The 112,122-nt window shown below is 69.7% G+C and carries 101 protein-coding genes, 1 tRNA gene and 1 pseudogene (2 of these 103 cut by a window edge); 66 read left to right on the forward strand and 37 right to left on the reverse strand.

What is annotated here, in order from left to right; translation table 11 throughout:
* Positions 1 to 1,145 carry the 3' portion of a sensor histidine kinase gene (locus BHS09_RS00920; protein WP_174259160.1) on the forward strand. The gene continues 580 nt to the left of window position 1, outside the view, so only the last 1,145 of its 1,725 coding nucleotides appear in the window; its start codon lies beyond the left edge, outside the window; the stop codon is at positions 1,143 to 1,145.
* Between the two features lie 4 nt (positions 1,146 to 1,149).
* On the opposite strand, the gene BHS09_RS00925 is transcribed toward BHS09_RS00920, so the two are convergent.
* A complete protein-coding gene (locus tag BHS09_RS00925; protein ID WP_174260476.1) occupies positions 1,150 to 3,666 on the reverse strand; it encodes an ATP-binding protein in 2,517 nt (838 codons plus the stop codon).
* Positions 3,667 to 3,736: 70 nt separating this feature from the next.
* Entirely contained in the window at positions 3,737 to 4,252 is a 516-nt protein-coding gene (locus tag BHS09_RS00930) for a GreA/GreB family elongation factor (protein ID WP_090490981.1), read from the reverse strand.
* Between the two features lie 87 nt (positions 4,253 to 4,339).
* Here BHS09_RS00930 and BHS09_RS00935 point away from each other — a divergent pair, with 87 nt between their 5' ends.
* The gene (locus BHS09_RS00935) at positions 4,340 to 4,621 is read left to right on the forward strand and encodes a rhodanese-like domain-containing protein (RefSeq protein ID WP_090490980.1); all 282 of its coding nucleotides are present in this window, start codon (positions 4,340 to 4,342) and stop codon (positions 4,619 to 4,621) included.
* Positions 4,622 to 4,677: 56 nt separating this feature from the next.
* Positions 4,678 to 5,592, forward strand: a complete 915-nt coding sequence (locus BHS09_RS00940; RefSeq protein ID WP_237080118.1) for a DMT family transporter — start codon at positions 4,678 to 4,680, stop codon at positions 5,590 to 5,592.
* Positions 5,593 to 5,617: 25 nt separating this feature from the next.
* Here BHS09_RS00940 and BHS09_RS00945 read toward each other — a convergent pair whose 3' ends face one another.
* Positions 5,618 to 6,562, reverse strand: coding sequence for an alpha/beta fold hydrolase (locus BHS09_RS00945; RefSeq protein WP_140786659.1), 945 nt, complete (start codon positions 6,560 to 6,562; stop codon positions 5,618 to 5,620).
* A gap of 295 nt (positions 6,563 to 6,857) precedes the next feature.
* Between BHS09_RS00945 and BHS09_RS00950 the strand changes: the two genes are divergently transcribed.
* Together BHS09_RS00950 and BHS09_RS00955 are read left to right on the forward strand one after the other, a co-directional pair.
* Complete coding sequence (locus BHS09_RS00950; protein ID WP_140796929.1) at positions 6,858 to 8,153, forward strand: phytoene desaturase family protein; 1,296 nt, start codon at positions 6,858 to 6,860, stop codon at positions 8,151 to 8,153.
* Positions 8,154 to 8,156: 3 nt separating this feature from the next.
* Complete coding sequence (locus tag BHS09_RS00955) at positions 8,157 to 9,122, forward strand: sigma-70 family RNA polymerase sigma factor (protein WP_140796930.1); 966 nt, start codon at positions 8,157 to 8,159, stop codon at positions 9,120 to 9,122.
* 16 nt (positions 9,123 to 9,138) lie between these two features.
* On the opposite strand, the gene BHS09_RS00960 is transcribed toward BHS09_RS00955, so the two are convergent.
* The gene (locus BHS09_RS00960) at positions 9,139 to 9,717 is read right to left on the reverse strand and encodes a class I SAM-dependent methyltransferase (protein WP_140796931.1); all 579 of its coding nucleotides are present in this window, start codon (positions 9,715 to 9,717) and stop codon (positions 9,139 to 9,141) included.
* Positions 9,718 to 9,831: 114 nt separating this feature from the next.
* A complete protein-coding gene (locus BHS09_RS00965; protein WP_174258591.1) occupies positions 9,832 to 10,641 on the reverse strand; it encodes a prolipoprotein diacylglyceryl transferase in 810 nt (269 codons plus the stop codon).
* 644 nt (positions 10,642 to 11,285) lie between these two features.
* Between BHS09_RS00965 and popC the strand changes: the two genes are divergently transcribed.
* The 3 genes from popC (at position 11,286) to BHS09_RS00980 (ending at position 15,153) form a co-directional block, all read left to right on the forward strand.
* Positions 11,286 to 12,713 carry a subtilisin-like protease PopC gene (popC, locus tag BHS09_RS00970; protein WP_140786664.1) on the forward strand — a complete coding sequence of 476 codons (1,428 nt, stop codon included), beginning with the start codon at positions 11,286 to 11,288 and terminating at the stop codon, positions 12,711 to 12,713.
* A gap of 63 nt (positions 12,714 to 12,776) precedes the next feature.
* The gene (popD, locus tag BHS09_RS00975) at positions 12,777 to 13,193 is read left to right on the forward strand and encodes a PopC secretion inhibitor PopD (RefSeq protein ID WP_237077921.1); all 417 of its coding nucleotides are present in this window, start codon (positions 12,777 to 12,779) and stop codon (positions 13,191 to 13,193) included.
* A gap of 967 nt (positions 13,194 to 14,160) precedes the next feature.
* On the forward strand, positions 14,161 to 15,153 hold the full coding sequence (locus BHS09_RS00980; RefSeq protein ID WP_174260477.1) for a M91 family zinc metallopeptidase: 993 nt from the start codon (positions 14,161 to 14,163) through the stop codon (positions 15,151 to 15,153).
* An 81-nt stretch (positions 15,154 to 15,234) separates the two neighbouring features.
* Here the strand turns inward: BHS09_RS00980 and BHS09_RS38475 are convergent, their stop codons facing one another.
* Positions 15,235 to 15,630, reverse strand: a complete 396-nt coding sequence (locus BHS09_RS38475; RefSeq protein ID WP_161604841.1) for a hypothetical protein — start codon at positions 15,628 to 15,630, stop codon at positions 15,235 to 15,237.
* 354 nt (positions 15,631 to 15,984) lie between these two features.
* Between BHS09_RS38475 and BHS09_RS00990 the strand changes: the two genes are divergently transcribed.
* Positions 15,985 to 18,381, forward strand: coding sequence for a lytic transglycosylase domain-containing protein (locus BHS09_RS00990; protein WP_140796932.1), 2,397 nt, complete (start codon positions 15,985 to 15,987; stop codon positions 18,379 to 18,381).
* 61 nt (positions 18,382 to 18,442) lie between these two features.
* Here the strand turns inward: BHS09_RS00990 and BHS09_RS00995 are convergent, their stop codons facing one another.
* The 3 genes from BHS09_RS00995 to BHS09_RS01005 form a co-directional block, all read right to left on the reverse strand.
* Entirely contained in the window at positions 18,443 to 19,189 is a 747-nt protein-coding gene (locus BHS09_RS00995) for an SDR family oxidoreductase (RefSeq protein WP_140786667.1), read from the reverse strand.
* A gap of 169 nt (positions 19,190 to 19,358) precedes the next feature.
* A complete protein-coding gene (locus BHS09_RS01000; RefSeq protein ID WP_140786668.1) occupies positions 19,359 to 20,579 on the reverse strand; it encodes an aminotransferase-like domain-containing protein in 1,221 nt (406 codons plus the stop codon).
* Between the two features lie 3 nt (positions 20,580 to 20,582).
* Positions 20,583 to 21,059, reverse strand: coding sequence for an Lrp/AsnC family transcriptional regulator (locus BHS09_RS01005; RefSeq protein ID WP_140786669.1), 477 nt, complete (start codon positions 21,057 to 21,059; stop codon positions 20,583 to 20,585).
* A gap of 468 nt (positions 21,060 to 21,527) precedes the next feature.
* Here BHS09_RS01005 and BHS09_RS01010 point away from each other — a divergent pair, with 468 nt between their 5' ends.
* The 13 genes from BHS09_RS01010 (at position 21,528) to BHS09_RS01070 (ending at position 34,789) form a co-directional block, all read left to right on the forward strand.
* Positions 21,528 to 21,986, forward strand: coding sequence for a DUF4150 domain-containing protein (locus tag BHS09_RS01010; RefSeq protein WP_140786670.1), 459 nt, complete (start codon positions 21,528 to 21,530; stop codon positions 21,984 to 21,986).
* 28 nt (positions 21,987 to 22,014) lie between these two features.
* Positions 22,015 to 22,533 (forward strand): DUF6484 domain-containing protein, encoded by a 519-nt coding sequence (locus tag BHS09_RS01015; RefSeq protein ID WP_140796933.1) that lies wholly within the window; start codon positions 22,015 to 22,017, stop codon positions 22,531 to 22,533.
* 53 nt (positions 22,534 to 22,586) lie between these two features.
* Complete coding sequence (locus BHS09_RS01020) at positions 22,587 to 23,453, forward strand: AHH domain-containing protein (protein WP_140796934.1); 867 nt, start codon at positions 22,587 to 22,589, stop codon at positions 23,451 to 23,453.
* The gene (locus BHS09_RS01025) at positions 23,453 to 24,073 is read left to right on the forward strand and encodes a hypothetical protein (RefSeq protein WP_140796935.1); all 621 of its coding nucleotides are present in this window, start codon (positions 23,453 to 23,455) and stop codon (positions 24,071 to 24,073) included. Before BHS09_RS01020 ends, BHS09_RS01025 begins: the two co-directional genes overlap by 1 nt.
* An 83-nt stretch (positions 24,074 to 24,156) precedes the next feature.
* Positions 24,157 to 25,455, forward strand: coding sequence for a TIGR02270 family protein (locus BHS09_RS01030; protein WP_161605111.1), 1,299 nt, complete (start codon positions 24,157 to 24,159; stop codon positions 25,453 to 25,455).
* Positions 25,456 to 25,537: 82 nt separating this feature from the next.
* Positions 25,538 to 26,572, forward strand: coding sequence for a hypothetical protein (locus tag BHS09_RS01035; protein ID WP_140796937.1), 1,035 nt, complete (start codon positions 25,538 to 25,540; stop codon positions 26,570 to 26,572).
* Positions 26,569 to 27,345, forward strand: coding sequence for an Imm49 family immunity protein (locus BHS09_RS01040; protein WP_140800577.1), 777 nt, complete (start codon positions 26,569 to 26,571; stop codon positions 27,343 to 27,345). Before BHS09_RS01035 ends, BHS09_RS01040 begins: the two co-directional genes overlap by 4 nt.
* A gap of 325 nt (positions 27,346 to 27,670) precedes the next feature.
* A complete protein-coding gene (locus BHS09_RS01045) occupies positions 27,671 to 28,408 on the forward strand; it encodes a TetR/AcrR family transcriptional regulator (protein WP_140796938.1) in 738 nt (245 codons plus the stop codon).
* Positions 28,409 to 28,417: 9 nt separating this feature from the next.
* Positions 28,418 to 29,413: a 3-oxoacyl-ACP synthase III family protein gene (locus BHS09_RS01050; RefSeq protein WP_140796939.1), complete on the forward strand. Its 996-nt coding sequence runs from the start codon at positions 28,418 to 28,420 to the stop codon at positions 29,411 to 29,413.
* An 8-nt stretch (positions 29,414 to 29,421) separates the two neighbouring features.
* Entirely contained in the window at positions 29,422 to 30,999 is a 1,578-nt protein-coding gene (locus tag BHS09_RS01055; RefSeq protein WP_140796940.1) for an acyl-CoA synthetase, read from the forward strand.
* Positions 31,000 to 31,035: 36 nt separating this feature from the next.
* Positions 31,036 to 31,725: a hypothetical protein gene (locus BHS09_RS01060; RefSeq protein ID WP_140796941.1), complete on the forward strand. Its 690-nt coding sequence runs from the start codon at positions 31,036 to 31,038 to the stop codon at positions 31,723 to 31,725.
* A 209-nt stretch (positions 31,726 to 31,934) separates the two neighbouring features.
* Positions 31,935 to 33,596: a hypothetical protein gene (locus BHS09_RS01065; RefSeq protein ID WP_237080120.1), complete on the forward strand. Its 1,662-nt coding sequence runs from the start codon at positions 31,935 to 31,937 to the stop codon at positions 33,594 to 33,596.
* Positions 33,597 to 33,598: 2 nt separating this feature from the next.
* Entirely contained in the window at positions 33,599 to 34,789 is a 1,191-nt protein-coding gene (locus tag BHS09_RS01070) for an alpha/beta fold hydrolase (protein ID WP_140796943.1), read from the forward strand.
* A gap of 63 nt (positions 34,790 to 34,852) precedes the next feature.
* On the opposite strand, the gene BHS09_RS01075 is transcribed toward BHS09_RS01070, so the two are convergent.
* On the reverse strand, positions 34,853 to 35,854 hold the full coding sequence (locus BHS09_RS01075; RefSeq protein ID WP_174259162.1) for a lipase family protein: 1,002 nt from the start codon (positions 35,852 to 35,854) through the stop codon (positions 34,853 to 34,855).
* 155 nt (positions 35,855 to 36,009) lie between these two features.
* Between BHS09_RS01075 and BHS09_RS01080 the strand changes: the two genes are divergently transcribed.
* A complete protein-coding gene (locus BHS09_RS01080) occupies positions 36,010 to 37,047 on the forward strand; it encodes a synaptic vesicle VAT-1 family membrane protein (RefSeq protein ID WP_140796945.1) in 1,038 nt (345 codons plus the stop codon).
* Between the two features lie 9 nt (positions 37,048 to 37,056).
* On the opposite strand, the gene BHS09_RS01085 is transcribed toward BHS09_RS01080, so the two are convergent.
* Both BHS09_RS01085 and BHS09_RS01090 read right to left on the reverse strand, forming a co-directional pair.
* Positions 37,057 to 37,662, reverse strand: coding sequence for a hypothetical protein (locus BHS09_RS01085; RefSeq protein WP_237080121.1), 606 nt, complete (start codon positions 37,660 to 37,662; stop codon positions 37,057 to 37,059).
* 111 nt (positions 37,663 to 37,773) lie between these two features.
* On the reverse strand, positions 37,774 to 39,057 hold the full coding sequence (locus BHS09_RS01090; protein ID WP_237080122.1) for a serine hydrolase: 1,284 nt from the start codon (positions 39,055 to 39,057) through the stop codon (positions 37,774 to 37,776).
* Between the two features lie 258 nt (positions 39,058 to 39,315).
* Here BHS09_RS01090 and BHS09_RS01095 point away from each other — a divergent pair, with 258 nt between their 5' ends.
* Positions 39,316 to 40,833 carry an acyl-CoA synthetase gene (locus tag BHS09_RS01095; protein ID WP_140796947.1) on the forward strand — a complete coding sequence of 506 codons (1,518 nt, stop codon included), beginning with the start codon at positions 39,316 to 39,318 and terminating at the stop codon, positions 40,831 to 40,833.
* Positions 40,834 to 40,859: 26 nt separating this feature from the next.
* Positions 40,860 to 41,198: an ATP-binding protein gene (locus BHS09_RS39105; RefSeq protein WP_237080123.1), complete on the forward strand. Its 339-nt coding sequence runs from the start codon at positions 40,860 to 40,862 to the stop codon at positions 41,196 to 41,198.
* Positions 41,199 to 41,213: 15 nt separating this feature from the next.
* Here the strand turns inward: BHS09_RS39105 and BHS09_RS01105 are convergent, their stop codons facing one another.
* Positions 41,214 to 42,845, reverse strand: coding sequence for a methyl-accepting chemotaxis protein (locus BHS09_RS01105; RefSeq protein ID WP_140786686.1), 1,632 nt, complete (start codon positions 42,843 to 42,845; stop codon positions 41,214 to 41,216).
* Positions 42,846 to 43,329: 484 nt separating this feature from the next.
* Here BHS09_RS01105 and BHS09_RS01110 point away from each other — a divergent pair, with 484 nt between their 5' ends.
* Positions 43,330 to 43,698 (forward strand): helix-turn-helix transcriptional regulator, encoded by a 369-nt coding sequence (locus BHS09_RS01110; protein WP_140786687.1) that lies wholly within the window; start codon positions 43,330 to 43,332, stop codon positions 43,696 to 43,698.
* A 19-nt stretch (positions 43,699 to 43,717) separates the two neighbouring features.
* Here BHS09_RS01110 and BHS09_RS01115 read toward each other — a convergent pair whose 3' ends face one another.
* The 4 genes from BHS09_RS01115 to BHS09_RS01130 are packed head-to-tail and all read right to left on the reverse strand — an operon-like array spanning position 43,718 to position 48,659.
* The gene (locus BHS09_RS01115) at positions 43,718 to 45,244 is read right to left on the reverse strand and encodes a response regulator (RefSeq protein WP_140786688.1); all 1,527 of its coding nucleotides are present in this window, start codon (positions 45,242 to 45,244) and stop codon (positions 43,718 to 43,720) included.
* Positions 45,237 to 47,288 carry a hybrid sensor histidine kinase/response regulator gene (locus tag BHS09_RS01120; protein ID WP_140796948.1) on the reverse strand — a complete coding sequence of 684 codons (2,052 nt, stop codon included), beginning with the start codon at positions 47,286 to 47,288 and terminating at the stop codon, positions 45,237 to 45,239. Before BHS09_RS01120 ends, BHS09_RS01115 begins: the two co-directional genes overlap by 8 nt.
* On the reverse strand, positions 47,285 to 47,989 hold the full coding sequence (locus BHS09_RS01125; protein WP_140786690.1) for a hypothetical protein: 705 nt from the start codon (positions 47,987 to 47,989) through the stop codon (positions 47,285 to 47,287). The genes BHS09_RS01120 and BHS09_RS01125 overlap by 4 nt, the downstream gene beginning before the upstream one ends.
* A 7-nt stretch (positions 47,990 to 47,996) precedes the next feature.
* Positions 47,997 to 48,659 carry a cobalamin B12-binding domain-containing protein gene (locus tag BHS09_RS01130; protein WP_140800579.1) on the reverse strand — a complete coding sequence of 221 codons (663 nt, stop codon included), beginning with the start codon at positions 48,657 to 48,659 and terminating at the stop codon, positions 47,997 to 47,999.
* Between the two features lie 297 nt (positions 48,660 to 48,956).
* Here BHS09_RS01130 and BHS09_RS01135 point away from each other — a divergent pair, with 297 nt between their 5' ends.
* The 3 genes from BHS09_RS01135 to BHS09_RS01145 are packed head-to-tail and all read left to right on the forward strand — an operon-like array spanning position 48,957 to position 50,838.
* A complete protein-coding gene (locus BHS09_RS01135) occupies positions 48,957 to 49,442 on the forward strand; it encodes an RNA polymerase sigma factor (protein WP_026113921.1) in 486 nt (161 codons plus the stop codon).
* Positions 49,439 to 50,230 (forward strand): ActD-like protein, encoded by a 792-nt coding sequence (locus BHS09_RS01140; protein WP_140796949.1) that lies wholly within the window; start codon positions 49,439 to 49,441, stop codon positions 50,228 to 50,230. The genes BHS09_RS01135 and BHS09_RS01140 overlap by 4 nt, the downstream gene beginning before the upstream one ends.
* Complete coding sequence (locus BHS09_RS01145) at positions 50,230 to 50,838, forward strand: peptidase (RefSeq protein WP_140796295.1); 609 nt, start codon at positions 50,230 to 50,232, stop codon at positions 50,836 to 50,838. The genes BHS09_RS01140 and BHS09_RS01145 overlap by 1 nt, the downstream gene beginning before the upstream one ends.
* Before the next feature lie 21 nt (positions 50,839 to 50,859).
* Here BHS09_RS01145 and BHS09_RS01150 read toward each other — a convergent pair whose 3' ends face one another.
* Positions 50,860 to 51,321 (reverse strand): DUF6748 domain-containing protein, encoded by a 462-nt coding sequence (locus tag BHS09_RS01150; protein WP_140786692.1) that lies wholly within the window; start codon positions 51,319 to 51,321, stop codon positions 50,860 to 50,862.
* 210 nt (positions 51,322 to 51,531) lie between these two features.
* Here BHS09_RS01150 and dnaN point away from each other — a divergent pair, with 210 nt between their 5' ends.
* Together dnaN and BHS09_RS01160 are read left to right on the forward strand one after the other, a co-directional pair.
* On the forward strand, positions 51,532 to 52,638 hold the full coding sequence (gene dnaN, locus BHS09_RS01155) for a DNA polymerase III subunit beta (RefSeq protein ID WP_140786693.1): 1,107 nt from the start codon (positions 51,532 to 51,534) through the stop codon (positions 52,636 to 52,638).
* 100 nt (positions 52,639 to 52,738) lie between these two features.
* Complete coding sequence (locus BHS09_RS01160; RefSeq protein WP_174260478.1) at positions 52,739 to 54,091, forward strand: hypothetical protein; 1,353 nt, start codon at positions 52,739 to 52,741, stop codon at positions 54,089 to 54,091.
* A 123-nt stretch (positions 54,092 to 54,214) separates the two neighbouring features.
* Here the strand turns inward: BHS09_RS01160 and BHS09_RS01165 are convergent, their stop codons facing one another.
* The gene (locus tag BHS09_RS01165) at positions 54,215 to 55,489 is read right to left on the reverse strand and encodes a DUF1990 family protein (RefSeq protein WP_140796951.1); all 1,275 of its coding nucleotides are present in this window, start codon (positions 55,487 to 55,489) and stop codon (positions 54,215 to 54,217) included.
* Positions 55,486 to 56,136, reverse strand: coding sequence for a DUF1990 family protein (locus tag BHS09_RS01170; protein WP_237080124.1), 651 nt, complete (start codon positions 56,134 to 56,136; stop codon positions 55,486 to 55,488). The genes BHS09_RS01165 and BHS09_RS01170 overlap by 4 nt, the downstream gene beginning before the upstream one ends.
* Before the next feature lie 65 nt (positions 56,137 to 56,201).
* Between BHS09_RS01170 and BHS09_RS01175 the strand changes: the two genes are divergently transcribed.
* From BHS09_RS01175 to sitI6, 3 genes and pseudogenes are all read left to right on the forward strand, one after another.
* Positions 56,202 to 56,531, forward strand: coding sequence for a hypothetical protein (locus tag BHS09_RS01175; protein ID WP_140796952.1), 330 nt, complete (start codon positions 56,202 to 56,204; stop codon positions 56,529 to 56,531).
* A 145-nt stretch (positions 56,532 to 56,676) separates the two neighbouring features.
* A pseudogene (gene sitA6 / locus BHS09_RS01180) lies at positions 56,677 to 57,349 on the forward strand (SitA6 family polymorphic toxin lipoprotein).
* Between the two features lie 6 nt (positions 57,350 to 57,355).
* Positions 57,356 to 58,078: a SitI6 family double-CXXCG motif immunity protein gene (gene sitI6, locus BHS09_RS01185; protein WP_140796953.1), complete on the forward strand. Its 723-nt coding sequence runs from the start codon at positions 57,356 to 57,358 to the stop codon at positions 58,076 to 58,078.
* On the opposite strand, the gene BHS09_RS01190 is transcribed toward sitI6, so the two are convergent.
* Complete coding sequence (locus BHS09_RS01190) at positions 58,068 to 59,177, reverse strand: DNA alkylation repair protein (protein ID WP_140796954.1); 1,110 nt, start codon at positions 59,175 to 59,177, stop codon at positions 58,068 to 58,070. The two genes, sitI6 and BHS09_RS01190, sit on opposite strands and share 11 nt — an antisense overlap.
* Positions 59,178 to 59,219: 42 nt before the next feature.
* Here BHS09_RS01190 and BHS09_RS01195 point away from each other — a divergent pair, with 42 nt between their 5' ends.
* On the forward strand, positions 59,220 to 61,289 hold the full coding sequence (locus tag BHS09_RS01195) for a sensor histidine kinase (RefSeq protein WP_140800580.1): 2,070 nt from the start codon (positions 59,220 to 59,222) through the stop codon (positions 61,287 to 61,289).
* Positions 61,290 to 61,329: 40 nt separating this feature from the next.
* Entirely contained in the window at positions 61,330 to 62,472 is a 1,143-nt protein-coding gene (gene recF / locus BHS09_RS01200; RefSeq protein ID WP_140796955.1) for a DNA replication/repair protein RecF, read from the forward strand.
* A 2-nt stretch (positions 62,473 to 62,474) separates the two neighbouring features.
* Here the strand turns inward: recF and BHS09_RS01205 are convergent, their stop codons facing one another.
* Positions 62,475 to 62,864 carry a hypothetical protein gene (locus BHS09_RS01205; protein WP_140786700.1) on the reverse strand — a complete coding sequence of 130 codons (390 nt, stop codon included), beginning with the start codon at positions 62,862 to 62,864 and terminating at the stop codon, positions 62,475 to 62,477.
* A gap of 316 nt (positions 62,865 to 63,180) precedes the next feature.
* Between BHS09_RS01205 and BHS09_RS01210 the strand changes: the two genes are divergently transcribed.
* The 5 genes from BHS09_RS01210 (at position 63,181) to BHS09_RS01230 (ending at position 68,011) form a co-directional block, all read left to right on the forward strand.
* Positions 63,181 to 63,684, forward strand: coding sequence for a hypothetical protein (locus BHS09_RS01210; protein WP_174259164.1), 504 nt, complete (start codon positions 63,181 to 63,183; stop codon positions 63,682 to 63,684).
* Positions 63,681 to 64,490 (forward strand): MlaE family ABC transporter permease, encoded by an 810-nt coding sequence (locus BHS09_RS01215; protein WP_140796956.1) that lies wholly within the window; start codon positions 63,681 to 63,683, stop codon positions 64,488 to 64,490. Before BHS09_RS01210 ends, BHS09_RS01215 begins: the two co-directional genes overlap by 4 nt.
* Before the next feature lie 6 nt (positions 64,491 to 64,496).
* Positions 64,497 to 65,315: an ABC transporter ATP-binding protein gene (locus BHS09_RS01220; RefSeq protein WP_140786703.1), complete on the forward strand. Its 819-nt coding sequence runs from the start codon at positions 64,497 to 64,499 to the stop codon at positions 65,313 to 65,315.
* Entirely contained in the window at positions 65,312 to 66,520 is a 1,209-nt protein-coding gene (locus BHS09_RS01225) for an MlaD family protein (RefSeq protein WP_140796957.1), read from the forward strand. The genes BHS09_RS01220 and BHS09_RS01225 overlap by 4 nt, the downstream gene beginning before the upstream one ends.
* Before the next feature lie 114 nt (positions 66,521 to 66,634).
* Positions 66,635 to 68,011: a hypothetical protein gene (locus tag BHS09_RS01230; RefSeq protein ID WP_140796958.1), complete on the forward strand. Its 1,377-nt coding sequence runs from the start codon at positions 66,635 to 66,637 to the stop codon at positions 68,009 to 68,011.
* Position 68,012: 1 nt separating this feature from the next.
* On the opposite strand, the gene BHS09_RS01235 is transcribed toward BHS09_RS01230, so the two are convergent.
* Both BHS09_RS01235 and BHS09_RS38480 read right to left on the reverse strand, forming a co-directional pair.
* Entirely contained in the window at positions 68,013 to 68,960 is a 948-nt protein-coding gene (locus BHS09_RS01235) for an ATP-grasp domain-containing protein (RefSeq protein WP_140796959.1), read from the reverse strand.
* Between the two features lie 2 nt (positions 68,961 to 68,962).
* Positions 68,963 to 69,115, reverse strand: a complete 153-nt coding sequence (locus tag BHS09_RS38480) for a hypothetical protein (protein WP_161605112.1) — start codon at positions 69,113 to 69,115, stop codon at positions 68,963 to 68,965.
* A 186-nt stretch (positions 69,116 to 69,301) separates the two neighbouring features.
* Here BHS09_RS38480 and BHS09_RS01240 point away from each other — a divergent pair, with 186 nt between their 5' ends.
* The 10 genes from BHS09_RS01240 to BHS09_RS01285 all read left to right on the forward strand — a co-directional run bounded on the left by BHS09_RS01240 (position 69,302) and on the right by BHS09_RS01285 (position 77,973).
* A complete protein-coding gene (locus BHS09_RS01240) occupies positions 69,302 to 70,597 on the forward strand; it encodes a M20/M25/M40 family metallo-hydrolase (RefSeq protein ID WP_140796960.1) in 1,296 nt (431 codons plus the stop codon).
* A 176-nt stretch (positions 70,598 to 70,773) separates the two neighbouring features.
* Positions 70,774 to 71,934, forward strand: a complete 1,161-nt coding sequence (locus tag BHS09_RS01245; RefSeq protein ID WP_140786709.1) for a pyridoxal-phosphate-dependent aminotransferase family protein — start codon at positions 70,774 to 70,776, stop codon at positions 71,932 to 71,934.
* A gap of 213 nt (positions 71,935 to 72,147) precedes the next feature.
* Positions 72,148 to 72,759 (forward strand): DUF2378 family protein, encoded by a 612-nt coding sequence (locus BHS09_RS01250; protein ID WP_174258596.1) that lies wholly within the window; start codon positions 72,148 to 72,150, stop codon positions 72,757 to 72,759.
* Positions 72,760 to 72,826: 67 nt separating this feature from the next.
* On the forward strand, positions 72,827 to 73,267 hold the full coding sequence (locus tag BHS09_RS01255; RefSeq protein ID WP_140786711.1) for a sensor histidine kinase: 441 nt from the start codon (positions 72,827 to 72,829) through the stop codon (positions 73,265 to 73,267).
* 202 nt (positions 73,268 to 73,469) lie between these two features.
* Positions 73,470 to 73,670, forward strand: a complete 201-nt coding sequence (locus tag BHS09_RS01260) for an ATP-binding protein (RefSeq protein WP_140786712.1) — start codon at positions 73,470 to 73,472, stop codon at positions 73,668 to 73,670.
* On the forward strand, positions 73,667 to 73,888 hold the full coding sequence (locus BHS09_RS39110; protein ID WP_237077928.1) for a response regulator: 222 nt from the start codon (positions 73,667 to 73,669) through the stop codon (positions 73,886 to 73,888). The genes BHS09_RS01260 and BHS09_RS39110 overlap by 4 nt, the downstream gene beginning before the upstream one ends.
* Complete coding sequence (locus tag BHS09_RS39115) at positions 73,866 to 74,123, forward strand: response regulator (RefSeq protein ID WP_237080126.1); 258 nt, start codon at positions 73,866 to 73,868, stop codon at positions 74,121 to 74,123. The genes BHS09_RS39110 and BHS09_RS39115 overlap by 23 nt, the downstream gene beginning before the upstream one ends.
* Before the next feature lie 414 nt (positions 74,124 to 74,537).
* A complete protein-coding gene (locus BHS09_RS01275) occupies positions 74,538 to 74,906 on the forward strand; it encodes a response regulator (protein WP_140786713.1) in 369 nt (122 codons plus the stop codon).
* A gap of 101 nt (positions 74,907 to 75,007) precedes the next feature.
* Complete coding sequence (locus BHS09_RS01280; protein ID WP_140796961.1) at positions 75,008 to 77,155, forward strand: cation:proton antiporter domain-containing protein; 2,148 nt, start codon at positions 75,008 to 75,010, stop codon at positions 77,153 to 77,155.
* A complete protein-coding gene (locus BHS09_RS01285) occupies positions 77,155 to 77,973 on the forward strand; it encodes a helix-turn-helix domain-containing protein (RefSeq protein WP_140786715.1) in 819 nt (272 codons plus the stop codon). The genes BHS09_RS01280 and BHS09_RS01285 overlap by 1 nt, the downstream gene beginning before the upstream one ends.
* A gap of 1 nt (position 77,974) precedes the next feature.
* Here the strand turns inward: BHS09_RS01285 and BHS09_RS01290 are convergent, their stop codons facing one another.
* The gene (locus BHS09_RS01290) at positions 77,975 to 78,730 is read right to left on the reverse strand and encodes a GNAT family N-acetyltransferase (RefSeq protein WP_237077930.1); all 756 of its coding nucleotides are present in this window, start codon (positions 78,728 to 78,730) and stop codon (positions 77,975 to 77,977) included.
* A gap of 101 nt (positions 78,731 to 78,831) precedes the next feature.
* Between BHS09_RS01290 and BHS09_RS01295 the strand changes: the two genes are divergently transcribed.
* Both BHS09_RS01295 and gyrB read left to right on the forward strand, forming a co-directional pair.
* Complete coding sequence (locus BHS09_RS01295) at positions 78,832 to 79,290, forward strand: hypothetical protein (RefSeq protein ID WP_140796962.1); 459 nt, start codon at positions 78,832 to 78,834, stop codon at positions 79,288 to 79,290.
* Positions 79,291 to 79,447: 157 nt separating this feature from the next.
* Entirely contained in the window at positions 79,448 to 81,895 is a 2,448-nt protein-coding gene (gene gyrB, locus BHS09_RS01300) for a DNA topoisomerase (ATP-hydrolyzing) subunit B (protein ID WP_140786718.1), read from the forward strand.
* A 275-nt stretch (positions 81,896 to 82,170) separates the two neighbouring features.
* Here the strand turns inward: gyrB and BHS09_RS01305 are convergent, their stop codons facing one another.
* A complete protein-coding gene (locus BHS09_RS01305; protein WP_140796963.1) occupies positions 82,171 to 84,960 on the reverse strand; it encodes a serine/threonine-protein kinase in 2,790 nt (929 codons plus the stop codon).
* Between the two features lie 211 nt (positions 84,961 to 85,171).
* Between BHS09_RS01305 and BHS09_RS01310 the strand changes: the two genes are divergently transcribed.
* The 3 genes from BHS09_RS01310 (at position 85,172) to BHS09_RS01320 (ending at position 88,089) form a co-directional block, all read left to right on the forward strand.
* Positions 85,172 to 86,356: a hypothetical protein gene (locus BHS09_RS01310; protein WP_140860008.1), complete on the forward strand. Its 1,185-nt coding sequence runs from the start codon at positions 85,172 to 85,174 to the stop codon at positions 86,354 to 86,356.
* On the forward strand, positions 86,356 to 87,468 hold the full coding sequence (locus BHS09_RS01315; protein WP_140800581.1) for a metallophosphoesterase family protein: 1,113 nt from the start codon (positions 86,356 to 86,358) through the stop codon (positions 87,466 to 87,468). The genes BHS09_RS01310 and BHS09_RS01315 overlap by 1 nt, the downstream gene beginning before the upstream one ends.
* Before the next feature lie 96 nt (positions 87,469 to 87,564).
* Positions 87,565 to 88,089: a hypothetical protein gene (locus tag BHS09_RS01320; protein WP_140786721.1), complete on the forward strand. Its 525-nt coding sequence runs from the start codon at positions 87,565 to 87,567 to the stop codon at positions 88,087 to 88,089.
* A 69-nt stretch (positions 88,090 to 88,158) separates the two neighbouring features.
* Here BHS09_RS01320 and BHS09_RS01325 read toward each other — a convergent pair whose 3' ends face one another.
* From BHS09_RS01325 to BHS09_RS01370, 10 genes are all read right to left on the reverse strand, one after another.
* Positions 88,159 to 89,331 (reverse strand): zinc-dependent alcohol dehydrogenase, encoded by a 1,173-nt coding sequence (locus BHS09_RS01325; RefSeq protein WP_140796965.1) that lies wholly within the window; start codon positions 89,329 to 89,331, stop codon positions 88,159 to 88,161.
* Positions 89,332 to 89,342: 11 nt separating this feature from the next.
* Complete coding sequence (locus BHS09_RS01330; RefSeq protein ID WP_140786723.1) at positions 89,343 to 90,161, reverse strand: SRPBCC family protein; 819 nt, start codon at positions 90,159 to 90,161, stop codon at positions 89,343 to 89,345.
* A 266-nt stretch (positions 90,162 to 90,427) separates the two neighbouring features.
* On the reverse strand, positions 90,428 to 91,804 hold the full coding sequence (locus tag BHS09_RS01335) for a hypothetical protein (protein WP_140786724.1): 1,377 nt from the start codon (positions 91,802 to 91,804) through the stop codon (positions 90,428 to 90,430).
* 21 nt (positions 91,805 to 91,825) lie between these two features.
* A complete protein-coding gene (locus tag BHS09_RS01340; protein WP_140796966.1) occupies positions 91,826 to 95,026 on the reverse strand; it encodes a TonB-dependent receptor in 3,201 nt (1,066 codons plus the stop codon).
* 77 nt (positions 95,027 to 95,103) lie between these two features.
* Positions 95,104 to 95,529, reverse strand: coding sequence for an ExbD/TolR family protein (locus tag BHS09_RS01345; RefSeq protein WP_140786726.1), 426 nt, complete (start codon positions 95,527 to 95,529; stop codon positions 95,104 to 95,106).
* Between the two features lie 11 nt (positions 95,530 to 95,540).
* Entirely contained in the window at positions 95,541 to 95,948 is a 408-nt protein-coding gene (locus BHS09_RS01350) for an ExbD/TolR family protein (protein ID WP_140796967.1), read from the reverse strand.
* Positions 95,932 to 96,684: a MotA/TolQ/ExbB proton channel family protein gene (locus BHS09_RS01355; protein ID WP_140786728.1), complete on the reverse strand. Its 753-nt coding sequence runs from the start codon at positions 96,682 to 96,684 to the stop codon at positions 95,932 to 95,934. The genes BHS09_RS01350 and BHS09_RS01355 overlap by 17 nt, the downstream gene beginning before the upstream one ends.
* A gap of 45 nt (positions 96,685 to 96,729) precedes the next feature.
* Positions 96,730 to 97,512: an energy transducer TonB gene (locus BHS09_RS01360; RefSeq protein ID WP_237080127.1), complete on the reverse strand. Its 783-nt coding sequence runs from the start codon at positions 97,510 to 97,512 to the stop codon at positions 96,730 to 96,732.
* 83 nt (positions 97,513 to 97,595) lie between these two features.
* A complete protein-coding gene (locus BHS09_RS01365) occupies positions 97,596 to 98,915 on the reverse strand; it encodes a glycosyltransferase family 87 protein (protein ID WP_140786730.1) in 1,320 nt (439 codons plus the stop codon).
* 29 nt (positions 98,916 to 98,944) lie between these two features.
* Positions 98,945 to 100,336: a dihydrolipoyl dehydrogenase family protein gene (locus tag BHS09_RS01370; protein WP_140796969.1), complete on the reverse strand. Its 1,392-nt coding sequence runs from the start codon at positions 100,334 to 100,336 to the stop codon at positions 98,945 to 98,947.
* Between the two features lie 501 nt (positions 100,337 to 100,837).
* On the opposite strand from BHS09_RS01370, the gene BHS09_RS01375 reads away from it, so the two are divergent.
* The 6 genes from BHS09_RS01375 to BHS09_RS01400 all read left to right on the forward strand — a co-directional run bounded on the left by BHS09_RS01375 (position 100,838) and on the right by BHS09_RS01400 (position 104,971).
* Positions 100,838 to 101,200 carry a ribosome-binding factor A gene (locus BHS09_RS01375; RefSeq protein ID WP_090490908.1) on the forward strand — a complete coding sequence of 121 codons (363 nt, stop codon included), beginning with the start codon at positions 100,838 to 100,840 and terminating at the stop codon, positions 101,198 to 101,200.
* Positions 101,197 to 102,354: an RtcB family protein gene (locus tag BHS09_RS01380; protein ID WP_140796970.1), complete on the forward strand. Its 1,158-nt coding sequence runs from the start codon at positions 101,197 to 101,199 to the stop codon at positions 102,352 to 102,354. The genes BHS09_RS01375 and BHS09_RS01380 overlap by 4 nt, the downstream gene beginning before the upstream one ends.
* Before the next feature lie 205 nt (positions 102,355 to 102,559).
* Positions 102,560 to 102,633 (forward strand) — tRNA-Gln (locus BHS09_RS01385).
* 61 nt (positions 102,634 to 102,694) lie between these two features.
* Entirely contained in the window at positions 102,695 to 103,222 is a 528-nt protein-coding gene (locus BHS09_RS01390) for a non-proteolytic archaemetzincin-like protein (protein WP_140786734.1), read from the forward strand.
* A gap of 90 nt (positions 103,223 to 103,312) precedes the next feature.
* Positions 103,313 to 104,278: a TolB-like translocation protein gene (locus tag BHS09_RS01395; protein WP_140786735.1), complete on the forward strand. Its 966-nt coding sequence runs from the start codon at positions 103,313 to 103,315 to the stop codon at positions 104,276 to 104,278.
* A gap of 222 nt (positions 104,279 to 104,500) precedes the next feature.
* Complete coding sequence (locus tag BHS09_RS01400) at positions 104,501 to 104,971, forward strand: ankyrin repeat domain-containing protein (RefSeq protein WP_171410342.1); 471 nt, start codon at positions 104,501 to 104,503, stop codon at positions 104,969 to 104,971.
* Between the two features lie 96 nt (positions 104,972 to 105,067).
* On the opposite strand, the gene BHS09_RS01405 is transcribed toward BHS09_RS01400, so the two are convergent.
* Entirely contained in the window at positions 105,068 to 107,275 is a 2,208-nt protein-coding gene (locus BHS09_RS01405; RefSeq protein WP_140796971.1) for a (Fe-S)-binding protein, read from the reverse strand.
* A gap of 544 nt (positions 107,276 to 107,819) precedes the next feature.
* On the opposite strand from BHS09_RS01405, the gene BHS09_RS38780 reads away from it, so the two are divergent.
* The 4 genes from BHS09_RS38780 to BHS09_RS01420 all read left to right on the forward strand — a co-directional run.
* Positions 107,820 to 107,981, forward strand: coding sequence for a hypothetical protein (locus BHS09_RS38780; protein ID WP_174259165.1), 162 nt, complete (start codon positions 107,820 to 107,822; stop codon positions 107,979 to 107,981).
* 242 nt (positions 107,982 to 108,223) lie between these two features.
* A complete protein-coding gene (locus BHS09_RS01410) occupies positions 108,224 to 108,406 on the forward strand; it encodes a hypothetical protein (protein WP_140786738.1) in 183 nt (60 codons plus the stop codon).
* Between the two features lie 205 nt (positions 108,407 to 108,611).
* Entirely contained in the window at positions 108,612 to 109,859 is a 1,248-nt protein-coding gene (locus BHS09_RS01415) for a vWA domain-containing protein (protein ID WP_174258598.1), read from the forward strand.
* Between the two features lie 200 nt (positions 109,860 to 110,059).
* Positions 110,060 to 112,122: the 5' portion of a protein-disulfide reductase DsbD family protein gene (locus tag BHS09_RS01420; RefSeq protein WP_140796973.1), read on the forward strand. 262 nt of this gene lie beyond the right edge of the window; only the first 2,063 of its 2,325 coding nucleotides appear in the window; the start codon lies at positions 110,060 to 110,062; its stop codon lies beyond the right edge, outside the window.

Consider the following 112,122-nt stretch of genomic DNA (forward strand, 5'->3'; position numbering starts at 1 on the left):
CCGGCGGGCCGCCGCGCCCGGTGACGGCGCTGCACGCCGAGCCGGAGCGCCATGGCCTGCTGGAGGAGGCGCTGCGCCGCTACCCGCTGCCGCCCGAGCGCGTGCTGCCGTTGTTCGGCACCGGCCAGTCGGAGCGGTTGCGGGTGACGGAGGCCCACGTGGAGGCCGCCGCGCGGGACGCGGAGCACGCGCGGCTGCTGCGGGGGCTGGGCCTGCGCTGCTACCTGGGCGTGCCGCTGGTGGCGCGCGAGCGCGTCATCGGCACGCTGGCCCTCTTCCGCGCGGATGAAGCCCGCGACTTCAGCGCGGAGGAACTGCGGCTGGCGGAGGAAGTGGCCCGCCGCACCGCGCTCTCCGTGGACAACGCGCAGCTCCTCCAGGAGGCGCGCGAAGCGGTGCGCCTGCGCGACGAGTTCCTGGGAATCGCCAGCCATGAGCTGAAGACGCCGCTGACGCCGCTGCACCTCAAGGTGCAATTGCTGCAGAAGCAGGTGGATGGGATGGCGGCCCACAACCAGCCGGTGTCCGCCGAGCGCGTGTCGGAGACGCTGGAGGTGGTGCAGCGGCAGGTGCGCAAGCTGACGAGCCTGGTGGACAACCTGCTCGACGTGTCGCGAATCACCGCGGGCCGCCTGCGGCTGGAAGTGGAGGAGATGGACCTGGCCAGCGTGGCGGCGGAAATCCTCTACCGCTTCGCGCCGTCCGCCTCGCAGCTGCAGTGTGAGCTGGAGTTGCACGCACCGGTGCCCGTCATGGGCCGGTGGGACCGGCTGCGGCTGGAGCAGGTGGTGACCAATCTGCTGTCCAACGCGCTGAAGTACGGCGCGGGCCACCCCGTGCGCGTGGCGGTGGAGGCGGAGGGGCTCACCGCTCGCCTGACGGTGCGCGACGGCGGCATCGGCATCTCCGCGGAAGATTTGCCGCGCATCTTCGAGCGCTTCGAGCGCGCGGTGAGTGACAGGCACTACGGCGGCCTGGGCCTGGGGCTCTACATCACCCGGCAGATTGTGGAGGCCTTCGGCGGCACGGTGCGCGCCACCAGTGAGCCGGGGCAGGGCTCCCTCTTCGTGCTGGAGCTGCCGCGCGGTGACATCCCCGAGGAGTGGCTGACGGCGCACGGCGCGCCGGAGCCGTCGTCCTCCTGACGCGCTAGGCCGCGCTCGCGGATGCCGCGGGCTCGGCGCGGCGGGGCAGCCGCACGTGGAAGCTGCTGCCGCGCTGGGGCCCCGGGCTCTCCGCCCAGATGGCGCCGCCGTGGCGCTCCACGATTTCGCGGCAGATGAAGAGCCCCAGCCCCAGTCCGCCGAAGTGGCGCGCCTGGGCGTTGGACGCGCGCGCGAAGGGCCGGAACAGGTCCGCCACGTTCTCCGGAGGGATGCCGATGCCCTCGTCGCGCACGCTCAGCAGCACGTGCGTCTCCGCGGCCTCCAATGACATGCGCACCGCGCCGCCGTGGGGTGAATAGCGCACGGCGTTGCTGACCAGATTGGTGAGCACCTGCTCCAGCCGCAGCGCGTCCCAGTCGCCCTCCACCGGGTGGGCGGGGACGTCCAGCTCGAAGGTGACGCCGGACTCGGTGCGCAGCTCGAAGCGCTCCAGCACCTCGCCCAGCAGGGGGACCAGGTCCAGACGCTTGCGCTCCAGCTCCAGCCTCCCGCCCTGGATGCGCGCGGTGTCCAGCAGGTCATCCACCAGCCGCGTCAGCCGCTCCGTCTGCCGGGCCATGGAGCGCAGCGCCTTGAGCAGCCGCTCGCGCTCCGGGAAGTCTCCGCTCTTCTCCAACCGCTGGAGGGTGAGCGCGGCGAAGCCCTTGAGCGGGGTGAGCGGCGTGCGCAGCTCGTGGCTGGCCACGCTGAGGAACTCCTCTCGCGCGCGCACCGCCTCCTTCAACTCCGTCTGCGTGGCGCCCGTGCGGGCCGCCATCTCGTTGAAGCCGCGGGCCAGCTCGCCCAGCTCGTCGTCCTCCTCCACGTCCACGCGCTGCGACCAGTCGCCCGCGGTCAGCGCGGCGGTGGCGGTGCGCAGATGGTCCAGGCGGCGGATGACGTCGCGGGCAACCAGCTGCGACAGCAGCAGGGCCATGAGGACGCCCAGCAGCACCAGCCCCACCACCGCGGCGCTCATGCGCGTAATCGCCGCATAGGCCACCACCAGCTCCTGCGTCACCAGCACGCTCCACTCCGTGCCTTCCACGGGGGCCTCGGCGGCGAGCATGCGGCGGTCCGCCGCGTCGAAGGCCTCCAGCACGCCGATGCCGGGACGCAGCAGCTCCAGGCTGAGCGCGTCCGGCAGGTGTGCTTCGCCCAGCAGCGGCGCGCCGGGCGCGGTGTCGCGCAGCACCTTGAGGCCGCGCCGGTCCAACACCTGCACACGGAAGCGCCGCGACGCGGGCGTGGTGGCCTGGCTCAGGCGCTCCAGGGACAGCAGGCCCACCAGCATGCCCCGCACCTCGCCGTCCTCGCGGAAGGGCTGCGTCACCGCGACCAGGGGCTGGCCGGGCGGACGGATGAAGGGCGGAGACACCTCGGCGCCCCGGGTGAAGGCCGGGGGCAGGAAGTCGCGCGGCTCCAGGTTCCACCCCTCCACGCTGGGAGACGCGGCCAGGATGTGGCCCTGGGTGTCCACCGCGAGCGCCGCGTCGAAGGCGCGCTCCTGGGCCGCCAGGTTGACCAGGTAGGGCTCCAGCCGCTCCGGCGCGGCCGTGGCGAAGGCGGCGCGGAAGCCCGGGGACTCCAGCATCAGCGCCAGGGACTCGCCCGCGTCGTCCAGGTAGCGCCGCAGGAAGTCGGCCTCGCCCGCGGCGGCGCGCTGCGTGTCGTCGCGCACCTGCTGTTCAATCGCGTTCTGCGCCAGGTACGCCGCCAGCCCGCCCAGCGCCAGCAGCGGCACCAGCCCCGCGAAGGCCAGCCCGCGCAGCAGCTTCCACCCCACCGTGCGAGGCGCGCGCGGCCGCCAGTCCAGGGCCTGCGCGACACAGGCCAGGGTGAGCACCGCGTACACGCTGGCTCCCAGCCATGAAGCACCCCGGCCCAGCGCGTACGCGAGCAGGGCGAAGGGCACCGCCAGCCCGCCCATGAACAGGGCTGGCAGTTGGCGGTGGAGCCGGTGGGAAGGCAGCAGCAGGCCCACACCGCACACGGCGAAGAGCAGGCCCACCAGGGGCCGCAGGGGTGCGAGGTGGGCGTAGACGGAGAGCGGGAAGCGCTCGGGCACCACCAGCATGGCCACGCCGAACGCCGCGCCGGTGAGCGCCGCGAAGGTGCGCAGCACGGGCCGCTGGCGCATGGCGGGCCAGGCCTCCAGCACCACGCCGCCGAAGAGCACCGGGTAGAGGATGATGCCCGTGAAGCTGCCCGGCAGGACGTTGAGCACCCACCAGTACAGCGCCATGGCCGCGCCCAGCAGCAGGCGTCCCGTGACGTCCAGCCAGCGCGGCGCGCGCGGGTACAGCAGCGCGCCCATGAGCATGATGCTGCCCGTCAGGTACGTGAGGCCCAGCACGCGCACGTACGGGTAGAGCGGCCGGAAGGAGGCCACCCGGAACTCGTATGGGACGTACGTCATCAGCACGCCGAACATCAGGCCCACGACGGCGGCGGGCCAGGTGAGCGGCAGGAGTGCCGGTGGGGACGGCGCCTGGATTTGCGGTGAAGGCGAAGAAGACATCTTTGCGGATTCACGCGCGACGGGCGCCATGGGTGCTAGTGCCCCCCGGGCTTTCGTCGAAGGCTCGACATCACGCGACCTCGAGCACCGTCCACTCGCGGACCTCGCCCGCGAGCATCACTTCCACCGTATCTCCCGCCTTTCGGCCCATGAGGGCGCGCCCCACGGGGGAGGCGGGGGTGATGACGGACAGGAAGCCGTCACCGCCCGGCCCCGTCAGCTCGGTGCCGGCGCCCGCGGGCAGGACGAAGAAGGTCCGCTCGGAGAAGCCCTCCTCGTCCTCGGTGCTGACGTCCACGATGGCGCCCAGCGCCACCGGCCCCTGCCGGGGGAAGCGGGGGAACTCCGCCTGACCGAACTTCGTCAGCGCCTGGAGTTCTTCCTGGACCCGGCGGGCCCGCTGGGCCTGTCCGGTGGCGAGGCTGCCGAACTCCAGGGCGGCGCGGCCGTCCTCTTTCTTCTCGGACTCCGTGGCCAGACTGCGGGCGGCCTCGCGGGCCTCCGCCTCGGCGCGGTGGGCCAGCCGGTCGCTCTGCTGGAGGCGGTCCGCGAGCTGGCCCAGGAGTGCATGCTTGTCGAGTCGCATGGGTGGTACAGAACTGTAGCGTCCATGGCGGACACCTCCAGTTTTCGGCCAGTCGCCCCCCGCCCGTCCGGGCTTAGAGTGGGGGGCATGACACCCCAGGAACTCTCGGAGAAGGCCCGGCAGCTCGTCGCCGAAGGCGCGGTGCTGCTGGATGTGCGCACGCCGCAGGAATTCCAGGAAGGGCACCCCGAGCCCGCCCGGAACATCCCCGTGCAGGAGCTGCCCCGCCGGCTGGCCGAGGTGGGCCCGCCCGGCACGCGCGTGGTGGTGTACTGCGCCGCCGGTGGCCGCAGCGCCCAGGCCGTGCAACTGCTTCACGCCAACGGCTTCCCGGACGTCTTCGATCTCAAGTCCGTGAAGAACTGGTAGCCAACCGGGGGCAGGTGACACGGGCGCCCGGTTGGAGCAGGGTTCGCCCTCCGGTCATGAGCCGCACGGCTGGCTTCCTCATCGTGGCGTTGTCGGGCGTGTGTTTCGGCGCGCTGGGCCTCTTTGGCCGCCTGGCCTATGCGGCGGGCGCGGACGTGGCCACGCTGCTCTTCCTTCGCTTCTCCCTCGCCGGGGCGGTGCTCGCCGGTGTCATGGTGCTGCGCCGCCAGCGGTGGCCCCGGGGTGGGGTGCTGGTGGCCCTGGTGCTGCTGGGCGCCGCCGGGTACTTCAGCCAGTCCGGGGCCTACTTCTTCGCCCTGCAGCACGCGCCCGCGGGGCTGGTGGCCCTGCTGCTGTACTCCTTCCCCGCGCTGGTGGCGCTGGTGCAGCGTGTCGTCTTCAAGGAGCACCTGGGCCGGGTGAAGTGGCTGGCGGTGGTCCTGTCGGTGGGCGGCACGGTGCTGACAGCCGACCTGTCCCAGGGCGGCGCCACGCTGCCGGGCGTGCTGCTGGGCCTGCTGTCCGCGCTGTTCTACACCGTCTATGTCGTCGCCAGCGGCCGGGTGTCCGGTCGGGCGGGGCCGCTGGCCTCCAGCACCGTCATCCTCTGCTCGGCGGGTTTATCCTTCGGCGTGGCCATGCTGGTGCGTGGCCCTGCCTTCCCCGGCTCCGTCACGGGCTGGGCCGCGGTGGTGGGGCTGGCGCTGGTGGCCACGGTGGCCGCGGTGCTCCTCTTCTTCGTGGGCATCCAGCGCATTGGCCCGGTGAACACGTCGCTGGTGTCCAACCTGGAGCCCCTGACGGCGGTGGTGCTGGGGGTGCTCTTCCTGGACGAGCGGCTCACCCTGCGTCAGGTCCTGGGAGGCGTTCTCATCCTCGGGGCCGCGGTGATGCTGGCCCGCGCCGATGTGCCCCGCGTCTCCCCGGAGCCGCCCGCGGGAGGCGGTGCTCCGGGGACGGTGCCCGGTTAGTCCCGGGCACGCGACTCCATCCGTCCTACCAGCGCGTCACTTCGCGCAGGAAGCGGTGCACGTCCTGGTTGAAGCGCTGCGGCAGCTCCGCATGGGGCGCGTGGCCGGTGTTCGGGTACAGCTTGAACTCGGCGTCCGGCAGGGCGTTCACCAGGGCCTGCTGGTCAGCGACGGGGAAGAAGCCGTCCTGGTCACCGCCAATGACGAGCACCGGCACGCGGATGCGGTTCAGCCGCGCCGAGTGGTCCTCCGCGAGCATGCCGTCCAGCGCGTCCTGCCACACGCGCGCGGGCACCTTGCTGCTCTCCGACACCATCGTGTTGATGTACGACGCCGGGACAGGGCGCACGAAGGTGCTCTCCTGGAACGCGCGGATGAACTCCGGGTCCACCGTGCCCTCGAACGTGTCCACGATGGACTTCAGCTCCAGCGCCACCGGGTTGCCGGCGACGGTGGGCGCCGAGCCGACGAGCACCAGTCCCTTCACGCGTCGCGGGAAGTCCAACGCCACCTGCTGCGCGATGAAGCTGCCCATGGAGTGGCCGACGAGGATGGCGCTGCGCTCGCCCACCGCCTCCAGGAAGGCATCCACGTCCGCGGCGAAGGACTGCTGCGTGTAGCAGCACACCGGGCGCGTCGAATCCCCGTGGCCGCGCTGGTCCAGCACGTAGACGTGGTGGTTGCGCGGGAAGGTGCGCAGGTTCAGGTCCCACGTGTGGTTGGAATCCGAAAAGCCGTGGAGGAACACCACCGCGGGGCCCAGCGGCAGGCCCTGCTCCACGTAGCGCAGCGTCACGCCGGTGCGCAGGCGGACGGAGCGCTCACGGGGCGCGCCGAACAGCTCCTGCTCGGTGGAGGCCACCTCGGCGCCCTCGGGCGCCAGCTGCGTGTCATTCGAGTCGGACTCCGGCGCGGGGCCACAGGCGGCGAGGACGGGAAGAGCGAGCAGGGCGGCGAGGAGCTTTCTCATGCGTGATTGCCTCGGGGCTCTCCGGCGGGAAAGTCCGCCGGTGCATCGAGAAGTCTACGGCTACCTCTGACATTGCCTCGCTGGAAGTGACTCGCGGGGTTGGCGCACACCCGTTTTCAGAGGAGAGCGTCAGTGGGAACCTGCTCGAAAACGCACCGTGGGCGGAAGGTTCTCGCGCAGGCGGCGCGTCTGTCACGGCCGTGCAACACAGGCCCGCGTAACCTTTCGGCCGCCGCCTTCGTGGTGTCGCTGGATGCCCGGAGTTTCACCGGGCTTTTTCGGTGGAGGACGGCACATGAAGGCACCTCGAGTGGCGGTCATCGGCGGAGGGCTGGGTGGCCTGTCGGCGGCGGCGCTGTTGGCGCGGGGCGGTTGCGCGGTGACGCTCTTCGAGTGCGCGAAGCACCTGGGCGGCCGGGGACAGACGTCGGACGTGGAGGGCTTCCGCTTCAACCTCGGCGCCCACGCGCTGTACCAGGGGGGCGCGGGGATGCGCGTGCTTGGCGGGTTGGGCGTGAAGCCCGCGGGCGGCATGCCCGGTGCGGGTTCGTACCTGCTGAGCGGCGGACGCCTGCACACGATGCCGCGCGGCCTGGTCTCCATGTTGACCACGGACGCGCTGGGGCTGCCGGGGAAGCTGGAGCTCGCGAAGCTGCTCGCGGGGCTGGGACGCGTGGACCTGGCGCCGCTGGCGAACATCACCACGCGCGACTGGGTGGAGCAGCACCTGTCGAACGAGGACGCCCGCGCCTTCATCCTGGCGCTGGTGCGGGTGATGACCTACTGCGCGGACGTGGACGCGATGAGCGCCCAGTCCGCCGTCGCCCAGCTCCAGGCGAAGCCGGCTGTGCTCTACGTGGACGGCGGGTGGAGCACGCTTGTCTCCGAACTGGAGACCCGCGCGCGCGATGCGGGCACCCGGCTGGAGCTCTCCGCGCGGGTGAGCGCCGTCCTGCTGGAGGATGCGGGCTCGCGCGTTCGGGGCGTGCGGCTCGCGGATGGGACGGAGCACGCGGCGGACGCGGTGGTGGTGGCGGGCGGGCCGGGTGACATCGCGGCGCTGCTGCCCGCTGACGCGCTCCTGGCGCACGACGCGGCCCGCGCCGTGCCCGTGAAGGCGGCCACGCTGGAGCTGGGGCTGTCCCGGTTGCCCCGTCCGGACGCGCTGTTCGCGCTCGGTACCGATGGCCCCTGGTACGCGTCGGTGCACTCCGCGGTGGCGAAGCTGGCGCCGCAAGGCGGCGCGATGGTGCATGTGATGCAATACCTGGGCGGCAGAGGCCCGGAGGCGAGCGAGGCCCGCTTGGAGGAAGTGATGGATGCGCTGCAACCCGGCTGGCGGACGTCCGTGGTGGCGCGCCGTTACCGGCCCTCCCTGCTGGTGTCGCACTGGCTGCCGACGGCGGAGACGGGTGGCCTGTGCGGACGCCCCTCGGTGGAGGTGTCGCACGTGCCTGGGTTGTACCGCGTGGGAGATTGGGTGGGGCCGGAGGGCTTGCTCGCGGAGGCGTCCTTCGCCAGCGCGGAGTCGGTGGCGCGCGCGCTCGTCCCGGGCCAGCAGGTGGCGTCACGCCGGGTAGTGGGGCGCTGACGCATGGACCGCACCGCGCGCGAAGGACTGGCGCAGGCCGTGCGCGAGCACGAGCGCTTCCTGTGGGGGCTCTGCTACCGCATGACGGGCGTGTCGGCGGACGCGGAGGACCTGGTGCAGGAGACCTTCACGCGCGCCCTGGCCTCGCCGCCCGTGCGAACGGAGGCGCTGCGCCCCTGGCTGACGCGGGTGGCGGTGAACCTGGCCCGGGACACGTTGCGGCGGCGCAAGCGCGAGGGCTACGTGGGACCCTGGCTGCCCTCGCCGCTGGACACGGGAGAGGAGGAGCTGCCGCCCCCTGGCGTGGAGGCGCGGCTGCCGGGAGGCGGCTCCACGGAGGGACGCTACGCGTTGCTGGAGAGTGTCTCCTTCGCCTTCCTGCTCGCGCTGGAGGCGCTGTCTCCCAAGCAGCGGGCGGTGCTGCTGCTGCGCGACGTGTTCGACTACTCGGTGCGCGAGGTGGCCGAGGCGCTGAACATGAGCGAGCCCAACGTGAAGGTGGTGCACCACCGCGCGCGGGCGGCGATGGCGGCGTACGACCGGGCCCGCTGCCTGCCGACGCGGGAGTTCCAGGCGCGCTCCCGCGCCGCGCTGGAGGGCTTCCTGGGCGCGCTGCTGACGGGGGACGTGGCGGCGGCGGAGGCGCTGCTCGCCAGCGACGTGTGCGCGCTGTCGGACGGCGGTGGCCAGTACCGCGCCGCGCGCGTGCCAGTGCTTGGACTGTCGCGCGTGCTGCTGCTCTACCGGCGGCTGATGGAGATGCGGGGGCCGCCCTCCGCCGTGGAGCCGCGGATGCTCAACGGCCTGCCGGCGGTGGTGGCTGTGTTTCCTCCGCCCCAGCGCGACCCGCAGGTGGGCACCCAGATGGTGGTCCGCGTGGAGCTGGGGGCGGACGGGCGAATCACCCAGCTCCACTCCATCCTCACGGACCGCAAGCTCGCCGGGCTGCGCATGCCCGTGCCCGCCTGAGCACTCCGGTGGCGCTTCAGCTCGCCGGGCGCCGGGCGATGATGAGCTCGCTCACGCCCTGGAGCCGCTGCACGCGCCGCTCGACGTCGAAGCCCGCGCGCCGCACCAGGTCGAACGTGTCCCGGTTCAGCCGGCACCCGCCGCTCACCCGAATCCAGGCGGGGGTGAGCAAGTCCTGCACGGTGGCCAGCGCTGGCGAGGGCGCGCGCACGTGCTCCAGCATGCGCAGCGCGCCGCCCGGGCGCAGGACCCGGAAAATCTCCGCCAGCGCCCGCGCCGGGGCCTCCACGCTGCAGAAGACGAGGCTGGACACCACGGCGTCGAAGGAGGCGGCGGGGAAGGGCAGTGACTCCACGCTGGCGTACAGCAGCCGCGCGTTGGGCCGCCGTCGCTGGGCGCGCGCGAGCGCCGCTTCGTCCACGTCGATGGCGGTGACGGCGGTGACGGTGTCCGGGTAGCCGGGCAGCGCCAGACCGGTGCCGGTGCCCACCTCCAGCACGTGGCCGGACAGGCCGCGCACCAGCTTGCGCCGGGCGGCGGTGAGGCCCAGCCAGCCCAGGGGCGTCATGACTGCGTCGTACGCGAGTGCCTTCATGCAGCAGCCTCCTCGTCAGAAACGCGCGGGCCCGGAAGCCCGCCGCGGATGCGCCGGAACTCCGGGCCCATGAGACGCCAGGCTGCCGCGAGAAGGGCAGCGGACGTTGCGACCCTACCGCGCGCCCACCGTTCCCGGGCTCTTCGGCGACGACGGCGGCGGCGAGGAGGCCGTGCCCGGCTCCCGGCGCCGCAGGACGCCCCAGAGGCCGTAGAGCACCAGCGCGATGCAGCCGTACTGCGCGGGCGTCAGACCGAAATAGCGGGCGTCCACGTAGGCCATGTCCGTGGCGCGCAGGTAGTCGAAGAAGAAGCGGCACGTCGCGTACAGCACCGCCAGCAGCGGCAGCAGGCGCCCCTTCAGCTTCCCCGCGTTGCGCAGCGCGTACAGCACGCCGCTGATGGCGAAGAGCGCCATGGCGTCGTACATGCCCAGGTCGTGCCGAGGGCCGCCGGGGAAGGCTACCGCCAGGAAGAAGTCCGTGGGCACGCCCGGGTGGTCATGCACGGCGAAGCAGCCCAGCCGCGCCACCGCCCAGCCTGGCGCCACGCCCAGGGCGAACGAGTCCGCGTAGTCCGAGAAGCGCAGCTTGCGGACCTTGAAGAACACGACGGCGGCGAGGATGCCGCCCAGGAGGCCACCGAACGAGGACAGGCCATCCCAGACCTTCAAAATCTGGAACGGGCTCTTGGACAGCTCCTCCGGGTGGTAGAAGAACAGGTGCACCCAGTGGCCCACGACGACGCCGACACCCACGCCCCAGGGCGCGAAGTCGGCGAGCGGCTCCGGGTTCAGGCCTTCGCGCTCGGCGTTGCGGCCAAGCAGGCGAGCGGCCAGCAGGATGCCCACCGCGACCAAGATGCCGAAGGGCTCGATTTTGAGGGGCCCCAGCTCAATCGAGGGGGCGTGCCAATAGGGAATCACGTCAGGCGGCTCCAGGGGATGCGAACGTCCCACCCTTAATCCGGGCGGAGGGATGTGGGCGAACAATCGTCGGAACGGAGTCTTTCCCGGCCTCGTCTTCTCCGAGGTCGGGTGGAGGACACCGCTCCTGTGTGCCTCCGGGCACCTCGCTCGTACCCGGGAGGGAATCACTCCCACTTCCGGACGTTCGCGCAAGGCCAGTTAGAACCGAATTAATCCATTCGTGCGTGTACTACGGGAAATCCGTGGTTTTTTGTCAGGCCCTTCCTGTCCAATCGAACGGGAACGCAGGGCCTCTCTGGAGGAAGGGGGACAGGCATGACGCCGCGAGCAGACTGTCACGTCGGGCCGGGCGCGCGACTGCGCGCGCTGCGGACGTGCGCGCGCTCCTGGCCGCGCCACCCCTCGCCCGGGCGACCCCTTCCACCCGCCGGGCCGGAGGTCCCGGGGGGACGTCGCCATCGGCACGCGGCGCGGATGACGCGCTGGCGGGCCACCGCTGTCGGAGGCGCGCGGCCACGAGCGCGGCCCCATTGCCCCTGTCGCACGCGCGAGGCTCCGCACGCGACGGGTGCTGACCTGATGCCGGACGACCTCGCCTCATGCGTCCGGCGTAGCACGGTGGTTCAAGGAGCACACAACCCATGAAGTCCTACCTGTTGGTTCCAAAGGAGTCCATCGAGACGCAGGCTCGCGTGGGGCCTCGCGGCACGGAGCAGGGCGAGCGCGTGCTGTCGCGCACGACGGCGCTGCGCTTCGCGGTGGCGAACAAGGCGCCCGACGCGTTGTTCGCGCTCGGACTGCGGTCGGCCACGTTGCCCGGCCCGCGCCCGCCCGTCAGTGGACAGGAAGAGCGTCGTCGGAAGGGCAAGGGCGCGAAGTCGGCGCGCATGGGCACGCGCGGCGCGGACGCCTCCACGCCGCCCATGCCGGGCGCGACGGTGGCCGAGCAGACCGGCTCGGAGCCGGGCAGCTACCGGTACATGCCGCTCATCGGTGCCACCATGGCTCACTTCTACGAAGAGCATACGGAGAAGGAAGCCCGCGGCGAGCTGGAGCGCGACTTCGAGTTCATCCCCGACGTCGTCCCGTTGTCCTTCCCTGGCCCGGTGTCGGCGGGACAACCTGGACCGCGCAACCGGGGCATGTCCTCGCTGGCCGAGCGCGAGTGGCCCGACGAGTCCGGCGTTCCCCTGGCCCACGCCCAGGGCATCCGCGGCGCCGGCGTCATGCTGGGCATCCTCGACACCGGTGTGGACGCGGACCATCCCGAGCACGCGGCGCGCGTCATCCAGTTCCGCTACGTGTCGCTGTTCCCCAACTCGCCGCACAATCCGGCGCGTGACATCCGCGGCTTCGACCCGGACGGCCACGGTACGCACGTGTGCGGCATCGCCGCGGGTGTGCACCACGGCGTCGCCCCGGAGGTGGACCTCTACGTCGCCTCCGTCATCGAATCGGAGACCATCCGCACCAGCCTGGGCCGCGTGGCCGCGGGCATGGAGTGGCTGCTGCACCAGTTCAGCCGCCCGGAGAACTCGACGCGGCCCGCGGTGGTCAACCTGTCGCTCGGCTTCCCGCTGATGCCGCCGCCCGGCATTTCGGAGGCTGACTACAACCTCAACCTGCGCGCGCTGCAGACGATGATTCGTCGCCTGCTCGACAGCAATGTCCTGCCGGTTGTGGCGGCAGGTAACAGTGGACCCGACACGGTTGGTTATCCAGCCGCCTTTCCAGAATCACTGGCTGTCGGCGCGGTCGACTTCGAGCGTAACGTGGCCACATTCTCCGCGAGTGGCACCGTGGGTAGGCGCGTCGTGCCGGACATCATGGGGTATGGCGTGAATGTCTATTCCAGCACGGAGCGTCGTTGTAACAACCAGGCGTTCTACGAGCGAATGAGTGGCACGAGCATGGCAGCGCCTTATGTAGCGGGTATCGCGGCGCTGTACCGTTGCCGTGCCCCTGACTTGACGGCGCTCGAGGTGAGGGATTTGATCCTGTCGAATGCGGTGAAGCTCCCTCGGTCGGGAACGCACAAGACAGGCAAGGGCCTGGCCGTATTCAGGTGACGGTGGTGGTTGAAGCCGGGGTCGGCGCCATTCGAGCGCCGGACCCGGGAGAGGATGAGGGCCATGGGCAGGAAGAATGGCGAGTGGGGGGACGTCCGGGTCGGCGGCGTCCCGGGTCTGTCCGCGCGCGTGCGCCCATTGCCGGGCGCCGCGGGTGCGGACACGCAGCCCGACTGGATTGACGTGACGGTGATGCCCCGCGAGGAGCCGGCGGCGGCGTCGCGTGGACGCACGTCTCCACGTCCGCCCGTCCGCTCCCGCGCGGAAGTTCACCAGGCTGGCCTGGCCGAGAGCGCGCGCTTCCACCAGAGCCTCATGCGCTGGCTGGAGGCACACCATCTCCTGGGCGCGGTGCGCTCGGTGAGCGAGCCGGGCTCCATGCCCATGCTCCACCTGCGCTGCGCGCCGCGGGTGCTGGACCAGCTGCGCCGTGCCCCGGAGTTCGAAGCGGGCACGATGATGCCCCTCGACCTCATCTAGCGGTGGGTGCCCCTCGCCTCGCACCCCTGGTCTGGGACTCCCTCCCTGTCTGAAGAGGGCTGCCCGGGTGGCTCTGCCGCCACCAGGAAAAGCGTGTGTTCCCGCCTTTCCTGAAGATGTGGCCGAGCTTTCGTTTCCGCTACTAAGAACCGACGGCTCCGCCGCTTCTTCCTGAATAGCTTGGAATCTCGTGATTAGCCCGTCATCCTGCCAGTCGCCCGCGAGTCGAAGGGTGACGTCGGCTGGCGGACGGGGTGAAGCGCACCGCGTGTGAGGCTGTGCGTGCGGCGACGCGGTGAGCAGTGATTGTCTCCCATTGTCGCCGTGTCTCTCTGTCACCCGCGTCGCGCGGTGTGACGTCCATTGCACACGCGCACAGTCAGTTCGTCCCCATCTCGTCCCGGTGCCGCCAGGAAAACCAGGGACCTGCGTCTGTTCGTTGAAAGGCACGAAGGTTGCCTTTCGCGGTTATTGGACGCGAGCCCCGGAGTCCATCCATGCAACTGGCGATGAAGCCCTCACGAGGTGCGTGCAGCCCTTCTCACCTGGAGGTGGCGCGATGACGGCCTGGAAACCAGGAAGCTCGTGCCGCCGCTGCCGACGCAGGCGCTCCCCCCGGGTGTCCCGCCCGCCCGCCACCTCCAGCGCTCCGAAGGCCAGCCCCCACGCCAGCGTCGCGGCGCGGTGCGTGGCCGGCAGGCGGTGTGGGTGCCTGGCGTCGGGCCACCGCAGCGTCCGGCGCCGCGTGGAGCGGATCCGCCGCCAGACGCGGCAGTGGTGGTGACTGGTGACGCCAGTCACCAGTCGGTGAGCGGCGTCACCGGGCCGCCTGTCCCACCAGGCCTCAGAGACAGGCGTAACCCATTGAAATCACGTCCCTTTTGAAGCAAGCTCTGACGCGCTGCGATAGGCACGGGAGATGCTCTGGTGTCGGGGAGTCGCCTACCTCCCGCACCCGAGGCTCCCCATGAAGATCCGCTCCAAGCCGTCCTTCTCCAAGCCGTCCACGTCCTCCTCCTCTTCCTCGCGTTCCCGCTCCAGCAGCGCGCCCCCGAAGGTGGACACCAGCAAGACGCAGAAGACGGAAACCTCGGCCAGGCCCAACGCCCCGCGCCCGACACCTGGCGAACTGCAGACGGGCAAGGACAACCTCAAGCGCACGGACTACGGCGTGGTGCACCCGGACCTGCAGGGCATCCGCACGCGCCGTGACAGCGGTCAGTCCGGCGCGGACTTCGCGGACTTCAATTCGGACGTGCGCAACTCCACGCACCAGCTGATGAATCAGCCCAATGGCCGCCGGATGATGACGGAGCTCGACGGCCGCACGCAGGCGGTGAACCCTGGCGCGACGGGCACCCTGCGCAACCCGGTGACGGTGATGGACGTCTACTCGGGCCGCAATGCCCCGCTGCCCAATGCGCAGGCGCCTCGGAACGACGGCACGTTCGAGTCGACGCGTCCGGCGTACCGCACCGGCGGCCAGCCTGGCGCGGGCCGGCCCAGCGACATCAAGTACAACGAGCAGGGCTCCGGCTCGCGCGTCGCCAGCCTGGGCCACGAGTCGGTTCACGCCTGGCGCGGGGCCAACGGGCTCCAGGTCAGCCCGCTGCAGGCCAGCAAGCACGCCAACGCGCCCGTTTTCAACCAGCAGCCGGCCTACACGCACGCCATGAAGGAGACGGTCGACGACCGCCTTCGCCTCACGGAGGAGTTCGAGACGGTGGGCCTGCGTCCCACGCCGCACACGCCCAAGGGCTGGGCGCCCAGCGACAACATGATTCGCGCCGAGCACGGGCTGCCGCTGCGCCAGGACTACTCGGGTATGCGCCCGGGCAACAACAGCAACGACACCAACCTGAGCATGTTCGACCAGGGCTCGGACAACCGGAGCTTCTTCCAGCGGATGAGCGGCCAGCCGACGCCCATCGGCAAGATTCTCAACGACCAGGAGGGCTGAGCAGCGCCTTCATGAAAACGGGCCCTCGTCATTCCGCACGAGGGCCCGTCACTGCCTCATGAGCTCGAGCTCAGGGGCGCCTCACGGCGCGGGAGCCAGGACGCACGTGCCGTTCTGCTCCACGTAGCCCGCGTCGCAGTGGCAATGGTCGCCATGGGCATGGCCGTGCTCGCCGCAGTCGAGCGCGGGCTCCTCGGCGACGACGCAGGTGCCGTCCTGCTCGGTGTAACCCTCGTCGCAGTGGCAGTGGTCACCATGCAGATGTCCGTGGCCACCACATTCCTCGACGGGCTCCTCGGCGACGACGCAGGTGAGGCCGTCCGCGACAAAGCCGTCGTCGCAGTGGCAATGGTCGCCATGGAGGTGCCCATACCCTCCACACTCGATTTCGTCGGAGTCGGAATCAGAAGCGCCGCAGGCGGCGAAGAGAATCGCCATCGCGGCCAGGAGGGCCAGTCGAAGAGGTCGAGGATGCATCACGGTTCCCGGCACATGGGTGAAATGGCGCGAAGCGTTCAGGCTGCTTCGGCGCGTCTGGCCGTATCTCACGTGCAACATTAATTCGCAACTGTGTTGCAGTAGATTCCTGGGTGCTTGATTCGTGGCTGCCGGAGCGCGCGCGGGGCCGGGTGGTGCCACCCGCTACCTGTCCGCAGGGCGTCCTACGTGCGTGCGCGCGCCGCCGTTGGGTATCGAGCATCCGGTGTCGCACTGCGGGGCGCGCTGTATCCGCTGGATGACGGGCGCGCGGAAAGTCGTGTGAGGTACCCGTCCCAATCGCACGCCGAGTGACGATGCATTGCCGCCCCTGGATTCAAAATGAGGGCAGTCATGGACGGACTTCGAGCAGGTGCCGTGGTGTTCCTTGCGTGCGCGGGCATGCTGGGAGCAGGTCCTTCCTGGGCGCAGGCGCCCCTGGAGGAAGAGCCCGACGAGGTGCTCTCCGAGGACCAGCTGGAAGCGCTGCTCGACTCACCCGTGGCGCAGCCGTCCGACGGAGAGCTGTCCACCGCGGCCTTCGGGCCGGAGCAACTGGCGCCGTACTTCGCGGAAGGCACCCTGGCGAAGGCCCACGCGGAGTTCCGGCGTGGGCGCTACGCGCGGGCGCGGAGCCTGCTGGCCCAGGAGGAGGCCACGCCGCAGGTCCGCTTCCTCATGGCTCAGAGCGCGCTGCTGGCGCGCAACCACGCGGTGGCGGCCGAGGAGTTCGCCGCGTTGGCGGACGGCTACGGCGCGCTGCGCGACCACAGCCTGCTGCGGGCCGCCCAGGCCAACGAGCGGCTGCGCAAGCTGGACACGGCCGCCGGGCAGTACCGCGGCGTGAGCCCGGGCTCGCCGCTGTACCCGGAGGCGCGCTTCAGCCTGTCGCGGGTGCTCCAGCGGCGGGGGGACATTCCGGGCGCGTTGACGGCGCTCCAGGAGCTCATCGACAGCCGCCAGTCGCGAGGGCCCGACGCGCTCCGGATGAAGGCGCTGCTGGCCATCTGCGACCTGGCGCGCGCACAAGGGCAGTACAACGCCGAGCACCGCGCGCTGCTGGAGGTGTGGGCCACCAGCCCGCTGTCGAACGAGGCGAGGCGCGCCGAGAAGCGGCTGAAGGGCCTGCCGCTGCCTCTCAAGTGGCGGGTGCGCCGCGCCGAGGCGCTGGTGGAGCTGCACCGCAACCATGCCGGCATGGCGCTGCTGGACAAGGTGGTGCCGCACCTGGAGATGCCGGACGAGCTGGCCTGTCGCGCGCACCTCACCTACGGCCGGGCGCTGCGCAAGGAGCGCAAGCACCGCCGGGCCATCGACGTGCTGGAGCCGATGGTGGCGGGCTGCACCGCGTCCGAGCAGCGGCCGCAGGCGCTCTACATCCTGGGCTACTCCCAGTCGGTGGTGGAGCCGAAGGCGGCCGTCACCACCTACGCCACGCTCGCCCGGGACTACCCGGAGCATGGCTACGCGGATGACGCGCTCTTCTTCGAGGCGTGGTTGCTCCAGCGCACGGGCGACGTGGATACGGCCCTGGCGCGCTACGAAGAGGCCGCGCGGCGCTACCCGGCGGGGAACTTCGCGTCGGAGTCGCTCTTCCGTGCCTTCTGGCTGCACTCCCGCAAGGCCAACGCCTCGGCGGCCCTGGCCGCGCTGACGGCGGTGGAGAACCTGCCCGAGGCGGCGCGCACGGACGAGGCGCTGTGGCGCTCGCGGTACTGGCGTGCGCGCATGCAGGAGTCCGGCGCCTCCGCGCAGGCGGCGCTCGATGCCTACGCGCACATCGCCGCCGAGCGCCCCGCGGCCTGGTACGGGATGCTGGCCCGCTCACGGCTCGCGCTGCTCTCTCCGGAGCGCGTGGCGCAGCTGTACCCCAAGCCCGTGCCTCCCGAGGCCATGGAGGGCACCGGCGGCTCCGGCCGCGATGACGCCCCGGCGGACGAAGCGGTGGGGGAGGTGGGCGAGTCCGAGGAGATCTGGCCGCTTCCGCCCGGCGCGCTGGCGAAGGACGCGCGCTTCAACGCGGGCGTGGAGTTGATGCGCCTGGGGTTGCCCGGCGCGGTGGAGGAGTTCCTCGCCGTGGATGCGCGCGCGCTGCCCGAGGCCCCGGCGCGGCTGCTGTATCAGACGCTGAAGCGCACCGGCCGCAATCGGGCCGCGCGGCAGGTGGCGCGCACCTCGCTGAAGCAGGAGGTGCACGGTCCGCTGAGCGCCGCGTCCCGTCCCATCTGGGAGGCCACCTGGCCGCTGGCGTACCGCTCGTCCATTGCCCGTTACGCACGGGCCCACCGCGTGGACCCCGACTTGCTCCAGGGCCTCATCCGCGAGGAGAGCCGCTTCAATGCCCGCGCGCGTTCAGCCACGGGCGCGCTGGGCCTGGCGCAGTTGATGCCGGCCACGGCGCGACAGGTGGCGGACTCACTGGACATGCCGATGCCGGGCGAGTCCGCGTTGCTCCAGCCCCACACCAACATCCGCCTGGGCGCGGCGTACCTGGGACAGTTGGTGAAGCAGTTCGGCGGCAACGTGGCCTACGCGGTGGCGGCCTACAACGCGGGGCCTCGCGCGGTGGAGCGCTGGCGGCATGCGCTGCCCGAAGCGGAGCTCGACGAGTGGGTGGAGCACATCGGCTTCGAGGAGACGCGCGAGTACGTGAAGAAGGTGCTGGGCAGCTATAGCGCCTACAAGCTGCTCTACGCGGACGAGCCCGCGCTGCTGCGGGACTTGCGCCTCAGTGACGCCAGCCGGCGGTGAAGCGCGGCGCCGCAGCGGAACCTCCAGGCGGCACGCTGCCGTGCCGCCCGGAGGAGGGGACTCAGAAGTTGAGGCCGCCGTCCACGTCGATGGTGCGGCCGTTGAAGTAGTCGCACTCCAGGATGAACTTCACGGCGAGCCAGATGTCCTCGGGCAGGCCGATGCGGCCCACGGGGATGTTGGAGACCAGCGCGTCGCGGGCCTTCTGGTTCATGCCCTGCGTCATCGGCGTCTCAATCATGCCCGGGGCCACCGCGCCCACGCGCACGCCGAAGGGGCTGAACTCGCGCGACCAGGTGACGGTGTTGGCCGCCAGCGCCGCCTTCGCGGACACGTAGTTGGACTGGCCGCGGTTGCCGTGGCGGGCAATGGACGACATGTTGACGACGACGCCGCCCTTCTGGCCGGACTCAGCGACCTTCGCCACCACCTCGCGCACCATCAGCGTGGCGCCCGTGAGGTTGACGCCGATGACGGCGTTCCAGTCGGCGGTGGACAGCTTCTTCACCTCGCCGGTGGTCCGGTCCTTCTTCACCAGCAGCGCGTCACGGAGGATGCCCGCGTTGTTGATGAGGCCGTTGAGGCCGCCCATGGCGCCCTGTGCCCAGTTCACGAAGGAGACGATGTCCTCCTCGGAGGACACGTCCAGCTTGCGGCGGTGGATGCCGGCGGGCAGCGCGGCGAGGCGCTCCTCGGCCACGTCACCCACGGCCACCTGGGCGCCCGCCTCGTGCAGGCGCTGCGCGAAGTGAGCGCCCATGCCCTGGGCGCCGCCCGTGACGATGATCTTCAGGTCCTTGAGCTGCATGTGTCTCTCCGGCAGGTGGGGTGGTACGAAATGCCGCGCAGGGTACGAAACCCCGACCGCGCTGGCCAGCGGCGAGCGATTTGAAACCTGAATCAATCTTCAACTTCACCGAAACGAAAAGCGCCGCGCCGTTTCCGACGCGGCGCGGCAAAGGCTCTCCGTCAGCGGCTCAACCCAGCTCGGCGGCAATCACGGCGCCCAGGCGGCGCATGCCTTCGGTAATCAGCTCCGGCGGGCGGTTGGAGTAGTTGAGGCGCATGAACTCCGGGCGCGGGGTGTTGGCGAAGAAGGGCGCGCCCGGCACGAAGGCCACCTTCTGCTCCACCGCCTTGGGCAGCAGCGCCTGGGCGTCCAGCCCGCCGGGCAGCTCCACCCACAGGAACATGCCGCCTTCAGGGTGCGTCCACCGGGTGCCGGCGGGCATGTGCGCCTGGAGGGCGTCCAGCATCGCCTGGGCACGCTCGCCGTAGACGGGGCGCAGCGACTCCAGGTGGGCCGCGTAGTCGAAGCGCGCCAGCAGCTTCACCACCGCGCGCTGGGCCAGCGTGGCGGTGTGCAGGTCGGTGGACTGCTTGGCGATGGCCAGGCTGCGCACGAAGTCGCGCGGGCCCACCACCCAGCCCAGGCGCATGCCCGGGGCCAGCGTCTTGGAGAAGGTGCCCAGCGACACGACGACGCCCTCGTCGTCGAAGGCGGCCAGGGACGGCAGGTGCTCGCCGCGGAAGCGCAGCTCGCCGTACGGGTCGTCCTCCAGGATGAGGAAGCGGTGCTCCTGGGCCAGGCGGACCAGCTCGCGCCGGCGCTCCAGGGACAGGGTGGTGCCCTTGGGGTTCTGGAAGTTGGCGACCACGTACACCAGCTTGGGCTTGTGCGTGGCCAGCAGGCGCTCCAGGTCGTCGGTGCGCATGCCCTGGTCGTCGCTGCCCACGGTGGCGAAGCGCGCCTCATAGGCGCCGAACGTCTGCAGCGCCGCCAGGTAGCTGGGGTTCTCCACGATGACGAGGTCACCGGGGTCCAGCAACACCTTGGCCACCAGGTCGATGCCCTGCTGCGAGCCGTTGGTGATGAGCACCTGGTCCGCGTTGGACTGGCGGCCACGTTTCTGGAGGTGGCCGCAAATCCACTCACGCAGCGGGCCGAAGCCCTCGGTGGTGCTGTACTGGAGCGCGGCGCGGCCTTCGGTGGCCAGGGCCTCGGCGTGAGCCTCGGCGATGGCCTCTAGCGGGAAGAGCTCCGGGGCCGGCAGGCCTCCCGCGAAGGAGAGGATGTCGGGCCGCTCGGCGACCTTCAGGATTTCGCGCACCGCGGACGTCTTGATGCGGGACATCCGCTGGGCCAACCGCCATACGGGCGGCGGGGGAAGGGGGGCGCTCATCGCGTCGGCGCTCATACGTCACGCTCCTTTTGGGGTGTCTGGAGGCACGCGGACATGCGTGTCCTCCTTCATGGACGTCAGGACGATGGTGGTCTGCGTGCGGGTGACTCCCGCGATGGTGCGCAGCGTTCCCACCAGAAGGGTGTCGAGCGAACGGGTGTTCGCCGTCTTCACCTTGAGAAGGTACGAGTCCTGGCCCGCCACGCGGTGGCACTCCAGGACATCCGGCAGCGACAACACCTTCGTCAGGAACTCGTCGAAGTACTTCGGGTGCTCGATGCTCACGCCGATGAAGGCCGTGATGTCCTTGCCGAGCTTCGCCGCGTCCACGCGGGCCGAGTAGCCCGTGATGACGCCGCGCTCCTCCAATTTGCGGATCCGCTCCGCCACCGCCGGCTGGGACAGCTTCACCGCACGCGACAGCTCCAGCTGCGTGGCGCGGCCATCGCGCTGCAACATGTCGATGATGCGGTGGTCTAGTTCGTCCAGGAACATGGGGGCGTTTGCCTTGAATTTATAGGCACTTTTGCGGGACGGCAGATAATTTATATTTGATGCTCCAAGGGTGCAACCCCGAACGTGACGTCCGGTCGCGTCGTGAACTGTGTTGGTGCTGGCGGTGGAAAGGTGTGCCGGTCCGCCGGGTGAGGCCTCGGTTGGACGGTGGCTGGAAGCTGGGGCGATCCATGGACGGAGGCATCTGCCTGGGGACCCGTTGACGCCGCGCGTTGTGTGCGGATGAACGGAGGGTTGGCTCCTGACTGTTCACGGCGCCGCGCGCCCCCAGCGCGCACGAGCGCCTTCCGCATCCCCATCACATCCGCCGCTACCGTGAAGTTGGCGACGTTCGGCGGCAGCGCCGCATGGACATCGGTGCTGGGGTGTGCCGAGCGGGGGCCGTGTTCGGTCGTGAATTGAAATTCATTGATTGAAGCGGTTACTCTTCAATCTCTGGGGGCGGACATGGCGAATACTGTTGGCGTGAACAAGATGTCGGTTGTCACCAAAGACAGTAACGGTGTCACCGTCGCTTTCCCTGACGTGTGCAAGACGCCAAGTCCGGCCGGGCCTGTCCCCATTCCCTATCCCAACATCGCGAAGTCCTCGGATACGTCGAAGGGGACCAAGAAGGTGTCTGTGGAAGGCAACCCGGTTTGCGTGAAGGACTCGAACTTCAGCACCAGTACTGGTGACGAGGCCGGTAGCGCTGGAGGTGTGGTCTCCGGCAAGACGAAGGGCAAGGCCGAGTTCGTCAACTACTCCTTCGACGTGCTGTTCGAGGGGAAGAACGTGGCGCGCGCCATGGACCTGATGCTCCACAACGACAAGAACACCCCGCCCTTTCCCGTCATGCAGCCCCCGGTGATTGCCTTGGGAGGCGCCTCTGAGCACGTGTGCGACGAGTGTGGCAAGCCGCGATAGCCCCCGGCCAGTACTCAAAGGACCACGCATGGACGCCTCAGACCCTGGTCGCAAGCGCGGTGCCCCGCCCGAATCGCTGACGGAACGTATTCTGGGTACCCAGGTGGGATGGGTGACAGGTGCCACCAGTGCTGGAGGGGCGCTCGTTGACTATGCCGGCAATTCGCACGGGCCACTTCCCGCCCGCAGCGCGATACCACTGGACCGCGAAGCCTTGACCCGTGCGGCCAGGGAGCGGCAGGGAGCCATCCTGCTCTTCGAGAATGGCGATCCATGCCTGCCCCTCTTGATGGGGCTCATCCATGCCCCCAGCAAGACGCCTTTGCTGGATGCCGTGCTTGAACCTCCCCTTGATGAGGCACCCATGGACGCCCAGGTCGACGGGCAGCGGGTGGTCATCGAGGGGCGCGACGAGGTCGTGCTGCGCTGTGGCAAGGCCAGCCTCACACTGCGCCGCAACGGACAGGTGCTCCTGCGCGGCATCAACATCCGGACCGAGGCGGACGAAGTGCACAAAATCAAGGGTGGCAAGGTTCAGATCAACTGACGGCACGGGGCCGCCACGCAGTGGGGCCATTGCACCAGACCCAGGAGTTCATCATGTCGAAAGAACAGCACAACTGGGACGACAAGAACCTCACCGTCAAGCACAAGGCGGTAAAGAACTCGACCGAGGGTGGTGCGTGTCTCAACCGGCACGACGGAAGCCGAGAGCAGAATGGCAAGGGCGTGGTGAAGGCAGTCTCCTGCAACCACCGCTGGCAAGGCTTCAAGAAGGCGCTGGAGAAGAAGGCGACCTACAACTGGCCCGCCTACGAAGCCTTGAGCAAGCAGAAGTCGTTCGCGATGGTGGTGCGCGCCCGCAGCGGCACTCGGCGGGTCCAGGCTCCCAACGGGGAGAACAAGGCCTGGGACGTCACGGCAGGGGGGAACAACTTCCGAACCAGTTGCAACGTGCCCTTCTGGCACGAGGCGCACCACATCGTGCCCAACAACGTGCTCAAGTCCTGCATCGTCAAGGTGGGCGAGGGAAAGCCCTTGCAGGTGGTGTATGTGAAGAAGATTCGCAGCGGGTTGCTCAAGGAGAAGTACAATCTCAATCACAAGATCAACATGATCTTGCTGCCGATGGATAGGAGAGTCGCGCGGACCTTGCAGTTGCCCAGGCACCGGCTCACATCGGAGCACCGTTCGCACAGGGCCTACAGCAACCACGTGCGCGACAAGTTGAAGAAATACCTGAAGCTGGTTCAGAAGGCCGTCCAGAAGCACGAGGGGCCGCCCGCCGACTACAAGGCCTGCAAGTCGAAGATCGAGGCACTCTCCGAGACGCTGTATGCCAAGATCATCTCTGCGGGCAAGTTGATGGCATCTGGGCTGATGGAGGGCGATGCGCTGGATGAAATCCCGGCCAGGCACTTCGACAAAGTTCCCCCCAAATCGAATTTGAAGGGTCTCTTCAAATAATGAGCAAACGTGCTGCGACGGCAGGAAAGCTCCGGTTCTTCATTCTGGACAACATGGGCGACCAGGACGACCCGGACCTCTGCATGCTGGGCAACTTCATCAAGGGCATCGAGATGGACTCGTGGCGCGTGGCCGAAGGCGCACCCGTGGGGGCCATCCTGCCCAAGGATGCCCGCCTCTACATGGACAAGGAGAACCTCGGCATCCAGTTGTCCTCGCTGCTCGGTAATACGCAGCAGATGCTCATCGTCCACAAGGACGTGAAGGACATCATCCAGAAGCACTGTGGTGACGAGAAGGTGGAGTACCTGTCCTTCACGCTGTACGACCACCGAAAGCGTGTCTACAGCCGGGACTACTTCATCATCAACCCGCTGGGAGCCTTTGATTGCCTGGACATGGGCGCGAGCGATGTCCAGCGGGAGACGGAAAACCCGGAACGTATCGTCGAGGTGCTCGAGCCCGTGCTCGACCGGAAGAAGATGAAGAATGCTCCGCCGCTCTTTCGCATCGACGAGGACCCGGCGACCTATGTTCTGAGCTTCGAGCTGGCGAAGGAAATCAGCGAAGGTGACTTCAGCAATCTCCTCGTATCGGAGTTGAAGTTCAGCGACGCGTGACGAAGGCCATGCACATTCCGCCCGGCCCCCCACGCGAAGGGTTCACTCGAAGTCGGCGCCCTGGACGCATCCTCTGGGATGTCATGCAGGAGCACCTGGACGAGGCTGCGTTCCACTGGCGCCAGCGGGAGCGCGCGCTCGCCTCCTGGGAGGAGTCGCTCGAGGAGATCGCCGAGGGCGATGAGGCACGCCTGCTCGCGCACGTGGAAGGGCTCGTCATTGGAGGCGCACCCGTCGCCAGGAGGTTGCTCCTGCCCGCCCTGGAAGGCGAGGACCTGTGGCAGGTCGGTCCGGCGGCGCTCGCGCTCCTCGGAAGTGAAGGGGACGCGTCCCTGGCGCTTCTGCTGCGGGAGTTGACCGAGGGGCCGGAGGAGTCGCGCCCCGAAATCCGACGCGCGCTCGAGTTCGCCGGCCGGAGCCGGTCCGAGGCCCTGCATCTCCCTCAGGTAGCGCGAGTGGGCCCGGAGGCCCAGGCGATGTTGCTGGAGGTGCTGGCCGCATGGCAGGCGGACCCGGGCTCAGCGCTTCCTCGGACCCTCGGCGCCGACGATGCGCCGGCCCTGTGGGTGGCCGCACTGCGTTCGGCGCGCTTCACCGCGCGACCGGTCGCGGAGGGGTTTGTGCGGCAGGGGCTGGCGCATGCCGAGGACTCCGTACGATGCGCGGCCCTGGAGACGGGCCTCATCCTGGGGCTGCGCGAGCCGTGGCAGGCGTGTCGGTGGCTGGTGGGGGCGCCGGATGAGGCTGGCCGCCTGGCGAGGCTGGCGCTCGCGCTAGGCGGGGAGCCTGCGGACGTGAAGCTGCTCCTGACGGCGGCAGAAGAGTGGCGGCTCCGCGAGGACGCGCTTTGGGCCCTGGGGTTCAGCGGGCGAAGGGCCGCGGCCGAGGTGCTGGTGAACGTCATGCAGCGGGAAGAAGCGGGCTCCCGGCTGGCGGCCGAATCACTCGCAATCATCACCGGACTCGACCTCACGGAGCACCTGCTCAGGGACGAGCCGGACGACGAAGCCCCTTCATCCGCGGAGGAGGGCACTGGCGACACGGGAGCGGCAACGGGCGCATGGCGGGTTCCGCCGCCGCCCGGCCGTGTGCGGTCTGCCTCTGTGTGTGCCTGGTGGCAGAAGGCGCAGACACGCTTCGACGAGCGGGGGCGTTTCGTCCGGGGCGCACCCTGGAGCCCCGCAGCCGTGTTCGCGGAGTTGACCCGTGGGCCCGCGTGCCTGCGCCCGGTCTGGGCGCTGGAGCTGGCTGTCCGCACCCGGGGCGGCCTTCAGGTCGCGACCTCGGCGCGAGCAGCCTTCCAACTGCGGCAGCTCCAGGGCTCGGCGGCGCTGCGTCTGGATTCGACTCCCCGCGGTTTCGACAGCCTGATGACCGCCTGAGGGCGGGAGCGTTCTTTCTTGGTGAGGTCCCTTGAGTCTGGTGCTGATAGCGACCGGTGCGGTAACGAGCGTCGGACATTCCGTGGATGCCGCCTGCGCTGCGATTCGCGCCGGTGTCTCGCGGCCCCGGAAGCTTCGGGAGTTCCGGGTGGTGGAAGAGGAATCCCAGGAGGACATCCCCGTGTCGGGCCACCCCATCCGGGGCTACACGGATGGCTTCCAGCTCATCGGCCGGTGGCTGCGGCTGGCGCAAGGTGCCGTGGAGGACATGCTGTCTCATCCCGGCGTGTCGGGCATGCCTGCTGCCTTCTGGCAGAAGACGGGGCTCGTTGTCGTGACACCCCCCGCGGACGACGAGGTCTTCCTGTCGGAGCCGGGAGGGGCGCTGGAACAGATTCGCGAGAGCTACCTCCATCCGCTTCATCGCTCGCTCGGGCTGGCCATCGCCGAGCCGAACGTGGAGCTCATCCCCATCGGGCACGCGGGCACCGCTGCGGGCCTCGTGCACGGCCAGCAATGGATGGCCTCGAGAGGCCTGGAGCGCGTGCTGACAATCTCGGTGGACTCGTACATGGACGAGTTGCTTCTCCATCAACTCGCCAGTCATCGCCGGCTGAAGACCGAGGACCATCCGGTCGGGTTGATGCCGGGGGAGGCCGGCGTGTGCCTGCTGGTGGAGACGGACGTGAGCGCGCGTCGCCGGGGAGTGGAGTCCGCCATCCTTATCGACACGATTGCGACCGGCAGGGAGCCCGACCACTTTGGTTCAGGGCGGCAGAACATGGGCCGCGGGCTCGCCGCGTGCATCCAGGAAGTCCTGTCGCGTCTGCCGTCTCCCTTTGACGGAGACATCTACGCCGACCTCAATGGCGAGCAGTGGCGGTCCCATGAGTGGGGTTGTGTGCGCGTCCACCTCGGGCCGCGGCTCGGAGCGGCTCGGCTGCACCTGCCCGGCACCTACGTGGGAGACGTGGGGGCGGCTAGTGGCGCGCTAGGAGTCTGCCTGGCCGCGCACGACCTCTCGCGGGGCCATGGCCGACAGTCTACTTCGCTCGTGATCTCCAGCTCCGAGCACGGTGAGGTGGGCTGCTTGTCACTTCGGAGGAGCAACGCATGAGCGCCGTGTATCTGCCCGTCTACGTCCAGAATGCGCTCGAGGACAACCTGGAGCTCCTTCCGCGCATCCGTGCTGGTGCACCTCAGCGCAAGGTGCTCGCGTTCTGTCAGAACTTCCGCATCGCGGGCATCGGGAAGCTCTTCCTGGATGGCTCGCCCGACGCGTTCCGCTTTCACCTGCACCAGAGTGGCCGCGCCTTCGCCTTCTTCAGCGCGCACGCATCGGAGGAGGGACGATTCGGGAGCAAGGCCCTGCCGTTCTTCGACGCCTTGGCTGCCGGCGACCTTCAAGGTGCGGAGGAGATTGCACGTCACTCCCGGCGTACGTGGGTCCAGGGAAAGGAGTATGAGGAGGATTTCCTCTTCGTGGAGTTTTGTATGCAGCACGCCTGCCTGGGGGCGTCGCGAGCCACGCTGGAGGCGCTGCTCGAGCGCTATGAGAAGGCGCTCGAGGGTTCGGAGGACTTCCGGCTGGACGTCTGCAGGGCGCTCATGGAAGCCCGCGAAGATGATTTCAACGCGGCGCTGGAGCAGTACCTGGAGGCGCGGAGCGACGAGTGGGCGGAGCTCGAGGACAATGGAAGCGTGGCTTCCGAAGTCCTCGTCACGGAGGGGCGCTTTTGCGTCGAGGGGCTCAGCCTGGTCTACATGGCTGAGCGCCAGGGGTTGATGACCGAGCCGGACTACCTGCACATCCCCTCGCTCGCGAGGAAGGGACGTCCCCCGGCGTTTGATGCCCGCTCCTGGGAGCGCATCGAAGTGGAGACGGACTGAAGAGTATTGGTAACCGTTCACCGGTTCGTGCCTGCTTGAAGGGACTTCCGGGCAGCGAATGGTAGGCGGGAGAGGCCGTGTCACCGGCAGTCACTCAGGCCGAGGATGATGTGGCATGTCGTGCCCGCGCCGCCTCCCGCGCGGCAAGTCCCGACGCGCAACGGCTCCCGCTGCGAGACCGCGTGTACTGAACATTCAGAGTAGGCTTCGCACACGTCAGCGCCGCACGAGTGCTGACGCCGTGCGTCGAACGTGCGGTTTGACGCGCGGAGCCATCGACCGTGCTTTGACACCCTCCCTGCCGGGTGCTACCGCTAGGTGAAACATGAATCGGGCTTCAGCTTCTCAAGACCGCTCCGGACCCGTCACGCCGCGAGGCCAGAAGACGCGTGCGAAGCTGTTGAAGGCCGCGGAGTCGGTCTTCGGTGAGAAGGGCTACGAGCGCGCCTCCATCGCGGACATCACGCGCAAGGGTGGCGTGGCGCTCGGGACGTTCTACGTCTACTTCCCCGACAAGCAGTCCATCTTCGTCGAAGTGGTGGATGAGCTGGGCACGCGCCTGCGCCGGCTCATCGCCGAATCCGTGGCCGATTGCGAGGACCGCGTCGACGTGGAGCGCCAGGGCCTGCGCACCTTCTTCCAGTTCGTGCGGCAGCACCCCAATCTCTACCGCGTGGTGCGCCAGGCGGAGTTCGTGGATGAGGCCTGCTACCGCCGCTACTACGACCGCTTCGCTCGCGGCTACGTGAGCGGGCTCACCCGCGCCATGGAGGCGGGCGAGGTGCGGCGCATGGACCCGGAGGCGCTGGCCTACTGCCTCATGGGCATCAGTGATTTCCTCGGCATGCGCTGGGTCCTCTGGGAGGAGGACCCGGGGCTCGAGCGCGTCCTCGACACCGCGATGACGCTCATCTCCCACGGCCTGGACCCGCGTGCATCCACGGGCCGAAACACCGTGAAGTCCTCCGCTGCTTCGAAGCCGAAGTCGAAGCCCAAACCGAAGACCCTCAAGAAGAACACCCTGCGTTCCGCCCGCCGACCGGCGCGCGGCGCCCGGAGCTGACGAACACTCATGCGATACGCCCAGATTCTCTCCACTGGCCGCTACGTCCCCGAGAAGGTCCTCACCAACGCTGACGTCGAGAAGATTCTCGGTGAGAAGGTGGATGAGTGGCTCCAGCAGAACGTGGGCATTCGCGAACGCCACATGATGGCGGATGACCAGGCCACCTCCGACCTCTGCGTGGGCGCCGCCCGCCAGGCGCTGGAGCGCGCGGGCACGAAGCCGGAGGAACTGGACCTCATCATCATCGCCACCGACACCCCGGACTACCTCAGCCCCGCCACCGCCTCCGTGGTGCAGGCGAAGCTGGGCGCGGTGAACGCCGGCACCTACGACCTCAACTGCGCGTGCGCGGGCTGGGTGACGGCGCTGGACGTGGGCTCGAAGACCATCACCGCGGATGACAGCTACCAGCGCATCCTCGTCGTGGGCGCCTACGGCATGTCGCGCTACATCAACTGGAAGGACAAGAAGACCGCCACCCTGTTCGCGGACGGCGCGGGCGCGGTGGTGCTGGGCGCGGGTGACACGCCCGGCTTCATGGGCGCGAAGCTGCTGGCCAACGGCGAGTACCACGACGCGCTGGGAGTCTACACCGGCGGTACGAACCGCCCGGCCACCGCGGAGTCGCTGGAGCTCACGGGCGGAAAGCCCGCGGTGCAGTTCGTCCGCAAGTTCCCGGCGACGTTCAACACCGAGCGCTGGCCCATGCTGCTGGACCAGCTCCTCAAGCGGCAGAGCCTGCAGCTGGACGACGTGAAGCAGTTCGTCTTCACGCAGCTGAACCTGCGCACCATCGAAGCCACCATGAAGATCCTGGGCCAGCCGATGGAGAAGGCCCACTACACCATGGACAAGTGGGGCTACACCGGTTCGGCCTGCATCCCGATGACGCTGGATGACGCGGTGGTGCAGGGCAAGGTGAAGCGCGGCGACCTGGTGGCCCTGTGTGCCAGCGGCGGCGGGCTCGCCATGGCCTCCGCCCTCTACCGCTGGACGGCCTGAGTCACGCCATGACGGAGGGCGCTCACATGTTCATCGGGGACTGGATGGGCCGTGGCGCCCTCTACTGGCCCGACAGTGTCGCGGTGGTGGACCCGTCCCGGGGTGACGCGGGCCGCTTCACCTACCGCGCGATGAACACGCGCGCCACCGCGCTGGGCGGCTGGCTGCGTGACGTGGCCGGCGTGAAGAAGGGCGACAGGGTGGGCATCGTGGCCCACAACGGCGTGGAGTACCTGGACGCGCTGTTCGCCTGCGCGAAGATTGGCGCCGTCTTCGTCCCCTTCAACTGGCGCCTGCACGCCGCCGAGCTGGCGGACCTGGTGCGCTCCATCCGTCCCGGCGTGCTCCTCTTCGGCGACGACTTCCGCGACACCATCGCGGACGTCCGCGAGCGCCTGGGCGGCGGCCCCCGGCTGGTGTCCCTGGAGTCGCAAGGCCTGCCGGGCGCGGACGCCTACGCTGCGACGCTGGCCCACGTGCCGGGCTCGCCGGTGACTCAGGACGCGGTGTCCGAGGAGGACATCCTCTGTCTCATCTTCACCGGCGGAACGACGGGGCGCTCGAAGGGCGCGCGCGTCAGTTACCGCATGGTGGCGTGGAACACCCTCAACACGTTGGTCCACGAGGTGCGGCCCGGCGACGTCACGGTGACGCACACGCCCATGTTCCACACGGGCGGATTGCTCGTGTACACGCTGCCGCTGCTCACCGTGGGCGGCACCGTCGTCCTCATGCGCCGGTGGGAGCCGGAGGTGCTGCTGGACCTCGTCCCCCGGGAAAAGGTGACGCTCTTCTTCGCGGTGCCCACGCAGTACCAGCAGCTCCTGGAGTCGCCGCGCTTCAAGACGACGGACTTCTCCTCCGTGCGCTTCATGACCAGCGGAGGCGCGGCGCTGCCGGTGCCGCTCATCCAGGCGTGGCAGGCGGTGCACCCGGTGCCCTTCAAGCAGGGCTTCGGGATGACGGAGTTCGGCCCGGGCCTCTTCAGCATGGGGCCGGAGTACGCGGTGTCGAAGGCGGGCTCCATTGGGCGGCCCAACTACTTCATCGCCGCGAAGCTGGTGGATGACGACGGCCGGGAGGTCCCCATGGGCGAGGTGGGTGAGCTGCTCCTCAAGGGCCCCTCCATGTGTTCCGGCTACTTCGAGGACGAGGCAGCCACGCGCGAGACCATCGACCCGGAAGGGTGGCTGCACACCGGCGACCTGGCGCGCGTGGACGCGGATGGCTTCTTCACCATCGCCGGGCGCAAGAAGGACATGTTCATCTCCGGCGGAGAGAACATCTACCCGCTGGAGCTGGAGTCCGCGCTGTACGAGCACCCCGCGGTGGCGCAATGCGCCGTGGTGGGCATGCCCGACGAGAAGTGGGGCGAGGTTGGCCGCGCCTTCGTGGTGTTGAAGCCGGATGGGAAGGTTTCGGCGGAGGCGCTGTTGGAGCACCTGCGGGGACGCGTGGCGCGTTTCAAGGTGCCCAAGCGCGTGGAGCTGATGGAGCGCCTGCCCATCTCCGCGGCCGGAAAGATTCTCAAGCGTGAGCTTCGCGACGCGGCCGTGGCCGCGGACCGGGACAGCTCGCGTCATTGAGCGTGAACGCACCTTGAAGGACGGGCCACGCCAACGGTGGCTCGCTGCCTGTCGACTGTCGCGTCAGCCCGGCGATGCCCGCCGGAGGAAGAGGAGCAACCCATGAAGAAGAAGCTGCTGCTGTCCGCGGTGATGACGTCTGCGCTGTCCCTGGTGGGCTGTGGTGAGAGCGACCCGGTGGACAACACGCCCAACCTGAGCACGCCGCAGGGCATCCTGGCGTTCGTGGAAGGCAAGACGCTGACGATGACTGGGGCCAACATTCCCAGCCATCCGAACGGCTTCAGTGAAGACATCAACTTCGGTGCCAGCTCGCAGTGTTATCAGCGCGTCACCATGACGGTGCAGGGCGGCAACTTCCGGGTCGACAGCATCCCGGGCACCATCGAGGGCGCGCCGAACGCGGGCATGTCCGGCACCTGCAACCCCGAGCTCCCGCAGAACGCGCTGTCCTTCACCTCGACCGTCGTGAGCATCGAGAACGTGCAGGGCGACGGCGAGTGCTTCGACGTCGCGTTCACCTACCCGGGCTTCCGGCAGGTGGGCCGCGGCGCGTTCTCCGCGGACCGGCGGACGCTGGACCTGGAGCTCTTCTTCGAGGGCGGCGCCACGGGCGCCAACTGCGCGGCGGGTGGTGTGGGCTCGGCCACGGTGAACCAGGTCATCGGGGGCGAGAGCCGGCCGTTCGATGGCAAGGCGGTGCAGCGCTACACCATCGGCGGCTAGCGTGAGTCCCGCTGGAAGGGAGGCGTGCTCCTCCTCCCTTCCTTGTGGGGCCCGTGCCCGGCGGGTGCCGTGTGGCGCGGGCGCGGCAGGGGTGGAGCACGGCCTCGCGAGGCGGGCAGTCCGCGGGCCACGGAAAAAGTCGAGCACGCAGACGTTCGCAGTCCGGCCGGAAGGCTGGGAGCGCCCCCGCGCATGGGGCCGAGGTGTTTATGGCACGGTGGTGGTTGTCCGAGGCACGCAGGGCGGCGCGGCGGTCCGCGGGAGCCCTGGCGTTGGCGCTGGCGGGTGTGTCGCTTCCGGCGGCGGCGCAGAGCACGCCGGTTCCCGGCCTTTACTACGGTGAGTGGAACGACGAGGCGAACCGCGACGAGGACGCGAAGCCGAGTCAGTTCAGCCTCATCAACTACTTCTTCACGCGCGTGTCGGTGCAGAACCAGGTGGGTGACCCGGCCGGCCTTCGCGGCGTGTCGCTGGGCCCCATTGGCATGCCCGCGGGAAGCGCGGTGCGCGCCGAGCCCGGCCTGTCCGCGTACTTCATCGAGCAGCGATGGATTCCCGTCATGGAGTACAGCCCCCACTTCGTGGACGGGCTGGCCTCCTTCCGGGCCCAGTTCGAAATCGACTACATGTGGGGCCGGTCGGCCAACGCGCTTCAGCAGAACGAGGGCGGCGGCTTCAACGCCGACCAGGTCAACATCCAGACGAAGAACGTCAACGTCGCGCTGTATCCCACGCGCAAGCCGCGTGAGCTGACGTTGCTGGTGGGCACGCAGCCCGTCTACGACAACGTCTACGACCCCACGCGCACGCCGCTGTCGGACATCACCCGCACTGGCTACAAGATGAGCTTCCTGGGCAGCGATGCCACGGGCATCTCCCTCTTCAGTGGCTACAAGGGACTGGCCAAGCTGAGCCTGATGCCGTTGGGCACCGCGCAGGCGGACAAGGGCACGCGCAACGACCCGCGCCTGAAGTACATCTGGCTCATCACCGGTGACTACGTCTACCCGGTGCGGCCCAACACCAACGTGGGCCTGTCGCTGTGGTTCCTCAACGACCAGACGAAGGGTGACGCCTACGCCTTCGAGGGCCTGGTGAAGAGCGGCCCGTCCTCCACGGGCCTCAACACCTTCACGGGCACGGCGCGCTTCGATATCGCGCGGCCCACGGGCAACGTCTTCTGGGCGGGCGCCAACTTCAACCACAACATCGACTTCCGCACGGGCCGGTTCGGCGCGTCCGGCTTCGTCATGTACAACGGCGGCAAGTACGTCAGCGACGACCCGGAGCGCTCCGCCCTGGCCGAGCTCAACATCTCCGGCGTCTCCGCCAACCTGGAGCTGATGTACCAGTGGGGCCGCGGGCCCGCGGACATGCTCACGCTGGAGGGCATGTACACCACCGGCGACGACGACCTCTCCGACAGCCGTTACACCGGTGCCTTCACGCTCAACCAGTACGGCCTGCCGGGCGCGGTGTGGTTCAACCACAAGATGCTCATCCTGTTCCCGTTCACCAGCACGGTGAACAACTACACGGGCGCGGTGACGGACATCTCCAATCAGGGCTACGGCATGCGCGCCGCCATCGCCACCGCGGCGTGGGACATGGTGCCCAACAAGCTGAACCTCAAGCTGGGCGTGGGCACCGCCACCTCTGACGCGGCCCCCGTGCGGTGGACGCCCGAGGTCGAGCGCGGCCGGTACATCGGCACCGAGGTCAACGCGGAGCTGCGCTACCACATCCGCTACCTCATGACGGCCGGCCTGCACGCGGGCTACCTGTTCCGGGGCAGCTTCTACGACGGTTCGCCCACCATCCGGACCAATCCCTTCTCCGTCTTCACCACCTTCACCTGGTACGCGTTCTGACCATGAGCACCTCCCGCGCATTCACGGCCCTGCTCCTCGCGGCGGGGCTCTCCTCCGCCGGTTGCGTGCGCTCGTACGCGCACCAGCCCGCGCTCTCCTTCCAGGATTTGGACTACACCTCCGAGGGCTCGAAGCAGCCCTGGCCGGTGAAGCGGATTCCGCTTCCGCGCACCGCGAATCAGTACGGCATGGCCGTGGTGCCCCAGATGGCCTACGTCGACCTGCCCGGCAGCGGCCCGGACGCGAAGGCCGTCGTCTTCATCCACGGCCTGGGTTCGTACCTGAAGTTCTGGCGGGCGCAGTTGGACGCCTTCCAGCAGCAGGGCTACCGCGTCATCGCGGTGGACCTGCCCGGCTACGGCAAGTCCGACAAGCCCGGCACCTTCCCGTACACCATGGAGGCCATGGCGGACGCGGTGCTGGAGCTGGTGGACGGCCTGGGTCTGGACAAGCCCGTGCTCGCCGGTCATTCCATGGGCGGGCAGACGTCGCTCTCCTTCGCCATCCGCTACCCGGAGTCGCTGAGCGGGCTGGTGCTGGCGTCGCCCGCCGGCTTCGAGAAGTTCAGCTGGCGGGAGAAGGAGTGGTTCGCGCGGGCGATGAGCTCCGAGTTCATCAAGTCCGCGCCGGAGGCCAGCATCTGGGGCAGCGTGCGCCAGGCCAACTTCATGCACTGGCGGCCGGAGCTGGAGTGGCTGATTGAGGAGCGCGTGCGGCTGGCGAAGTCGCCCGAGTTCGACGCCTACGCCTACGCCAATGTGCGCACGGTGCGGGGCCTGTCCCACAACGACTTCGTGCGCGACAACCTGCACCGCGTCACCGTGCCCACCGTCATCATCTACGGCACGGATGACCGGCTCATCCCCAGCCCCTTCCTCCACGGCGGCGAGGCGCGCGGCATCATGGAGTACGGCGCGTCCCACATCCCCGGCGCGAAGCTGGTGGCGCTGGAAGGGTGCGGTCACACCGTGCAGCTCGACTGCACGGAGCGCTTCAACGAGGCGGCCTTCGCCTTCGTCCGCGACGCGGCGGCGGGGCGCATCGAGGTGCCGTCCGCTCCCGCGAAGGAGGAGGCGCCGCGGCCGGAGTCTCCTCCCGGGCCGGCGTCCGAGCCGCTCACGCCGGAGAGTCTGCCTCCGCCCACGCCGGGCCAGGAAGGCGAGCCGACGCCGGGCGTGCTGCCCCAGCCGTAGTGGGGTGTTGAGTCGGTCCACCTCCACCCTTTCGCGAGGGTGGAGGCGCCCGTGTGGAGACGGTTACGGGATGGTGTGGTTGACCACCATGCCGTACTGAACCTCCGCCGTCAGGTCCTTCGAGTTGAAGTGGCCATAGGGGTAGCCGGTGTAGCGCTTCTCACCCGTCTGCCCGGGGATGCGCGACGTGTACTCACCATAGACGATGCCGTCGTAGCCGATGATTTCGTCCGCCGTGGAGTAGATGGTGTAGCGGAAGGCGCCCTCGTAACCGCTCGTCGAGCGCAAGTCATTGAGGTACGTCGAGCGGCCGGTGACGCTGCCCCAGAAGAGGTAGCCCGGGTACAGGCCGTTGGTGGAGCCACAGGTGGGCGTCGACGGGCCGGACATGTAACAAGACGTCAGGCCCAGGTTGGCGCCGGCGATGCCGACGAAGGTGTCCACCGAGGACGTGAGCGGCGCGCCCACGTTGTATGTGCCGCCGTCCGCCGCGTCATGGGCCGTGCCGCCGAGGATGGCCTTGCGCGCCAGCGTCACGCCCATGGAGTGGGCGATGATGTCCACCTTCGAGGCCCCGGTGTACGCCTTCACCGCCTCGATGAACTTGCGCACCTTCATCACGTTCTGCTTGGAGTGGTACTGGTTCGCCGACTGGAGCGCGTTGGCCGGGCCCCACGTCGTCGCGTACAGCTCGCTCGTCTTGTAGCCCTGCGAGTGGAAGTACTCGATGGAGTTGGTCCAGCCCGTCTGGCCGAAGACGCCCGAGCCCACCGCTTTGTCCGAGTTGCCGTGGATGAAGATGACGGGTTGTTTCGTCACGCTGTCGGACGCGCTGGCCTTGCCGCCGTAGCTTCCGCCCGTGATGTCCGCGCGAACGAAGTCGTAGCTGTTGTAGCCGTTGGACGACAGCCAGTTCCGGAAGTGCGTGGTGGCGCCGGAAGTGGAGACCGCCGCGGCTTCCACCGCGCCGAGCTCCTCTTCGTGCGGCGCGAAGTCCTCGCCGCAGCCGGTGGTGATGCCAAGCAGCAGCGTGCTCGCGAGATACAGCGAAGGCCTCAGTCGCATGGGCATACTCCTCTGTTTGTTTTTGGAAGACGCGTCCGGAACAGGAACTGTCCTCGAGCGCGATACACAGTCTAGAGACATCTCGCGCGCGCGTCTTCCGCTGACTGGACGTGCGCGGACGTTGTCGCGTTGCGTCGCGTGGTAAGCAACGGGCCATGCGCGCACGCAAGGTCGTCATTCGGAAAGCAGGTGGGTATGAGCAGCTCCACCTTGAAGAGGTGAATCAGGATTCACCTGGATTCGGTGAGGTCCGGGTGGCCACCGAAGCCATTGGGGTGAACTATGCGGACTGCGTCATCCGCATGGGGCTGTACGCCTCCGCGAAGGAGTATGTGGGGTGGCCCATCACCCCGGGCTTCGAGTTCGCGGGCCACGTGGATGCCGTGGGACCCGGCGTGGAAGACCTGGCACCCGGAGCGCGGGTGTTCGGCGTGACGCGCTTCGGTGGTTACGCCACCCACGTCACGGTGCCCCGTCACCAGGTGTTCACATTGCCCGCGCGGCTGAGCATGGAGCAGGCCGCGGGGTTCCCCACGGTGTTCCTCACCGCGTACTACGCCCTGTTCGAACTGGCGCACCCGCGGCCGGGCGCCAACGTGTTGGTGCACTCGGCGGCGGGCGGCGTGGGTGGGGCGCTGCTCCAGTTGGGCCGCATCGCCGGGTGCCGGATGGTGGGCGTGGTGGGTGGGACGCACAAGGTGGAGACGGCTCGCGCGCAGGGGGCGGAGGTCGTCATCGACAAGAGCCGGGAGGCCTTGTGGGCCGCGGCGGAGCGGGCGGCACCTCGGGGGTATGACGTGGTGCTCGATGCGAACGGGCCGTCCACGTTGCGCGACAGCTACAAGCACCTGGCCTCGCCGGGGAAGCTCGTCATCTACGGCTTTCACTCCATGCTGCCGCGCACGGGCGGCCGGCCGAACTACGCGAAGCTGGCCTGGGACTGGCTGCGCACGCCGCGGTTTGATCCGCTGACGCTCACCAACGACAACACCAGCGTGCTGGCGTTCAACCTGTCGTACCTGTTCGAACAGCGCGCCGTGCTGGAGGAGTCCATGGCGCGGCTCCTGGGCTGGTTGGAGGAGGGGAAGCTGGTGCCGCCACCGGTGAAGTCGTTTCCGTTGGACGCGGTGGCGGATGCGCACCGGGCACTGGAGTCCGGCGGCACGGTGGGGAAGCTGGTGTTGGTGCCGTGAGGGCGTGCTTCAGAGGGGGAGCTGCGCGCCCTGCAGGGTGAGGAGGCTCTGCGGGACGACCCATGCCGCCTCCGGGTCGGAGAGCACGCCGAGGTACGCGCCCGGCACCACATGGGGGCCGTGCGCCACTGGGACTCTCAACCGGAGGGGAACCTGTCGCGGCGCTGGGTGGGACGGGTGCCACGGGGTGACGTGGAGGTCGAGCAGGTAGTGAGTGATGCGGCCGTCGTTGTTAGGCACCTGCTCCACGATGGCCGAATCCGTGATGCGCGCCCACGTCAGGATGGCGCGGCGCACGTGTTCGACGTGCTCGGCCTGGTTGTTCTGGCGGGTCTTGCGCTCCTGGTTGAACCGGAGCGCGGCGAAGCTCCACGCCAACAGTCCTCCGATGAAGCCCACCATGGCCACGGCGCGCTCGTTTTCGTAGAGGGCGTAGGCGCCCAGTAACGGAAGGCCGATGCCGATGATGATGGCGTTCGTGGTCCCTTGATAATGCGCGGGCGGCTTCGGCTGAACGCGCAGCGGTGGAGGCGGCCACGGTGGCGTGGCGCCCTCGGCGAGGGTCGACGGCGCAGGGCTCAATGCAACGAGCTGGGTGTTGTGGTGCGCGAGCATGTTCGTGACGACTTTCTGTGTGCCTGGGATGACGCACATTCAGGCCGTGCTGCGTGTGTCCCGGCACATGCTATCAAGCACGCGACGGCACGGTCGAAAGCCCCATTCTTTCTATCGAGCGGGCCGAGGCGCCTGTTGGGGAACCGCGTCCTTCGCGGGAGGACTCCGGGGACGTGCGCGTTGGCGCTCCTGCATCATCGCGTCGATTCGGCGGCCCAACGCGGGGATTCGCTGCGTGTAGCTGATGGACGTGCTGACGTAAGGGAAGCCGTCTTCGCCCTTCGCGAAGTCAGCCGCGTCGGCCACTTTCTCGTCGTAGTAGCGGTAGCCCAGGTTGGACATGAACACGACAATGTATCGGCGCCAGGGTTTGCCGGGCAGGGAGCGGACGATGCCGCCGTCGCTGCCGTAGTTCTCCGTCAGCCCTGTCTTGTGGAGGAATGTGACCTCCGCCGCCGCGTTGCAAGGGCGCGTGTCCCGGCCGAAGGCGGTCTCCGCCGCCGTCACCGTTCCGTCCTCGGAGTTCACCCATCGCGTTGGGACTGACGCGGGGATGCCTGGCTTCGCGCGGGCGTCCCCGCACAGCAGCGTGGATGACAGCGCTTCGTGCAGTGCCTGTTCGGCGAGCAGGGATTGGAGGTGGGCTCTGGACGGGCCAGAGAGTTCCTTCGCCGTCACCTCGCGGCCCGAGGCGGTGCGCCAGAGGACGCCAGGGCCTCCTTCGATGAGCAGCAACAGCCGCGCGGTATCCAACGCCGTCATGTGAATCTGGCCGGGGTTCCAGCTCCGGCCAGTCACCGGGGAGGTGCCGTGGATTTGCAGTGTGTCCAGGCCCAGCGCCGCCAGCTCCGCGTTGAGGCCCGCCATTGCGCCTTGCTCGTGGAGCAGCTTCACCAGTGCCTCGGTGGCGGTGTTGTCCGATTCGGTCACCATCGGCTCCAGCCAGTCACGTATCGGGCGCGTGCCCTTGTCCTCGGTGTCTCGGAGGAAGCGCCAGGGCTGGTCCAACGTGAGCTGACCCTGGTCCACCCACCGGAGGACGCGAAAGGCGATGAGCAGCTTGAAGAGCGAGGCGGGGTAGGGCGCCATGAAGCGGAGCGGCGCTTTGTCTCGTCCGGGGACCAGGGCCTCCGTGGGGAGGGCCTCATGGGCGCCGCTGTCCCAGCGGTCCAGATTCCACGCTGTGTAACGCACTGCCGTGGTGCCCAGCGTTTCGACGTCGATGGGGACGATGGCGCCAGCTGGGTAGTCGCGCGACAGCAGCACGTTGGCGGCGGCCGTGGGACGGCTCCGGGCATCCAGTTCGATGACGGCGACGTCGACGTAGGGCGCGTGGGCGATGCGCGCACCGCCGCGCTTGAAGTCGAGCACCTGGTCAAAGCCTGTGTCCCGCACGGCCGCGAGGAGTGACTGCTCCAGAGTGGCGGAGGCTTTGGCGCGGCGTGTGCGTTCGGCGCGCGGCAGCCGTGTGGATGCGGCTCCTGCTTCCGCACACAGCAGGAGGAACATTGCGACGAGCAGTGATGGGCGGGATGGGGGCTGCATGTCGTGTGGCCCTCCGAATGGGGGGAGGTGACGGTGAGGTGGGTTGCTTGCCCGCTTCCCGCTCATGTGCCGGGCGCGATGCCGCCGGGTTCAGCTAGCGTGGATACCATGCCCATCGTCCATGACTGGCTGGCCCGGCGTGCCGCGCTGGCTCCTGAGCGTACCGCCCTCATCGACGCCGACCATGGCGAGCGACGCATCTCCTTTCGTGAATGGAACGATGCGGCTTCGCGTACCGCCGCCTTCCTCCACTGGGGGCTGGGCGTGGGGCGAGGGGACCGTGTCGCCGTGCTCGCCTACAACTGCGTCGAGTTCCTCGACCTCTTCTTCGCGTGCGCGAAGCTGGGCGCCATCCTTCAGCCTCTCAATTGGCGGCTGAGTGCCGCGGAGCTGGGTGGGCTGCTCGCGGATGCAGAGCCCGCCGTGTTCGTCTTCGGGCCGGAGTTCCGTGCCCAGGTGGAGGCCGTGCGGCCTGGCGCGTCCTTCGTGCGCCACTGGCTCTGCCTCGAGGCTCCAGGACCGGGTGAGCGGGCCTTCTCCGAGCGCGACACGCAGACGGACGTGTCCCTTCCTCCGCTGGAGCTGGAGGAGGATGCCCCATGGGTGCTCTGCTACACGGGCGGAAGCACCGGTCTGCCGAAGGCCGCGGTGCTCACGCACCGCTCCATCACCGCCAACGCGGTGAACACGGTGATGGGCTGGGGCCTGACCGCCGATGACGTGGCAATCCTCAACGCACCGTTGTTCCATGCCGGAGGACTCAGCGTCTTCACCGCGCCGCTGGCCTACGTCGGCGGCGCATCGGTGGTGTGCCGGAGCTTCGATGTGGAGGGCGTGTTCGACCTCGTGCAGCGGGGCGTGGTGAGTCTCTTCTTCGGCGTTCCCACCATGTTCATCGAGATGCAGCGCCACCCGCGCTTCGATGCCGTGGACCTGTCACGCCTCAAGCTGGTCATCAGCGGCGGCGCGCCCTGCCCAGCCCCCGTCTTCGAGCGCTTCTTCGCTCGGGGCATGGACTTCAAGACGGGGTATGGCCTCACCGAGGCGGGCCCCAACAACTTCTGGCTTCCGCCGGAAGACGTGCGCCGCAAGCCGGGGGCGGTGGGCGTGCCCCTGTTCCACGTCGAGGCCCGCATCGACGGTGAGACGCAGCCGGGCGACGTGGGCGAGCTGCTCTTGCGAGGCCCCCACCTGTGCGCGGGCTACTGGCGCCGTCCGGAGGACACCGCCCGCACCTTCGCGGACGGCTGGCTACACACCGGCGACCTGGCGACGCGGGACGCGGAGGGATGCTTCCGCATCGTGGGCCGCAGCAAGGACCTCATCATCTCCGGCGGTGAGAACATCTACCCGTCGGAAGTGGAGAGCGTCCTCGCGGGGCATCCCGACGTGGCCGAGGTCGCCGTCATCGGCGTGGCGGACTCCAAGTGGGGGGAGACGCCGCGCGCGCTCGTCGTCGCGCGGCCGGGCACTTCGCCTTCGGCGGAGGCACTGTTGCGCTTCTGCGACGGACGGCTCGCTCGCTACAAGACGCCGAAGTCGATTCGTTTCGTGGAAGCCCTGCCGAGGACCTCCGCCGGCAAGGTCGACCGGCGCACGCTCGGTGCCGCGCACGGCACGCCCTGAGTTGCCCACAAGTCCTCCCCAGGCCCGTGTCCCTGTCGGCTGCGCATCCGTTCGTTCCGGGCCGCCCGGTGCCGCTGGGCTTCCTCACGGGCCTGGGTGTCGTTGGCCTCCAGTTCCTGGAAGACGGTCCGTGCCTGTTCCATGACGGTGCGCATGGCCTCGGCATCGACGCGGCGGACATGTCGCGTATCGGCACGCCGTTCTTCCGCACGGACCTCAGCCGCGCGCTCAGGACCGGGGGCGTGGGTTTGTGGCTCGCGCTGGCCCGGCGCATCGTGGACGCGCACGGCGGTGCCCTGGTGCTGGAGCGCCAGTCTGGCGTGGGGACCACCGTGCGAATCACACTGCCGACGGCTCACGGGTAGCGTGCCGCGCGCGGCTCACCCCCGCGCCGTGAAGCGCCCGGCCAACTCCTTCAGCTTGGACGCCCGTGCCCGCAGGTCTTCCACGGAGCGGGCGATCTGCTGCACGCCAGCCACCGACTCCGTCGAGCGCACCGAGAGCGCCTGGATGCTCCCGGCGATGCTCTCCCCAGACGCGGACTGGCGCGTGTTTTCGTCCGCCATCCGCTCCACCTTGCCACCAATCTCATTCACACCAGCGAGCAGCCGCGACAGCGCGTCGCCCGCCGCCGAGGACAGGCCCAGCCCTTCCTGCACCGCCGTGGTGCCCTGGCGCATCAGGTCCGCGGCCGCCCGCGTGTCCGCCTCGCTCCGGCTCAGCAGCGTCTGCACCTGCCCCGCGGCATCCCGCGTCCGGTTCGCCAGTTTGCGCACCTCGCCGGCCACCACCGCGAAGCCCTTGCCGTGCTGGCCCGCGCGCGCCGCTTCAATCGCGGTGTTCACCGCCAAGAGCTGCGTCTCCTCCGCCACCTGCTGGATGAGCCGCAACATCTCCGCCGTCACCCGGCCAGAGGCCTGCAACCGCTCCACCGTCCGCGCCGAGCCCTCCACCACCTCCACGATTTCCGCCATCTTCCGCAGCGCCTGGCCCACCGCCGCGCCACCCTCGCGCGCCACCTGTCCGTTGTCCGCCGCCGTCTTCGCCGCCGTGCGCGCCGCCTCCGCTCCCTGCGACACCCGCGCGCTCATGCCCTGCACCGTCTGCGCCGCGCGCTGGAGCGAGTCCGACTGCTCCCGCGTCGTCACCGACAACGCATCCGCGGAGGCTCGAATGCGCTCCGCGTCTGTCGCCGTGGCGCCCGCCGCATCCACCAGCGCCGCCACCACCTCGCGCAGTCCCGCCACCATGGTGTTGAAGGCCGCCGCCAACTGGCCCACCTCGTCCGCGGAGCGCACCTCCACCCGGGTCTCCAAATCACCGCGCGCCACCCGGTGCGCCGCCTGCGCCAGCTCCCGCACCGGCCGCACCACCCGGCGCGACAGATATGCGCCGGCCAGCAGCGCGAGCGCCAGCGCGCCGCCCACCGCCAGGAGGATGCGCTGGCGCACCGCCGCCACCGCGCGCTCGATGTCCTCCACGTACACGCCCGTGCCCAGCACCCACCCCCAGGGTGCGAAGAGCTTCACGTAGCTCTCCTTCGGAATGGCCTCCGGCGAGCCCGGCCGCGTGGCTTCGTAGGACACCGCGCCCTGACCCTGGGCTCGCGCCAGCGTGACGATGTCCACGAACACCGGCTTGCCGCGCACGTCGCGGTAGCCCTTCAGGTCCTTGCCCAGCATGTCCGGCAGGTGCGGATGCATGACGAGCCGCGTGTCCAGGTCGTTGACCCAGAAGTACTCCACCTGCGAGTAGCGCAGCTGCTCCAGCAGCGCAGCGGCCTGCGCCTGGGCCTCCTGTCGCGTCAGCGCGCCCGACCGCTCACGGGCCTCGTAGACCTCCAACACGCCGTAGGCCGTCTCCACCGCCTGCCTCAGTCCCAGGATGCGGTCCTCGCGAAGCTGCTCCCGCAGCTGCGGCAAGACGAACCCCAGGATGACGACGAGCAGCGGCAGCGCCACCACGCCCATCGCCACGCACAGCTTCACCAGCAAATTCCGGCCGACCGCCATCAGCCCTCAGCGTATCCGCCGCATCGTCACCGCGCTCGTTCACCTGAGTCTGGAAATACCCCCGGTATCAGTCCTGCCGAGGGTTCGCACACCCGGTGAGGTCTCCTGGGATTCACCAAGTCCTGTATTTCCAGATAGATATGAAGCGTGGTGAACCGCTTCTGCACACGTTGAAAACATGAACCAACCCTAGAGGGCGGGACAGCGTGCAGGACTCGACGGAACCGTAGGAAAGTCGCCGCACAACGTATCAGGTCCTCCTGCGACCCAGGTGACTGCATGGGTCCGGAAGGCATGCGGAGGCTTCTCACTCGACGTTTTCCGTCGAGAAAAGGCATCGGCCGCGCGTCGTGGATGGACTCGCGAAGTCCACCGCGTGCACAGCAACCCTATGGGTGAACAATTGGAGACTGACCCGGCAAGTTCTGTCTGTCTGCCCCCATACGTCCTATGCCAGCGGCCAAACGTTCCGGGTCGGTAAGGCATGGACAAGAAACTCGCAACCACAATCGGAGCTGCCGCGCGCGTTGCTCGCACCCGCCTGGAGCTCACCCAGGCGGACGTGGCTGAGCGTATCGATGTGGCCACCGAGGTCTACGGGCGCCTCGAGCGCGGCGGGATGCTGCCCAGCGTGCAGACGCTGCTGAAGCTGTGCCACGAGCTGCACGTCTCCGCGGATGAGCTCCTGGGACTGTCGGCGAACGCCCTCAACGGTGTCGCGCGCCCCGGCGAGGCGCCCACCTCTCCGCAGGAGCGCCCCGAGGTGCGGCGCCTGCTGCGCACCGTGCGTCCGCTGGAGCCCGCGAAGGTGAAGCTCTTGGGGCTGGTGGCCAACGCGTTGAACCGCCGCTGACCTCTGTCGCTTCAATCCCTCACAGCTCGGAGAGGATTCGGTCCAGCTCGTCAGGCTTCACGGGCTTGACCAGATGCCGGTCGAACCCGGCGCGCAGTGCCTGGTCCCGTCCCTCGGGGCCGCCATAGCCCGTCATGGCCACCAGCCGGATGCCGTTGCCCACCTGGGCACGCAGCGTCTGCGCCACCCGGTAGCCGTCCAACCCTGGCAGGCCGATGTCCACCAGCGCCAGCTCGGGCGGCTGCGCCACCGCGAGCGCCACGCCCTGGAGGCCGTCCGGCGCCACCGCCACCTGGTGGCCCCACAGCTCCAGCAGGTCGTGCATGGCCTGACGCGCGTCCGAGTTGTCCTCCACCACCAGGACGCGCCGACCGCGGCGGAGGTCCACCGCGTTGCGCGCGGGCGCGGGCTCGACCATCGTGGGGTCCAGGGGCAGCTTCACCACGAACTCGCTGCCGTGGCCGGGGCCGTTGCTTCGCGCCGTCACCTCGCCGCCGTGGAGCTGGACCAGCTTGCGCACCAGCGTCAGGCCAATGCCCAGGCCGCCGCGCGAGCGCTCCAGCGAGGTGTCCGCCTGCGCGAACAGCTCGAAGATGCGCGGCAGCACCTCCGGCGGGATGCCGATACCAGAGTCCTTCACCCGCACCACCGCTTGGGCCGAGCCGTCCACGCCTTCCTGTTCCACGTGCAGGTGGACGCAACCCGTGTCGGTGTACTTGATGGCGTTGTCGAGCAGGTTGGTGAAGACCTGCTCCAACCGCGTGGCATCCGCCTGCAGCCAGAGCGGACCGGAAGGCAGCGAGACGTCCAGGCCCAACCCACGCGAATCCGCCATGGGCTGCACGAGTTGGAGCACCTGCCGCAGCACGGGCACCAGGTCCACGGGGCCAGGGCGCAGCTCCACCTTGTCGCGGGTGATGCGGCTGACGTCGAGCAGGTCATCCACCAGCCGCGCCAGGTGGGTCGTCTGGCGCTGGATGATGCCGCGCATCCGCGCTTCCTTGTCATCGCTGGCGGGCCTGCGCTCCAGGATGCCAATGGCTGTCATGATGGCGGCCAGCGGGTTACGCAACTCGTGCCCCAGCATGGCCAGGAACTCGTCCTTGCGGCGGTCCATCTCCGCCAGCTCGTTGGCGCGGTTGCGCGCCACCTGCTCCGCGTGGCGCAGGCGCAACAGCGACTTCACCGTGGCGATGAGCTCCGCGCCCTCGAAGGGCTGCGTGAGGTAGGCGTCCGCGCCGCCGTCCAGGCCGCGCACCTTCTTGTCGGAGGTGACGAAGGTGGCGGAGGTGTGCAGCACCGCCATGGCCGCGGTCTGGGGATTGGCGCGCAGCCGCTCGCAGACCTCGTAGCCGCTGATGTCCGGCAGCTTCACGTCGAGGATGACGACGTCCGGGCGGTGTTGCTGCGCCATCAGCAACGCGCCCATGCCGGTGGCCGCCTCCAGCACGTTGTAGCCCGCCAGCGAGAGCAGCCGGTTGATGAGGTAGCGGTTGGCGTCGTCGTCGTTGACGTTGAGGACGGTGGCCAGACGGGGCTCAACCACGGCGGCTTGTCTCCTGCATCAACGCTTGGGAGCCCAGGCCGGCCTTGGACAGGGCGTCCCGGATGCGGGTGATGGCCACCTCGCGGCTCAGCGTGTGCTTGGCGAGGATGGCGGCCGTCTCCTTCGCCAGCCGCGAGCGCTCGGCCTCTTTCAGCTCGTGCGAGGTGTGGAGGATGACGGGAACGTCACGCGTGCGCGGGTCCGCCTTCAGCTCGTCCAGCACGTCGAAGGCGGTGATGTCCGGCAGCACGAAGTCCAGGAAGATGAGGTGCGGGGACTTCTCCCGCGCCAGTTGGACGCCTTCCTTGCCGCCAGCCGCCTCCAGCAGGACGTAGGGCATGTCCTTGAGGAGCTGCTTGAGCAGGTAGCGGTGCACATCATCGTCGTCGATGATGAGGATGCGCTCCACCGGACCGGTGCGGGCCATGGCTTGCAGCTTGCGTTGCAGCCGCGCCTCGTCCACCGGTTTGAGCCAGAACTCGTCGGCGCCCAGCGCGCGGGCCTTCTGCTCGCGGTCCGTCACCGTCACCACCAGGATGGGGATGTCGCGGGTGGCCTCGTTGTTCTTCATGTCCGCCAGGAAGCCCCAGCTCGTCTCGCCCTCCAGCATGACGTCCAGCACCATGGCGGCGGGGCGCACGCGCTCCAGCACGCGCCGGGCCTCATCCGTGCTGCGCACCGGCAGCACCTGGAAGCCGGAGCGCGCCAGGTACTTCTCGTAGAGGAAGAGCGTCTGCCGGTCGTCCTCCAGCACCAGCACCGGCGCCCGGCTGGGGTCCAGGTGCGCGCTGCGCTCCGTCAGGCCGGTCATCTCCGTGACCTCCATGTGGACGCGCGGGAGGGTGACGGTGAACGTGGCGCCCTGTCCCAGCGCGCTCTTCACGGTGAGCGTGCCGCCCAGGAGCTCCGTCAGCCGGCGAGCCAGCGGCAGGCCCAGGCCGGTGCCCTTCGCCTTGCGTTGCAGGTGGCTCTCCACCTGCGAGAACTCCTCGAAGATGCGCTCGTGGTGCTCCGGCGCGATGCCAATGCCCGTGTCCTGCACGGTGAAGACCACCGTGTCCCGGGGGCCGGGCGCCGCTGACACCGTGACGTGGCCGGACTCGGTGAACTTCAGCGCGTTGGACACCAGGTTGCGCAGCACCTGGCTCAGCCGGGACTCGTCCGTCTCCAGCTCCAGCGGCGCGTCTGGCTCCACCAACCGCAGCGCCACGGGCACGCCAGGCGGCAAGAGCGGTTTCATCATGCCGCGCAGCGCGCTGAGCAGGTCGCGCACCACGAAGCGGCTGTGGCGCAGCGCCGCCTTGCCGGCCTCCATCTTGGAGAGGTCCAGCAGGTCATTCACCAGCTCGAAGAGGGCCTCCGCGGAGTTGCGGATGAACTGGACCTGCTTCTCCTGCTCGCCGCTCAGGGCGCCGTTGATGGGGTTGAGCAGCACCTTCGACAGGCCGAGGATGGAGTGCAGCGGGGTGCGGAACTCGTGGCTGACGTTGGTCACCACGCGGCTCTTGATTTCCGCGGCCAGCTGGAGGCTTTCGGCCTTCTCATCCAGCGCGGCGTGGAGGCTGCGCACGCCGCGGTTGGACTCCTCCAGCTCGCTGTTGAGGCGGGCCAGTTCGTCCGCGCGGCGCTTGAGCTCGCGCTGCTGGCGCTCCGTTTCGCGGTGGAGCGCGGACAGCTCGCTCAGGGTGGTGCTCACCCGATCGAGCGCGCTGCCGTAGTCCTCCGGCACCAGGCTGCCCACCAGCAGCACGCCTCCGTCATGGGGCCGGGCGCGGAAGGCGAACGTCGCGGGCACCTGGTCCCGGCAGAGGATGAGCTCCCAGCCCTCCACCTTCTCGTCGCGCGCCCGGACCAGCAGCCGGTCCACCTTCTCTTCGGTGCCCTGGGCCGCCAGCCCACGCAGCGGCTGTCCGGGTTCGGCGGCGAGGGCGTTCCGGGCGCGGGCGTCCACCCAGGTGAGGGTGCCGCCCGCGTCGCAGGCCAGGGCGACCTCGCGGCTGAGGTCGTCGAAGAACGGCGGCTCGGCGGAGGCGGGATGCCTCATGAACGAGTCTCCTCCCAGGACACCCCCGCTTCGGCGAGGAGTGCCCGTGCTTCGGGGTGACGTGAGCCCAGCACGGACTTCAACATGCCCAGCACACTGGGAAATGCCAGGAGGCCAAATCCGCGCCTCGGCCAGAAGCCGGCGTACCAGCGCACATGGTCGCCCAACAGGTCGGACTTCCCGGCGGCGAGCGCGTCGGCCACGTAGGACAGCTGCAACTGGAGCTCTTCCTCCAGACGGGGCTGGTCCTCGGGGATGATGTAGAGCGTGAGGCGCGCCGTGGCGGCGCGTGCGAGCTCGGGCGCCTCCTCTTCCAGCAGGCGGGCCGGACCCTCCTGGTAGCGAAGGGCCTGTCGCGCGGCGCCCACGTAGTCGTGGGGTTCGCTCCCGGGGCCCCAGCCTTCCGCTTCCAGCGCGGCGGTCAGCCCGGCGAAGTGCCGGTCCAGATGGCGCGAGCACATGCCGCGCGACACCAGCAGGGTGCGCAGCCAGCGGGCGTAGCCCTCCAGGACAGAGGGGAGGTGTTCGTCCAGGGCCTGCACCAGGTAGCGGATGTGGAAGCGCGCGTCCTCGTCACCGAAGCGCTGCGCGCGCTCCAGGCCGTAGCGGGCGGCCCAGAAGGGGTCCTGATAGAGCGCCTCCTGAGAGGCGGTGGCCAGCCGGTCCGCCCGTGCTTCCACGCTCTTGCTCACGCTCTCCATGGTGCTTTCAGACTCCCAGGACCCGGCAGGCGGACGCGACGAACTCCCGCGCGTCCTTGCCGAAGAAGTTCACGCCCAGCTCCTCCTCCAGCCCGGGTGCCCAGTTGAAGGCCAGGCCGCCCACGGCGATGGAGACATCGGGGAGTGTCTTGCGCACGTGCGCCACGGCTTCGCGGAGCGCGGGCAGGTGGTACGTCATCGTCACGGAAAGGGCGACCAGGTCCGGACGAAGCTCGTTCGTCATGCGGGCCAGGTGCTCCGGTGGAACGTTGGCGCCCAGGAAGCGCACGTCGAAGCCGGCCATCTCCAGGAAGTCGCTGGACATGCGCGCACCCACTTCATGCAGCTCGCCCTGGACGCAGGAGACGAGGACGACCTTGCCGTTGAACGGATCCCTGGGCAGGTGCCGGTACAGGTGCGCGAGCGCGAGCTGGGAGACGGCGGTCGCCAGGTGCTCCTGCGCCACGGAGATGACGTTCTCCTGCCACAGCCTGCCGATTTCATACTGGGCGGGCTGGATGACCTCCAGGTGCAGCGTCTGGAGAGGAACGCCCCGGAGCAGTCCCTCGTCCACGAGCAGCCGCAACGCCTCACGCCGGTTCCCGGCGAGCTGCGCTGCGAGATACGCGTTCAGCAGGCCCGTCAGGGCGGAGTCGTTGGAGGTGAGCACGGGCGCCGTGGAGGGGAGGGCGAGGGACAACGTATCGGGGTTGTGTTTCTCAGTTACAGCGAACTGGCCCCGATTTCATCGCCAACCTGACAGTGCCCGGCCCTTCTTTCACGCACTCGCGTGCCTGCTTGCTTGTAGCTTTTACCGAATCAGGCGGTGGCATTGTACCTGGGTACAGGGACGCCGCGCTGATTCCCGATAAGTCCCCAGGAAACACGGGACTGAAAAGTCCGAGTGACAGTTCTCCGAGGCCGCGGTGTTTCCCTGTCCGCGGCAACCGAGGGAGGCGAGCGAGCGGTGTCAATCGATGTGGAGGCCTACTACCGGCGCTATGGCCCCCAGGTGCTCCGGCGCTGCCGCTTCCTCTTGCGTGACGAGGAGAAGGCCGTGGACGCCATGCACGACGTGTTCGTGCAGTTGCTGCGCTACCAGGGCGCGCTGAAGGACGCGGCGCCGTCGAGCCTGTTGCACCGGATTGCCACCACGGTGTGTCTCAACAGGCTGCGCGGCGCGAAGCGGCGCCCGGAGGACCGGGAGGACGAACTGGTGCTGCAGATTGCCTCCGCCGACGACACCGAGTCCCGCACCGCCGCGCGCGGCCTGTTGGACCGCCTCTTCGGCCGGGTGCCCGCGTCCAGTCAGGACATCGCGGTGCTGCACCTGGTGGATGGGATGACGCTGGAGGAGACGGCCCGCGAAGTGGGGCTGTCCGTGTCCGGCGTGCGCAAGCGCCTGCGGGCGCTGACGGCAGTGCTGCAAGAGCTGGAGCTGGAGGCCGCATGACATCCGCCCACCACCGCACCCCGGATTGGTTGCTGGAACGAATCGCCCTGGGCGAGCTGCCGCCCGCGGAGCTGGCCGCCGCCCGCGCCCGGCTGGCCGAGGAACCCGACGGCCTGGCCCGGCTCGCTGCGCTGGAGTCCGACACGCGCGCCACGCTGGAGGCGCTGCCGCCCGCCCGGGTGGCCCGCGAAGTGGAAGCGCGCGCGGCCCGGCGGGATGCGCCCCGCCCGGCCTTCCGCCTGTCGCCCGCGTGGGGCCTGGTGCCGGCGCTCGCCGCGGTGGCGCTGGTCATGGTGGCCCTGCCTTCCTCGGAAACCGGGTACGGCACGGCCCCGGGGGACACCCGGGAGGTCACGCGCATCAAGGGGCTGGCGCCGCAGCTCGTCATCCACCGGCAGTCCACCTCCCGCCCGGAGCGGCTCGCCGACGGGGCCGCCGCCGCCGCGGGTGACGTGGTGCAGGTGGCGTACATCGCCTCGGGCCGCTCGCATGGCGTCATCGTCTCCCTGGATGGCAACGGCGCCGTCACCCTCCACGCGCCGGATGAGGGCTCCCGGTCCATGGCCCTGGTTCCGTCGGGAACGCAGGTGTTGCCGCGCGCCTACGAGCTGGACGATGCCCCGGGTTTCGAGCGCTTCTTCTTCGTTTCGTCCGATGCGCCCTTCGACGTGGCGGTGGTGCTGGCCGCCGCGGAGGCACTGTCTGGAAATCCCGACGCCTCCTCGGCACCTCTGTCATTGCCCGGGAACTTGACGCAGGCCTCCCTCACGCTGGAAAAGCAGGAGTGATGAAATCCTTTGCGCTCCTCGCATTCGGGCTGTGGGCGGGGACGGCCACCGCTGAGTCCCAGTACGCACCCCGCCTTTCGCTGATGAGCGAGCGGGGGGCCTTCGCCCAGCAGCCGGGGGAGGATGTCTCCGAGTCCTCCTCGAGAGGGCTGCGCCGGGGCTCCACCCACATGGAGTTCTGGTTGAGCGACATCCAGGTCGCCAACATGGGGGTGAAGCTGGGCGGCGGGGCCGTCTACTTCACGCTGATGGCGGGCCTGGAGCCGGGCCGCGACGCGCGCTTCAGCTTCGCGGCGGGCGTGGGCGGCCACATGACGCTGTCCCAGCGGCTCTGGGTGGACCTGGACGTGACGGGCGGCGCCGTCCAGCCGGTGCGCAACCCGCTGGAGGGCGACGGTGGCAACGTGCTGGGGCAGGTCCGGTTGATGCTGGGCTTCCAACTCATGCCCCGCCTGGCCGTGTTCGCCGGGCCCACCTACAACGCGTGGTTCTCCTGGGGCGCGTCGGACTTCGACTCCATCACCCGGCTGTCCTTCCGGGAGCGCAACCCGGAGCCGGATCAACGCCTCCAGCACTGGCCCGGCATCCAGGTGGGCCTCCACATCTGAGGCCCGCCCGGAAGGGTGTTTTCAGTTCTCCACCTTGCTGGCGCGCAGGACGGTGGCCGCGCCCGCGGGGCCCGCGTTGGGTCGCGTCTCCAACGTGCCCTGAATCTTGAGCCCGGTGCCGTCCAGCGTCTTGCGGATCAAGGCACCCGTCTGCTCGTCCGAGCCCTTCGTCACCGCGGACAGCTCCAGTTCGTGCACGGGGATGGGCTCCGCGTCTGGCTTGTCCACCGGGAAGGCGTTGTAGGTGGGGCAGGGCGGGGCGAAGCAGCGCACGCCACTGTCCTTGACGATGTAGACGGCGCTCTCACCCTGCTTGGGCTGGGAATCATTGCTGGGCGGTGGGGTCATGGTGGGCGTTCCGTTCTCGCTGGAGGGGGTTCCATTCTCGCTCGCCGGTGGCGAGGACGTCGCGGCGGGCGGCTTGCTACATCCGGAGACGAAGCCAAGGACAAGGGCGGCGAGCACCAGCGAGCGGCGGTTCATGACGGGCTCCAGGGGAGGAAAGAGGCGCCAGTGTGCTCCGGCTCGCCGCCAGGGGCCAGTCTGTCTCGCGAATTGGTGACTGGCGGTCAGTTGCAGGTGGACATTGCTGCTCCCACGTCGCTCAGGGTTCGTTGACGGACTGGAGTGCAGGGGCTACATCCGGCCTCGTAGATCGGCCTTCGCGGCCGAGACCCGTAAGGACGCCCTCCGATGGAATTCCGCATCGCCGCCGACGAGCTGAAGAAGGCCCTCTACCGCGCCCAGGGCATCGTGGAGCGCAAGACGACGATGCCCATCCTGGCGAACGTGCTCGTCACCGCGAACAAGGGCGGCATCACCGTCACCGCGTTTGACCTGGACATCGGCGTCGTGTCCGAGCACCCGGCCGAGGTCATCAAGACGGGCGCCGTCACGCTGAGCGCCAAGTACGTCTTCGACATCGTCCAGAACCTCCCGGACGCGCAGGTCACGCTGAAGAAGCTGGCCAACAACTACGTGGACATCTCCAGCGGCTCGGCCCACTTCAAGATCGTGGGCATGGCGGCCGAGGAGTACCCCAAGCTGCCGAAGGAAGAGAGCGCGCCCCTGGTGCAGGTGGGGGGCAACACGCTGCTGGAGATGATCAAGAAGACGCAGTTCGCCATCTCCAGCGACGAGACGCGCTACATCCTCAACGGCGTCTTCTTCGAGCCCCAGTCCACCGGCAAGGTCCGCATGGTGGCCACCGACGGTCACCGGCTGGCGCTGGTGGAGCGCGAGCTGCCGGGCGACTTCAAGCTCAAGAGCGGCGTCATCATCCCCCGCAAGGGCCTGATGGAGCTCAAGCGCCTGCTGGATGAGGCGCCGGACGCGGAGTGCCACCTGGGCTTCGCGGAGAACTCGGCGCTGTTCAAGAAGCCGGGCCTCACCATGGTGATGCGCCTCATCGACGGCCAGTTCCCGGAGTACCAGCGCGTCATCCCCAAGGAAGGGGAGAAGGTCGTCCTGGTGCCCAAGGTGCGCCTGCTGGAGAGCCTCAAGCGCATCGCCCTGCTGTCGGCGGACAAGAGCAACGCGGTCCGCATCGGCCTGGAGGAGAACCAGCTCATCATCACGGCGAGCAACCCGGACCTGGGCGAGGCCAAGGACGTGCTGGAGCTGGCCTACCGCGGCAACGGCATCACCATCGGCTTCAACGCGCGCTACCTGATGGATGTGCTCGCCGTGACGGAGACGGACGAGGTCTCCTTCGAGCTGGGTGACGAGCACAGCCCGGGCGTGCTCCATGCCCCCGGCGACCGGAGCTTCACCGCCGTCGTCATGCCCATGCGCGTGTGAGTCGGGTGGGCTCCCTTGAGAGGGCCCGCACCGTTCACTCGTGACGCGTCGGGCCCCTGGGGGGCCTGACACCCGGCCGGTGCCTTCCTATGGTGATGGCATGGCCACGCACCCGGACAACCTGCGCGCCCGGCTGGAGGACCGCGCGGACCTCCTGGAGGCCACGCGTCTTCGCTATCGCGCCCTGCGCGGCATGCTGGCGGCCTTCTTCTGGAAGGAGCGGGTGCGCTCGCAGTTTGAGCTGCTGCTGGAGGTGGCGCGCACGCAGCCGGAGGTGGACGCCACCCTGGCCGCGCTGAAGCGCCGCGCCGCCGCGGAAGGGTGGCCGGCGAGCGCCGCGCCCATGAAGCTGATGCGCGAGGTGGAGCGCCTGCGGGAGGACGTGCGGCGCGTGGCCTTCAAGCGGCTGCCCGTGGAGGGCCGGCCCGCGACGCTGGGCGAGGCGCTGCTGAAGTTGGAAGAGACGGTGCTGGAGGCGGGGCCGCTCCTGGGGCGGCACATCTGGGCACGGGCGGTGGAACTGTTGCCGCGCAACCTGCCGGAGCTGCGCGCCGCGTGCGCCGCCGCGGAGGTGTTCGAGCACGTCTTCAAGCGTCCCGCGCCGGAAGGCGTGCTGCCCTTCACGGTGGAGGAGGCGGAGGCGCTTCAGCGGGCGCTGCCGCTGGCGGAGACGGCGCTGGCGGCGCTGTGGCAGCGGCTTGAGCACTTCGACACGCGGGGGCAGGTGAAGGGCTTCCTGCTGGCCCGGGCGTCGCGCGCGCCGCAGCGGGTGCCTCGCAGCGGGCCGGAGCTGCTGCTGCACGTGGCCTTCTGGCGGGGCGTGGCTTGGGCGCGGCTGCGCGCCTTGTTGGAGGAGCGGCTGGCCCCGGTGGTGCCCGCGGACGCCGAGGTGCCGGCGCTGCTGGCGTGGCTGGCCGCGCGCGAGGGGCGTTCCGAGTGTGGCGCGGAGCCGCGGCTGGGCGGGCCGGGGCTGTTCGCGCCCGAGGCGCCTGGCACGCAGCCACCCACGAGGCGGCTTCGGGGCGACGATTCGCGGACGGGCGGGTCCGTAGGGCTGCGCGGCGTGGGCGTGGAGGTGGCCGGGGAGGTGCGGCTTCTGGCCTGCGAGGCTTTTGGCGAAGGGCGCGCCGGGCTCTTCGAGCTGGCCGCGCAGCTGGCGGCGCTGTCTCGCGAGCGCCCCGTGGGCACGTGGGATGAGGAGACCGCGTGGGCGCGGCTGTGGAACGCGGCGCAGCGGGCTCGAGGCGAGCAGGGCGAGGACGTGGAGCGGCTGCGGGACGCGCTGCGGCTGTTCATCCTCCTTCGCGGCCAGGGACAGACACCCGCGCGCCTGTTCTCTCCCGAGCGGGCGCGGGTTCCCACGGCGGAAATCGGGGCCGACGCGGGCTCGGCCGTGAAGGACCTTCCCGCGCTGGTGCATGCGGCCCGCGCTGCGGCGTGGCGCGGGCGCTAGGCCGCGGCGCGGGTGCCAACGGCGGAGGCCGGCATTGGCCGTGTTGGGCCTGCTTTCGTGGGTGTCCGTGGCCGCGCGGCGGCGTAGCGGAGACGCTCGCCACCGCGTGTGGGTCCGAGACGGTCACGCGGGCGACAGCGTGGCTTGTCCGGCCTGATGCTCGCTGACGGGCAGCAGCCGCGAGGCCAGGCCCGCGAGGAGCGCGTCCTCTGTCAGGGCCACGGCCACGTCCGGAACGCCCAGCTTCTTCGTGGCGCTGCGCCGCAGCGAATAGAAGGCCCAGCTCGATGCCAGCGCCGCCAGGGCGCCCAGGGCCGCCGCCGCGAGCCGCCCGCCGCGTTGGCGCTCCGTCGTCACCGAGGCCGCGGCCAGGGCGCCCGACAACATCCGGCCCGTCAACGGCACGGCGGTGACACGCGGGGGCGCCATCGGCAGCTTGTCCGCGACAAGCTCACCCACGGCGAGCAGGCCCAGCACGCGCGGCGTCCATGGATGCGCCAGGATTCTGGCGAGCCGGTCCTCGCTGTCGGGCTGTGTCTTCGTCAGCCAGCGGCTCGCCAGCGCCGGCGCGCTCATGCTCCGCATTCCCGCCAGCACGCCCAATCCCAGGGCCCTCAACCCGTGTGCTCGATTCATGGCCTCTATCTCCTCCTCCATCTGCGTTTCTCGCCGTCCTGGCGCCCGCTGCGCGAAGAACTGCACCGGGGCCGTTCCCAGCGCATGGCCGGAGTGCGCCAACTGGCCGTGGCTCGCGAGCTGGCCGACGAGCTCCGGGTGCTTCAACGCCAGCTCGCGCACCCGCACGTGCGTCAGCCGGTGCCACGCGCGCTGATAGCGCGGAGCCACCATCGCGAAGCCCAGCCGGCTCCACCAATTGGGGAACTGGCCGGGACGCCAGGCCGCCTCGATGTGGAAGCGCACCTCGCCGCTCTCGTGGTCCTTCTTGAGCAGGAACCACTCGCGCCCGGCCTCGATGTGTCCATGGAGCGTCTCGAAGCTGAAGCCGAAGACGCTGCACCCCGCGTCGTGCTCCTCGCGCGTGCCTCCCACCCGCACGCCGCACAGGTAGCGCAGCTGCTGCCCCAGCGCGCGCAGCTCCAGCAGCACCGTGCGGCCCTGCATCGGCTCCTCGGCGGAGAAGTGCCAGGCGACGATGCGCGGGTCGGAGAAGTCGAAGGTCTCCAGCACCTGCTGGGCGCGCTCGAAGAGTCCGCCCGGGACGGGACGCCCTGGCGACTCGCGGCCGAGCACGCTCTCTGAGCGGACCTGGCTCCACCCGCCCTGCAGCGTCATCTCCCCGGAAACCTCCGGGAAGTTGCGCGCCAGCGTGCGAGCGCGCGTCAGCCGGGGCACCATTTCTTCTTCCGTCCAGCCGGAGAACCAGCGCCACTCAATCATTGTCTTCCGTCTCCCCGCGCCAGGAAGGTGGGCCCGTGGGCGGTGTCGCCGCCGGGCGGTTCGTCCTCCAGCTCGGTGGTGTCCGCGTGGATGACGCCATGCACCCCGTCACCGGCCGTCAGCGCGGCGCGCAGGACGAACTCGGTCCAGGTGTTGGTCTGCATGGCGTCTCCGGCGGTGACGAAGCCGAGGTAGTGGAACGTCGAGCCGGAGCGCGCCCGGCTGCGGATGTGGAAGATGACATCGTCGCGCGCGTTCCGGTAAGCGCCGAAGGTGATGCGGCCCGCCTCGGGGTGCCCGTGGAGCGTGCCGAGCGTGAAGCTCTGGGCGTCCTGGTGGATGACGCGCACGGCGAAGGTGCCCGCGCCCTGAATCTTCACCGTCAGCGATTCGTCCAGTTCCAGCGGCTGGCCTTCGCGTCTCTTCTGTCCGCGCTCGAAGACGCAGAGTTCGGCGGGCGCGAACTCGGCGAAGCGCACGGACACCCAGCGCATGAGCTCCTGGGGTGAGACCCGGCAGTTCCGGATGACCGCCCAGTAATCACGCTGGAGCAGGGGGCCTGCTCCCTCTTCAGGGAGCTGGAGCTCGCCTGACTGGTTGGCGTCTGTATGCATGGACTCGCTCGCCATCTCGCCCTTTGCCTCCATCGGTCACACCATGATGGGGACCTCTCCGCGGGGCTGCATGGCGCGGCCCGGCGGAAGAGCGCAGCATGCGGCGGGCCCGCCTGCCCGCCCTGGGAGGGAGCATGGAGATGGACATCAACCCGGCGAGCCAGGCGTCGGAGCATGAGTACATGGACGTGCCCCCGGTGGTGCGGGCGGAGCACGCCGAGGCGTCACTGACGCGTTTGATTGAACAGCAGACGGCGAAGGTGCCCTCGCACGTGTTCCTGGTGGCGAGCCTCGCTGCGATGGGCGTTTCCTTCGTCTTGGAGGTGACGGGCCGCTCGCGCCCCAGCCGCTTCATTGGCCAGTGGGTGTCGCCCTTGCTGGTGATGGGCGTCTACAACAAGCTGGTGAAGATTTTCGGGCCGCGGTGAGACTGGGCGCCCATGCGGCCCATCGCGTCGTGGTGAAGAACAACGCGTCCCGTTCCTTGTATGAGGTGGAAGGGGCACGGAAGGCGAGAAGCCGAGGGCCTCGTGGCGTAACGTGTCGTTCCAAACAGGATAGGGTCCGCTTGCTATGCGCACCCATCCTGGCTTGGGTCTTTCACTGCTTGTTGCGTCTTGGTTGGGTTGCTCCACCACCGCAAAGACTCCCATTCAGCGAGGAGCGCACACTGCGACGGAGGCGTGTTCCGCTTCGCATGAGGACCGTTGCGTCAGCCTCCTTTGCGAGGGGGACGCATGTGGCTTCTACCGCTGCGAGGACCTGCTCGGTGAAGTGGAGTTGGCGCGTTTTCCTCCCGCGCGTCCGCCTGTGGCCGCGGCAGCGCCGGGCAGCGGACCTCGGAGAAATTGGGGAGGTGGGCAGCAGCTTCCACGCGGGGCTGTCATGGTCTTCCCCAACTGGAATGGCGGTTCCTCGCGGGTCATTCCTCCGTCGCACCGTTTAACGCCCGGTCGCTGGGAAAAGCACCACATCTTCCCGCAGGCAGAAGACCTGGCTCGATGGTTCGAAGGGCAGGGCGTGAAAATCCACAGCTACACCATGCCCATTCCTCGTGACGTGCACCGGCGGATTCATGGGCCCCATTGGCAATGGTGGCGCGTGGAACAAAGCATGGCGTGAGTTCCGGGACCGGAACCGGAACGCGAGCGCGGAGGAGATTTTCAAGCACGCGGGGGAGTTGATCCATCGCTTCGAACTCATCGGTGGTCCGATTCAGCCCTATTATTCCCGCCCTGGCGCGTAGGGACCCATGACCCGATTCTTCTGGCTGCGTGAAGACGAAGCGGCAACGGCCGCCTTCAGTGGAAGCTTCAACGCCGCGCACAAGTGGAGTCTGCCCGGCGTGAAGTGCTCCGCCTGTGGCACGACCTGGAGTTCCTGGGGGAACCACTATCCCCTCGTGGACCTGTCGCATCTGCCGGAGCGTGTCGCGTTCGAGAAGGCCCGGCCGGAGCAGTTCACGGAGTTCTCCCGTCTTCGGGAACTGGTACGCCCCTTGGCTCCTCCGGATGCGGAACTGCCGCCTGGCGCGGCCTTCGGGCCATTGGTTGGCGCTGCGTTCGGCGAATTCGGTCCATTCACATGGCAGGGGACTTCGCTATTGCTCGTACGCCGCGATGCGATGGAGCGCCTTCAAGCCGAAGGTGTACGCGGTCTGCTGGGCGGACAAACGGAACTGCGATTCCGCAAGAAGGAGTCACCGGAGTTGCTGGACCTCCAACTGGAGCCACGCGGTCTGCTGCATCCGGATTGCATCCCATCCGACGCATCGCCGCCGTGCCCAACCTGTGGGCGGCACGCCTTTGCTCGACCCAATGACCCCATCCTCGCTGCGGCTTCGCTCCCGGCGGATGTGGACGTGTTCCGGCTCGCGAACTTCGCGACGATGATCATCGGGACCGACCGGTTCGTGGATGCGGTGAGGCGCCTCGGGCTGGAGGGAATCGCCTGCCGGGAACTTCCTACCCGCTGACCTCGACGACACCCAGCGGCAATCCTTGTCCGTTCACCAACGCCTCGAAGCAGTGCGGCCCGGCGTAGTGTTTGCGTGTGGTGAGCTGCGCGAAGGAGACGCGCTTGCTCACCGTCTCCGCCTGCCCCGGGCCAAGCAGCAGCTCGCGCACCTTGAACACCTTGGGCCGCGCCTCGCCGTTCGCCTTCTGGAAATGCACCGCGAGGTCCACCACCAGCGTCTGCTGCTGCTTCGAGCGGTTGGTCACCTCGAAGTGGACCTCCACCGTGTCGCCCAGGGCCGCGCGGCGGGGCAGCTTCGTCACGCGGGCCTCGATGCCCGACGGCGGCCGCGCGCCCACCACCGCCAGCGCCGCGGGCTCTCCGCGCTTGATGGACGAGCGCAGCGCATGGCGCACCAGCCACTCCCGCTCCGGCGTGGCGTTCTTCATCCACGCCGTCGCCACCTGCACCAGCAGGGCGGGGTGGTCCTTGCCGATGTCGTTCAGGTTGTTGGCCACCGAGCGGCGCACGTACAGCGCCGGGTCGTCCTTCAGCCGCTCCAGCAGCGCGAGCACCGGTGTGGGGTCCTTCTGGAACTCGCGCAGCCGTGAGGCCCACGGCAGGCGCGTGCGCGTGCCCTCTGACACGAGCCGCCGGACATGTTCGCTCGGGTCCTCTGTCCACTCGCGCAGGCGGGCCAGCGTCTTCGCGGTGTGCCGCTCCAGGTAGGGCCGGATGGAGAACTCCGCGGTGAAGCGCTGGGTGAGCGCGTGCTGGGCGCGCATGGACGGCTCGAAGTGCTCCAGGCCGTGCTCCGCCACGAAAATCGTGTGCGGCAGATAGAAGAAGGTCGCCATGGCCCCTCCCTCCGTGGCCTCCGTCCGGGGGCCGAGCGAGCGCAGCAACACCTCCACCGCCTCCGGGTAGTCTCGGGGCAGCGCACGGTGCAGCGCGCCAGCGATATGACGCACCCGGTCCATCAACTCATGGCCATCCAGCCCCTTCGCCGCCTCCCGGATGAAGGCGGCACGAGGGAAGGCAGGCGCCGCGGCGTGGAGTGATGCGGCGAGGCGTTCGACAAGCCGCGCGTCGAAGAAAGTCTTGAGGTGGTCCGCCATGGTGCGCGCATCCTGGCATGGGCTCACCGGTGCACCAGCACCATGTGCGTGCCAGGGGGCCGCGGTGGGCAGGCGGCTGGGCAACGGTGGACTGGGCAGCCCGGGGTGGCTCTGCTAGGCCCTGGGCCCGTGGCGACGCGAACGGGCCAGCATTGGAGTCAGGACACGCGCAGCAGGCCCGTGGTGACGGAGCCCCGCTCCTTGCGCGAACAGCTCGCCGAGGTGCCGGATTCGCTCGCGCTGCTTGAAGGGTTGTTCACTCATTCGCCGGTGCCCTACGCCGTCTTCACCTCGGACGGACACTGTCTGCTCACCAACCCCGCCTTCCTGGCGATGTTTGGCGCGGCGCCGCCGCCCGAGTACAGCCTCTTCAAGGACGAACTGCTCGCGCAGCTGGGCTACGCGAAGTTGCTTCAGCGGGCCGTGTCGGGCGAGCGCGTCCAGACGCCGGTGTTCTGGTACGACGTGAAGGAGTTGGAGCACGTCCGCGCGCCCACCGAGGCGCGGCGCATCGCCATCTCCTGCACCGGCTTCCCCCTGGTCTCCGCCAGCGGCGGCGTCACGCACCTCGCCGTGGCCTACAAGGACATGACGGCGGAGCTGGCGGCCCGTGAGGCGGCGCAGGTGGAGCGGCGCAACCTGCTTCAGGTCTTCACCCAGGCGCCGGTGGCCATCAGCGTGCTGCGCGGCTACGAGCTGCGCTACGAGTTCGCCAACCCGCTGCTCCAGAAGCTCATGGGCGGACGCGAGCTGAACGGGCGCACCCAGGAGGAGGCCATTCCGGATTTGTCCCCGGAGCTGCTGAGCCTCCACCGGGGCGTGCTGGAGACGGGCGAGCGCGCCATCGCGCGGGAGTACCCCGTCACCATCGACTACGAGGGTGCCGGCCGCGTCGAGACCAGGTTCTGGAACATCATCTTCGAGCCCCTGCGCGACGAGCGCGGCCTCGTGGACGGCCTGGTGACGTTGGCCTTCGACGTCACCGAGCAGGTGCTCGCGCGCCAGGCCGTGGAGAGCCAGCAGAAGTGGCTGGAGGCCGTGCTCGACCTGATGCCCATGCCGGTGGTGATGGCGGACCCGGCCAGTGGCGACCTCAACTTCTCCAACGCCGCGGCGGACCGGCTCTACGGCCTGCACATCCCCAAGGACGTGCCCGCCACCGCGTATGGCGAGCACTTCCACGTCACGGACCTGGAGGGCCGCCGGCTGAGCGTGGATGACCTCCCCTCCAATCGCGCGGCCCGGGGCGAGCGGCTGGACGGGCTGGAGGTCCACTGGCACACGCCCGCGGGCCAGTACGCCCTCAGCATCTCGTCGGAGACGCTGCCCGCCATGCACGGCCATCCGTCCGTGGTGGTGATTCCCTTCCTGGACATCACCCGTCTGAAGACGGTGGAGCAGCACCTCCAGGAGGCCGTGCGTGCCCGTGACGAGTTCCTGTCCGTGGCCAGCCACGAGCTCAAGACGCCGCTGACGTCACTGGGGCTGCGGCTCCAGTCCTTCGTGCGCGCCATCCACGCGGACCCGGAGTCCGCGCTGGCCCAGCGTCACGGGCGCGAGGTGGAGGCCATGCGCCGGCAGGTGACGCGCCTGGCCGAGCTGGTGGACGGTCTGCTCGACGTGTCGCGCATCAGCACCGGCCGGTTGAAGCTCCAGTTCGAGCCGGTGGACCTGCCCTCGCTCGTGCGCGAGGTGGCCGCGCGTTTCGAGCTGGAGGCCGCGCGCGCCGGCTGCGAGCTGCGCGTCACGTGGGCGGAAGGGCTCGAGGGGGCGTGGGACCGGCTGCGGCTGGAGCAGGTGGTCTCCAACCTGCTGGCCAACGCGCTCAAGTACGGCGCGGGCGCGCCCGTGCACATCGACGTGGCGCCGGGGGGCATGGGCGCCCGGCTGTGCGTGAAGGACCGGGGCATCGGCATCGACCCGGAGGCCCACGCGCGCATCTTCCAGAAGTTCGAGCGCGCCGTGTCCGAGCGGAACTACGGCGGCATGGGCCTGGGGCTGTACGTGACGCGCACGCTGGTGGAGGCCCTGGGCGGCACCATCCAGGTGGACAGCCGGCCCGGCGAGGGCGCCACCTTCGTGGTGGAGCTGCCGCTCCAGCCCACGAGATAGGTCCCCCGCCGGAGGGCGGAGAGGTTATACGGAGGGGGCCGTGCGCCTCCTCGCGCTTCACGTCCACGACTTCCGGAACCTCCCCCAGGTCCAGCTCACGCCCAGTGCCCACGCCACCATCGCGGTGGGGCAGAACGGGCAGGGCAAGACGAACCTGCTGGAGGCCCTCTACTTCCTGGCCACGCTCAAGCCGCTGCGCGCGGGGCGCCTGTCGGAGCTGGTGCGCTGGGGCTCGCAGGGCGCGCGGGTGACGGGGCGCTTCCTCCTCAAGGGCGCCGAGCGTGAAATCGCCGTGGAGGTGGGCGGCGGCACGCGGCAGGCCTTCGTGGATGGGAAGAAGGCCTCCAGCCTGGAGGACTACTTCGGCGGCGTGTCCGTGGTGGCCTTCACGCCGGATGACCTGGAGGTGGTGAAGGGCGGTCCGGACTCACGGCGCGGCTTCCTGGACCGGGCGGTGTTCAACCGCTTCCCCGCCTTCCTGCGCGAGAGCCGCGAGTACGCGCGGGCCTTGAAGAACCGCAACCGCCTGCTGCGTGAAGGGCACGCCGTGGACGCGGCGTACCTGGAGGCCTACGACGAGACGCTGGCGAAGGCTGGCGCGCGCATCTATTCGCGGCGGCGTGCGCTGATGGCGGAGCTGGCGCCCAGGGCGCAGGCGACCTTCGCCTCCATTGGCCGCACGGTGGACCCGGCCGTGTACAACTACCGCCCCGCGCATCTGGAGGGCGACTTCGCCGACGCGGACGAAACGGCGCTGGCGGCCATGCTGCGGGAGAGCCTCTCCGCGCGCCTGCGGCGGGACATGGAGCGGGGCTTCACCTCGGTGGGGCCGCACTCGGACGACGTCTCGGTGACGCTGGGAGGCCGCAGCGCGCGGGCCTACGCGAGCCAGGGACAGCAGCGGGCGCTGGTGCTCGGCTGGAAGATCGCCGAAATCGAGAACCTGGAGGCCGCGATGGGCTTCCTGCCGCTGCTGCTGCTGGACGACGTGTCGAGCGAGCTGGACCCCGAGCGCAACGCCTATCTCATGGGCTACCTGGCCCAGAGCGGCGCGCAGGTGGTGCTCACCACCACGGACGGCTCGCTGGTGCGGGGCGCGGCGGCGGACGACACGCTCTGGCTCGACGTGCACGGCGGGCAGGTGGCGGTGCGCGCGGACGCCGAGCCGCCTCCCGCCAGCTGAAGTCACGGCGTCACGCGCCGACGGTGCCAGGGCCAGTGGACGTGGAAGCGCCGCTCCGCGTGGTGCGGCACGTCGCCCGGCGCCACGTTCTTGAAGAAGGGGAAGCGGTACTCCGCCCAGAGCACGCCGTACGCCACGGCGAAGAGGAAGGTGGCCAGTGGCAGCCACCACGACGTGCCCACGGCGAGTGCGATGACGGTGAGCAGCAGCAGCGCGACGCCCATGCCCAGCGACACCTCGCGCAGCCGCTTGGACTCGCTGAAGGCCAGCCCCATGGACACCACCGACAGGAGCAGCACGGAGACAGCCAGCCAGTAGCTGTGCCGTGTGTACAGGTTGGCGATTCCCAGCAGGAAGAGGCCGAGGCCGAATATCGCGAGTCCGCCGTCCATGGGGTCCTCCTTGTCCGTGTGTCGAGCGTGGGGCACTGCTGTCCGAGCCGGGCGGCTTGCGTGCGTCGGGACAAAGCTGGGGCCGCGCGGCGTGGCCGGGGACTGCCCGCGGATGGACGCTCGCGCAGACTGGTTGGTGCCGTGACGGACAACCGGCGCATCTCGGGTGGCGGGAATGTGACGTGCCAGGATGGATTCAGAGGTGTGACAGTGGACGTTTGGCCCCCACCGCACGACATGGAATTCCTTGCAGGTGCGCGACTTGTGACGCATGACTTGGTCGCAGGGCCGGAAGAGAGCCACGAAGAACGGTGCCATGCCGCGGATGACGTTGCTGTGCCTGCTGGTGGTCATGCCCCTGACGGGCTGTCACCGGACGACGTTCGAGGATTCCGTCCTCACCAAGCCCGCCGTGCGCTACCGCATTGGCAAGCTCCCCGCGTACTGGGAGCAGGTGCGGCTGGAGGACAACGACCTCGCCTTCGCCGAGGAGGGCACCGGTCGCGCGCTCTCCGTCAACGCCACGTGCAAGGGGCATGATGACCCGTCGCTCCAGGTGCTCACCAGGCACCTGCTGGCGGGCTTCACGGACCGACAGGAAATCGCTGAACAGCGCATCCCCATGGATGGGCGCGAGGCCCTGCGCAGCCGCCACCTGGCGAAGATGGACGGCGTGCCCGTTCAACTGGAGTTGGTGGTGCTGAAGAAGGACAACTGCGTGTTCGACTTCACCTACGTGGCGCCGCCGGGGCTCGCGGAAGCGCGCATGGCGGACTTCGACGCGCTGCTGGCCGGCTTCGAATCGGAGCGCAAGGAATGACGACGCGGCAGCCCGAGGTGGACGCGGCGGCGGCTTCCGGGCCTCCAGGCCTCATGGACCGCGCGAAGGAGCGCCTGGAGTCACTGGGCGCCCTGTCGCGGATGACGGGGCAGGTGTTCAGCCGCGCGGTGCGTCCGCCGCATGACTGGCGCGGGCTCGTGTACCACACGGAGTCGCTGGGTGTGCGCTCGCTGCCCATCGCCCTGCTTACTGCGATGTTCGCGGGGCTCGTCATCTCGCTGCAGTTCGGCTACTTCCTGTCGCGCTTCGGCGTGCAGTACACCGTGGGCCGCGTGGTCATCCTCACGCTGTTCCGCGAGCTGGCGCCGGTGCTCACCGCGCTCACCGTGGGCGCGCGCATCGGCAGCGGCATCGCCGCGGAGCTGGGCGCCATGACGGTGACGGAGCAGGTGGACGCCATCCGCGCGCTGGGCGCGGACCCGCTGCGCAAGCTGGTGGTGCCTCGCGTGCTGGCGTGCCTGATTGTGATGCCGGTGCTCACCGTGTTCGCGGACGTCGTGGGCCTGGTGGCGGGCGCGCTGGTGGTGAACTTCCAGTACGCGATTACGCTCAACCTCTTCTTCCAGGGCGCGCTGGACGCGGTGCTGATGCCGGACTTCGCCTCCGGCGTGTTCAAGGGCGCGGTGTTCGGGCTCATCATCGGCCTGGTGGGCTGCTTCCGCGGGCTCACCGTGGAGGGCGGCACGGAGGGCGTGGGCCGCGCCACCACGCAGACGGTGGCGACCACGTCCGTCTCCGTGTGCCTGGCCGACTTCTTCATCACCCAGCTCACGCTGAGCCTGTGACGCGCCATGCGCTCCTCGTCCCAGACGACTTCTGAGTTCGCGTTCCAGCGCCCCCGGCCAGGGGAGCAGCTCATCTATTTCGAGCACCTGACCAAGGCGTTCGGCGCCAAGCGCGTCTATGACGACATGGACCTGGACGTGCGCGCGGGGGAGACGCTGGTGGTGATGGGCGGCTCGGGCACGGGAAAGAGCGTGCTGCTCAAGTGCCTCATTGGGCTGCTGACGCCGGACACCGGACGCATCCTCTTCCAGGGGCACGACCTGGCGCGCTTCACGGAGGAGGCCTTCATGCCGGTGCGCCGGCACGTGGCCATGGTGTTCCAGGGCGCGGCGCTCTTCGACTCGCTGAACGTCGGGGAGAACGTGGCGTACCCGTTGCGCGAGCACTTCCCGGACATGCCGGCGGACGAGGTCCGTGCCCGCGTGGCGGAGAAGCTGGCGCTGGTGGACCTGCCCAACACCGAGCGGCTGATGCCCTCCGACTTGTCGGGCGGCATGCGCAAGCGGGTGGGGCTGGCGCGGGCCATCGCCACGGAGCCGGAGGTCATCCTCTGGGACGAGCCCACCACGGGCCTGGACCCTGTCACCACGCAGTCCATCAACGTGTTGATCAACTCGATGAAGACGCGGCTTGGGTGTACCTCCATCGTCGTGACCCACGACATGGTGAGCGCGTTCACCGTGGGAGACCGCATCGCCATGTTGGCCAATCGGAGAATCGTGCAGGTGGGCACGCCGCGGGAGATGCTGCGCTCCACCGTGCCGGAGGTGCGGGCCTTCCTGGACGCGCGCCGCGTGGAGCTCTATCCCGGAGGGACGCCATGAGCCTGTTCTCTCCCGCGGGGACGGAGCGTCGTCAGGCCTTTCGCGCCGGGCTCTTCGTCGCCATGGGTCTGGCGGTCGCCAGCGTGGTCGTCATGGTCATCGGGCAGCAGTCGCGCCTGTTCGAGCGCAAGACGACGTATCGCGCGTACTTCACCAACGTGCAGGGCCTCAGTGATGAGTCTCCCGTCTGGCTCGGAGGCCTCAACGTGGGGCGGGTGACGGGCATCGTCTTCTCGCCCGACCCAAAGGACCCGCGGCTGGAGGTCCAGTTCCAGGTGTCGTCGCGCTACACGGACCGCGTGCGGGAGGACTCGGTGGCGCAGTTGTCCAGCATGGGTGTGCTGGGTGACAAGGCGGTGGACATCTCCCTGGGCAGCCCCACGTCACCGCCGGTGGAGGCGGGCGGGGTGCTCAAGTCGTCCACGAGCGGTGACTTGTCCGCGCTGCTCAACGGGGCGTCGCAGGTGATGGAGAACTCGGTGGCCATCAGCAAGTCGCTGCGGGCGGCGGTGGAGACGTACGCCAACCCGGAGATGGCCAGTGACGTGACGCGCGGCATGGCGGCGCTGCGGGCGCTGCTGGAAGAGGTGGAGAAGGGCGAGGGCGTGCTGCACGCGCTCATCTACGACAAGCAGGCCGGGCGCGAGGTGCGGGGCCTGCTGGCCAACGCGTCCAACGCGGCGGCGCGGGTGGATGGCGCGGTGGGTGAACTGGAAGGGATTCTGCGCGAGGTGCGCACGGGTGACGGCACGGCGCATGCGCTCGTCTACGGCCAGGATGGCGCGAAGGCGCTGACGGAGCTGGGGGCGGCGGCCGGGCAGCTGGCGGGGCTCATCGAGGATGCGAAGAAGAGTCCCAACGGAGCGGTGCACCAGCTGGTGTACGGCGACGCCAGTGGCATGTTCGCGGACCTGGGCAGCGCGGCGGCGGACCTGAAGAAGATTACGGCGACCGTGGCGAAGGGAGACGGCACCGTGGGCGGGCTCATCAGCGACCCGACGGTGTACGAGGACCTGCGGGAGGTGATTGGCAACGTGAAGCGCAATCGCATCCTCCGCGCGCTGGTGCGCTTCTCCTTGAGCAACCGGCAGGACTTGGACCAGGTGGGCAAGGTGGAGGGCGTGGAGCCGCGTTCCGAAGCGCCCGCCGCGGCTCCGGCGGAGACGGCTCCCTCGGCGCATGGGGAGCCTGCGGCCCAGCCCTAGCCTGGGTGGCATTGCCAGGCATTATGGCTGCTCCTGGCTTTCGTGCTTCCGAGGCACTAAGACGGCGACCCTCCAACGCGCCGCTGCCGGAGCGCGCGAGGAGGCCCCGTCGCGATGAGCTCATCCGCCGTCTCCACTCCTGTGGCTTCCGCGCCCGCGCGCTCCACGTCTCGCATCTGGGCGGGACGGGTGCTGCTCTTCGTGGGCTTCTTCGCGGCACTGGCGGCGTTCCCCGTCTACACGCCCTTCGACTCCAAGCTGACGCTCCCCACCACGCTGTCACTGCTGCGTGAAGGGAACCTCGACCTGGACGAATACGCCCCCACCTTCGAGTCGTACCGCCACGGCCTCTACGAGCGCGACGGTCACCTCTACAACTACTTCCCCGTGGGGCCATCCCTGGCCGCCGTGCCCATGGTGGTGCTGGTGGATGGCTTCGTGCGCCTCGCCACGCCCGTGGGCAATCTGCACCCGGCCCTGGCCAAGCCCCTGGCGCACTGGCGCCACATCTACGACGCCACCGGCGGCGTGGACCTGGATGCGTGGAACGGCCCGCAGCGCCTCTTCGCCTCCGCGCTGACCGCGCTCGCTGGCGTCGTCATGTTCGTGCTGGGCACCGCGCTGCACCTGTCCCGCAAGCGCGCGCTGCTGCTCGCCGCCGTCTTCGTCTTCTGCACGCCATTGCTCTCCACCGCCAGCCGCGCCCTGTGGCAGCACGGCCCTTCGCTGCTGTGCCTCACCCTGGTGCTCCTCTGCCTCGTCCGCGCGCGCGAAGCTCCGCGTCACGTGGCCTGGGCGGGCATCCCCCTGGCGCTCGCCTACGTCATGCGGCCCACCAACAGCCTCTCCGTGCTGGTGCTGTCGCTCTACGTGCTGTGGACCTATCCGCGTCAGGCCTGGAAGTTCTTCGCGGGCGCGCTCGCAGTGGCCATTCCGTGGGTGACGGTGAACCTCATCCACTACGGCTCCGTGCTGGCGCCCTATTACGAACCGCAGCGGCTGGAGCTGTCCGCCTCTCGCGTGGCCGAGGCCCTGGCCGGTAACCTCGTGTCCCCCGCGCGCGGGCTGCTCGTGTTCACCCCTGTGCTCCTCATGAGTGCCTGGGGCCTGTGGATGGACCTGCGCGCCCGGACCTTCACCCGGCTGCATGCCGTGCTGGTCGCGGTGGTCGCGCTGCACTGGGCCGCCATCTCCACCTTTCCGCACTGGTGGGCAGGGCACTCGTATGGCCCGCGCTTCTTCTCGGACATGGTGCCCTACCTCGTCTTCTTCCTCGTCCCCGTGGTGCGCGCGCTCCAGTGGAAAGGCCCCGAGGCCCGGCGCGGCCTGACGGCCACCTTCGCGGTGCTGGCCGTGCTGAGCCTGGTCCTCCATGTCCACGGCGCCAGCTCGCGCGCGGTGTACCGGTGGAACAGCCTCCCGCTCGACGTGGATGAACACCCGGAGCGGCTCTGGGATTGGTCCGACCCGCAGTTCCTCGGCCGGCGCTGAGCTATCCGCCGCGTGCGTGCCGCGCCAGCGCGTGCGTCAGGTGACCCGCCACGTCCGTGCCGCCGCGCGCATCGAAGCCCAGGAACATCGCCGAGCCGTTCAGCTCCAGGATGCGCGGCGCTCCGTCCGCGTCACGCTTCAAGTCCATCCCCGTCCATCGCAGGCCCAGCACCTCGCACGCCTTCACGCAGCCGTGAGCCACCTCGGGCGGCAGCGTCACCTGCTCGATGCGCTCCTCGTGCTGCCGGAAGTCGAGCGACGGCGAGATGACGCGCAGGCTCGCGATGACGGCGCCGTCCAGCACGTACACGCGCAGGTTCTCGCCCGGCAGCAGCTCCTGGAAGGTGACGGGCGCGGCGGATAGCGCCGCGAGGCGTTCGTCCGTGAGGTCTGCTTCACTCAACTCCCGCGTCGCCGCGCCGCCTACGACGGGCTTGTAGACCCCGCGTCCTTCCCTCGCGAAGCGGCGCACTGCCTCCGCGTCATTCGTCCACAGCGTCCGGGGCACGGGAAGTCCCGCGGCCTGGAGCGCGGCGAGCTGCGCGGGCTTGTGCATGCTCCAGTCCGAAGAGGGCGGGTTGTAGAGCGGCACGCCCAGTCGCTCCCAGCGGCCCAGCAGTCCCAGGAGCAGCGCGCTCTTCTCGCGGAACGCGGTGAGCGTGGTGCGCCAGTCCGCGTCCAGGGCCTCCTGGGCATCCACCCCGAAGGCCAGCGGGTGCGCATGCAAGCCGCGCAGGTACACGGCGGCCGGCCGCCCCACCTCACGTCCGTCCGCGACGATGCCGTCCAGCGACTCCGTGAGCGACAGCCGCGTCTCCTCGGGGAAGGCCCGTGTGTCCACCACCACCGTGTCCACATCCTCGGCGCGAAGCCGGCGCGCCACCTCCTGAACATGGGCGTCGTCTCGCGCACCCAGCAGCACCACCGTGCCTGTCCGTGTCACGGGCATCCTCAGCGTTGGAGGTCACCGCCGTCGCCGGTCTCCTCACCTACCTGCATCGTGGTCACCTGCGCTTCCTTCTCGGGCTGTGGTTCGGGGGACGCGGGCGCCCAGTCCCGGATGAACAGCTCGCGCGGCGGTTTCGGCGGAGAAGTCTTTGGCATGGTGTCTCCAAGATGCGGATGGGCCCGGCGCCGCACCAGTGCCGGCCATGGAGCGCCGCGTCACCCAGGCTGGGCGGGCCACTTCGTCCACCGCTCCACGCTGCACCCACGCCAGCGCCTGCCCCGGCCGAGGCGCCTGTTCGTTTCCGGTGACTTCCACCGCGCGCCTGGGCTCCAATCCGCTTCATGAAAGCTCTTGCCCTGCGTGAGGACCGCTTCCTCGATGTGCTCCGGCGGCTCATCGCCCTGACTCCGAAGCTGCAGAACAACCCTGGCGCGGGGCTGGTGCCCGAGGAGCGGCTGGCCGCGCAGGTGGTGCTGGACACCCTGGCGCCGCACATCGAGAGCGGCTTCATCCAGGCGGAGTCCGTGGCGGGCCCGGGCCAGGCGTCGCGTCCCTGCCTGGTGCTTACTGTTCCGGGCGAGGGGGACGGCGCCATCGGCTTCGTCGGCGCGCACTTCGACGTGGTCCCCGCGGACCAGAAGGCGGAGGGCTGGGAGCGCAGCCCCTTCGAGCTGTGGGAGGGCCCCGGCGGCGTGCTCTACGGGCGCGGCGTCACCGACTGTCTGGGGCACGTCGCCGTGCTCACCGACCTGCTGGCTCAGCTGGCCGAGCGCAAGGTGCGCCCCAGCCGCACGCTGAAGGTGGTGCTCATCTCCAACGAGGAGTCCTCGGAGCTGCCGGGCCTGGGCCTCAACTACGTGGCCGAGCAGGGGATGCTCAAGCCGCTGGACGGCCAGCCGGTGTACTGGCTGGACAGCGCCAACTTCGGCCCCACGCTGGGCACGGCGGGCGTGTCGCTGTGGGAGCTGAAGGTGACGGGCGTGGGCGGCCACTCCGGCATGCCGCAGAACTGCGTCAACGCGCTGGAGCTGGGCATGGCCGCGTCGTTGGAGCTGGCGCGCTTCTTCCACGAGCGCTTCCCGCCCACGGAGGACGAGAAGCGCTGGGGCTTCCTGTCGTCCTCCAGTCTCAAGGCCACCGTGGTGGAGGCGCCCAACACCAAGGAGACGAAGGTGCCCGCCGACGTCGTCTTGCGCGGCGACATCCGCCTCACGCCCTTCTACGACCTGGCGGAGGTGCAGAAGTCGGTGACGGACTTCATGGCGGAGCTCGACGCCCGGCTGGCGCGCGACGACGCCCCCGCGCACTTCCCGCGCACGCGCACGGCGGGCGGCAAGCGTGGTGAGCTGGCGTTCCGCTTCCAGGGGGAGGGGACCGAGGGCATCGCCTGCCGGCTGGACTCAGAGGGCCTGCGCGCCCTGAAGGAGGCCATGCAGGTGGTGCGCGGTGTGTCGGCCACGCCCTTCTCGCTCACCGGCTCGCTGCCGCTCGTGAGGGACCTGCAACGACAGGGCTGCGACGTGCAGATTACGGGCTTCGGGGACATGCAGTACTACCACGCCCCCAATGAGCAAGCCCGGCTGGAGGACTTCCGGCAGGGCTTCGCGATTCTCCGCGAGCTGCTCGTCCGCCTCTGAGGCGGGGCGCGTCCGGTGGCGTGCTGTTCGGAAATGTCCCGACATTTCCGAACAGCGCGCACCGGACACTCGCCCGGAGCACATGTGCGTGGACAGCGCGGCCGGGGACCGCCACAGTCGGTCCGGGCCGCGGGCACCTCCGCTCGCGGCGGCTGCGCGAGAGGAGTGGTGACGCCGTGAGAGACTTGCTGATGATTCCAGGGCCGGTGGAGTTCGAGCCCGAGGTGCTCCAGGCGCTGGGCGCTCCCACCCTCAGCCACACGGACCCCGCTTTCATCGCCGTCTTCGGCCGGGCCCTGAAGCGGCTTCGGGAGGTGAGTCTGGCGCCCTCCGCGCAGCCCTTCGTGGTGTCCGGCTCCGGCACGCTGGCCATGGAGCTGGCGGTGGCCAACCTGGTGGAGCCCGGGGACGCGGCCCTGGTGGTGAACACCGGCTATTTCAGCGACCGGATGGCGAAGATTCTGGAGCGCCACGGCGCCCAGGTGACGCACGTGCGTGCCCCGCCGGGAGACGTGCCCTCCCTGGACGAGGTGGAGACGCACCTGTCGAAGGGTGGCTTCAAGGTGCTGTCCGTCACCCATGTGGACACGTCCACGGGCGTGCTCGCACCCGCGGAGGCGCTGGTGCGGGCCGCGCGCAAGCACGGCGTGCTGTCGGTGGTGGATGGTGTGTGCGCCACCGCGGCGGAGACCTTCCGCCAGGATGCGTGGGAGGCGGACGTGTACCTCACGGCCAGCCAGAAGGCGGTGGGGGTTCCTCCCGGCCTGGCGCTGCTCACCGTGGGCCCGCGGGCCATGGAGGCCTGGCGCAAGCGCAAGACGCCGGTGGCCAGCGTCTACGCGGACTTCGCGGAGTGGTTGCCCATCATGGAGGCGTACGAAGCGGGCAAGCCGGCCTACTTCGCCACCCCGCCAGTGAACCTGGTGGCCGCGCTGGACGTGAGCCTGGGACAGATTCTGGCCGAGGGCATGGACGCCCGCTTCGCCCGGCACCAGCGGATGGCGCGGGCCTTCCGCGCGGCGTGGAAGGCCATGGGCCTGCGCCTGTTGCCCACCTCCGACGCCGTGGCCGCCAACACACTGAGCGCCGTGTACTACCCGGACGGCGTGGACGCGGCGCTGGTGGGCGGGGTGAAGGGGCAGGGCGTCGTCGTCGCCGGCGGCCTCCACCCGGACCTCAAGACGCGCTACTTCCGCGTGGGCCACATGAACCGCGTGGGGCCCGCGGACGTCCTCTCCACGGTGGGCGCCCTGGAGCGCGCGCTCATCGCCGCCGGTCATCGCTCGGAGCCCGGCGCCGCCGTGGCCGCCGCCCAGACGTCCCTCATCGCGGGCTGAGCCTGGCCTGGGGGCATCCGCCCCTATTCGTTGGCTGGCGGATGCTCCTCTCGGCCCGCGGGGCGAACCGGGTTTGATTCGACAGTACCGGAAAAATATGCGACTGTTGGCTTCCCGGAAGTGGGGGGAATCATGTGAGCCCGGAAGCATCCGCGAAGTGAGGTGGCGGTGTGTTCCCCGGGCGCCCTGGAAGGGTCCCTCGGGGAGATGACCATGTACGCGGGTTACGAATCGAGCGCGGGTGGTGGCGCGGCCTGGGAGCTGGAGTTGCGGCGTCTGGCGGCCACCGACGACGACATGGCGCGTGGGATGTTCTTCCAGGGCACGCTGGACGTCGTGGGTTTCCTGGGAGGCGAAGGCGCCGTGGCCCGCTGCAAGGGTGTGGCCGGCATCTGGGAAATCAACCTCCTCCACATGTACCCCATCACCCGGTTCCTCCGGATGTCATCCACGGCGGCGCGGCTGTTGGCCCCGCAGTTGGACGGCTTCGAGGGCGTGCTGCGGCGCATGGGAACGCAGGCCACAGTGGACTTCGTGGCGTCCGTCTTCGGACGGGAGTTGATGCGAACGGCCAGCGGCAAGCCGCGGCTGCTGTTGCAGTCGCTGGGAGAGGCCTACCTCGCCGCGGTGACCTACGGCGAGCGCTACCCCCTGTGGACCGGGGAGACGAGCGCCCGCTTCATCATGCGGCGTGACTTCATGCCCGCCGCCTACCACGAGGGCGTGCTGCACGGCGTGCTGGAGGCGGTGGGCGCGCGTGAGGTCCGGGTCCACGGTCGCCAGGTGGGGCTGCTCGACAGCGAATACGAGCTGTCCTGGAAGTAGGCGTGGCGGCGAGCCCCCGGCGTGCTGGCGGGGGGGAAAGGCGGGGCCCCACGGTCCGTGCGCATGAATGCTGGGCGCGGTGCTGGCGTGGCTGGGCAGACGCCAGGTCGTCACGCTCGCCGGCGAATCCGAGGCCTTGTTGGAGCGGGCGCGGGCCCAGGCGGATGCGCCGCGGGCGAGCGAGGCCCGGCTGGAGGCCCGGGTGGTCCAGCGCACGCAGGAGCTGACGCTGGCCAACCAGGAGTTGGAGTCGTTCAGCGACTCGGTGTCCCACGACCTGCGTGCGCCCCTGCGCGCCGTGGACGGCTTCAGCCTGGCCCTGCAGGAGGAGGATGGGGCGCGCCTGTCCGAGGAAGGCCACGAGCACCTGCGGCGGCTGCGCGCGGCGGTTGTTCGCATGGGGCAGCTCATCGATGACCTGCTGCGGCTGTCGCGCATCTCCCGCATCGAGCCGCGCCATGCGCCCGTGGACCTGAGCGCGCTGGCCAGCGTGGTCGCCGGGAGCTGACGCGCCCCGAGCCGGGCCGCGACACGGCGTTCGACATCGCCCCGGGGATGACGGCGCGGGGAGACGCTCGTTTGCTCCGTGTGGTCCTGGATAACCTGCTCGGCACTGCCTGGACGTTCACCAGCCAGCGCTCGGGAGGGCGCATCGTGTTTTCGCCACGTCGAGCGAGAACCCTTCCCGTTACTGTGTCCGGGACACCGGCGTGGGATTCGACATGGCGTACGCGGGCAAGCTCATTACTCCCTTCCATCGGCTGCACCGGGCAGGGGAATTCCCTGGCACGGGCATCGGGCTGGCGACCGTCCAGCGCATCATCCACCGCCATGGGGGAGACATCTCCGCGGAGGCAGTGCCAGGCGAAGGGGCCATGTTCTGCTTCACCCTGGAGGCGTCCCATCCATGAGCGGCGAGCGGCCCATCCTGCTGGTGGAGGACAACCCGGACGACGTGGACCTCGCGCTGCGCGCCTTCAAGCGGGCCGGCGTCACACGGCGGGTGGACGTGGTGGAGGCGCTCGACGACCTGTTCTTCCAGGGCCCCTACGCGGCCCGCGCCGGCCAGCCAGCCGCCTCCCGCGATGGTGTTGCTGGATGTCCAGTTGCCCCGGCTGGACGGCCATGAGGTGCTGCGCCGCATCCGCGCGGACGCGCGCACGCGGATGCTGTCGGTGGTCATCCTCTCCTCGTCGGCGGAGGAGGTTGACGTGGTGCGCAGCTACGGCGGCGGGGCCAACAGCTACGTGCGCAAGCCGGTGCGCTACACGGAGTTCGTGGAGGCAGCGCGACAGCTGGGCCGGTACTGGCTGGTGCTGGACCACGGCGCACCGGTGGGCCCCTTCCCGGGAGCCCCGGGATGACACCGCTGCGGGTGCTGGTGGTGGATGTGATGGCACAGCCGGTGCCCCTCACCTCCAGCCCGGAGCACCAGCGGGCGCTGGACGCGCTGGGGCTTCGTTCGGTGCTGCACGTGCCGCTGCAGGGCCGCGCGGGGGTGATGGGGGGCTGTCGCTGCTCACCCAGGAGACTCGCACGTTGGGGCCGGTGGACCTGGCGCTGGCGCAGGAGCTGGCGCGCCGCGCGGGCCACATGGGCCGTGTTCAGGTGGATGACAGAGGGATTGGAATTTCAGAGGACCGGGTGAAGCACTTCCTCGAACGCTTCGGACGGGCGGTAAGCTCGCGCTCCCATGGGGGCCGGGCCTGGGCCGGGCCGCGCGAAGGGGGTGGCGCGCGTTTCACCCTGGATTTGCCATTGGAGAAGGAGAGGCGTGAGTGAGCCGGCCGTTGCTGGTGGTGGATGACGACGCGGACCTGCGCGAAGCCCTGGAGGAAGTGCTTCGTGACGCGGGCTACACGGTGCTGGGGGCCAGCAATGGCAAGCATGCCCTGGAGGTGCTGGGCGCGGCCACGGAGCTGCCGGGGCTCGTCCTGCTGGACATGATGATGCCCGTCATGGACGGAGGCGGGTTCGCGCGGGCCATGCGTCAAGTGTCAGCCTGGCGTGATATCCCGGTGCTCGTCTTCTCCGCGTCAGCGAATGCTCGCCAGGTCGCGGATGAGATTGGCGCTTGCGGTCACCTGCGCAAACCCGTGGACGTGGAGACACTGCTGGACGCCGTCAGCCGCCATCTGACGATGTGAAGCAGGCAGGCGGGTCCCGGTTGACGCCCTGCGTTCCCTCCGGTTGACGCCTCGAAATCAGGTTGGTAAGTGCCAGCTTAACACTTCATGTGGAGGGCCGGATGCACACCAACGCACTCGCGCTGCTGATCTTGCAGCTCATCGTCATCATTGGCTTGTCGCGGCTCATTGGCCGCGGCGCGCGATGGTTGGGACAGCCGTTGGTCATCGCGGAAGTGGTGGCCGGTATCGTCCTGGGGCCGTCGCTGCTGGGCTGGCTGGCGCCGGACGTGATGAACGGGCTGTTCCCGGCCTCGTCCATGCCGGTGCTGACGATGCTCAGCCAGGTGGGCCTGGTGCTGTTCATGTTCCTCATCGGCCTGGAGTTGGACCCCCAGCTGCTCAAGGGCCGGGGGCACGCGTCGGTGGCCATCAGCCACTCCAGCATCATCGTCCCCTTCGCGCTGGGCGCGGGCGCGGGCGCGCTGTGGCTCTACAAGAGCCTGTCGTCGCCAGAGGTGCCCTTCTCGTCGTTCGTGCTCTTCATGGGCGTGGCGATGAGCATCACCGCCTTCCCGGTGCTGGCGCGCATCCTCACTGAGCGGGGGTTGCTCCAGTCGAAGGTGGGCACGGTGGCCATCGCCTGCGCGGCGGTGGATGACGTCACCGCGTGGTGCCTGCTGGCCTTCGTCGTCTCCATCGTCCGCGCGTCCAGCCTGGCGCAGGCGGCGCTCACCACGGTGATGGCGCTGGGCTACATCGCGTTCATGCTGATGGTGGTGAGGCCTTTCCTCGCGCGCCTGGGTGCGCGGGTGGCCAGCCGCGAGGGCCTCACCCAGAACGTGGTGGCGGGCACGCTGGTGCTGCTGCTGGCGTCCGCGGGCGTGACGGAGCTCATCGGCATCCACGCGCTGTTCGGCGCCTTCCTCTTCGGCGCGGTGATTCCGAAGGAGGGCCGGCTGGCGGAGGCGCTGGCGGAGCGGCTGGAGGACGTGGCGGTGGTGTTGCTGCTGCCCGTCTTCTTCGCCTTCAGCGGCCTGCGCACGCAGATTGGCCTGCTGAACACCGCGGAGGACTGGGTGACGTGCGGCGTCATCATCGTGCTGGCCTGCCTGGGCAAGTTCGGCGGCAGCGCGGTGGCGGCGCGGATGACGGGGCTGCGGTGGCGCGAGGCGAGCGCCATCGGCATCCTGATGAACACGCGCGGGTTGATGGAGCTCATCGTCCTCAACATCGGCCTGGACCTGGGCGTCATCTCACCCCAGCTCTTCACCATGATGGTGCTGATGGCGCTGGTGACGACGTTCATCACCACGCCGCTGCTGAAGTGGATCTACCCGCTGGAGGAGATTGCCCGCGAGCGTGTGGTGTTGCCGCTGCCAGTGGAGCCGGGCCCACCGCCCTACAGCGTGCTGATGTGCGTGTCCCACGGGCAGGCGGGGCCGGGCATGGCCACCCTGGCGCGCTCATTGACGGGACGTGAAGAGGGCGCGCAGCTTCACGCGCTGCACCTGGTGTCCCCGGAGCGCGCGTCCCTGCGCCCGGCGCAGCAGCGGGACCCCGAGGAGGACAGCGCGCTGATGCCGCTCTTGTGGCGGGCCGCAAGCCTGGGGCTCTCCGTGCGGCCGTTGTCGTTCGTCTCCGGCGAGCCGGCCCAGGACATCTGCCGCACCGCGAAGGCCCGGCGCGCGGACCTGGTCCTGCTGGGGTGGCACAAGCCGCTCTTCAGCCAGACGGTGCTGGGCGGCACGGTGCACGAGGTGATGCGGGAGGCCAGTGGCCCGGTGGCGGTGCTGGTGGACCGGGGCCTGTCGGACATCAAGCGCGTGCTGGTGCCCTTCGCCGGAAGCCGGCATGACCGCGCGGCCCTGGCCCTGTCCCGGCGGCTGCTGAAGCAGGCGGGCGCCGAGGTGACGGTGCTGCACGTGACGTCCGACCTCGGCGGCAACGGCGGGGCCCGGGCGCAGGTGGAGGAGCTGTTCCCGGCGACCGAGGGCGGTGTGACGCTGAAGGTGGTGCGCAGTGACGCACCGGACGAGGCCGCCCTGGAGGAGGCGCGCCACGGCTATGACCTGGTGATTGTCGGCATCGGCGCGCAGTGGGGGCTGGAGGACAAGCTCTTCGGCCTGCACCGTGAGCGCATCATCCGGGACGTGCCGGGCTCGCTGCTGGTGGTGTGTGACGCGTCGCCCGCCACGGCGGCGGAGTCCACCTCTGAATCCTCAAACGACGGGGCCAGCGCGGCCCGGGTTCTTCCCGCGAGGAGCTGATGCACCTGGGGGCTACCCTCCGACTATTGCGCACGGATGCGGGCCTGTCGCTGCGGGACCTGGCGCGCCGCATCGGCGTGTCCAGCGCGTACCTCAGCCGGGTGGAGAACGGCGTGGACGCGCCCCCCACGCCCGAGCGCCTGTCGGCCATTGCCCGCGAGCTGCGAGTCCCGTCCTCGCTGCTGATGGACGTGGCCAACCGGATGAGCCCGTCCGTGGCCGCCTACCTGGAAGAGGTACCGGGCGCGGGGGCCCTCTTCCTGGACATCGCCCAGCGGCGCCTGTCCGGGCTGCAGCTGGCGCGCGTGCGCGACTTCCTGGACGCGGAGTTCCCCGTGCCCCAAGGGCGGCGCGACGCGGCCGTGCCGCCGCTGGCGCCCCTGCTGGCGCCGGAGCGCGTGGTGTTGCAGCTGTCCTGCGCGGGCTGGGACGACGTGCTGGACGTGGCGGCGGAGCGACTGGCCTCCTCGCGGCCCGGCGCGGAAGTCGCGCGGGTGGTGGACGGCCTGCGCCGGCACCGGGAGGAGTCCTCATGCGCGGTGGGAGGCGGGGTCGCGGTGCCGCATGCCTTCCTGCCAGGCGCGGTGCCCACGGTGGCCCTGGTGACGCTGGCCACGCCGCTCGCGGGGGATACCCCCGACGGCAAGCCGCTGCGCGTGGTGGTGGCCGTCCTGGACGCCGAACGGGGCGGCCCCCAGTTGGTGCGGCTGGCGCACCTGGCTCGGCTGGCGGCCCACGGGCTGGCGGACCGGCTGGTGGGGCTCAGCCAGCCGGCCCAGGTGCTCTCCAGCCTGGCGGAGCTGGAAGCGCTGCGCTGACTCAGGGGCCCGTGCGGCCCCAGGTCTCCCACGCGCCCAAATCCCGGTAGCCCAGGCGCTGATACAAGGCCTTCGCCTCCGGCGTGGCCTGGAGCACCGCGGCCGTCATCCCCCGGGCCCGTGCCTGGTGGTGCAGCCCGCGCATCACCTGCGCGGCCAGCCCCCGGCCCCGGGCCTCGGGCACCGTGGCCACCATGTAGATGCCCGCGGTGTCACCCACGTCCCGGGCCATGCCACACGCCAGGGCAACGCCCGCCTCCTTCGCGACCAGCGTGTGCACGGGCAGCGGGGGCGGCTGCAGCCAGACGTCGAGCTGGCGCCCCAGCTGGCCCCACGTGCGCTTGTTGATGGCGACCATGTCGTCCTGCGTCTCGGAGACCTCCAGGGGGATGTCCGGTGGGGCGTCCGGCACGTCCTCCAGCACCAGGCCCAAGGCATCCATCCGGACCGCGTCGGGGCCGAAGCCGGCGTCTTCCAACACCCGCCGGGCCTCGGTGTCTCCGGGCAGCAGCACCACGCGCCAGCCGGGCAGGTCCAGGCCCCGGTAATAGTCCGTCAGGGCGGGCAGGGCGTCGCGCAGCGCTCCCGCGTCGTGGAAGAAGGCCTGCTGGGCCCGTTGGTGTTCCGGGTGCCCTGGCAGACAGAAGGCATCCACGCCCGGCAGGCCCAGGTGCCGCAGCGTGCCCCGCTCCCGCTGAAGGTGCTTGAAGGCGATGACGTTCGACAGCAGGCGCGCGGACAGCTCGGCATTCGTCATGGGGCTCCGGAGCGTAGGGCACGCTCCGCCCGGCGGAGAACAGACGCGGCGCTCAAAACCGCGCACCGGCGAGCCGGGAGGATTAGGGTGCAGGGGCACCCATGAGCAGCCCGCGCTTCTACGCCTTCGACCCTCGCGCCACCCGCATCGCCCTCTTCGTGGGGGCCTGTGTGCTGGCCGTCCTCACCGCCTGGGCCCTGGCGGATGCCCGCGACGCAGGTGGCGTCCAGGCCATGGCCCGCGCCGGCGTCTCCGCGGGGCTGATGTTGACCTTCCTGGTGTCCTTCCACCGCCTGCGGCCCCGCACGGGCTGGGGCGTCACGGTGGACGCGCGGGGCGTGCGCGTGGCCCGGCCCTTCAGCCAGAAGGCGCTGGACCTGCACTGGGGGCAGATTGACCACGTGCGCCGGATTGGCCGGAAGGGGAGCGTGCTCGCCCTGTTCCTCAAGGAGGAAGGCCGAGTGCTCGTCACCCGGCATCTCTTCGCCCGCAAGGCTGTTTTCGACGAGTTGATTTCGGCGCTGGAGGACCGCCTCCCGCCGCCCCGTTTCGACGCCTGAACACCCCGTTCCCCGGGGCGGCCTCCCAGGCAGGCGGCCAGGCGGATTTCACGAATGTTTACGCAGCCTTGCGAGTCCTCGTTAACCTTGTTCGACGTGCCTTGAAGTGGTACGCACGGACCTGTTGCAAGGCTCCTTTTCCCAAGGACAGCTTCACATGGAAAAGACCCCCGCTACCGGCTCGGCGGTTGCTCCGCCGCCCGTGGAGTATGGGACGGACAGCATTACCAAGCTCGAGGGCCGCGAGGCGGTCCGGAAGCGCCCCGGCATGTACATCGGTGACACGATGGCCTACGGGCTTCACAAGCTCGTGTACGAGGTCGTCGACAACGCGGTGGACGAGTCGCTGGCCGGGCACTGCACCGACATCGAGGTCGTCATCCACGTGGATGGCTCCCTGAGCGTGCAGGACAACGGGCGCGGCATCCCCGTGGGCCCGCACCCCAAGTTCCCCGGCAAGGACACCCTGGAGGTCGTCCTCACGGAGCTGCACGCCGGCAGCAAGTTCGGCAACGGCGCGTACAAGGTCTCCGGCGGCCTGCACGGCGTGGGCGTCACCTGCGTCAACTTCCTCTCGGAGTGGTTCAAGGTCCGCGTCCAGCGCAACGGCACTGTCTACGAACAGTCGTACGCGCAGGGCATCCCGGACACGCCGCCGCGCGAGGTGGGCACCACCGACAAGCGCGGCACGTACATCGCCTTCAAGCCGGACTCCACGGTGATGGAGCTGGTGGAGTTCAACTTCGAGACGCTCAGCCAGCGTCTGCGTGAGTTGGCCTTCCTCAACGCTGGTCTGCACATCGTCGTCCGCGACGAGCGCACGAACAAGGAGCACGACTTCAAGTTCGACGGAGGCATCTCCTCGTTCGTGGAGTACCTCAATAAGTCGAAGCAGACGCTCCACGACAAGCCCATCTCCTTCAGCACGGAGCGCGAGGGCGTCACGCTCGACATCGCGATGCAGTGGAATGACGGCTACGACGAGCGCATCTACACCTTCGCGAACAACATCAACACCCATGAGGGTGGCAGCCACCTGTCCGGCTTCAAGGCGGCGCTGACGCGCACGCTCAACAGCTACGCGGAGAAGGGCAGCCTCTGGAAGGACCTCAAGGAGACGCCCACCGGCGAGGACGCGCGTGAAGGCCTGTCCGCCGTCATCTCCGTCAAGCTGACCAACCCCCAGTTCGAGGGGCAGACGAAGACGAAGCTGGGCAACAGCGAGGTGAAGGGCCTGGTCGAGCAGATGGTGAACGACCAGCTCGGCTCCTTCCTGGAAGAGACGCCCATGGTCGCCAAGAAGGTCGTGGCGAAGATTGGCGACGCCTGCCGGGCGCGTCTGGCCGCGCGCAAGGCGCGTGAGACGGTGCGCCGCAAGGGCGTGCTGGACGGCGGCGGGCTCCCCGGAAAGCTGGCGGACTGTCAGAGCCGCGACCCGAACGAGAGCGAGCTCTACATTGTAGAGGGTGACTCCGCAGGTGGCTCCGCCAAGCAGGGCCGGGACAGGCGCAACCAGGCCATCCTTCCGCTGCGCGGCAAGATTCTCAACGTGGAGAAGGCCCGCTTCGAGAAGATGCTCACCAGCGCCGAAATCGTGACGCTGATTACGGCCTTGGGCACGGGCATCGGCGCGGAGGACTACGACCCGGAGAAGGCGCGCTACCACCGCATCATCCTGATGACGGACGCCGACGTGGACGGCAGCCACATCCGCACGCTGCTGCTCACCTTCTTCTTCCGGCAGATGCCGGAGCTCTTGCAGAAGGGCTACCTCTACATCGCGCAGCCGCCGCTCTACAAAGTCACGCGCAACAAGAAGGACCAGTACGTCAAGGACGAGCACGCGCTGAACGAGTACCTGCTCAAGATTGCCTCCGAGCACGCGCGGGTGCTGACGCCCGAGGGCGAGCTGGGCGGCGCGGAGCTGAAGGTGCTGCTGGAGAAGGTGATTACGTACGAGGAGCGCCTGGAGAAGCAGTCCAAGCGCCGGGACGCGCGCGTGGTGGACGCGCTGGTGCAGGGTGCGCGGCTGTCGGCGGAGACGCTGACGGACGAGGCGGCCCTGGGGACGGCGGTGAAGGCCGCCTACGACACCTTCGAGCGCCGCATGCCGGACGTGCTGGGCCGCGTGCGCCACGAAATGGTGCAGGACCCCGAGCACCACACCAAGAAGCTGGTGTTCCACACCGATGTGAATGGCGCCATGCGGGAGACGGTGCTCGACCACGCCTTCCTGTCGTCGCCGGAGTTCGTGGAGCTGTCGTCACTGCGCGACGCCTTCGTGGCGCTGGGCAAGCCGCCGTACAAGGTCCGCGTGGAGGCGGGGGAAATCACCGTCTTCTCCGTGCAGGAGGTGCTCGCCGCCGTCCGTAAGGACGCGCAGCGCGGCCTGGGCCTGCAGCGCTACAAGGGTCTGGGTGAGATGAACCCGGAGCAGCTCTGGGACACGACGATGAACCCGGCCACGCGCACGCTGCTCCAGGTGCGGGTGGAGGACGCGGTGGAGAGCGACGAAATCTTCTCGCTGCTGATGGGCGAGGCGGTGGAGCCGCGGCGCGAGTTCATCGAGCGCAACGCCCTGGACGTGCAGAACCTGGACATCTGAGTCCGTCCCGAGGAAAGACGCGTGGGCCCGGTGCCCCCTCGGCCCCGCGCCCACGTGCCTTTCCCGTCCTTGTCGAGCCGGGCCTCCGCGCTGCCGGGCCCTCGCTAGCCCTTACGTCAGGAAGCCGGGCCCCTTCGCTGAAGCCTCGGGGCGCCGGTCCACCGTAAGGTAGTCACCGTTCCTCTGCCCCAGCCCGGCGTCCTCCGCGGCGCCGCGAGTGCTCGCCTCGCCTGTGGGCGTCCCGGCGGGTGGGCGGCGGGCTGCCTGTGTGGCTGCTACCGCTCCGAGCGGCGTGAGCCCTTCAGGGCCTCCGCGCGCTCCTTGCCGGACATGGCCGTCACGTCGACGATGTCCACCTCGAAGGCGCCCCGGTTGTCGTCCACCTGCATGTCGGGGAAGGTGCAGTGCAGGTCCTCCGTGCCCGTCAGCTGGTAGCGCTTGCCGGTCTGGAGGATGCGGTGGGTGGCGCGCACGGATTCGGGCGCTGGGCCGCGCTCCAGGCACAGCACCTGGCGGACGCGGCCGTTGGGGCCGGAGCGCAGCTCCGCGAAGTCGTCTCGCACGGTGAGCAGGTAGGTGGAGTCCGGGTTGAGGCCGCGCAGCACCATCTGGTGCTCGGGCTTCAGCGGCACCGCGTTCTCCTTCGCGTCGAAGGTGAACGAGCGCGGCGGCACGTAGGCGGACTGGCGGACGTTGACGCGGATGGCGCCGCTGTTGTCGTCCGGACCGCTGTCATCCAGCGCGAAGACGTGGAGCTTCCGGGCACCCTTGATGGTGCGCGTTGATGTGCCGAGCAGGCCGAAGCTGCTGTCCACCGGCCCGTCGCCCTCGATGAAGTAGGCCAGCGTGCCGGAGGCGGTGCCCCGTCCCTCGGCCAGTGACGCGTTGCCCTGCGTCCACACCGAGTACGTCGTGCCGGGGTTCAGCTCGATGCTGGCGGTGTTGTATTCGGGCAGGGGGACGGCGTTGTACTGGGGGCGCAGCACCAGCACGCGGGTGGGGTAGTCCACCTCGTGCATCGTCCGCTGCGGCGTGTCCTCCCCCACGGGCCCGTCCTGTGCGGCCGCCACCTCCGTGCTGGCGCCCGCGTCCTCCGGCGCGCCGGGGCCCCCGTCCTCCGGCGCGGCGCCGCCTTCCGCCACCACCGCGGCGCCCGCGTCCTCTGGCGCCGCCACGGCCACTTCGACCGGTGTGGGAGGGGGCGGCGGGGGCTCGGCGACGGGCTTCAGCTCCGCCGTCAGCGGCTCCACCAGGTTCGACGTGGGCGTGAAGCGCTTCGTCCAGGGCAGGTGTCCGGGCAGCGAGAGGGCCAGCGTGTTGGCCTCGCCAATCTTGACCTCCACCATCATTGGCGTGACGCCCTTGAGCACCTGGTCGTTGAGCCGCACGCTGGCGCCCGCGGGCTTGGAGGCGAGCCACAGCGTGGTGGTGGACGCGTACGCGTCGTCGAACGCGGACTCGCGCGCGATGACGAGCTTGTAGAATACGCCGACGAGGAACAGCGCGGCGGTGGCGTAGATGACGGACATCGTCACGACGCGCGCCTTCTCCTTCCCCTTCGCCACGCGCGCGGCCTCTTCACGCGCCAGCGTGTCCCGGGCGTCGTCCACGGAGGTGCGGTAGCCCTTGCCAGTCCAGGTGCCCACCGGATGCGCCTCGGTGGTGGGCTCCTTGCTCTCGGCGGCGGGCACTTCGATGGGCGTGTCGTGCGGCGTGGCCTGGGTGGGGGTGGGCACATCACCCGCGTCGGTGCCGGGCTCTTCGTCCAGCTCCGGCACGGGGGGGCCGGGGCGCTCGGCGGTGTACGTCCTGCGGACGCCGCCCTCGGCGCGGGGGAGCTGGGACTGGGTCATCCGCCGCACGCCGCTGCTCGTGGGACGGCGCACCCCCGGGTTGCTCGCAGAGGGACGACGGCCTCCCTCGCTGCCGGGCCGTCCGCTGTCGCTGCCAGGGCGGCCTCCGTCACTGCCCGGACGGCTGCGCACGCCGGGGTTGGAGCCCCGCTGGGCGTTGTTGGACGGGAGCCGCGCGCGTCCCTGGGACGACGCCTCGGTGACGCCCGACTGCCAGGCGGCGAGCTGCTCCTGGAAGGCGGGGGACACCTCCACCCGGCGACCCTCGGCGGCCAGCTCCTCCGGGAAGAGGTGCGCCATGAGCTGCGACAGCAGGGTGGGGGTGAAGCGCGGGTTGTCGCGGTAGAGCAGCTCCACCAGCGACTCGCTCAAGTCCTTCGCCGTCTGGTAGCGCGCCTCACGGTCCAGCGCCATGGCGTGGGAGATGACCGTCTCCACGTCCTCGCTGACGGTGGGGTTGAGCGCGGACGGCGGCAGGCGGTCGCCCACGAGGATGCGGGGCAGGACGGTGACGAACTCCCCTTCATAGGGGCGCTTGCCGCACACCATCTCATAGAGGACGACGCCCGCGGCGTACACGTCGGTGCGCGCGTCCAGGTCCTGCCGGCCCTGTGCCTGCTCCGGGGAGAAGTACGGGTACTTGCCCTTGAGGGTGCCGGGAGACGTCTTCGCCTCCACCGCGCTCGTCACCTTGGCGATGCCGAAGTCGATGACCTTGACCTCGCCCTCATAGGAGATGAGGACGTTGTCCGGGGACACGTCGCGGTGCACCAGGCCCAGCGCCTGCCCGTCCTCGCCCACGTGTCGGTGCGCGTAGTCCAGGCCGTCACACAGCTTGCTGGCCACATGGAGCGCCAGCGACTCCGGCAAGGAGCCGATGCCCATCCGCTGGGCGCGGCGCAGCACCTTGGACAGGGGCTGGCCCTGCACCAGCTCCATGGCGATGAAGTACTGCCCGTCCACCTCACCGAAGTCGAAAATCTGCGCGATGTTGCTGTGGCTCATGCTGGCCACCACGCGCGCCTCGCCGATGAACATCTCGACGAAGTCCGCATCGTCGACGAAGTGCGGGAGGATCTGCTTGATGACGCAGGGCTTGGTGACGCCCGCCGCCCCCGTCATCCGCGCGCGGTAGGTGACGGCCATCCCCCCCGCGGCGATCTTCGAGAGGAGGACGTATTTACCGAATTGCTGAGGGCTGTTTTCCGCCACGGGGTAGGAGCATACCTTCCTTCCTGGGAAAGTCCCGGTTCCGGATTGCACTCTGTGCAAAGTTTTTCAGGGTTACGAAGGTATGAGGCTTCACATTTCTTCACGCGGGGCGCCTGCCGTGGGCCGCCCTGGCGCGGTTATCTAACGGACCTGCCTGCGCTTGCCGGCGGGCAGGGGCGGCCGGCCCCTCGCTGAGAAAGAGGCGTCGCCGATGGTGTCCGAGCTCCCCCTTCGCTCGCGGTGGGGCGCCGTGTGTCTGAGTGGAGTGCTGCTGTTCTCGACGCCGGGCCTGGCCCGCGGTGGGGATGGGAGCCCGGAGGTCCCGGTGGATGCGCCCCTCCAGGCGCACGTGGGGCTTTCCCAGCAGTCGTTGGCGCAGGTACCCCCGCCGCCCCCGGAGCGCCCCGATTTCAAGCCGCTGGCGGTGGCGGTGGCGGTGGTGCCGGGGTTGCTCTTCCATGGACTGGGGCCCCTGGTGGCGGGGGACCGTCACACTGCGAAGCGGCTCTTCGCGTTGGAGGGCGCGGGCCTGGGGCTCATCGCGCTGGGCGGGGTGCCCATCGCGCTCACGGGCGCCTCGCGGCGCACCATTGCCCCGCTGTACGCGGTGACGCTGGCGGGCTTCAGCGTGCTGGGCATCTCCGCGCTGGCCAACCTGTATGCGGTGACGGCGCCGGCGTTCGACCCGGGCGTGGCGCCGCCCCTGCTTCCTCCGCTGGAGTTGGAGGTGGGCTACCAGTATGTGAATGACGCTGCCTTCGACTACCGCCACTTCCTCACGGTGGGGGCGCAGGCCCGCTTCGACTCGCTGCGCCTGCTGGGCGCCGTGCGGGTGGACCCTTCCGAGGGTAACACCCAGGTGCGCCTGGGCGGCGCGTGGCGGTTGTTGGGCGCGCCGGAGCGCGCGCTCGCGGGCACGGATGGCAGCGCGCTGGACGTGGAGGCCTTTGGCCAGTTCCACCGCTACCCCACCGAGGGTTTCGCGCTCATCAGCGGAGAGGTGGCGCTGCGGGGCCGGCTGGCCATGTCGCGCATCAGCCCGGCGATGGCGGGCTCCTTCGCGGAGGTCAGCGTGGGCACGTCGGCGGAGGCCTATACGTACCCCGGCGCGGTGAGCGACGGGAACCTGCACGAGCAGCTGCTCTTCACCTTCGGCTACGGCGTGTGGCTGGGCCGTGGGGGACCGTTCCGGGGCGAGGCGATGCTCTATTACGACCACCGCAAGGACTCGTTCGCGGGCGGCATCCGCTCGCGCGGCGGCGGAATCGTGGGCGCCTTTGGTCTGAGAGGCCGGGCGCTGCTGACGGATGACTGGGGTGTCGCCGCCGAGGTGCAGGGTGGTGGCGCGCTCGTGGGCCGGTTGTCGTTGATTCGTGCCCTGGGAGGTGAGCGGTGATGCGCGCGGGTGTGAAGGCGGGGGTGCTGGCGGCGCTGGTGTCGTCGGGCTGTGGCATGCGGCCCGCGGAGAACCGCGCGATTGCGGATTCCAAGGTGGGGCAGGCGCAGCAGGGCGGGGTGACGCTGTCGGTGGCGGACGGGCTGGCGACGGTGCGCGAATTGGCGCCGGGCACGCTGGTGCTGTGGGGCAACGCGCCGGCCTTCACCGCTCGCGTCGACGTGGGCGCGCAGGCGCCGTCCGACTGGCTGGTGACGGTGCGCAACGCGATGCCGGACGCGGTGCTGGTGGCCGAGGAGGAAGGGGGCGCGCCGTCGGTGCAGGAAGCGCTTCCGCAGGCGTTGCCCACCGTGAAGGTGTGGCGCGTGGCGCTGCGCGCGGGGACGACGGTGCGGCTGTCCGTGGCGCCGCCGGATTTCGAATCGCGCGAGCCCTTCCGCTTCCTCGCGCTGGCGGACGTGCAGGAAGCCCTGCCGCGCGTCGGAGATATCTACGCGCGCATGCGGCGGGACGACGCGGCACGCTTCATCCTCTTCGCGGGCGACCTCACGGAGTCAGGCACGCGCGATGAGTTGACGGAGTTCCAGGAGCGGCTGGAGGCGGGCTCGCGCATTCCGCTGTACGCCACCCTGGGCAACCACGAGACGTTCACCCGCGACGCGGCCGAGTACCACGCGCTGGTGGGGCGCGGCAGCCAGAGCTTCGTCTTCAAGGGCGTGCGCTTCTCGGTGGTGGACTCCAGCAACGGCACGTTGGACCCCGGCGTGGAGGAGCAATTGGAGGGGTGGCTGGCGGCCTCGCGGGGTGGCACGCACGTGGTGGCCATGCACGTGCCGCCGCAGGACCCGGTGGGCCTGCGCGGCGGCGGCTTCGCCAACCGGGGCGAGGCCGCGGGCCTGGTGGGGAAGATGGCGCGCGCGGGCGTGGACCTCACGCTCTACGGGCACATCCACTCCTATTATTCGTTCACCAACGCGGGCATCCCCGCCTTCATCTCCGGCGGCGGCGGCGCCATTCCGGAGACGTTCGACGGGGTGGGGCGGCACTACCTGTCCGTGGATGTGAGCGCGGACGACGGCTTGCAGCAGGCGGCGCTGGTGCGCGTGGACTGATCCGCAGGGGTGCTGTTTTAGCCTACCCTCTTGATCTGACACTGAACATCTGGGCAGATAGGGCCACCTTCCCGCAAGGAGCCAGGAGGCCCGCCCATGTTCGACTCGAACGAGAACGACCCCATTTCCCCGGCGCTGCGTGCGCTGCTCGAGCTGTTCACCACGGAGCTGGCGGAGGTCCGCTTCCCGGACATGAACGGCGAGGTGCTGGACGCCGCGGCCGAACAGGTGCGGGAGCAGGCGGAGGCCGTGGCGCGCGCGCAGGCGGCGCTGGAGTCCGCGCGGCAGGCGCTGCACGAAAGCCAGGAGGCGCTGCTCCAGAAGGGCCAGCGGGCGCTGGCGTACGCGCGAGTCTTCTCCGAGGAGAACGTGGAGCTGAGCGCGCGGCTGGACGGCATCCATCTGCCGCGAGCGGCGCGCAAGGGCGCCCGGGCTGACGGCGCGGCGGCGGACACCGCGAGCGCGGCGCAGGGCAACGATGAGAACGCGCCCCGCCGCCGGGGCCGTCCTCCCAAGGCCCGTCCCGCGGCGGGGGCGTCCCTGTTCGCGGATGGGTCCTCGCCGGAGGCGCTCGCCGCCGCGGCGCACCACACCGGCAACGGCATGTTGTCCGAGGCCTGAGCGGGCCGCGGATAAACGAAGCCGCCCGGTGTGTCGCGGCCACCGGACGGCATCGCGAGGACTGGCGCGTCAGTTGGGCAGGAACACCGCCCGGACGCAGCCGTCCTGCTTCTTCTTGAAGAGCTCGTACCCCTTCGGCGCGTCCTCCAGGGAGAACCGGTGGGTGGCGAGGAAGGACGGGTCCAGCTCGCCCTTCACCACGTGCTCCAGCAGGCGCGGCAGGTACTTCTGTCCGTGCTGCTGGGCGGAGCGGACCGTGAGGCCCTTGTTCATGATGGCGCCCATGGGGAACGCGTCCATGAAGCCGTAGACACCCACCACGGACAGGATGCCGCCCTTGCGGCACGCGAGGATGGCCTGCCGCAGCGCCTGCCCCCGGTCCGTTTGGAGGCGCATCGCCTGTTTCGCGCGGTCATACGCGGCGCCCACGCCCGTGCCGTGGGCCTCCATGCCCACCGCGTCGATGCAGGCGTCGGGGCCTCGGCCGCCGGTGAGTTCCTTCAGCACGTCGAGGACGCTGTCCACCTCTTCGTAGCTGATGGTCTCCGCGCCCACCTTCTCCCGCGCCAGCTTCAGTCTTTCGGGGAAGCGGTCGATGCCAATCACCCGCTCGGCGCCGAGGAGGAACGCGGCCTTCTGCGCCATCAGCCCCACGCCGCCGCAGCCCCACACGGCCACCGTCTGGCCGGGTTGGATGTCGCAGAAGTCCGCGCCCATGTAGCCGGTGGGCACGGCGTCGGAGAGGAACAGCGCCTGTTCATCCGTCACGCCTTCGGGCACCCGGAAGCAGTCGTTGTCCGCGTGAGGGACGCGGACGAACTGCGCATGCGCGCCCGCGTAGCCGCCGAAGGCGTGGGTGTAGCCGTAGATGCCGGCCGTCTGGGAGCCGAACAGGGGTTCCTGCAATTCGCCCTTGGGATTGGTGTTGTCGCAGAGGGACCAGAGGTCGTGCTGGCAGTACCAGCAGCTGCCGCAGCCGATGAAAGACGGGACGACGACGCGGTCACCCACCTGGATCTTCTTCACCGCGGGGCCCTTCTCCACGACGGTGCCCATGAACTCGTGGCCGATGACGTCTCCCTTGCGCATCGTCGGGATGTAGCCGTCGATGAAGTGGAGGTCGGAGCCGCAGGTGGTGGACATCCTCACCTGGAGGATGACGTCGTGCGGGTTGACGATGCGAGGGTCCCCCACCGTCTCCACGCCTAGGTCGTTGATGCCGTTCCAGCAGAGTGCGCGCATGGGCAGGTTCCTCAGAAGGAGTAGCCGCCCTCGCGAGCGGCGGGGTTGGGCCGGGTGGTGGGAATCTCGCCCGACTCGACGAGGCTCTTGAATCGCTTGAGGGCCTTGAGCGCGAGCGCGGCGGGCACGGCGCCGAGCAACTGCACGGCCTTCTCACCCACGACGCCGCCCGGCGGGTCGAAGACGAAGCGGAGCGTCACCGCCGTGCCCCAGTCCCGAGGCGCGGGGCGGAAACGCACCCAGCCTTCGTTGGGCAGGGCCGTGTCCCCCACGGATTGCCAGCGCAGCAGCTCGCCGGGGTGCTCCTCCACCACCTCCGCGTCCCATTCGAGGTCCTGGCCGAGCACGCCCGGCACCTTCCAGTGCTGCAATCCCTCGCCGGAGGACGTGACGTCGGCGAAGTGTCCCATCACCTGGTTGAGCGTCTCCGCGTCGCACCAGCGGCGATACAGCGCCTCCGGCGTGCCTTGGATGGTGATGGAGCGCTGGAGCACCGTCAGCTCGACGGTGGCGTCCCGGCCACGTTGACGGCGGAGCTTCCGGACGATGACACCGTGCTTGCGGACGTGGGGTTCCTGCTCGGTCCGGGTGCCGCGGAAGAGCAGGCCGCCACCGGCCAGGGCCATGGCCACGCCGCCCAGCCTGCCTCGCCGGAGGCCCAGCGTGAGCAGGGCGCCGCCCGCGAGCGCGGAGACGAGCTGCGGAAGGCGCTCCTCCGAGGTGCGCTGGATGCCGCGGTCAGGCCATCCCCACCGCTGGCTTCCGAGGCGTCCGCCACGTGGAGACGCAGCGGGAAGGCGGGCTCCTGGCTGCTGAATCGTGTCACGCATGGCGGTGGCTCCTCCTGGGCAGGCAGGAGTCGAGCCCGCCACCGGAAACGTTGGGGGAGCCACCTGGGATGACAACCCCGTGGGCGCGTGCCGCGCGGGGTGAGGGGCCCAGGGCCGCCAGCAGGCTCCGGGCCCTTCAAAGGCCACGGCCCGGCCGGGTGCCGTCGCCGGAGCCCCCCTCCGAGCGCTGCACTCGACCGGGCCATGGGACCGGGCCCCCCACCCGCGTTCGGAGGAGGGGCCCGGCTCAGCTCAGCGTGGGAACGTCAGTTCTGCGGGAAGGCCGTCCAGCCGGCCAGCCAGTTGGTGGTGCCCACCGCGCCGACGAAGCGCGCGGAGGTGTCGAAGCCCGCAGGCGGCGTGGCGGCGGAGTCCGGGTTGAGCGCGGGCGAGCCGGCCACGGGCATGAAGTTCGGCGCCGTCAGGTGGGTCGCATCGGTGAGCTGCGGATCCACCACGCGGTTGTTCAGGCCGGAGGCGAGCACCTTCTCCGGCTCGTTGAAGTTGGACGAGTCCGGGTTGGTGACGTTGCCGCCAGCGTCCACGGTCGGGTTCGGCGCCGCGGGGATGGAGACGTTGTTGCCGCGGTTGTTCCAGAAGAACGTGTTGCGCAGGTACAGCTCCGGCGTGGCCGCGTTCCACAGGGCCGCGGAGGCCGTGCCGCTCACGTCCACCGCCAGGTCGGCGAAGTTGGCCACGATGACGTTGTTCAGCTTCCCGCCCGCGCCGGTGTTGAACACCATGCCCGACTGCGCGGGGCTGGTGCCCGCCGGACGGCCGGAGCCGATGAAGGTCGCGTTCCAGATTTCCGGCGCGGACCGCGGCGTGGCCGCGTTGTCGTTCTTGTTGCCGGAGGCCTCGATGCCGAAGTTGCCCACCACCGCGTTCTGCTGCGCGATGAAGAACTGGATCTTCCCGTTGTAGCCCAGGTCGTAGTCCAGCGAGTCATCGTCCGTCTGGGTGACAACGGCGTGCCTCAGGTTGGCCGAGCCGCCGAAGAACTCCACGCCATCATCCGCGCCCAGGTGGACCTGGATGTAGTCCAGGTCGGTGTCCGAGCCGCAGCCGGCCACGGTGAGGCCGTTGAGCTCGTTGTCCTCGGACAGCTCGAAGCCGGCGAACTCGATGCGCGCGTAGTTCAGCTTGCCGCAGTCGTGCGCGTCGCTCGGGGTGGCGCCGCCACCGTACTTGGTCAGCGGGTTGTTGCCGGAGGCGAAGAAGCCCTCCACCGTGTTCTCGCCGCCCGCCACGTTGATGCGGCCCTTGCCGAGCAGCACCACGCCGCCCCAGTCACCGGGCGCGCGGCTGCCCTCGGGCCGCGAACTGGTGAAGACGATGGGGGCCTGCGCGGTGCCCACCGCGTGAATCTTCGCGTTGCGGGTGACGATGAGCGCGCTGCCCTGTTCACCGAGGATGCGGGTCCCCGGCTCGATGGTGAGCGTGCCGCTCTCCACGAAGACGTAGTTCTTCAGCGTGTACGTGACGCCCGCCTTCCAGGTGGTGTCCTGGGTGATGTTGGCGGACACGTTCTCGGTGGTGTCCGTCGGCGGCGGGTTGGGGTTGTTGGGCGTGTTGTCGTCGCCGCAGGCAGGCGTCAGGGAGAGGGCGGAGAGCGTCAGGAGGGAGGCAAAGAGGCGCTTCATGGGTGTGCTTCCTTCTGCGGGTTAGAGGGACCAGCCCAGTGACGCGCTGAAGGCGACGCCGGGTTTGTACGTCTGCACGTCCACCGACTCCTGGCGGAGGGTGACGCTCGAGTTGAGGAGGTTGGCCGCGGTGAGCTTGAGTTGCGCCGAGCCGAGCTGCTGGGTCAGCGAGATGTCCACGCGGTGGAAGGGCACTTCGTAGATGTCCGGCAGGCCCTGGACGCCCACTTCGCTGATGCGGCGGCCGTACACGTTGTAGAGGACGGTCAGCTCGGTGCCGCTTTCGGGGCGCGAGTAGCCGACGTTGAGGTTGATGACGTACGGGGACTGGCCCTGGAGGGGACGGTTCCGGTTCGTCTGCGCGCCCACCACGTTGGGGTCACCCAGGTCTACGTCGGACTGGATGAGCGTGAGGTTGGCGCCCACGCGCACGGCCTTCAGCGTCTCCGTGAGGCGGGCCAGCGACGCACGCGCCTCCAGCTCCAGGCCGTAGGTGTTGGCACCCGCGGCGTTCTCGAAGCTGAGGTCCCCCGACTCGGGGTTGCGGATGACGCGCTCGATGGGGTCCTGGAAGCGCTTGTAGAAGGCGCTGGCGGCCAGGACTTCGTTCTCACCCGCGAACCACTCGACGCGCGCGTCGATGTTGTGGATGCGCGTCTGGAGCAGGTCCGGGTTGCCGGACACGTTCCGGCGGCGCACGAAGTCAAAGTAGATGAACGGCGCCAGCTCGCGGAAGGTGGGCCGCGCCAGCGTGTAGCTGTAGCCGGCGCGCACGTTCACGGTGGGCGTCAGCGCGTAGATGGCGTTGAAGGCCGGCAGCAGGTTCATGTACTTGGAGCGGTTCTCCGTGCCGGAGGCGCCGGTGAACGGGTCCTTCAGCGTGAGCTGCTGGGTGGAGGACTCCACGCGCAGGCCGCCCACCAGGCGGAGGGCGGCCGTCGGCTGGACGTCCGCGGACGCATAGCCGGCGAAGATGCCCAGGTACGCGTCATAGGCATCATCCGGCCGGGTGTTCTCACGCACGCGGATTCCGGTGCCCAGGTTCTCCGGGGCGAAGAGCTGCTCGGGAGGGAGCGTGCGGTCCACCGGCGTGCTGCCCAGCAGGTAGCGGAAGCGGCGGGCACCGAAGTCACGGAAGGACACCTGGGTGAGCCCGCCCACCTTCAGCCGGATGGCGGAGAGGGGAACGGTGACGTTGACGCTGCCGCCCGTGGACGTCTCGCCCAGCTCGGCGAAGAAGCGCTCGCCGCTGTTGGGCTGGTTGGGGAAGGTGGGCGTGCCCGACGGCGCGGAGAGGTTGTCGCTGTAGAGGGTGTCGCGGGTGTCGGGCTCGTCGCGGTCCACGCGGGACAGGTTGGCCTGCCAATCCAGCTCCGCGTCCCCCAACAGACCCAGGCGGTGGAAGCCTCGGAGCTGGTTGAAGAAGAGCTGCCGGCTGACGAACTGCAGGCGCGTGCTCTCGTAGCTCTCACCGCGGACGATGTTGCTTCCGCGCGCGGTGAACGTGCGGGTGTCGGTGCCGCGGGTGTAGAGGCCGAACCAGGTCAGCTCGTTGTCGCGGTCCAACTGGAAGCCGACGCTGCCCAGGCCGCTGAGGCTGGCCGTCTCGAAGCCCTGCGTGCTGCGGGCCGCGTCGCGGGCGTTGAGCGCGCCCGTCTCGTCGCGGTCGGTACGGGCGAAGGTGCCCTCCTGCACGCCGTCGCGGTGACCGTAGTTGGCGCTGGCCAGGTAGCCCAGCCGGCTGTTGCCGAAGCGCAGGGTGTCGCCCATGGACACGCCCAGGCCCATGTTGGGCAGCGCGGTGGTGCGGCGCGCCTGCCAGATGTTGGGGAAGCTGCGGTACTGCTGCTCCAGCACGTCGCTGGACTCGCCCGACATCCCCAGGCCGCTGTCGCGCGGAATCGCGTTGGGGAGCTGGCGGCTCCCGCCGGGGAAGCCCAGGTTCTCACCGAAGCCGCCCTGGGCCTGGCTGTTGCGCTCGCGGAACGTCGTCTCGGAGTCGCCGCCCAGGCTGATGCGCGGCTTGAGCTCGAACTCGCTCGGGTAGGAGTTGGTTTCGATGAGCAGCGTGCCGCCGGCGAAGGTGCCGGGGAGGTCCGGTGTGTAGCTCTTCACCACGTTGAGGTTGGCGAGCAGGCTGGTGGGGAAGATGTCCAGCGGGACGCTGGGCTCGTCCGGCTCGGTGCTGGGCAGCAGCGCGCCGTTGAGCAGCGTGGTGCTGTAGCGGCCACCCAGGCCGCGCAGCAGCACGTAGCGGCCGTCCACCACCGTGGCGCTCACCACGCGCTTCACCGCGTCGGAGGCGCTGGAGTCCGGCGTTCGCGCGATTTCCTGCGCGCTGATGGCGTCCGACACGGCGGCGGCCTTCTTGCGCTCCTGGAGCAGCGCGCCCTCGGCCCGGCGGTCCGCGCGGGCCTCGACGACGACTTCCTGCACCGCGCCTTCGTCCGCGCCGAGCGCGATGTCCAGCTTCGTCGCCTTGCCCTTCGTCACCACGACGCCGGTGATGCGGCGGCCCTGGTACACGTCATAGAAGACGCGCAGGTCGTACTTTCCGGGCGGCACCGCGACCCGGTAGAAGCCGTCCAGGTCGGTGAGCACCTGCTTCTGGGCGCCCGTCACGACCTTCACGGTGGCCTCGATGAGGCCCTCGCCGTTGGCTTCGTCCGTCACGCGGCCGTGGATGCCGGTGAAGCCCGGGGGCGGCACGGAGGACTCGGCCAGCATCGCCTCGTCGTCGCTCATGTCCTCCATGGACTCATCGACCGGCGCCGCGGGCTGCTGCGCGGTGGGGTCGGCTTCGGTGCCGGGCTGCTGCGCCGTCGGCAACGCCTCGGTGCCGGGCTGCTGCGCGGTGGGCGATGGCGTGACGCTCGGCTGCTGCGCGGTCGGCGCGGTCTCGGTGCCGGGGTGCGCGGCCGTCGGCGGCGTCACGGTGCCCGACTGCTGCGCGGAAGGATCAGCCGCGGTGGGCTGCGCGGCAATCCCAGACGGCTGCGTCGTGGTGTCCTTCGGCTGCGACGCTTGGGTTTCCTCGGATGGGGGAAGAGGTTGCGTGACGGGGTCGACCGCGGGAGCGGGAGCCGAGCCCGGAACGCCGGGCGCCTGTGCGAACACGGGCGTAGCTGTCATGACAAGCGCAGCCAAAATGGCGCGCAAGGGGGCAGTGCGAGACAACACGACACTCCTTGCCGAGGTGCGCGTAGAGAACGCGACACGCATGGCATCTGGATGAAGGGGCTGTGACGATTCAGGCGGCGGACCGCAAACTTGGTGTCACGGTCCGCCGCGGCACTGCATCAATCCGCGAGCTTGTCCGGCAGCACGCCGACAGTGATGTCCCCGCCTCGCGCGAGGTCCAGCACGTCCATTGCGGCGCCGTACGGCACATCATCACTGGCGTCGAAGAACACAATCTTGTCCGGGCGCGCGTTGAGCATGCGCTGGAGCCGGGCCACGACCTGGTCGCGGGGCACTTCTTCCCGGTTGATTCGCAGCACGCCGGACTTGTCCACCGTGAGGACCACCGGTGGCCGTGCATCGGGAGGAGGCGGAGGGGCCTCCTGGTCATCGCCCTTGGCGGGCACCGTCATCCACATCTGCTTCGTCATCAGCGGGGTGACGACCATGAAGATGATGAGGAGGACGAGCACCACGTCCACCAGGGGCGTCACGTTCATCGCCGGGCGGATGCCGCCCTTTCCGCCTCCGAGGTCGAATGCCATGGCGTGCGCTCCTATTTCTTCTGTTTGTCGACGACCTGCAGGTTGATGCCGGGGAAGCCCAGCTCCTGCATCGCCTTGAAGAGGCCGCGCACCTCGGAGTAGCGCACGCCCCGGTCGGCCTTGAGCACCACGGGCGAGTCCGGGTCCTTCGCGCGCACGGCCTTCAGCTCGGCCATGAGCGCGTCGCGCTTGAGCTCCTTGCGGTCCAGGAAGAAGGCCCCGGTCGCGGACAGGCTCACCGTGGTGGGCGTCAGCTCCTTGTTCTCCTTGTCCGGGTTCGTCGCGGTGGGCAGCTCCACCGCGGCGCCGGACTCAATCTGGGGCGTGACGACCATGAAGATGATGAGGAGGACGAGCACCACGTCCACCAGGGGCGTCACGTTCATCTCCGGCGTCAGGCTCCTACGCGGGGTGGACATCGCGGGACTCCTTGCGAGCAGCCAGCTCCGGGCCCGTGGCCACCGCCGCGCCGTTGACGGCGGCGGGCTTCTGCGGCCCCAGGTCCTCCAGGTAGTCCATGAACTCGCTCCGCGCGGCGTCCAGGGAGAGCTGGAGCGAGTCGGCGCGAGTGGAGAGGAAGTTGAACATCAGCACCGCGGGGATGGCGACGAGCAGACCCAGGGCCGTGACGACGAGCGCCTCGGCGATACCGGCGGACACCGCGCCCAGGCCGCCGGAGCCTTCCTTGGCGATGCCGGCGAAGGCCTCGATGATGCCCACCACCGTGCCAAGCAGACCGACGAAGGGCGCCACCGAGCCGACGGTGGCGAGCACGGACATGCCGCGGCGCACGTCCGCGCTGACGCGCTCGTTGATGCGCACCAGCTCACGGCGCGTGAGCTCCACCGGGCCCAGCTTGCCGGCGGGCACGCGGGACCTGGCCAGGAAGTGCTTCATGCCTCCGCCCAGCAGCATGGCCAGGTGGCTGCCCTTGGTGGCCTCCGCCTCCTTCACCAGCGCTTCGTGCTGGTGCTGGGTGAGGAGCGGACCGGCGCGGGACGCGAAGCGCTTGGAGATGGAGCGCGAGCGGAAGAAGACGAAGAGGCGTTCGAAGAACACCGCGAGGGACGCGACGGCGAAGAGGATGAGGGTCCACGCGATGCCCAGCGCGAACACACCCATGTGGTTGTAGATGTCCCTGAGATTGAAATTCATGACGGGTTGCTCCTGGGGGGCAGGTGCGGGTGAGGCCTTTTCGGCTTACGACTTGAGACGGAACGGAACCTTGAAGATGCGGAACACCGCCGTGGGCTGACCGCCGACGACTGCGGGCTTGAAGCGCCACGTCTTCGCGGCGGCCATGGCCGCGCTGGCGAAGGGCTCGTCGCCGCGCATCACCTTCAGCTGGCTGACGCGGCCATCCACGCCCACCACGCCCTTGAGGATGACCATGCCTTCCAGGCCCTTGGAGCGGGCCTCGGAGGGGTATTCCGGCGTGAGGTTGGAGGAGAGGGGCTCCGGCGGCGTGCCGGACTCCGGAAGGTTGATGGGCGCGACGCGGCCGCCACCGCCGGCGAGCGTGTCACCGCCAGGGACGCCGCCCACCACGCCACCGGGAACGAGCGCGCCGGTGCCACCCACGGCGATGGGCGCGGCGGCCACCGTCTCCGTCGCGGCCTCGGGCGGCTTCTCCAGCGGTACTTCCTTGGGGACGACGATGGGCGCGGGCGCCACGGTGGGCGCGGCCGGCGGGGGCGCCTTCGCGGCTGCGGGCGGAGCGGGCCTGGGCGCCAGCTTCGGCTTGGGAGGAGGCGGGGGCGGAGGCGGCGGCTTCGCCTCAACCACGGGTGGTGGCGGAGGAGGGGGCGGCGGACGGAACACCACGTCCGTGCCCTTCTTCTCTTTGATGACTTCCGTCACCTTGCCGGCCGCGGTGATGGCGGCGATGCCCATCAGCGCGAACACGGCGACGGACGCCGTAGTGGAGAGCGCGAACCGCCGCGCCGATTGGACGTCCGGGCCGCTGTCGAAGGTCTCGAACATGACTGGACGCGCATATAGCGACGCCATGTGTCGGGCCTGTCCGGGGCCCGTGACACTTTGCTTCCATCAACTTGTCGGAAGCGTCACGGCGCGAGCCCGCCACCAAAGCAACGTGGCAGGCGTGACACGGCGTCGGCGTCCACCACCGCTCGCGGTGCGCCCATGCGGCGCATCTGCGACAGCAGGGCGATCAGCAGCGCCGTGTAGACGAGCGCGAAGGGGCGCCACAGGAGGACGTGGCGGCTCCATTCCGCGCCCAGTCCCGAGTCGGAGACGAGGACACCCGTGAGGGCGATGAGCGCCACCAGCACCAGGTTGGGCCGGTGGCGGCTCTCCACCGCGGCACGGATCAACGGCCAGGCCAGCACGTAGTTCGCGCGCCACGCCAGCGGTGACAGCAGGGTGACACCCAGGCAACACACGGCGATGAGGTCCGCTGGCCCGGGTCTTGCCCACACGACGGCGGCGACGAACAGGACCATGGCCACGGCCTGCGCCAGGGACATGTCACCGGGGGGCACCACGGTGTCGGGCGGGTACACCAGCGCCAGCAGCACGGTGGGCAGGCCCTGCGTGTTGGACTGGAGCGCCCAGGGCGGCGTGGTGCGCGCCAGCGTGTCGCTCCAGAGCTGGAACTGGACCAGCGTGCCGTCCCAGCCGTAGCGGGCGAGCGTGGGCAGGGTGAGCACCAGTCCCACCACCGCGGTGGCGCCGATGACGCGCCAATGCCGGCGCCACAGGAAGAAGAGGCCGACGAGGGCGGCGGGCGGCTTGAGCAGGAAGGCGACGGCGAAGGCGGCGCCGGGGCGCCACACCTGTCCGCGTTCGGCGCCGAGCGTGGACAGGAGGATGAGCAGCAGGATGACGGCGTCCACCTGACCGTAGAACAGCTCGAAGGTGAAGGACGGCAGCAGGGCCAGCGTCGTCAGCGCGGGCGCCCAGGCCCAGGGCGTGGCTTCCCCCGACGAAGGCGTGGCGCGCATGGTGAGGCGGGCCACTGCGGCGAGCGCGGCGATGGAGCCCAGGTTCCACAGGGCCACGGCGGCGCGCGCGGGGAGCAGGGTGAAGGGAAGGAAGAGGGGCGCGGTGATGGGCGCGTACTTGAACGGCATGGTGCCGTCGGACAGGCGGTAGATGTCCGTGGCTTCCCAGAACCGCTCCGCCGCCATGAGGTAGACGCGGAAGTCCACGCCCCTGCGGGGATGCTGACCCACGGCGACAGCGGCCACGGCGAGGACGGCCAGCACGAGCCACCAGGCCCAGCGCGCCCAGGGCGCACGCACTTCAAGGGATGTCCCCTCACCCGCGGCCGGTGGGGGGGATTCGGAGCGGGAGGGCCCCGGGGCGACGGCGGTCATCAGTAGGGAGGGGTGGGGTGGGCAGCGGCACCATTCCACGCCCACCCCCGCGCACGCAACGGAGGGGCGGCGGGCTAGAGGCCGTACGCCTCCAGCAGCTTCAACCACACCTCGCTCATGGTGGGGAACGACGGCACCGAGTGCCACAGCGTGTCGAGCGGCACCTCCCCTGCCACGGCGATGGTGGCCGCGTGGAGCATCTCACCCACCTCCGGCCCGGTGAACGTGGCGCCCACGAGCACCCGGCGCTTCTCGTCCACCACCCACTTCACGGTGCCAGTGAGGCCCTTGCCCACCAGCGACGTGCCGGGCACATCCTGGAGCTGCTTCTCCACCGTGCGCACCGGCAGCCCGGCCTCGCGCGCCTTGGCCTCGGTGAGGCCCACGCTGGCCACCTGCGGGTGGGTGAAGACGACTTGCGGGGTGGCCTTCGCGTCCGCCCAGGCCCTTGCCTGCTTGCCCGCGATGACGTCGCCCACCATGCGGGCCTGGTACTTGCCCATGTGGGTGAGGAGGTTGCGGCCGTTGGTGTCGCCGCACGCGTAGAGCCAGCCGCCGTCCACGCCCTTCGCGCGGAGCTGGTCATCCACCTCCACGGGCTTGCCGCCCACGAGCCCCACCGTCTCCAGCCCGAGTCCCTCCGTGCGGGGCACGCGGCCCATGGCCACCAGGACTTCGTCCGCGACGACCTGCTCTCCATTGGACAGCGTCACCGTCACCTCGCCCTTGCCGCCGGGCCGCTGGACGCGCGACACGTTCATTCCCAGCAGCACGCGCACGCCGGCGTCCCGCAGCGCCTGGGCCACCTGCTCTCCGGCGAAGGGCTCCGCCCGGGACAGCAATCCCTTTCCGCGCTGCACCAGCGTCACCTCGGAGCCCAGCGAGCGCCACGCCTGGGCCAGCTCCACCGCGACGGCGCCGCCGCCCAGCACCACCAGCCGCTTGGGCGCCTGCCTGGCCGCAGTGCCCTGGCGGTTGTCCCAGGGCTGGGCGTCTTTCAGCCCCGGGATGTCCGGGATGCGCGGCCGGCTGCCAGTGGCCAGCACCACGGCCTTGCGGGCCTCCAGCTCCCGCACGGCGCCGTCCTTGTTCTCCACGCGCACCTTGCGCGGGCCCGTGAGCTTGCCGGTGCCCCGCACCACCTTCAGCTTCGCGTCCTCGGCCCACTTCACCTGGGAGTCGTCCTGGTAGTTGCTGACCATCGAATTCCGGTGGTCCAGCACCGCGCGCGCGTCGATGCCATCCTGGAGCTTCTCGCGCACGCCGGCGGCATGCTCCGCCAGCCACCTGACTTCTCCCGGACGCAGCAAGGCCTTGCTGGGGATGCAGGCCCAGTACGAGCACTCACCTCCGAGCAGCTCATGCTCCACCAGCGCCACCGACAGCCCGGCCTCCGCGGCGCGCGCACCGGCGACTTCACCCGCGGGGCCCGCCCCAATCACCACCACGTCGAACGCTTCCGCCATGTGCCTTCACCTCGTGCTCGCTGCGTAGCGCGACGGCGGGCCATGCCCACGGCCGCGTTGAGACGCACGTCCGCTGCTGGAAAGTGAGGGTGGTCACCTGCCGACACCGGACACAGGGCACGGGCCCGAGGGGTGGCTGGCTGTCAGGTCTGCCCGCGTCCCGCCGTCCGGGGCTGTCGCTTGACGTGGGCAGGGTGGCGGTCACACCTTGTCTGCGCAGCATCACGGTCCGCGCGGGAGTCACGCACGCGGCGGGAGGTGTGCCATGGGACGTGTCTTGATTGGAGTCTCGGGTCGCTTCGCGCTGAATGTGCTGAACCGGGTGGGTCGCCTCCCTCGCTGAGCGGGACGGAGCGCGCTTCCAGGGCCTTGGATTCGGCATGTGCGCGGAGCCTTTGCCTCCGTGCAATGGGCCGGCGTGTGTCTCGTGCGTCGCTCACGGCTTGAAGCCGGGAGCGCACGAGGGGCACGCGCGGCCTTCTGGGAACCGTTCGTCCTCTCATGTCCTCTTCCAGGAATCGCCGTACCTCGTCATCGCGCCATCTGCGCGTGCAGTCCCATCTGTCCCAAGAAGTCTCCCGCACCTTCCGGGGGGAGCTGTCCGACCCGAGGCTCGAAGGCGTCGCGCTGACGTCCTTCGAGCTGTCGCCGGACGGCCGCCTCGTTCGCATCGGCTACACCGTCACGCCCGAAGCCGCGGCTGCCGGCCTTCGTCCCCTGCAGGCGGCGCTCGAAGGCGCCAGCGGCTACCTGCGCTCGCAGCTCGCGGAGCATCTCGACCTCAAGCGCGTGCCGCAGCTTCGTTTCATCTACATTGGCGTCTCGGAGCACACGCCCGGAGCGGCGGAGGAGGGCGAGTCATGATGCCCCGTCTGCTTCCGCCCGCACCGGGCTGCAGGCCCATCCTCGTCTGGGCCCGAGCGCTGCCTCCCGGCGCGGAGAAGCAGCTGCGTCACATCGCCTCCCAGCCCTATGTCGTGGAGCACGTGGCCGCCATGCCGGACCTCCACGTCGCTTCCGGCATCGCAGTGGGCACCGTCTTCGCCACTGAGCACCACGTCGTACCGGGGGCGCTGGGCGGAGACCTGGGCTGCGGCGTGAGCGCCTGGCGTTTCCCACTCACCTCGGGCCTTCCCGGACGGGACGTGCTGGAGCACGTGCTGTCTCAGTTGGCCGACCGCATCCCCGTGGGTGACGCCGTCCACCGGGGCCGGGGGCTGTCATTGCCCCCGGCGCTGGAGTCACCGCCCCTGTCCACCCAGAAGCTGCGCCATGCCTGGGAGCGGCTGGCGCCCAGACACATGGGGACGCTCGGGGGCGGCAACCACTTCCTCGAACTGGACCGGGATGCGGACGGGGCCCTCTGGCTGCTGCTGCACACCGGCTCCCGGGGCGTCGGCGCGGCCATCGCGGACCACCACGGACGGGTGGCCCGGGCGCTCGGGGAGGGCGGCTTGCCGGCCCTGAGCATCCACACCGCCGAGGGCGCCGCCTGCCTCGCCGACACGCAGTGGGCCTGCCGCTTCGCGCTCGCCAACCGGGAGGCCATCGCCGCTCGCGCGCTGGACGTCCTGGAGGAAGTCCTGGGCGTGGCCGCCGACACCACGTCGGTCGTGGATGTGCACCACAACCACGTCGCTCAAGAGGAGCACGGGGGCCGCCTGCTGTGGGTCCACCGCAAGGGCGCGGTGGGACTCCAGGCCGGCCAGCGCGGGCTCATCCCGGGTTCCATGGGCACGGCGTCCTACGTCGTGGAGGGCCGGGGCGAGCCGCGTGCCTTCCGCTCCTGCTCACACGGGGCGGGCCGTGTCCTCACCCGTTCAGAGGCGCGGGCGCGCATCCGCCCGGCGGCGCTGGAGCACGTGCTGCGCCGCGTGGTGTACGACAAGGGGCGCACCGCCGCCCTGGTGGAGGAGGCGCCCGCCGCCTACCGCGACATCACCGAGGTGCTGGAGGACGAGGCCGACCTCGTCCGGCCGCTCCTGCGTCTCACGCCGCTCGCCGTCCTCAAGGGCTGACCGGGAAGGCCGCCCCTGGCGAAAATCCGGGGGCGGCTTTACTCCAGGTGTAAAGGGAGAGCGACAATGCGCCCGGCTCCAGCCGTTATCGAGGCTCGGGCGAGGGGTCCAGTGGCTGACATTGCAGGGAACCGCGTCAGGGGAGTTCCCCGCACCCGTCGGGATGCCGTACACTCGGACACCAGAAGTACACGAGAGAACCTGCTGGGGCGTCGTCTAATGGCAGGACATCAGACTTTGACTCTGAGTATCAAGGTTCGAATCCTTGCGCCCCAGCCACTCCGCTCCGGGGGGACGCGGTAGCCAAGCGTCCGTCCCGTGCATGAAGGACGGTGGGCCGATGCCGCAGAAGACACTCCTTCTGGTCTCCGTGGGTAGCCCGCCAGCCTCTCTCTTGAGGGACTGGCAGGACCCGCTGGCGGCGCAAATGGGTGTCGCGGCCGTGGTGTCGAAGACGGTATTGCCGACGCCCGCCTACGCCTTCAACAAGGACCGTGGCCAGTACCACTGCAACGCCATCATGCGGCGGCTGACGCCCATGCTGGAGCCCGGCCAGTTCGCCGTGTTGGGCATCTCCGACGTGGACCTCTTCGTCCCGGACTCGCCTTTCGTCTTCGGGGAAGCGGACCGCGAATCGAAGACGGCGGTGATGAGCCTCCATCGCCTGGCCCAGGGCGCCGCCAGCGATACGTTGCGGCGCCGCGCGCAGGTGGAGGTGGTGCACCAGGCGGGACACCTGCTCGGGTTGTCCTACTGCGAGGACCCGCGGTGCGTGATGTTCTTCGCGCAGACGCCGCAGGACTGTGACCGCAAGCAGCTGTCGCTCTGCAACCTCTGCCGCAACGAGCTCCAGAAGCTCAACCGCTGACCTCGACCGTGCGTTGAATCACCCGTGGCGCGTTGACGTCAGTCCCGGTGCGCTCTGTAGTACGGGGCTCTCTATCGGCCGGGAAGCGGAGTGACGACGATGACGGGCAAGCGGAGGTTCCTCGGAGCGGTATTGGCGGTGGGGATGTTGGGGGGCTGCGAGCCCCTGGACGACGGTGGCGGCGGCGGCATCGGGGGCGTCCTCTTCACCCGCGGCTTCGCCTTCGTGCGCGAGGACGACCGCAACGTCTACGTGGTGGACGACGGCGGCGACGCCAACAGCCCGCAGCGGCTGACCAGCGTTGGCGGCGCCTACTGGCCTTCGGTGTCGCGTGACGGCCGCAGCGTGGTGTTCGTCCAGCGCAGCGGCGGCACCACCTCGCTGCTGACGGTGCCCACCTCGGGCGGCACGCCGTCCACGCTGTTCCGGGCGAATGATTCGACGTGCGCGCGCGGCTGCTCCAACTTCCGCACGCCCACCTTCAGCCCAGACGGGCGCAGCGTCGTCTTCGTCTTCTCGCCCGGCAACAGCTCCCAGACGGCGCTGGCGCGCATCAACACGGACGGCAGTGGCTTCCAGGAGCTCACGCCCAACAACGTCATCGCCTACGGTGCGCCGTCCTTCGTGCCCAACGGGAGCGCGGTGCTGGCGGGCGCGGGCAGCGGGCTGAACCAGCTCGACCAGCTTGCGCACGTGCCGCTCAACGGTGGCACCATCACCTACTCCTTTCTGAGCGCTGGCGTGCAGTTCGTGGAGAACCGCGTGGCGGTGTCTCCGAACGGCTCCCAGGTGGCACTGGATGGGCGCCTGTCCTCCGGTGGCACGCGCATCTTCGTGGGACAGCTGTCGGGCTCGAACGTGGGGGCGCTCCAGCGCGTCACCAGCGGCGGGGCGGGCTCGGAGGAGTCGTGGCCGAGCTGGACGGGCGCCAGCCAGCTGGGCTTCCTCATCAGCTCTGGCGGGAGCGACACGGGCATCTACCGCGCGAACCTGAGCACGGGCTCGGTGTCGCTGGCGGTGCCCAGCGCCACGGAACCGTCCTACGGGCCGATTTGACCTGGAGCTGCTGACCTCGGGCCCGGTGGGGTGGCGCCAGCGCCGCCCGCCGGGCATCCGAGGGGAGGCGATTCGGGCTTGATTCGCGCGCCTCCGGCACCCACCGCATCAAGGGCGGCACGGTCGAAATCAACTGACGCTCCGGGCGTAAGGCGGCATGTGTCCTGGGGCAACTGGCGTCCCAGAGCGCGAGGCGCGATGCTGCCGCGCGGAGGTCTGACGATGTCCCTCTTCGATGCCGTGCTGGCGGGCGACCGTGACGCCGTGGAGTCCCACCTGTCCGCCGGAGCGGACCCGAACCCCTTCGACGAGGAGGGCCGCACACCATTGATGGCCGCGGCCCGCGCGGGGCGAGCGGACCTGGTGCAGCTCCTCCTGGATGCGGGAGCGGACCCTGAGCTGACGGACAGCATCGGCGAGTCCGCGCTCATCATGGCCGCCGCGCACGGGCACACCGAGGTCTGCCAGTGGCTGATGCCTCACGCGCGCGCGGATGACCAGGACCTGGCCCGCACGCTGCTCTCCGGCCTGGGCATCACCGACTTGCGCCTGGACGCGCCGCCTCCGCCGGACAACAGCTTCCGCCGCAAGCTCGCCTCCGCGGGGGCCTACGTCTCCGGCAAGCTGGGAGACGACGGCGCCACCAAGCGGCTGGAGCGTGTCCTGCGCTCGGAGAAGCAGCGCAAGCCCTGAAACGGCGAAGGCCCGGGGCTTCACGGTGGAAGCCTCCGGGCCCTTGCGTGAAGTGAAGCGGGCGGGCCCTTCAGCGGGCCCGCCGCACCACGGGCACTACTCCGGCTTGGCGCTCACCGTGGCGCTGGGGGCCACGGTGCCCACCGCGCCGCTCTTGGTCTCCAGCGCATCGGCGACCAGCTCGGTGATGTCCTTGATCTTGATGTTCTCCTCGCGGCCGGTGTCGTTCACCGCGTCGGAGAGCATCGTGGAGCAGAACGGGCACGCCACCGCGACGATGCCGCTGCCGCCCTTCTCCTTGTAGTCACCCACCTGGCCCGGCTTCTTCTTGTCCGCGGCGTTGGGGTAGGGCGTGTTCGGGTCCTCGGCGTGCTTCAGCGTCAGCGCGGCCTCGTTCAACCGGTTGTGGTTGATGCGCGTGCCAATGTGCTCCTCCATCCACATGCGGCCGCCGCCGGCGCCGCAGCAGAAGCCCTCGCGCTTGCTGCGCTGCATCTCCACCACCTCGAGCCCGGGGATGCTGTTGAGCACCTCGCGGGGGGCGTCGTAGACGCCGTTGTGGCGGCCCAGGTAGCAGGGGTCATGGTAGGTGAGCTTGCTGTTCATCACCGCGGAGAGCCGGATGCGCTTCTCCTTCAGCAGCTCGTTGATGAGCTGCGTGTGGTTGATGACGCGGTACTCGCCGCCGAACTCCGGGTACTCGTTCTTGATGGTGTTGAAGCAGTGCGGGCACTGGGTGATGACGGCCTTCACGCCCATCGAGTTCCACGACTCGACGTTCGTCTTCGCCATCGTCTGGAACAGATACTCGTTGCCCATGCGGCGCGCGGAGTCGCCGTTGCACATCTCCTGCTTCGACAGCGTGGCGAAGCTCACGCCCGCCTCTCGCAGAATCTTCACCAGCGCGCGGCTGACCTTCTTCTGCTTGTCGTCGTAGCTGCCCGCGCAGCCCACGAAGAAGAGGTACTCGTAGGGACCGCCGTCGTCACCCCACGTGGGGAGCGCCAGGTCCTCCGCCCACTCGTCGCGCCGGTCCTGGCCCAGGCCCCAGGGGTTGCCCTGGCGCTCGATGCCCTCGAACACGCGCTGGATTTCGGGGGGGAACTCCGCCTTCACCTGCACCTGGTAGCGGCGCATGTCGATGAGGCGCGGCACGTTCTCGATGAACACCGGGCAGGCCTGCTCGCACCAGCCGCAGCTCGTGCACGCCCACACCGTCTCCGCCGACAGCGCGCTGCCGACGATTTCAGGCAGCGGCTCCTTGATGCCATTGGGGCCGTAGCCTTCCTCCACCCACTGCTCATTGTCCCAGAGCCAGTGCTTCAGGTCCTGGTTGACGCCCTTGTGGGTGAGCGGCTTGCCGGTGATGTACGTCGGACAGTGCGTCTGGCAGCGACCACACTCCGTGCAGGAGTAGAGGTCCAGGCCCTGCTTCCACGTCAGGTCCTTCACCGTGGCGGTGCCGAACTCCTCCTTCTCCAGGTCCGGCGTGGGCAGCTTGCCGGTGGAGTGGGTGCGCTGGAAGAAGACGGTGGGCAGGCCGGTGATGATGTGGAAGTGCTTGCCGATGGGCAGGAAGTTCAGGAACGCCAGGATGATGACCAGGTGAACCCAGAAGCCGGCCACGCCCACCACGTGCGCGGCGGTGGCGCCCAGCGGCATCATCGCCAGGCCCGTCAGGCTGGTGAACGGCTCCCACCACACCAGCGCGGCGAGGGACTGGGGCACCTGCGTGGCGCCCACCTGCGCCTGCGCGGCGTGCGCGGCCACCATGTGGCTGCCGCCGAACAGGAACTCGGAGACCATCAGCCCGCCGATGAAGCACAGGATGAGGTACGCCTCCCACGACGGCGTCAGGCGGTCCGGCTTCACCTTCCAGCGGACCCAGATGTAGTAGGCCACGCCCAGCAGGGCCAGCGCGGCGACCACGTCCTTGGCCAGCAGGTAGACCTTGTAGACGAAGAGCAGCGCGGATTGATCCGCCCAGAACGGGTGGCCCAGGTCCGTCAGCACGTCCAGCGCCGTGGTCGAAAACCCCATGGCGAAGAGCATGACGGTGCGCAGGGCCAGCACCATGAAGGCCGCGTAGATGAGGACGTGGAACAGGCCCGGCGTGAACTCCTCCGGATCCACCAGTCGCTTCTGGCCAAGGCCGAAGCGCACCAGCTGCGCCACGCGGAAGGGAATGTTGTCGAGCCGGTTCTCCTTCTTCATCGCGAGCAGGACGCCCACGCGACCGGACATGGTCATCACGAAGATGGGAATGGCGAGGGCTAGCAACAGGCCGGTGATGATGGGACTCATGGGACTCTGAGGACCTCTAGGGCGCGGCGGATGGGCCCGGGCTGCCGCGTCGCGGCAATTCTTGAGTACACTTCAACCCTAACAGGGGTGATTCGCGAATCAAGCACCCTGCTGCCCCAGGTGTCCTTCACTGGAGAACGCGGCCCGGGTCCGCCGGGGAGTGAGCGGCCATCGCACGGATTTACCAGTGGCGGACGGCGTCCAGGCACCCTTTGAAAATACCTGGGCGTAAACCGCTGTGGGGTTCCCTTCCTCGGACCCAGGGCTTACCTTGTGCGATTGCCACGGGCATTGTCTGACGCCTGACTGTTCGTAAGTGGCTGTAAATACGAACACTCCTCGCTGGAGGGCAGGCAGGTAGGCAGACAGGCTACACGGCCCCCAGAACTTTGAGACCCCAAGGGCTTTACAACGCGGGGCGACATCCCCAACATGGTCGGTAAATCGGTCAACGATTGATGGAGCGGGCCTCGCATGGGGCGAGCCCGGGTCGACCGAAGCGGGATGCCCACCTTCACCCGGGTGGCCTCCAGAGGAGCCGGCGATGGTTCACGACGACACCACGTACATGGATGATGAAGGTTTGCCTTATGTGGATCCGCGGCAGGACGGTGACGCGGAGTCTTCTGGGGCCGACGAGGGCGCGCCCGGCCGGCGCTGGGGCTACGCCGAGGAGTCGTGGGGCGGCTGGACTGCGGCCGAGTAATTCGCGGCCCCCGCGGCCGGTGGACGCGCGGGGGCACTAGCGGTAACCGGGGCAATGGATGCCCGCGTGGTGGCTCCCCTGGGGTGAGCCCCCCGGGCTTTGCCCTTCGGGCCCAGCATCAAGATGGGTGGCCTGCCTGCCCGTCATCTCTCCTTCATCCCTTCGTCAACATCCCCAGCGGCCATGGACGGCCGTGGTTCGAGGGTAACGAGGCAGGCATCTCGTCCGTCAAGCACGCTTTCATGCCTGCACTTCGGGAGTACGAGCGGCTGACCGGCTTCCGCGAGACGAACATCAACGCCGTCCTGCACCACCGGCTGATTCTCTTCGGCCCGCCGTGCACCACCTGTGGCAAGCCGCTGCGGACCCCCCAGGCCCGGTACTGTGCGGCCTGCGGTGCGTTGCGGCAGCCGGCCCCTTCCTGAGGGGCTGTCCGTGTGGGTGTGCCGCATCCTGGCCGGCCCCCTTGCTCCAAAGCACGACTCCCGACATTCTCAGACCCCGCAGCCTGCCCGTGAGCGTCCCCCGCTCCCGTGCGTTGTGGCCCATGAGACTTCCAGCATCGGGGGCGGCCCGCTCCCGCAGATTGATTCGCGGCACAATGCCTCGTGCGACCACGGGGGAGTACGTATGAAGCAGACGGCCTGGGCAGTGGAGCGTGACGCCGAACATGGCCGCGAGGTGCTCCTCCTCGTCACCCTGGAAGCCGACGCCGACGCCCCCCGCGCGCCCGTGGCCATCAACCTGGCCTTGGATCGCAGCGCCTCCATGCGTGGCGTGCCGCTGCTCGCCGCGGTGCAGGCCGCCCAGGCGCTCGTGGAGCGCGCCAGCCCTCGCGACTACCTGGGCCTGCTCACCTTCGACGCCGAGCCCGAGCAGGTCCTCCCCATGCGCGCCATGGACCCCAACGCCCGGGCGCAGCTCCTCAAGGTGCTCGCGCGCCTGGAGTCCGGCGAGGGGACCGCCCTGCACGAGGCCGTGGAGCGCGCCTCGGAGTCCGCCCGCCGCGTGCTCGTGCCCGGCGCCCGGCCCCAGGTGCTGATGCTCACCGACGGTGAGCCCTCCGTGGGCCCGTCGCAGCTCGCCGAGTTCAAGACCCAGGGCGCCCGCATCGCCGAGTCCGGCGTCATGCTCCACGCGCTGGGGCTGGGCCGCCACTACCTGCCCGACGTCCTGGAGGCCCTCACCAGCCCCTCCGGCACCGGCTTCGTGCACGTGGATGACCCGGAAGGTTTGCCCATGGCCGTGGGCCAGCTGGGCGCCGAGCTCTTCGGTGAAGTCGTCGCCGACGCGCGCGTGCACGTGCTGCCCACGGGCTTCGCCGACGTCCGCTGCCGCCACCGCTATCCCTCGCGCGTGGAAGGCGACGCCATGAGCGCCACCCTGGGCGCCATCTCCCAGGCCTTCCCGCGCCGTGTCCTCTTCTCGGGCATGCTGGGGGATGCGGAGTGGAACCTGGGCGTGTCCACGTCCTACTCCGAGCGCGGCGACACGCGGCGCATCAGCGTGCCGGTGACGCGGGTGCTGCCCGACAGCGACTCGGGTCGCTTCGTGCGCGCCGTGTCCGCCGAACTGGACCTGGTCGCCGGAGAAGCCGCCGCGTGGAAGGCCCTCGGCCGCCGTCACCAGGACGCCGCGGAGCGGGCGCTGGAGGCCGCTGACGTGGCCCTCTACAAGCTCGCGCGGCTCGGCTCGGCGGAGGTGCCCGCGCAGCGCCACGTGGAGCGGCTGGCGGACCTGCGCCGGGTGATGGAGCGCCGGGCCAACAAGCTCCCCGCGTTGGTGATGCGCCGCGCGCACTCCGAGGTCTCCCGCATCACCATGAGCCGCGTGGGCCCCGCGGCGCCCGCGCTGCTGCCCTGGAAGACCGAGGACTGACGCCGACTGCTCGGCTGCCCCCTGTGGGTTCATGACGTTACCTCTGTGACGCTGTAACCCCTCCTGCCCGGGCCGTCCGCCTGGGAATGGGTGTGGCGCGTCATGCGAGGGGAATGCCCGCCTGCCCGGATGGTTCACTGTGCTTGGAGGCGCGCGTCTGTCGCTGGCGGGCCGGCCTCCTCTGGGTTAACGGGAGTCGCATGACGCATCGGCAGTCCAAGAGGCTCGGCTTTGTTGGCGGAATCGGACTGCTGCTGGTGGCAGCGGTCGCGTGGGCGGACCTGCCCGCGTCGGCGGTGGCATCGAGCGCGCCGGACGAAGGCGACCCTCGCATCGAGGGCGCCCTCCTGGTGGACGCCACCCAGGTGAAGCCGGGAGACACCTTCCGCGTGGGTGTGCGCTTCCGGTTGGATCCGGGCTGGCACGTCTACTGGAAGAACCCGGGCGACTCCGGCCTGGAGACGGAAGTGGCGTGGGACACGCCCGGCGTCACCGTGGGGCCGCTGCAGTGGCCCTTCCCGCAGACGTTCCGCACGCCCGACGGCTTCATCACCACCCATGGCTATGACGGTGAGGCCATCCTCATCGCCGACGCGAAGGCGGAGGAAGGGTCCTCCACGGGGATGCTGACAGTGTCCGCTGCCGTGGAAGCGCTGGTGTGCGAGGTGCACTGCATTCCCGCGGAGCTGATGCTGACGCGCTCCATTCCCCTGGGGCCCCAGACGGTGCGCGACGCCGAGACGGCGGCTGTCTTCGACACCGAGCTGGCCAAGGTGCCCCGTCCCGCCAAGGACAGCGGCCACGCGGCGACGCTGGCGCTGGATGCGCCGCAGCTCACCGCGGGCCAGGATTTCACCGGCACCCTCACCCTGACGGCCCCGGGCAGCGCGGCGGTGCCCGCGGTGGAAGGTGACTTCTTTGTCGCCGACCGCATCGCCGGCGTCGTGCGCGTGGGGTTGGCCTCGGACGGTCCGGGCCGCTTCAAGCTCAAGGGCAAGGCGGAGCCGGACGCGCAGGCGTCGGCGCCGGACCTGACGGGCGTGCTGCGCCTGGGCACGGCGGCCACGGGCTACCAGTACCTCGAGGTGACGGCGCCGCTGGCCCCCATGGTGGCGGCCGGTGGCGCGGCTGGGACGCCGGCCGCGGTGAAGCCGCCGTCGGTGAAGGACAGCATCGCGGCGGTGAAGCCGGTGGGCGCCGCCATCGCCACGCCGCCCGCGGCCGAGTCGTCCATGGGCCTGGGGCTGGCGCTGGTGTTCGCCTTCTTCGGCGGCGCGCTGCTCAACCTGATGCCGTGCGTGTTCCCCGTGTTGGCGCTCAAGGCCTACGGCTTCACGCGCATGGTGCAGCAGGAGCGGGGCCGCGTCGGCGCGCATGCGGCGGCCTATGCAGCGGGCATCATCGGCACCATGCTGCTTCTGGCCAGCGTCGTGCTGGCGGTGCGCGCGGGTGGCGCGAGCGTGGGCTGGGGCTTCCAGTTCCAGGAGCCGCTCTTCGTCGCGGGTGTGTGCGCGGTGTTGGTCGCCTTCGCGCTCAACCTCTTCGGTGTCTTCAACGTGGGCCTGGACGGCACGGCGCTGGCGGGCAAGGTGGACCAGAGCCACGGCCTGATGCACAGCGCTGGCGAGGGCGTGCTGGCGGTGGTGCTGGCCACGCCGTGCTCGGCGCCGCTGCTGGGCACCGCGGTGGGCTTCGCCTTCGCGGCGGGACCCCTGACGGTGCTGGCCGTCTTCACCGCGCTGGGCCTGGGGCTCGCGCTGCCCTTCTGCGTGCTGGTCCTGGTGCCCGGGCTGGCGAAGAAGCTGCCCAAGCCGGGCGCGTGGATGGAGCGCTTCAAGCAGGTGCTGGGCTTCGCGTTGCTGGCCACCACCGTCTGGCTGGTGTGGGTGATGGGCGGGCTGGCCGGCGTGGACGGCATGGCGCGGCTGCTGGCGTTCCTGGTCGCGGTGGGGCTCGTCACGTGGCTGTACGGCCAGGGGCAGGCGCAGGACGGCATGCGCAAGCTGGCCACCGTGGCGGTGGCCGCGGGCGTGCTGGTGGCGTCCGGGCTGCTGACGTTGCGTTTCGATGACCAGGACCCCGTGGCGGCGCCTCGCCTCGGGTCCACGGTGGCGCAGGCGCAGCCGTGGAGCGCGGACGCGGTGAACGCGGCGCTGGCGGCGGGCCAGCCGGTGTTCATCGACTTCACGGCGGACTGGTGCCTCACCTGCAAGTTCAACGAGCGCACCGTGCTGTCCACCGACGAGGTGCGTGACGCCTTCAC

The sequence above is a fragment of the Myxococcus xanthus genome (genome assembly GCF_006402735.1).
In the GTDB taxonomy this organism is placed as follows: domain Bacteria; phylum Myxococcota; class Myxococcia; order Myxococcales; family Myxococcaceae; genus Myxococcus; species Myxococcus xanthus_A.

Bases quoted from the DNA above. Each gene is read 5' to 3' on its own strand.
- BHS09_RS00925 (WP_174260476.1), bottom strand. From the start codon at position 3,666: ATGTCTTCTTCGCCTTCACCGCAAATCCAGGCGCCGTCCCCACCGGCA.
- BHS09_RS00930 (WP_090490981.1), bottom strand. From the start codon at position 4,252: ATGCGACTCGACAAGCATGCACTCCTGGGCCAGCTCGCGGACCGCCTC.
- BHS09_RS00935 (WP_090490980.1), top strand. From the start codon at position 4,340: ATGACACCCCAGGAACTCTCGGAGAAGGCCCGGCAGCTCGTCGCCGAA.
- BHS09_RS00940 (WP_237080118.1), top strand. From the start codon at position 4,678: ATGAGCCGCACGGCTGGCTTCCTCATCGTGGCGTTGTCGGGCGTGTGT.
- BHS09_RS00945 (WP_140786659.1), bottom strand. From the start codon at position 6,562: ATGAGAAAGCTCCTCGCCGCCCTGCTCGCTCTTCCCGTCCTCGCCGCC.
- BHS09_RS00950 (WP_140796929.1), top strand. From the start codon at position 6,858: ATGAAGGCACCTCGAGTGGCGGTCATCGGCGGAGGGCTGGGTGGCCTG.
- BHS09_RS00955 (WP_140796930.1), top strand. From the start codon at position 8,157: ATGGACCGCACCGCGCGCGAAGGACTGGCGCAGGCCGTGCGCGAGCAC.
- BHS09_RS00960 (WP_140796931.1), bottom strand. From the start codon at position 9,717: ATGAAGGCACTCGCGTACGACGCAGTCATGACGCCCCTGGGCTGGCTG.
- popC (WP_140786664.1), top strand. From the start codon at position 11,286: ATGAAGTCCTACCTGTTGGTTCCAAAGGAGTCCATCGAGACGCAGGCT.
- popD (WP_237077921.1), top strand. From the start codon at position 12,777: ATGGGCAGGAAGAATGGCGAGTGGGGGGACGTCCGGGTCGGCGGCGTC.
- BHS09_RS00980 (WP_174260477.1), top strand. From the start codon at position 14,161: ATGAAGATCCGCTCCAAGCCGTCCTTCTCCAAGCCGTCCACGTCCTCC.
- BHS09_RS38475 (WP_161604841.1), bottom strand. From the start codon at position 15,630: ATGCATCCTCGACCTCTTCGACTGGCCCTCCTGGCCGCGATGGCGATT.
- BHS09_RS00990 (WP_140796932.1), top strand. From the start codon at position 15,985: ATGGACGGACTTCGAGCAGGTGCCGTGGTGTTCCTTGCGTGCGCGGGC.
- BHS09_RS00995 (WP_140786667.1), bottom strand. From the start codon at position 19,189: ATGCAGCTCAAGGACCTGAAGATCATCGTCACGGGCGGCGCCCAGGGC.
- BHS09_RS01000 (WP_140786668.1), bottom strand. From the start codon at position 20,579: ATGAGCGCCGACGCGATGAGCGCCCCCCTTCCCCCGCCGCCCGTATGG.
- BHS09_RS01005 (WP_140786669.1), bottom strand. From the start codon at position 21,059: ATGTTCCTGGACGAACTAGACCACCGCATCATCGACATGTTGCAGCGC.
- BHS09_RS01010 (WP_140786670.1), top strand. From the start codon at position 21,528: ATGGCGAATACTGTTGGCGTGAACAAGATGTCGGTTGTCACCAAAGAC.
- BHS09_RS01015 (WP_140796933.1), top strand. From the start codon at position 22,015: ATGGACGCCTCAGACCCTGGTCGCAAGCGCGGTGCCCCGCCCGAATCG.
- BHS09_RS01020 (WP_140796934.1), top strand. From the start codon at position 22,587: ATGTCGAAAGAACAGCACAACTGGGACGACAAGAACCTCACCGTCAAG.
- BHS09_RS01025 (WP_140796935.1), top strand. From the start codon at position 23,453: ATGAGCAAACGTGCTGCGACGGCAGGAAAGCTCCGGTTCTTCATTCTG.
- BHS09_RS01030 (WP_161605111.1), top strand. From the start codon at position 24,157: ATGCAGGAGCACCTGGACGAGGCTGCGTTCCACTGGCGCCAGCGGGAG.
- BHS09_RS01040 (WP_140800577.1), top strand. From the start codon at position 26,569: ATGAGCGCCGTGTATCTGCCCGTCTACGTCCAGAATGCGCTCGAGGAC.
- BHS09_RS01045 (WP_140796938.1), top strand. From the start codon at position 27,671: ATGAATCGGGCTTCAGCTTCTCAAGACCGCTCCGGACCCGTCACGCCG.
- BHS09_RS01050 (WP_140796939.1), top strand. From the start codon at position 28,418: ATGCGATACGCCCAGATTCTCTCCACTGGCCGCTACGTCCCCGAGAAG.
- BHS09_RS01055 (WP_140796940.1), top strand. From the start codon at position 29,422: ATGACGGAGGGCGCTCACATGTTCATCGGGGACTGGATGGGCCGTGGC.
- BHS09_RS01065 (WP_237080120.1), top strand. From the start codon at position 31,935: ATGGCACGGTGGTGGTTGTCCGAGGCACGCAGGGCGGCGCGGCGGTCC.
- BHS09_RS01070 (WP_140796943.1), top strand. From the start codon at position 33,599: ATGAGCACCTCCCGCGCATTCACGGCCCTGCTCCTCGCGGCGGGGCTC.
- BHS09_RS01075 (WP_174259162.1), bottom strand. From the start codon at position 35,854: ATGCGACTGAGGCCTTCGCTGTATCTCGCGAGCACGCTGCTGCTTGGC.
- BHS09_RS01080 (WP_140796945.1), top strand. From the start codon at position 36,010: ATGCGCGCACGCAAGGTCGTCATTCGGAAAGCAGGTGGGTATGAGCAG.
- BHS09_RS01085 (WP_237080121.1), bottom strand. From the start codon at position 37,662: ATGCTCGCGCACCACAACACCCAGCTCGTTGCATTGAGCCCTGCGCCG.
- BHS09_RS01095 (WP_140796947.1), top strand. From the start codon at position 39,316: ATGCCCATCGTCCATGACTGGCTGGCCCGGCGTGCCGCGCTGGCTCCT.
- BHS09_RS01105 (WP_140786686.1), bottom strand. From the start codon at position 42,845: ATGGCGGTCGGCCGGAATTTGCTGGTGAAGCTGTGCGTGGCGATGGGC.
- BHS09_RS01110 (WP_140786687.1), top strand. From the start codon at position 43,330: ATGGACAAGAAACTCGCAACCACAATCGGAGCTGCCGCGCGCGTTGCT.
- BHS09_RS01120 (WP_140796948.1), bottom strand. From the start codon at position 47,288: ATGAGGCATCCCGCCTCCGCCGAGCCGCCGTTCTTCGACGACCTCAGC.
- BHS09_RS01125 (WP_140786690.1), bottom strand. From the start codon at position 47,989: ATGGAGAGCGTGAGCAAGAGCGTGGAAGCACGGGCGGACCGGCTGGCC.
- BHS09_RS01140 (WP_140796949.1), top strand. From the start codon at position 49,439: ATGACATCCGCCCACCACCGCACCCCGGATTGGTTGCTGGAACGAATC.
- BHS09_RS01145 (WP_140796295.1), top strand. From the start codon at position 50,230: ATGAAATCCTTTGCGCTCCTCGCATTCGGGCTGTGGGCGGGGACGGCC.
- BHS09_RS01150 (WP_140786692.1), bottom strand. From the start codon at position 51,321: ATGAACCGCCGCTCGCTGGTGCTCGCCGCCCTTGTCCTTGGCTTCGTC.
- dnaN (WP_140786693.1), top strand. From the start codon at position 51,532: ATGGAATTCCGCATCGCCGCCGACGAGCTGAAGAAGGCCCTCTACCGC.
- BHS09_RS01160 (WP_174260478.1), top strand. From the start codon at position 52,739: ATGGCCACGCACCCGGACAACCTGCGCGCCCGGCTGGAGGACCGCGCG.
- BHS09_RS01165 (WP_140796951.1), bottom strand. From the start codon at position 55,489: ATGATTGAGTGGCGCTGGTTCTCCGGCTGGACGGAAGAAGAAATGGTG.
- BHS09_RS01170 (WP_237080124.1), bottom strand. From the start codon at position 56,136: ATGGAGGCAAAGGGCGAGATGGCGAGCGAGTCCATGCATACAGACGCC.
- BHS09_RS01175 (WP_140796952.1), top strand. From the start codon at position 56,202: ATGCGGCGGGCCCGCCTGCCCGCCCTGGGAGGGAGCATGGAGATGGAC.
- sitI6 (WP_140796953.1), top strand. From the start codon at position 57,356: ATGACCCGATTCTTCTGGCTGCGTGAAGACGAAGCGGCAACGGCCGCC.
- BHS09_RS01190 (WP_140796954.1), bottom strand. From the start codon at position 59,177: ATGGCGGACCACCTCAAGACTTTCTTCGACGCGCGGCTTGTCGAACGC.
- BHS09_RS01195 (WP_140800580.1), top strand. From the start codon at position 59,220: ATGTGCGTGCCAGGGGGCCGCGGTGGGCAGGCGGCTGGGCAACGGTGG.
- BHS09_RS01205 (WP_140786700.1), bottom strand. From the start codon at position 62,864: ATGGACGGCGGACTCGCGATATTCGGCCTCGGCCTCTTCCTGCTGGGA.
- BHS09_RS01210 (WP_174259164.1), top strand. From the start codon at position 63,181: ATGCCGCGGATGACGTTGCTGTGCCTGCTGGTGGTCATGCCCCTGACG.
- BHS09_RS01215 (WP_140796956.1), top strand. From the start codon at position 63,681: ATGACGACGCGGCAGCCCGAGGTGGACGCGGCGGCGGCTTCCGGGCCT.
- BHS09_RS01220 (WP_140786703.1), top strand. From the start codon at position 64,497: ATGCGCTCCTCGTCCCAGACGACTTCTGAGTTCGCGTTCCAGCGCCCC.
- BHS09_RS01225 (WP_140796957.1), top strand. From the start codon at position 65,312: ATGAGCCTGTTCTCTCCCGCGGGGACGGAGCGTCGTCAGGCCTTTCGC.
- BHS09_RS01230 (WP_140796958.1), top strand. From the start codon at position 66,635: ATGAGCTCATCCGCCGTCTCCACTCCTGTGGCTTCCGCGCCCGCGCGC.
- BHS09_RS01235 (WP_140796959.1), bottom strand. From the start codon at position 68,960: ATGCCCGTGACACGGACAGGCACGGTGGTGCTGCTGGGTGCGCGAGAC.
- BHS09_RS38480 (WP_161605112.1), bottom strand. From the start codon at position 69,115: ATGCCAAAGACTTCTCCGCCGAAACCGCCGCGCGAGCTGTTCATCCGG.
- BHS09_RS01240 (WP_140796960.1), top strand. From the start codon at position 69,302: ATGAAAGCTCTTGCCCTGCGTGAGGACCGCTTCCTCGATGTGCTCCGG.
- BHS09_RS01250 (WP_174258596.1), top strand. From the start codon at position 72,148: ATGTACGCGGGTTACGAATCGAGCGCGGGTGGTGGCGCGGCCTGGGAG.
- BHS09_RS01255 (WP_140786711.1), top strand. From the start codon at position 72,827: ATGCTGGGCGCGGTGCTGGCGTGGCTGGGCAGACGCCAGGTCGTCACG.
- BHS09_RS39110 (WP_237077928.1), top strand. From the start codon at position 73,667: ATGAGCGGCGAGCGGCCCATCCTGCTGGTGGAGGACAACCCGGACGAC.
- BHS09_RS01280 (WP_140796961.1), top strand. From the start codon at position 75,008: ATGCACACCAACGCACTCGCGCTGCTGATCTTGCAGCTCATCGTCATC.
- BHS09_RS01285 (WP_140786715.1), top strand. From the start codon at position 77,155: ATGCACCTGGGGGCTACCCTCCGACTATTGCGCACGGATGCGGGCCTG.
- BHS09_RS01290 (WP_237077930.1), bottom strand. From the start codon at position 78,730: ATGACGAATGCCGAGCTGTCCGCGCGCCTGCTGTCGAACGTCATCGCC.
- BHS09_RS01295 (WP_140796962.1), top strand. From the start codon at position 78,832: ATGAGCAGCCCGCGCTTCTACGCCTTCGACCCTCGCGCCACCCGCATC.
- gyrB (WP_140786718.1), top strand. From the start codon at position 79,448: ATGGAAAAGACCCCCGCTACCGGCTCGGCGGTTGCTCCGCCGCCCGTG.
- BHS09_RS01310 (WP_140860008.1), top strand. From the start codon at position 85,172: ATGGTGTCCGAGCTCCCCCTTCGCTCGCGGTGGGGCGCCGTGTGTCTG.
- BHS09_RS01315 (WP_140800581.1), top strand. From the start codon at position 86,356: ATGCGCGCGGGTGTGAAGGCGGGGGTGCTGGCGGCGCTGGTGTCGTCG.
- BHS09_RS01320 (WP_140786721.1), top strand. From the start codon at position 87,565: ATGTTCGACTCGAACGAGAACGACCCCATTTCCCCGGCGCTGCGTGCG.
- BHS09_RS01325 (WP_140796965.1), bottom strand. From the start codon at position 89,331: ATGCGCGCACTCTGCTGGAACGGCATCAACGACCTAGGCGTGGAGACG.
- BHS09_RS01330 (WP_140786723.1), bottom strand. From the start codon at position 90,161: ATGCGTGACACGATTCAGCAGCCAGGAGCCCGCCTTCCCGCTGCGTCT.
- BHS09_RS01335 (WP_140786724.1), bottom strand. From the start codon at position 91,804: ATGAAGCGCCTCTTTGCCTCCCTCCTGACGCTCTCCGCCCTCTCCCTG.
- BHS09_RS01340 (WP_140796966.1), bottom strand. From the start codon at position 95,026: ATGCGTGTCGCGTTCTCTACGCGCACCTCGGCAAGGAGTGTCGTGTTG.
- BHS09_RS01345 (WP_140786726.1), bottom strand. From the start codon at position 95,529: ATGGCATTCGACCTCGGAGGCGGAAAGGGCGGCATCCGCCCGGCGATG.
- BHS09_RS01350 (WP_140796967.1), bottom strand. From the start codon at position 95,948: ATGTCCACCCCGCGTAGGAGCCTGACGCCGGAGATGAACGTGACGCCC.
- BHS09_RS01355 (WP_140786728.1), bottom strand. From the start codon at position 96,684: ATGAATTTCAATCTCAGGGACATCTACAACCACATGGGTGTGTTCGCG.
- BHS09_RS01360 (WP_237080127.1), bottom strand. From the start codon at position 97,512: ATGTTCGAGACCTTCGACAGCGGCCCGGACGTCCAATCGGCGCGGCGG.
- BHS09_RS01370 (WP_140796969.1), bottom strand. From the start codon at position 100,336: ATGGCGGAAGCGTTCGACGTGGTGGTGATTGGGGCGGGCCCCGCGGGT.
- BHS09_RS01375 (WP_090490908.1), top strand. From the start codon at position 100,838: ATGTCCTCTTCCAGGAATCGCCGTACCTCGTCATCGCGCCATCTGCGC.
- BHS09_RS01380 (WP_140796970.1), top strand. From the start codon at position 101,197: ATGATGCCCCGTCTGCTTCCGCCCGCACCGGGCTGCAGGCCCATCCTC.
- BHS09_RS01390 (WP_140786734.1), top strand. From the start codon at position 102,695: ATGCCGCAGAAGACACTCCTTCTGGTCTCCGTGGGTAGCCCGCCAGCC.
- BHS09_RS01400 (WP_171410342.1), top strand. From the start codon at position 104,501: ATGTCCCTCTTCGATGCCGTGCTGGCGGGCGACCGTGACGCCGTGGAG.
- BHS09_RS01405 (WP_140796971.1), bottom strand. From the start codon at position 107,275: ATGAGTCCCATCATCACCGGCCTGTTGCTAGCCCTCGCCATTCCCATC.
- BHS09_RS38780 (WP_174259165.1), top strand. From the start codon at position 107,820: ATGGTTCACGACGACACCACGTACATGGATGATGAAGGTTTGCCTTAT.
- BHS09_RS01410 (WP_140786738.1), top strand. From the start codon at position 108,224: ATGCCTGCACTTCGGGAGTACGAGCGGCTGACCGGCTTCCGCGAGACG.
- BHS09_RS01415 (WP_174258598.1), top strand. From the start codon at position 108,612: ATGAAGCAGACGGCCTGGGCAGTGGAGCGTGACGCCGAACATGGCCGC.